This is a genomic window from Staphylococcus sp. GDY8P196P (genome assembly GCF_017891705.1).
In the GTDB taxonomy this organism is placed as follows: Bacteria; Bacillota; Bacilli; order Staphylococcales; family Staphylococcaceae; genus Staphylococcus; species Staphylococcus ureilyticus.
Genome location: NZ_JAESJS010000009.1, coordinates 115,343 through 230,685 on the forward strand (window position 1 = coordinate 115,343; position 115,343 = coordinate 230,685).

Annotated in this window: 115 protein-coding genes, 1 other RNA gene and 1 riboswitch (1 of these 117 cut by a window edge); of the genes, 98 read left to right on the plus strand and 18 right to left on the minus strand. The window is 31.4% G+C overall.

Translation table 11 applies throughout. The features are described from left to right. The 15 genes from accC to KA814_RS05120 form a co-directional block, all read left to right on the plus strand. Positions 1–18 carry the 3' portion of an acetyl-CoA carboxylase biotin carboxylase subunit gene (accC, locus tag KA814_RS05050; protein WP_046208186.1) on the plus strand. Its footprint begins 1,332 nt before the window's first position, so the window shows 18 of its 1,350 coding nt (coding positions 1,333–1,350); its start codon lies off the left edge, out of view; it ends in the stop codon at positions 16–18. 21 nt (positions 19–39) lie between these two features. Beyond that, the gene (locus KA814_RS05055; RefSeq protein ID WP_046208187.1) at positions 40–402 is read left to right on the plus strand and encodes an Asp23/Gls24 family envelope stress response protein; all 363 of its coding nucleotides are present in this window, start codon (positions 40–42) and stop codon (positions 400–402) included. Positions 403–514: 112 nt separating this feature from the next. Then, complete coding sequence (nusB, locus tag KA814_RS05060; RefSeq protein ID WP_046208188.1) at positions 515–901, plus strand: transcription antitermination factor NusB; 387 nt, start codon at positions 515–517, stop codon at positions 899–901. 14 nt (positions 902–915) lie between these two features. Next, positions 916–2,256 (plus strand): exodeoxyribonuclease VII large subunit, encoded by a 1,341-nt coding sequence (gene xseA / locus KA814_RS05065; RefSeq protein WP_064208918.1) that lies wholly within the window; start codon positions 916–918, stop codon positions 2,254–2,256. Next, complete coding sequence (locus KA814_RS05070) at positions 2,246–2,491, plus strand: exodeoxyribonuclease VII small subunit (protein ID WP_103161483.1); 246 nt, start codon at positions 2,246–2,248, stop codon at positions 2,489–2,491. Before xseA ends, KA814_RS05070 begins: the two co-directional genes overlap by 11 nt. Beyond that, entirely contained in the window at positions 2,478–3,365 is an 888-nt protein-coding gene (locus KA814_RS05075; protein WP_064208920.1) for a polyprenyl synthetase family protein, read from the plus strand. Before KA814_RS05070 ends, KA814_RS05075 begins: the two co-directional genes overlap by 14 nt. A gap of 319 nt (positions 3,366–3,684) precedes the next feature. Continuing rightward, on the plus strand, positions 3,685–4,137 hold the full coding sequence (ahrC, locus tag KA814_RS05080; RefSeq protein ID WP_019468379.1) for a transcriptional regulator AhrC/ArgR: 453 nt from the start codon (positions 3,685–3,687) through the stop codon (positions 4,135–4,137). A 20-nt stretch (positions 4,138–4,157) separates the two neighbouring features. Beyond that, positions 4,158–5,837 (plus strand): DNA repair protein RecN, encoded by a 1,680-nt coding sequence (gene recN, locus KA814_RS05085; protein WP_064208921.1) that lies wholly within the window; start codon positions 4,158–4,160, stop codon positions 5,835–5,837. Positions 5,838–5,910: 73 nt separating this feature from the next. Beyond that, complete coding sequence (locus KA814_RS05090; RefSeq protein ID WP_210122685.1) at positions 5,911–6,819, plus strand: phosphate acyltransferase; 909 nt, start codon at positions 5,911–5,913, stop codon at positions 6,817–6,819. A 493-nt stretch (positions 6,820–7,312) separates the two neighbouring features. Then, on the plus strand, positions 7,313–8,734 hold the full coding sequence (gene lpdA / locus KA814_RS05095; RefSeq protein ID WP_064208923.1) for a dihydrolipoyl dehydrogenase: 1,422 nt from the start codon (positions 7,313–7,315) through the stop codon (positions 8,732–8,734). A gap of 16 nt (positions 8,735–8,750) precedes the next feature. Continuing rightward, positions 8,751–9,749, plus strand: a complete 999-nt coding sequence (locus tag KA814_RS05100; RefSeq protein WP_046208195.1) for a thiamine pyrophosphate-dependent dehydrogenase E1 component subunit alpha — start codon at positions 8,751–8,753, stop codon at positions 9,747–9,749. Further along, the gene (locus KA814_RS05105; protein WP_046208196.1) at positions 9,742–10,725 is read left to right on the plus strand and encodes an alpha-ketoacid dehydrogenase subunit beta; all 984 of its coding nucleotides are present in this window, start codon (positions 9,742–9,744) and stop codon (positions 10,723–10,725) included. Before KA814_RS05100 ends, KA814_RS05105 begins: the two co-directional genes overlap by 8 nt. Positions 10,726–10,737: 12 nt before the next feature. Then, positions 10,738–12,018 carry a dihydrolipoamide acetyltransferase family protein gene (locus KA814_RS05110; protein ID WP_064208924.1) on the plus strand — a complete coding sequence of 427 codons (1,281 nt, stop codon included), beginning with the start codon at positions 10,738–10,740 and terminating at the stop codon, positions 12,016–12,018. Between the two features lie 215 nt (positions 12,019–12,233). Further along, positions 12,234–12,671 (plus strand): bacilliredoxin BrxB, encoded by a 438-nt coding sequence (brxB, locus tag KA814_RS05115; RefSeq protein WP_064208925.1) that lies wholly within the window; start codon positions 12,234–12,236, stop codon positions 12,669–12,671. 12 nt (positions 12,672–12,683) lie between these two features. After that, a complete protein-coding gene (locus tag KA814_RS05120) occupies positions 12,684–13,679 on the plus strand; it encodes an aromatic acid exporter family protein (RefSeq protein ID WP_046208199.1) in 996 nt (331 codons plus the stop codon). 170 nt (positions 13,680–13,849) lie between these two features. On the opposite strand, the gene prli42 is transcribed toward KA814_RS05120, so the two are convergent. Continuing rightward, positions 13,850–13,948 carry a stressosome-associated protein Prli42 gene (gene prli42, locus KA814_RS05125; RefSeq protein WP_150822912.1) on the minus strand — a complete coding sequence of 33 codons (99 nt, stop codon included), beginning with the start codon at positions 13,946–13,948 and terminating at the stop codon, positions 13,850–13,852. Between the two features lie 201 nt (positions 13,949–14,149). Between prli42 and KA814_RS05130 the strand changes: the two genes are divergently transcribed. The 3 genes from KA814_RS05130 (at position 14,150) to KA814_RS05140 (ending at position 18,966) form a co-directional block, all read left to right on the plus strand. Beyond that, positions 14,150–15,289, plus strand: a complete 1,140-nt coding sequence (locus tag KA814_RS05130) for a M20/M25/M40 family metallo-hydrolase (protein WP_064208926.1) — start codon at positions 14,150–14,152, stop codon at positions 15,287–15,289. 68 nt (positions 15,290–15,357) lie between these two features. Beyond that, positions 15,358–16,767: an NADP-dependent phosphogluconate dehydrogenase gene (gene gndA, locus KA814_RS05135; RefSeq protein ID WP_046208201.1), complete on the plus strand. Its 1,410-nt coding sequence runs from the start codon at positions 15,358–15,360 to the stop codon at positions 16,765–16,767. Between the two features lie 549 nt (positions 16,768–17,316). Further along, a complete protein-coding gene (locus KA814_RS05140; RefSeq protein WP_046208202.1) occupies positions 17,317–18,966 on the plus strand; it encodes a glycoside hydrolase family 13 protein in 1,650 nt (549 codons plus the stop codon). A gap of 117 nt (positions 18,967–19,083) precedes the next feature. Here KA814_RS05140 and KA814_RS05145 read toward each other — a convergent pair whose 3' ends face one another. Both KA814_RS05145 and zwf read right to left on the minus strand, forming a co-directional pair. Continuing rightward, positions 19,084–19,953, minus strand: coding sequence for an AraC family transcriptional regulator (locus KA814_RS05145; protein WP_046208203.1), 870 nt, complete (start codon positions 19,951–19,953; stop codon positions 19,084–19,086). A 288-nt stretch (positions 19,954–20,241) separates the two neighbouring features. Continuing rightward, on the minus strand, positions 20,242–21,726 hold the full coding sequence (gene zwf, locus KA814_RS05150; protein ID WP_046208204.1) for a glucose-6-phosphate dehydrogenase: 1,485 nt from the start codon (positions 21,724–21,726) through the stop codon (positions 20,242–20,244). 148 nt (positions 21,727–21,874) lie between these two features. Here zwf and rnz point away from each other — a divergent pair, with 148 nt between their 5' ends. Further along, positions 21,875–22,795, plus strand: coding sequence for a ribonuclease Z (gene rnz / locus KA814_RS05155; protein ID WP_064208927.1), 921 nt, complete (start codon positions 21,875–21,877; stop codon positions 22,793–22,795). A gap of 132 nt (positions 22,796–22,927) precedes the next feature. Here rnz and proC read toward each other — a convergent pair whose 3' ends face one another. Then, complete coding sequence (gene proC / locus KA814_RS05160; RefSeq protein WP_064208928.1) at positions 22,928–23,743, minus strand: pyrroline-5-carboxylate reductase; 816 nt, start codon at positions 23,741–23,743, stop codon at positions 22,928–22,930. A gap of 145 nt (positions 23,744–23,888) precedes the next feature. Here proC and KA814_RS05165 point away from each other — a divergent pair, with 145 nt between their 5' ends. Then, the gene (locus KA814_RS05165; protein ID WP_046208207.1) at positions 23,889–24,647 is read left to right on the plus strand and encodes an SDR family NAD(P)-dependent oxidoreductase; all 759 of its coding nucleotides are present in this window, start codon (positions 23,889–23,891) and stop codon (positions 24,645–24,647) included. 260 nt (positions 24,648–24,907) lie between these two features. Here KA814_RS05165 and KA814_RS05170 read toward each other — a convergent pair whose 3' ends face one another. Then, on the minus strand, positions 24,908–25,822 hold the full coding sequence (locus tag KA814_RS05170; protein ID WP_046208208.1) for an aldo/keto reductase: 915 nt from the start codon (positions 25,820–25,822) through the stop codon (positions 24,908–24,910). A gap of 193 nt (positions 25,823–26,015) precedes the next feature. Between KA814_RS05170 and KA814_RS05175 the strand changes: the two genes are divergently transcribed. From KA814_RS05175 to xerD, 3 genes are all read left to right on the plus strand, one after another. Further along, positions 26,016–26,558 carry an NUDIX hydrolase gene (locus KA814_RS05175; protein ID WP_046208209.1) on the plus strand — a complete coding sequence of 181 codons (543 nt, stop codon included), beginning with the start codon at positions 26,016–26,018 and terminating at the stop codon, positions 26,556–26,558. A 104-nt stretch (positions 26,559–26,662) separates the two neighbouring features. After that, positions 26,663–27,109, plus strand: coding sequence for a ferric iron uptake transcriptional regulator (gene fur / locus KA814_RS05180; RefSeq protein WP_019468360.1), 447 nt, complete (start codon positions 26,663–26,665; stop codon positions 27,107–27,109). A gap of 36 nt (positions 27,110–27,145) precedes the next feature. After that, positions 27,146–28,033, plus strand: a complete 888-nt coding sequence (gene xerD / locus KA814_RS05185) for a site-specific tyrosine recombinase XerD (protein ID WP_064208929.1) — start codon at positions 27,146–27,148, stop codon at positions 28,031–28,033. Between the two features lie 91 nt (positions 28,034–28,124). Here the strand turns inward: xerD and KA814_RS05190 are convergent, their stop codons facing one another. After that, the gene (locus tag KA814_RS05190) at positions 28,125–28,631 is read right to left on the minus strand and encodes a DUF309 domain-containing protein (protein ID WP_046208211.1); all 507 of its coding nucleotides are present in this window, start codon (positions 28,629–28,631) and stop codon (positions 28,125–28,127) included. Positions 28,632–28,722: 91 nt separating this feature from the next. On the opposite strand from KA814_RS05190, the gene KA814_RS05195 reads away from it, so the two are divergent. The 6 genes from KA814_RS05195 to KA814_RS05220 all read left to right on the plus strand — a co-directional run bounded on the left by KA814_RS05195 (position 28,723) and on the right by KA814_RS05220 (position 34,299). After that, complete coding sequence (locus KA814_RS05195; protein WP_046208212.1) at positions 28,723–29,457, plus strand: segregation and condensation protein A; 735 nt, start codon at positions 28,723–28,725, stop codon at positions 29,455–29,457. Further along, positions 29,441–29,989 carry an SMC-Scp complex subunit ScpB gene (gene scpB, locus KA814_RS05200; RefSeq protein ID WP_081254262.1) on the plus strand — a complete coding sequence of 183 codons (549 nt, stop codon included), beginning with the start codon at positions 29,441–29,443 and terminating at the stop codon, positions 29,987–29,989. The genes KA814_RS05195 and scpB overlap by 17 nt, the downstream gene beginning before the upstream one ends. Then, positions 29,982–30,719, plus strand: coding sequence for a pseudouridine synthase (locus KA814_RS05205; protein WP_046208213.1), 738 nt, complete (start codon positions 29,982–29,984; stop codon positions 30,717–30,719). The genes scpB and KA814_RS05205 overlap by 8 nt, the downstream gene beginning before the upstream one ends. 135 nt (positions 30,720–30,854) lie before the next feature. Next, a complete protein-coding gene (locus tag KA814_RS05210; RefSeq protein WP_192945970.1) occupies positions 30,855–31,580 on the plus strand; it encodes a response regulator transcription factor in 726 nt (241 codons plus the stop codon). Beyond that, complete coding sequence (locus tag KA814_RS05215; protein ID WP_064208930.1) at positions 31,564–33,336, plus strand: ATP-binding protein; 1,773 nt, start codon at positions 31,564–31,566, stop codon at positions 33,334–33,336. Before KA814_RS05210 ends, KA814_RS05215 begins: the two co-directional genes overlap by 17 nt. 216 nt (positions 33,337–33,552) lie before the next feature. After that, a riboswitch (FMN riboswitch) is annotated at positions 33,553–33,689 on the plus strand. Positions 33,690–33,753: 64 nt separating this feature from the next. Then, positions 33,754–34,299 carry an ECF transporter S component gene (locus KA814_RS05220; protein WP_046208216.1) on the plus strand — a complete coding sequence of 182 codons (546 nt, stop codon included), beginning with the start codon at positions 33,754–33,756 and terminating at the stop codon, positions 34,297–34,299. A gap of 484 nt (positions 34,300–34,783) precedes the next feature. On the opposite strand, the gene KA814_RS05225 is transcribed toward KA814_RS05220, so the two are convergent. After that, positions 34,784–35,032, minus strand: coding sequence for a ferredoxin (locus KA814_RS05225; RefSeq protein WP_019468351.1), 249 nt, complete (start codon positions 35,030–35,032; stop codon positions 34,784–34,786). Positions 35,033–35,141: 109 nt separating this feature from the next. On the opposite strand from KA814_RS05225, the gene KA814_RS05230 reads away from it, so the two are divergent. The 4 genes from KA814_RS05230 (at position 35,142) to ypdA (ending at position 40,302) form a co-directional block, all read left to right on the plus strand. Next, the gene (locus tag KA814_RS05230; protein WP_046208217.1) at positions 35,142–36,107 is read left to right on the plus strand and encodes a helix-turn-helix domain-containing protein; all 966 of its coding nucleotides are present in this window, start codon (positions 35,142–35,144) and stop codon (positions 36,105–36,107) included. Next, entirely contained in the window at positions 36,094–37,473 is a 1,380-nt protein-coding gene (locus tag KA814_RS05235) for a RecQ family ATP-dependent DNA helicase (protein ID WP_046208218.1), read from the plus strand. Before KA814_RS05230 ends, KA814_RS05235 begins: the two co-directional genes overlap by 14 nt. A 147-nt stretch (positions 37,474–37,620) precedes the next feature. Next, entirely contained in the window at positions 37,621–39,084 is a 1,464-nt protein-coding gene (locus tag KA814_RS05240; protein ID WP_240162533.1) for a LysM peptidoglycan-binding domain-containing protein, read from the plus strand. 231 nt (positions 39,085–39,315) lie between these two features. Further along, positions 39,316–40,302, plus strand: coding sequence for a bacillithiol disulfide reductase YpdA (gene ypdA / locus KA814_RS05245; RefSeq protein ID WP_210122686.1), 987 nt, complete (start codon positions 39,316–39,318; stop codon positions 40,300–40,302). A gap of 86 nt (positions 40,303–40,388) precedes the next feature. Here ypdA and KA814_RS05250 read toward each other — a convergent pair whose 3' ends face one another. Next, positions 40,389–41,363, minus strand: a complete 975-nt coding sequence (locus KA814_RS05250) for an asparaginase (RefSeq protein ID WP_064208933.1) — start codon at positions 41,361–41,363, stop codon at positions 40,389–40,391. 78 nt (positions 41,364–41,441) lie between these two features. On the opposite strand from KA814_RS05250, the gene cmk reads away from it, so the two are divergent. The 25 genes from cmk (at position 41,442) to KA814_RS05375 (ending at position 66,690) form a co-directional block, all read left to right on the plus strand. Further along, positions 41,442–42,098, plus strand: coding sequence for a (d)CMP kinase (gene cmk, locus KA814_RS05255; RefSeq protein ID WP_210122687.1), 657 nt, complete (start codon positions 41,442–41,444; stop codon positions 42,096–42,098). Positions 42,099–42,395: 297 nt separating this feature from the next. Next, a complete protein-coding gene (gene rpsA, locus KA814_RS05260; RefSeq protein ID WP_210122688.1) occupies positions 42,396–43,574 on the plus strand; it encodes a 30S ribosomal protein S1 in 1,179 nt (392 codons plus the stop codon). A 196-nt stretch (positions 43,575–43,770) separates the two neighbouring features. Beyond that, the gene (der, locus tag KA814_RS05265; protein ID WP_064208935.1) at positions 43,771–45,081 is read left to right on the plus strand and encodes a ribosome biogenesis GTPase Der; all 1,311 of its coding nucleotides are present in this window, start codon (positions 43,771–43,773) and stop codon (positions 45,079–45,081) included. Positions 45,082–45,097: 16 nt separating this feature from the next. After that, on the plus strand, positions 45,098–46,096 hold the full coding sequence (locus KA814_RS05270) for an NAD(P)H-dependent glycerol-3-phosphate dehydrogenase (RefSeq protein WP_210122689.1): 999 nt from the start codon (positions 45,098–45,100) through the stop codon (positions 46,094–46,096). A 169-nt stretch (positions 46,097–46,265) separates the two neighbouring features. Continuing rightward, on the plus strand, positions 46,266–46,538 hold the full coding sequence (locus KA814_RS05275; RefSeq protein WP_019468914.1) for an HU family DNA-binding protein: 273 nt from the start codon (positions 46,266–46,268) through the stop codon (positions 46,536–46,538). A 327-nt stretch (positions 46,539–46,865) separates the two neighbouring features. Next, positions 46,866–47,423 (plus strand): heptaprenyl pyrophosphate synthase subunit A, encoded by a 558-nt coding sequence (locus tag KA814_RS05280; RefSeq protein ID WP_046208226.1) that lies wholly within the window; start codon positions 46,866–46,868, stop codon positions 47,421–47,423. A 17-nt stretch (positions 47,424–47,440) separates the two neighbouring features. Then, on the plus strand, positions 47,441–48,142 hold the full coding sequence (locus KA814_RS05285) for a demethylmenaquinone methyltransferase (protein WP_046208358.1): 702 nt from the start codon (positions 47,441–47,443) through the stop codon (positions 48,140–48,142). Between the two features lie 26 nt (positions 48,143–48,168). Beyond that, entirely contained in the window at positions 48,169–49,122 is a 954-nt protein-coding gene (locus KA814_RS05290; protein ID WP_176745335.1) for a polyprenyl synthetase family protein, read from the plus strand. A gap of 124 nt (positions 49,123–49,246) precedes the next feature. After that, entirely contained in the window at positions 49,247–49,696 is a 450-nt protein-coding gene (gene ndk, locus KA814_RS05295) for a nucleoside-diphosphate kinase (RefSeq protein WP_064208938.1), read from the plus strand. A 387-nt stretch (positions 49,697–50,083) separates the two neighbouring features. Further along, the gene (gene aroC, locus KA814_RS05300; protein WP_046208229.1) at positions 50,084–51,250 is read left to right on the plus strand and encodes a chorismate synthase; all 1,167 of its coding nucleotides are present in this window, start codon (positions 50,084–50,086) and stop codon (positions 51,248–51,250) included. Positions 51,251–51,276: 26 nt separating this feature from the next. Beyond that, positions 51,277–52,344 (plus strand): 3-dehydroquinate synthase, encoded by a 1,068-nt coding sequence (gene aroB, locus KA814_RS05305; RefSeq protein WP_064208939.1) that lies wholly within the window; start codon positions 51,277–51,279, stop codon positions 52,342–52,344. Between the two features lie 9 nt (positions 52,345–52,353). Further along, complete coding sequence (aroA, locus tag KA814_RS05310; RefSeq protein WP_064208940.1) at positions 52,354–53,652, plus strand: 3-phosphoshikimate 1-carboxyvinyltransferase; 1,299 nt, start codon at positions 52,354–52,356, stop codon at positions 53,650–53,652. A gap of 3 nt (positions 53,653–53,655) precedes the next feature. After that, positions 53,656–54,903, plus strand: coding sequence for a tetratricopeptide repeat protein (locus KA814_RS05315; RefSeq protein WP_046208232.1), 1,248 nt, complete (start codon positions 53,656–53,658; stop codon positions 54,901–54,903). Positions 54,904–54,924: 21 nt separating this feature from the next. Further along, positions 54,925–55,485, plus strand: coding sequence for a YpiB family protein (locus KA814_RS05320; RefSeq protein WP_046208233.1), 561 nt, complete (start codon positions 54,925–54,927; stop codon positions 55,483–55,485). Positions 55,486–55,489: 4 nt separating this feature from the next. After that, the gene (locus tag KA814_RS05325; protein WP_064208941.1) at positions 55,490–56,092 is read left to right on the plus strand and encodes a DUF1405 domain-containing protein; all 603 of its coding nucleotides are present in this window, start codon (positions 55,490–55,492) and stop codon (positions 56,090–56,092) included. A gap of 37 nt (positions 56,093–56,129) precedes the next feature. Continuing rightward, the gene (locus KA814_RS05330; protein ID WP_046208235.1) at positions 56,130–56,825 is read left to right on the plus strand and encodes a zinc metallopeptidase; all 696 of its coding nucleotides are present in this window, start codon (positions 56,130–56,132) and stop codon (positions 56,823–56,825) included. Between the two features lie 330 nt (positions 56,826–57,155). Continuing rightward, a complete protein-coding gene (locus tag KA814_RS05335; RefSeq protein WP_019468926.1) occupies positions 57,156–57,473 on the plus strand; it encodes a nucleotide pyrophosphohydrolase in 318 nt (105 codons plus the stop codon). Between the two features lie 32 nt (positions 57,474–57,505). Beyond that, positions 57,506–58,654, plus strand: coding sequence for an N-acetyl-alpha-D-glucosaminyl L-malate synthase BshA (gene bshA / locus KA814_RS05340; protein WP_064208942.1), 1,149 nt, complete (start codon positions 57,506–57,508; stop codon positions 58,652–58,654). Beyond that, positions 58,647–59,855 carry a CCA tRNA nucleotidyltransferase gene (locus KA814_RS05345; RefSeq protein WP_064208943.1) on the plus strand — a complete coding sequence of 403 codons (1,209 nt, stop codon included), beginning with the start codon at positions 58,647–58,649 and terminating at the stop codon, positions 59,853–59,855. Before bshA ends, KA814_RS05345 begins: the two co-directional genes overlap by 8 nt. After that, complete coding sequence (locus tag KA814_RS05350; RefSeq protein WP_064208944.1) at positions 59,839–60,810, plus strand: biotin--[acetyl-CoA-carboxylase] ligase; 972 nt, start codon at positions 59,839–59,841, stop codon at positions 60,808–60,810. The genes KA814_RS05345 and KA814_RS05350 overlap by 17 nt, the downstream gene beginning before the upstream one ends. A 25-nt stretch (positions 60,811–60,835) precedes the next feature. Continuing rightward, positions 60,836–63,553, plus strand: a complete 2,718-nt coding sequence (locus tag KA814_RS05355; RefSeq protein ID WP_064208945.1) for a helicase C-terminal domain-containing protein — start codon at positions 60,836–60,838, stop codon at positions 63,551–63,553. Between the two features lie 74 nt (positions 63,554–63,627). Next, the gene (gene asnS, locus KA814_RS05360) at positions 63,628–64,920 is read left to right on the plus strand and encodes an asparagine--tRNA ligase (protein ID WP_046208240.1); all 1,293 of its coding nucleotides are present in this window, start codon (positions 63,628–63,630) and stop codon (positions 64,918–64,920) included. Positions 64,921–65,025: 105 nt separating this feature from the next. Further along, the gene (locus KA814_RS05365) at positions 65,026–65,700 is read left to right on the plus strand and encodes a DnaD domain-containing protein (RefSeq protein WP_431011155.1); all 675 of its coding nucleotides are present in this window, start codon (positions 65,026–65,028) and stop codon (positions 65,698–65,700) included. Continuing rightward, positions 65,690–66,349: an endonuclease III gene (gene nth / locus KA814_RS05370; RefSeq protein WP_046208242.1), complete on the plus strand. Its 660-nt coding sequence runs from the start codon at positions 65,690–65,692 to the stop codon at positions 66,347–66,349. Before KA814_RS05365 ends, nth begins: the two co-directional genes overlap by 11 nt. 5 nt (positions 66,350–66,354) lie before the next feature. Then, entirely contained in the window at positions 66,355–66,690 is a 336-nt protein-coding gene (locus KA814_RS05375; protein ID WP_064208947.1) for a YpoC family protein, read from the plus strand. A gap of 245 nt (positions 66,691–66,935) precedes the next feature. Here KA814_RS05375 and KA814_RS05380 read toward each other — a convergent pair whose 3' ends face one another. Then, positions 66,936–69,143, minus strand: coding sequence for a transglycosylase domain-containing protein (locus KA814_RS05380; protein ID WP_064208948.1), 2,208 nt, complete (start codon positions 69,141–69,143; stop codon positions 66,936–66,938). Beyond that, positions 69,140–69,766, minus strand: a complete 627-nt coding sequence (recU, locus tag KA814_RS05385) for a Holliday junction resolvase RecU (protein WP_046208244.1) — start codon at positions 69,764–69,766, stop codon at positions 69,140–69,142. The genes KA814_RS05380 and recU overlap by 4 nt, the downstream gene beginning before the upstream one ends. Positions 69,767–70,016: 250 nt before the next feature. Between recU and KA814_RS05390 the strand changes: the two genes are divergently transcribed. The 9 genes from KA814_RS05390 (at position 70,017) to KA814_RS05430 (ending at position 79,482) form a co-directional block, all read left to right on the plus strand. Then, entirely contained in the window at positions 70,017–70,355 is a 339-nt protein-coding gene (locus KA814_RS05390; RefSeq protein WP_064208949.1) for a DUF1798 family protein, read from the plus strand. Beyond that, positions 70,352–70,918, plus strand: a complete 567-nt coding sequence (locus tag KA814_RS05395; RefSeq protein WP_046208246.1) for an SLOG family protein — start codon at positions 70,352–70,354, stop codon at positions 70,916–70,918. The genes KA814_RS05390 and KA814_RS05395 overlap by 4 nt, the downstream gene beginning before the upstream one ends. Before the next feature lie 12 nt (positions 70,919–70,930). Beyond that, complete coding sequence (gene gpsB / locus KA814_RS05400) at positions 70,931–71,281, plus strand: cell division regulator GpsB (protein ID WP_046208247.1); 351 nt, start codon at positions 70,931–70,933, stop codon at positions 71,279–71,281. A gap of 136 nt (positions 71,282–71,417) precedes the next feature. After that, positions 71,418–71,791: RNase P RNA component class B (gene rnpB, locus KA814_RS05405), an RNA gene on the plus strand. Between the two features lie 162 nt (positions 71,792–71,953). Then, positions 71,954–73,087, plus strand: a complete 1,134-nt coding sequence (locus KA814_RS05410; RefSeq protein WP_064208950.1) for a THUMP domain-containing class I SAM-dependent RNA methyltransferase — start codon at positions 71,954–71,956, stop codon at positions 73,085–73,087. Between the two features lie 32 nt (positions 73,088–73,119). Continuing rightward, positions 73,120–74,025, plus strand: coding sequence for an EamA family transporter RarD (gene rarD, locus KA814_RS05415; protein ID WP_046208249.1), 906 nt, complete (start codon positions 73,120–73,122; stop codon positions 74,023–74,025). A 246-nt stretch (positions 74,026–74,271) separates the two neighbouring features. Beyond that, positions 74,272–74,907: an SDR family oxidoreductase gene (locus KA814_RS05420; RefSeq protein ID WP_046208250.1), complete on the plus strand. Its 636-nt coding sequence runs from the start codon at positions 74,272–74,274 to the stop codon at positions 74,905–74,907. A gap of 231 nt (positions 74,908–75,138) precedes the next feature. Then, the gene (locus KA814_RS05425) at positions 75,139–78,585 is read left to right on the plus strand and encodes a dynamin family protein (protein ID WP_064208951.1); all 3,447 of its coding nucleotides are present in this window, start codon (positions 75,139–75,141) and stop codon (positions 78,583–78,585) included. A gap of 15 nt (positions 78,586–78,600) precedes the next feature. Next, positions 78,601–79,482, plus strand: coding sequence for a 5'-3' exonuclease (locus KA814_RS05430; protein WP_064208952.1), 882 nt, complete (start codon positions 78,601–78,603; stop codon positions 79,480–79,482). Positions 79,483–79,763: 281 nt separating this feature from the next. On the opposite strand, the gene KA814_RS05435 is transcribed toward KA814_RS05430, so the two are convergent. Then, the gene (locus KA814_RS05435) at positions 79,764–80,174 is read right to left on the minus strand and encodes a ribonuclease HI family protein (RefSeq protein ID WP_046208253.1); all 411 of its coding nucleotides are present in this window, start codon (positions 80,172–80,174) and stop codon (positions 79,764–79,766) included. Between the two features lie 170 nt (positions 80,175–80,344). On the opposite strand from KA814_RS05435, the gene KA814_RS05440 reads away from it, so the two are divergent. Further along, positions 80,345–80,890, plus strand: a complete 546-nt coding sequence (locus KA814_RS05440) for an RBBP9/YdeN family alpha/beta hydrolase (protein WP_226857772.1) — start codon at positions 80,345–80,347, stop codon at positions 80,888–80,890. Positions 80,891–80,982: 92 nt separating this feature from the next. Here the strand turns inward: KA814_RS05440 and KA814_RS05445 are convergent, their stop codons facing one another. Next, the gene (locus tag KA814_RS05445; protein ID WP_046208255.1) at positions 80,983–81,687 is read right to left on the minus strand and encodes a queuosine precursor transporter; all 705 of its coding nucleotides are present in this window, start codon (positions 81,685–81,687) and stop codon (positions 80,983–80,985) included. A gap of 253 nt (positions 81,688–81,940) precedes the next feature. Here KA814_RS05445 and KA814_RS05450 point away from each other — a divergent pair, with 253 nt between their 5' ends. The 19 genes from KA814_RS05450 to sucB all read left to right on the plus strand — a co-directional run bounded on the left by KA814_RS05450 (position 81,941) and on the right by sucB (position 99,196). Then, entirely contained in the window at positions 81,941–82,135 is a 195-nt protein-coding gene (locus tag KA814_RS05450; protein WP_046208256.1) for a zinc-finger domain-containing protein, read from the plus strand. Between the two features lie 16 nt (positions 82,136–82,151). Beyond that, complete coding sequence (locus KA814_RS05455) at positions 82,152–82,409, plus strand: NifU N-terminal domain-containing protein (protein ID WP_046208257.1); 258 nt, start codon at positions 82,152–82,154, stop codon at positions 82,407–82,409. A 19-nt stretch (positions 82,410–82,428) separates the two neighbouring features. Further along, the gene (locus tag KA814_RS05460) at positions 82,429–83,547 is read left to right on the plus strand and encodes a conserved virulence factor C family protein (protein WP_064208955.1); all 1,119 of its coding nucleotides are present in this window, start codon (positions 82,429–82,431) and stop codon (positions 83,545–83,547) included. Between the two features lie 35 nt (positions 83,548–83,582). Beyond that, on the plus strand, positions 83,583–84,020 hold the full coding sequence (gene brxA / locus KA814_RS05465; RefSeq protein WP_046208259.1) for a bacilliredoxin BrxA: 438 nt from the start codon (positions 83,583–83,585) through the stop codon (positions 84,018–84,020). 364 nt (positions 84,021–84,384) lie between these two features. Further along, entirely contained in the window at positions 84,385–85,341 is a 957-nt protein-coding gene (locus KA814_RS05470) for a thymidylate synthase (RefSeq protein WP_046208260.1), read from the plus strand. A gap of 78 nt (positions 85,342–85,419) precedes the next feature. After that, positions 85,420–85,905: a dihydrofolate reductase gene (locus KA814_RS05475; protein ID WP_046208261.1), complete on the plus strand. Its 486-nt coding sequence runs from the start codon at positions 85,420–85,422 to the stop codon at positions 85,903–85,905. Positions 85,906–85,914: 9 nt separating this feature from the next. Next, positions 85,915–86,754, plus strand: coding sequence for a DegV family protein (locus KA814_RS05480; protein WP_046208262.1), 840 nt, complete (start codon positions 85,915–85,917; stop codon positions 86,752–86,754). Between the two features lie 129 nt (positions 86,755–86,883). Then, positions 86,884–87,411, plus strand: coding sequence for a peptide-methionine (S)-S-oxide reductase MsrA (gene msrA, locus KA814_RS05485; RefSeq protein WP_046208263.1), 528 nt, complete (start codon positions 86,884–86,886; stop codon positions 87,409–87,411). Continuing rightward, positions 87,404–87,832, plus strand: a complete 429-nt coding sequence (gene msrB / locus KA814_RS05490) for a peptide-methionine (R)-S-oxide reductase MsrB (protein WP_046208264.1) — start codon at positions 87,404–87,406, stop codon at positions 87,830–87,832. The genes msrA and msrB overlap by 8 nt, the downstream gene beginning before the upstream one ends. Before the next feature lie 14 nt (positions 87,833–87,846). Beyond that, complete coding sequence (locus KA814_RS05495) at positions 87,847–88,350, plus strand: PTS sugar transporter subunit IIA (RefSeq protein WP_046208265.1); 504 nt, start codon at positions 87,847–87,849, stop codon at positions 88,348–88,350. Next, positions 88,350–88,571: a YozE family protein gene (locus KA814_RS05500; RefSeq protein ID WP_046208266.1), complete on the plus strand. Its 222-nt coding sequence runs from the start codon at positions 88,350–88,352 to the stop codon at positions 88,569–88,571. The genes KA814_RS05495 and KA814_RS05500 overlap by 1 nt, the downstream gene beginning before the upstream one ends. 158 nt (positions 88,572–88,729) lie before the next feature. Then, positions 88,730–90,211, plus strand: a complete 1,482-nt coding sequence (locus KA814_RS05505; RefSeq protein WP_064208957.1) for a S41 family peptidase — start codon at positions 88,730–88,732, stop codon at positions 90,209–90,211. A 15-nt stretch (positions 90,212–90,226) separates the two neighbouring features. Then, positions 90,227–90,736 (plus strand): GNAT family N-acetyltransferase, encoded by a 510-nt coding sequence (locus KA814_RS05510; protein ID WP_064208958.1) that lies wholly within the window; start codon positions 90,227–90,229, stop codon positions 90,734–90,736. Positions 90,737–90,746: 10 nt separating this feature from the next. After that, on the plus strand, positions 90,747–91,820 hold the full coding sequence (locus KA814_RS05515; protein WP_046208269.1) for an undecaprenyldiphospho-muramoylpentapeptide beta-N-acetylglucosaminyltransferase: 1,074 nt from the start codon (positions 90,747–90,749) through the stop codon (positions 91,818–91,820). 18 nt (positions 91,821–91,838) lie between these two features. Next, positions 91,839–92,453: a phosphatase PAP2 family protein gene (locus tag KA814_RS05520; RefSeq protein WP_046208270.1), complete on the plus strand. Its 615-nt coding sequence runs from the start codon at positions 91,839–91,841 to the stop codon at positions 92,451–92,453. A 448-nt stretch (positions 92,454–92,901) separates the two neighbouring features. Beyond that, entirely contained in the window at positions 92,902–93,564 is a 663-nt protein-coding gene (locus tag KA814_RS05525) for a response regulator transcription factor (protein WP_064208959.1), read from the plus strand. Beyond that, on the plus strand, positions 93,561–94,916 hold the full coding sequence (locus KA814_RS05530; protein WP_046208272.1) for a HAMP domain-containing sensor histidine kinase: 1,356 nt from the start codon (positions 93,561–93,563) through the stop codon (positions 94,914–94,916). Before KA814_RS05525 ends, KA814_RS05530 begins: the two co-directional genes overlap by 4 nt. A gap of 184 nt (positions 94,917–95,100) precedes the next feature. Then, on the plus strand, positions 95,101–97,905 hold the full coding sequence (locus tag KA814_RS05535; protein ID WP_210122690.1) for a 2-oxoglutarate dehydrogenase E1 component: 2,805 nt from the start codon (positions 95,101–95,103) through the stop codon (positions 97,903–97,905). 13 nt (positions 97,906–97,918) lie between these two features. Next, the gene (sucB, locus tag KA814_RS05540) at positions 97,919–99,196 is read left to right on the plus strand and encodes a dihydrolipoyllysine-residue succinyltransferase (RefSeq protein WP_046208274.1); all 1,278 of its coding nucleotides are present in this window, start codon (positions 97,919–97,921) and stop codon (positions 99,194–99,196) included. 533 nt (positions 99,197–99,729) lie between these two features. Here the strand turns inward: sucB and KA814_RS05545 are convergent. Then, positions 99,730–100,278, minus strand: a complete 549-nt coding sequence (locus KA814_RS05545; protein ID WP_064208960.1) for a helix-turn-helix domain-containing protein — start codon at positions 100,276–100,278, stop codon at positions 99,730–99,732. Between the two features lie 112 nt (positions 100,279–100,390). On the opposite strand from KA814_RS05545, the gene KA814_RS05550 reads away from it, so the two are divergent. Continuing rightward, positions 100,391–100,978, plus strand: coding sequence for a LysE family translocator (locus tag KA814_RS05550; protein ID WP_064208961.1), 588 nt, complete (start codon positions 100,391–100,393; stop codon positions 100,976–100,978). Positions 100,979–100,996: 18 nt separating this feature from the next. Here KA814_RS05550 and KA814_RS05555 read toward each other — a convergent pair whose 3' ends face one another. Next, positions 100,997–101,875, minus strand: coding sequence for an AraC family transcriptional regulator (locus KA814_RS05555; RefSeq protein WP_046208278.1), 879 nt, complete (start codon positions 101,873–101,875; stop codon positions 100,997–100,999). 124 nt (positions 101,876–101,999) lie between these two features. On the opposite strand from KA814_RS05555, the gene KA814_RS05560 reads away from it, so the two are divergent. The 5 genes from KA814_RS05560 to KA814_RS05580 all read left to right on the plus strand — a co-directional run bounded on the left by KA814_RS05560 (position 102,000) and on the right by KA814_RS05580 (position 106,779). Continuing rightward, positions 102,000–102,866: a sugar phosphate isomerase/epimerase family protein gene (locus tag KA814_RS05560; protein WP_064208962.1), complete on the plus strand. Its 867-nt coding sequence runs from the start codon at positions 102,000–102,002 to the stop codon at positions 102,864–102,866. An 81-nt stretch (positions 102,867–102,947) separates the two neighbouring features. After that, positions 102,948–103,841 (plus strand): sugar phosphate isomerase/epimerase family protein, encoded by an 894-nt coding sequence (locus tag KA814_RS05565; protein WP_046208280.1) that lies wholly within the window; start codon positions 102,948–102,950, stop codon positions 103,839–103,841. Continuing rightward, a complete protein-coding gene (locus KA814_RS05570; RefSeq protein WP_046208281.1) occupies positions 103,838–104,983 on the plus strand; it encodes a Gfo/Idh/MocA family protein in 1,146 nt (381 codons plus the stop codon). Before KA814_RS05565 ends, KA814_RS05570 begins: the two co-directional genes overlap by 4 nt. 26 nt (positions 104,984–105,009) lie before the next feature. After that, positions 105,010–106,017, plus strand: a complete 1,008-nt coding sequence (locus tag KA814_RS05575; protein ID WP_064208963.1) for a Gfo/Idh/MocA family protein — start codon at positions 105,010–105,012, stop codon at positions 106,015–106,017. Between the two features lie 198 nt (positions 106,018–106,215). Next, complete coding sequence (locus KA814_RS05580; protein ID WP_064208964.1) at positions 106,216–106,779, plus strand: dihydrofolate reductase family protein; 564 nt, start codon at positions 106,216–106,218, stop codon at positions 106,777–106,779. A 177-nt stretch (positions 106,780–106,956) separates the two neighbouring features. Here KA814_RS05580 and KA814_RS05585 read toward each other — a convergent pair whose 3' ends face one another. Beyond that, positions 106,957–107,157: a hypothetical protein gene (locus KA814_RS05585; protein WP_046208283.1), complete on the minus strand. Its 201-nt coding sequence runs from the start codon at positions 107,155–107,157 to the stop codon at positions 106,957–106,959. Positions 107,158–107,372: 215 nt separating this feature from the next. Between KA814_RS05585 and KA814_RS05590 the strand changes: the two genes are divergently transcribed. The 5 genes from KA814_RS05590 (at position 107,373) to brnQ3 (ending at position 112,728) form a co-directional block, all read left to right on the plus strand. Next, entirely contained in the window at positions 107,373–108,182 is an 810-nt protein-coding gene (locus KA814_RS05590) for a VOC family protein (protein ID WP_046208284.1), read from the plus strand. Between the two features lie 23 nt (positions 108,183–108,205). Beyond that, positions 108,206–108,409, plus strand: a complete 204-nt coding sequence (locus tag KA814_RS05595) for a DUF6501 family protein (RefSeq protein ID WP_019468793.1) — start codon at positions 108,206–108,208, stop codon at positions 108,407–108,409. 160 nt (positions 108,410–108,569) lie between these two features. Continuing rightward, on the plus strand, positions 108,570–109,361 hold the full coding sequence (locus KA814_RS05600) for an ATP-binding protein (protein WP_046208285.1): 792 nt from the start codon (positions 108,570–108,572) through the stop codon (positions 109,359–109,361). Positions 109,362–109,373: 12 nt separating this feature from the next. Beyond that, positions 109,374–111,263 (plus strand): vWA domain-containing protein, encoded by a 1,890-nt coding sequence (locus tag KA814_RS05605; protein WP_064208965.1) that lies wholly within the window; start codon positions 109,374–109,376, stop codon positions 111,261–111,263. Positions 111,264–111,384: 121 nt separating this feature from the next. Beyond that, a complete protein-coding gene (gene brnQ3, locus KA814_RS05610) occupies positions 111,385–112,728 on the plus strand; it encodes a branched-chain amino acid-like transporter carrier protein BrnQ3 (protein WP_046208287.1) in 1,344 nt (447 codons plus the stop codon). A 251-nt stretch (positions 112,729–112,979) separates the two neighbouring features. On the opposite strand, the gene KA814_RS05615 is transcribed toward brnQ3, so the two are convergent. From KA814_RS05615 to KA814_RS05625, 3 genes are read right to left on the minus strand one after another with little or no spacing between them, the layout of a single operon-like run. After that, entirely contained in the window at positions 112,980–114,113 is a 1,134-nt protein-coding gene (locus KA814_RS05615; protein WP_046208288.1) for a toxic anion resistance protein, read from the minus strand. Between the two features lie 28 nt (positions 114,114–114,141). Further along, entirely contained in the window at positions 114,142–114,762 is a 621-nt protein-coding gene (locus KA814_RS05620) for a 5-bromo-4-chloroindolyl phosphate hydrolysis family protein (RefSeq protein WP_046208289.1), read from the minus strand. Positions 114,763–114,775: 13 nt separating this feature from the next. After that, on the minus strand, positions 114,776–115,045 hold the full coding sequence (locus KA814_RS05625) for an acylphosphatase (RefSeq protein WP_046208290.1): 270 nt from the start codon (positions 115,043–115,045) through the stop codon (positions 114,776–114,778). Positions 115,046–115,343: the final 298 nt, after the last annotated feature.

Below are 115,343 nucleotides of genomic sequence, written 5' to 3' on the forward strand. Positions count from 1 at the left end.
AACATAATGGATGAATAAACTAAATAGGAGGTTTGTGAAATGGTCAAAGTAACAGAATCATCACATTCCAATTTAGGAAAAATAGAAATTGCACCTGAGGTTTTGACTGTTATTGCAAGTATAGCAACCTCAGAAGTAAAAGGCTTAGAAGGTCACTTTAAAGAAATAAAGGACTTAAGTGTTGAGAAAATTACAAAAAAACAATTGGCACGTGGTATTAAAGTAGATACTAAAGATGATGGTATTCATATTGATGTATATTGCTCATTTTCATATGATATTAATATCTCAGAAACAGCAAGAAAAATACAAAATGCCATATACAATTCAATATCTACGATGACAACGATCATACCAAGTCAAATTAATGTTCACATTACACATATCGTATCTACAAATTAAATATAGCACTTTGACTTTAATGCGGTCATAAAACTGAGTTCTATAATCAAGAGATTAACAAAATTCTATTTTATATTAGTCATAAAGCGTACAATGCTAAAAGGAGTTTATAATGAGTCGAAAAGAATCAAGAACACAAGCCTTTCAAACACTATTTCAATTAGAAATGAAAAATAGTGATTTAACGATTGATGAAGCAATTAGTTTTATTAAAGATGATAATCCTGATTTAGAGTTTGATTTTATTAATTGGCTAGTTACAGGCGTAAAAGATCATGAATCTGTATTAGATAATAAAATTGCACCACATTTAAAAGATTGGACAATAGATAGATTATTGAAATCTGACCGAATTATTTTAAGAATGTCAACTTATGAATTACTAAATAGTGAAACGCCACAAAAAGTAATTATCAATGAAGCGGTTGAATTAGCAAAACAATTCAGTGATGATGAACATTATAAGTTTATCAATGGTGTGTTGAGTAATATTGAGTAAAAGAGTGATATAATATGTCAGATTATTTAAGCGTTTCAGCTTTAACTAAATATATTAAATATAAATTTGATCAAGATCCGCACTTACAGACTGTCTTGCTTAAAGGTGAACTTTCTAACTTTAAAAAACATAGTAGTGGTCATCTCTATTTTAATGTTAAAGATAATAATAGTGTCATCAGTGCAATGATGTTTAAAGGAAATGCTTCAAAAATTGACTTCGAACCTAAAGAGGGTGATGAAGTTTTGTTAGAAGCGCGTGTTTCTGTATATGAAAGACGTGGTAATTATCAAATTTATGTTAATAAAATGCATATAGATGGTATTGGTAATTTATATCAAAAATTAGAACAGTTAAAAAAGAAATTAACTAAAGATGGTTATTTTGATCAAAACCATAAAAAGATTATTCCTAAGTTTCCTAAAAAAATCGCTGTGCTGACTGCAGGCACGGGTGCAGCGATTAGAGATATCCATACTACTATTAATAGTCGATATCCTTTAGTTGAACAAATACAAATCAACACTTTAGTACAAGGTGAGCAGGCTAAGTATGATATCATTGAAAAAATAAAACAAGCTGATGATTTAAATGTAGATACTATAATCATTGGTCGTGGTGGTGGTTCTATAGAAGATTTATGGAACTTCAACGAAGAAGATGTTGTCAAAGCGATTTATGCGTGTGAAACGCCAATCATATCAGCAGTAGGCCACGAAACAGACTTTACGCTTAGTGATTTTGTAGCAGATGCACGTGCTGCTACACCTACACAAGCAGCAGTGATGGCAACACCTGATCAATATGAATTGAGGCAATATATTCAACAACAAAAACTTTCTTTAACCAGGTTTATGAAACAACAGATTCAACATCAAAAGCAGTATTTAGAACACGTTGCTTCATATTACAAATTTAAAACACCAACCTTGTTATATGATCAACAGATTCAAAAACGGGATGACTTAGAGAAACAGCTTAATTTAGCTGTTACTTTTAAAGTTAATCAACATAAGCAAAAGCTAGAGTTAATAAAACAAAGTTTCAACTTAAAACATTTCAAACAAAATATTCAAAGAGAACAAACAACTATCAATCAAAAACAAACGAATCTTGTAAAATTAATGAATCATCTTATTGTAAAACAAAGAAATAATTTAACTAATAAAATAGAGAATTTGAATAATCTTAGTCCAACCAATACAATGTTACGTGGTTATACAATTGTGAACAAGCAAGATAAAATAGTTACTAGTACTAGCGATTTAGCTGAAAATGATAATATTGTATTAACGATGAAAGACGGTTCTGTTGATGCACAAGTTATGAAAGTAAGGTGTAATGATGACGAATAAATCACAAAGTTTTGAAGAAATGATGAAAGAATTAGAAAGTATAGTTCAAAAACTAGATAATGAAAATGTTTCTTTAGAAGAATCTTTAAACTTATACCAAAGAGGTATGACATTATCAGCAAATTGTGATGAAACATTGAAAAATGCTGAAAAAAAAGTGAACGAATTGATGTCTGAAGAAAATGTTGAAGGCGATGAAGAAACTGAAAAGGAAGAAAATCATGATGAATCATAAAATAGACAATTTAACTGACGAAATTAATGAATTATTACAAAATTCAATTCCGAATTCATCACTGAATACAGATTTAGAACATAGCATGAGATATTCGTTAGAAGCAGGCGGCAAACGAATTAGACCTGTTTTACTTTTATTAACATTGGAAATGCTAGCATCAGATTATAAACTTGGTTACGCTTCAGCACTTGGATTAGAAATGGTACATACGTATTCTCTTATTCATGATGATTTGCCTGCAATGGATGATGATGATTATCGAAGAGGTAAATTGACAAATCATAAAGTCTACGGTGAATGGAAAGCAATACTAGCAGGTGATGCATTACTCACTAAAGCATTTGATATCATTGTTAACGACGACAAACTGAAAGATAATGTCAAAATAAAACTGATTAAACGCTTATCATCTGCAAGTGGACATTTAGGTATGGTAGGTGGTCAAACACTCGATATGCAAAGTGAAGGTGAAGGATCTTCGGTAGACCTAAATACTTTAGAACATATCCATCAAGCTAAGACAGGTGCGCTATTAAAATTTGCAGTAATGGCAGCTGTTGATATTGCCGAGGCTGAACCAAGTGTAGCTAATTTATTAGAAAAATTTAGTGAACATTTAGGATTAATGTTCCAAATAAAAGATGATTTATTAGATATTTATGGAGACGAAGCGAAACTAGGTAAATCTACAGGTAGTGATCTTGAAAGTGATAAAAGTACTTACGTCTCATTATTAGGTCAAAACGGGGCAGAAGATAAGCTGAAATCACATACTGAATCTGCATATGCGTGTTTAGCTCGTTTACCTGAACAATATGACACAAGTAATCTAAAATATATCGTAGAATTATTCAATTATAGAGAATCATAATCAGACGTAGATTCTGTTTTTACAGATTTTATAAAATTTCTACCATTAAATTATGCTAAATCATGCTACTTTTCGTAGCGTGATTTTTTATTTATAAAAATTTATAATTTTATAAATAAATATTCATTTGTTACTAAAATAGTATCGGTATAAGTGATTCAAAATTTAATTATGGCTTATTTTTAATTCACTTCGAAAATAGACAGGCAGTATACACAACAGTCAATAAAAGTATTTCTGTTAAATTAACTTTAGTAGTAGTATCATTGTCCATGTGTTAAAATCATTGTATAAATATTCGTTTACAGAGGTGCTATACATGGCAAAAAAATCAGTAAGACATATTAAAATAAGAGAAATTATATCTAATGAAAAAATTGAAACCCAAGATGAACTGGTAAAGCGTTTAAATGAATATGAGTTAAATGTTACCCAAGCAACTGTTTCTCGCGACATTAAAGAATTACAGTTAATAAAGGTCCCTACACCTTCTGGTCAATATGTTTATAGTTTACCTAATGACAGAAAATATCATCCTTTAGAAAAACTTGGTCGTTATTTAATGGATTCATTTGTAAATATTGATGGTACTGGAAACCTTTTAGTACTTAAGACCTTACCTGGTAACGCTCAATCAATTGGGGCAATTTTAGATCAAATAGACTGGGATGAAGTGTTGGGCACAATTTGTGGTGATGATACATGTTTAATTATATGCAGAGATGAATCAGCCAGCGAAAAAATCAAAACACGTATCTTTAATCTATTATAAGTATAAGGAAGTGATTATAAATGCTACAAACCTTATCAATTAAACAATTCGCAATTATAGATGAATTAGAAGTAAACTTTGGTGATGGCTTAACTGTTTTGAGTGGCGAAACTGGTGCTGGTAAATCAATTATTATAGACGCGATTGGTCAATTAATTGGTATGCGTGCTTCATCAAACTATGTTAGACATGGTGAAAAAAAAGCTGTTATTGAAGGAATTTTTGATATAGATAATAGTAAAGAAGCCATTTCGATACTTCATGATTTATCTATCGATATCGATGAAGACTTTTTATTAGTAAAAAGAGAAATATTTAGCTCAGGTAAGAGTATTTGTAGAGTTAATAATCAAACAGTTACTTTACAAGATTTGAGAAAAATAATGCAAGAATTATTAGATATACATGGGCAACATGAAACACAAACATTATTAAAGCAAAAATATCATTTACATTTATTAGATAATTATGCCGAAAATACATATAAATCACTGCTTGAATCGTATGTTGATACTTTTGATAAATATAGCGCTAAGAAAAAAGAATTAGCAGATTTAGAGTCAGCCGATCAAGCGTTATTACAACGGTTAGACTTGTTAAAATTTCAATATGAAGAATTACAAGAAGCGAATCTTATTGAAAACGAAGTCCCTCAACTTGAGAGCGATATCAAACGTATTCAAAATTCAGAAAGTCTCAGTTTAGCCTTAAACAATGCACACGTCACGTTGACAGATGAGCATGCCATTACAGATCGTTTATACGAATTGAGTAATCAGTTACAATCAATTAGTGAAATTTTACCTGATAAATATGATGAACTAAAAGAAGATGTCGACCAATTTTATTACACACTTGAGGATGCTAAACATCAATTGTACGATGATTTAACGAATACAGAATTTGATGAACAATATTTAAATGAATTAGAATCTAGAATGAATTTATTAAATAGTTTGAAACGTAAATATGGTAAAGATGTTAATGAACTAATTATGTATCAAGATAAAATGGCTGACGAAATTAATAAGATTGAAAATTATGAAGAAAGTACTGCTCAATTACGTCAAGAAATCGATGATTTATATAAAAATGTTATGGAATTAGGAGAAAAGTTATCGCAAGAAAGAAGAAATGTTGCACAAACATTGCGTAATCATATTGTAGATGAAATTCAAAACCTTCAGATGAATGATGCTAATTTAGAAATTTCATTTAAACCTTTAGATAAACCGAACCGAGAAGGAATAGAATTTGTGGAATTTTTAATCAGTCCAAATAAAGGCGAACCCTTAAAGAGCTTAAATAAAATTGCTTCTGGAGGAGAATTATCAAGAATTATGTTAGCGCTAAAAACTATCTTTGTAAAAACAAGAGGGCAGACAGCGATTTTATTTGATGAAGTAGATTCTGGTGTATCTGGTAAGGCTGCCCAAAAGATGGCAGAGAAAATGAAAGGATTGGCTGAACACATACAAGTGATATGTATATCACATCTACCACAAGTTGCGTCCATGAGTGATCACCATTTATTTATTAGTAAAAATTCTAATGATGAACGAACAACAACACAAGTTAAAGAATTGACTGGAGAAGAACGTATTGATGAAGTAGCAAGAATGATTTCTGGTGCTACTGTGACAGAATTAACCAGACAAAATGCGAAAGAAATGATAGAGCAGAACCATAATTTAAAATAAAAATCTATATTCACTATTGTTAATACAAGTGCTAGCTGAGTTAGATAAATAATCAGTGAAGGATGTTGATTTTATGCGATTCCAACATTTAGTTGAACCATGTGAAACAATGAATGGAAATGTAGCCGTTTTATATGCAAATGATGAAAAAATGATATCAGTACTAGTTAAGGCTTTAAAATTAACTAACATAGATATTTTTATTTATGATACCCAAGACACTACGGAAATCATTCGTTCTTTTGATTTAGAACCTCAAATCTTAAACAGGATTCATGTGCTAACATTTTCAAGTGATTATCAATTACTTAAGCAATGTGCAGACGATTTATCGCAGGGTAAAGTAACTGTTTTAATGAAAGGAAAAATGAAAGCCACATCAATGATTTCTTTTATTTTAAGCAATAAAAATTTTATAGACCAATATGGATTTTTAAACCATGTCGCGTGTTTTAGTATACCTAATTACCATAAAACTTTAATGATTAGTGATGTAGCATATAATGTGGCACCATCAATAGAAGAAAAAAAGCAAATCATTAAAAATTTAACTACCCTTAGTAATACATTAGGTTACGATAAATTTAATATTGGATTATTATCTTCAGTCGAATATGCGTCTAAAAAGATACCATCATCTATTGATGCTGAAAAATTGAAAAATATTTTCAATCGAACTTCGGATGTATATGTAAAAGTAGATGGACCAATTCTATTTGATTATGCAATCAGTAAAAAAAGAGCGATTGAAAAAAATTACACATCAAATATTGCTGGTGATGTAGATGCACTTATCGTTTCAAATATAGATGTTGGGAGCGCTTTATTAAAATCTTTAACTCATTTTGGAAATGCTTCTGTTTCCAGTTTGTTACTCGGCGCAAAATTCCCAATTGTCTTCACGTCAAGGGCAGAAAGTAAGCAAAATAAGTTAATCTCCTTATTACTTGCTTTGAAAACACAAAATAAATTTAACCACTAAATAAATTTGAATTTTTACACTATTATTTAGGTTATTAATTTTATAATACTGAATTTTGATGTAAGATAGTAAAGGATATCAATTAATAGAAAATTTAATTGCTGTTGCACTTGTTTATGTAAAGTAAGTAACGATTTTCTATATAAGACTTATTGTAATAATAGTATCTATTCATATTTCATTATTTAAACATTTTACTGAAAGTATTCGTTTTTAAAAATTGGTGAAATGGAGTTATTTTAGTAAATTTCAAAAATTTGTATTGAAATCACTTTTAAAATTCAAAGGTGATTTTATTCGTATGTTTAAATTAATTAACATTAAACAATTCAGTTTGTTAAATACTTTAAACTTGCTATACAATTCTTTTATCAATGTTCTTTCAAATAAATATTAAACTGTAAACTATAGATTGAATTTTAAATACTATACGAATTTAATGTTTAAATATGATTTTTGACATAATACTAAGATTGCAGTTAGGAGCAAAAATATGGCAGATGAAAAATATGATTTAGTAATTTTAGGTGGAGGAACAGCTGGGTATGTATCAGCAATAAGAGCATCTCAATTAGGTAAAAAAGTTGCGCTTGTAGAAAAGTCACTTTTAGGAGGTACTTGCCTACATAAAGGATGTATACCAACAAAAGCGCTCTTAAAATCCGCTGAAGTATTAAGAACAGTTACAAATTCAAGTGAATTTGGTGTAGATATTGATGCATTTAAGTTAAATTTTTCAAGAATGCAAACGCGTAAAAATGAAGTAGTCCAACAAATGTTTAACGGTGTTGAACAACTTATGAAACATAATAAAATAGATGTGTTTAATGGTGTCGGACGAATATTAGGTCCATCTATTTTCTCACCTCAAAGTGGCACTATTTCAGTAGAATATGATGATGGTGAATCAGAATTAATTCCAAATAATAATGTATTAATTTGTACAGGATCATCTCCAATGCCCTTGCCTTTTTTATCTTTTGATGGCAACACTGTGTTATCTAGTGATGATATTTTGAAGTTAGATAAATTACCGCAAACACTTGCTATCATAGGAGGCGGAGTAATTGGTTTAGAATTTGCATCTTTAATGGTGGACTTAGGTGTAGAAGTTTCTGTTATCGAAGCAGGACCACGTATTTTGCCTACTGAAAGTAAATCAATAGCAAAAGCGTTGCAAAATGATTTAGAACAACGTGGCGTTAATTTTTATGTAGATGTCCAACTATCTGAAGAACATGTTTCTACTAAAGATAACAGTATTGAAATTCAAATCGAGGAAGAATTATTCGTTTTTGATAAATTATTAGTAGCCATAGGTCGTAAACCAAATACAACAGATATTGGATTAAACAACACAAAAATAAAACTGACGGATAAAGACCATATAGTCGTAAATGAATATCAACAAACAGAAGACAAACATATCTATGCTGCTGGAGATTGTATAGGTAAATTACAACTCGCACATGTTGGATCTAAAGAAGGCATAACAGCCATTGAGCATATGTTTGATGCTACACCAATCTCAGTAGACTATAATAAAATGCCAAAATGTGTCTATACACAACCAGAAGTTGCAAGTATTGGTCAAAATAAAGAATTAGCGAATGAGGAAGGATTCAAAACAAAAACATTTAAAGTTCCATTTAAGGCAATTGGAAAAGCAGTCATTGAAAATACAAAAAATTTGAATGGTTTTTGTGAAATTGTAATTGATCAAGAAAACGATAACGTCCTAGGTATAAATATGATTGGCCCCCACGTAACTGAGCTCATTAATGAATTATCATTATTTCAATTTATGAATGGTTCAACATTGGAATTAGGGTTAACTACACATGCACATCCGTCACTTTCAGAAGTGCTGATGGAATTAGGATTAAAAGTCGAAAATAGATCGATTCACGTTTAATTAAGGAGGATACAAAATGTTTGATTATAAATCAGTAGGTCTTGATACTTCTGAATTAAAATCTATGTATAAATGGATGGATTTAGGCCGAAAAATTGATGAGCGCATGTGGCTACTTAATCGTGCAGGTAAAATACCTTTTGTAATAAGCTGTCAGGGACAAGAAGCTACACAAATAGGTATGGCATTCGCAATGCAAGAAGGGGATATTTCATCACCTTATTATAGAGATCTTGCACTTGTTACATATTTAGGTATGACGCCACTTGATTCAATGTTAGCTGCTTTTGGTAAACGTGATGATATCAGTTCTGGCGGCAAACAAATGCCATCTCATTTTAGTAAAAAAGAAAAAGGAATTCTATCTCAAGGTTCACCAGTTGCTACACAAATATTACATGCAGTTGGTGCTGCACTAGCTTTAAAAATGGACAGTAAACAAAATATTGCAATAACTACTGTAGGTGAAGGAAGTTCTAACCAAGGAGATTTCCATGAAGGTTTAAACTTCGCTGGTGTACACAAATTACCTTTTATTTGCGTTATAGAAAATAATAAATATGCTATCTCTGTACCTGACTCATTGCAATATGGTGCTGAAAAATTATCTGATCGTGCTATTGGATATGGTATACATGGTGAACAAGTAGATGGCAATGATCCTATTGCAGTATATAAAGTTATGAAAGAGGCTCGTGAGCGTGCATTGAGTGGCGAAGGTTCAACTTTAATTGAAGCGATGTGTACACGTTTGACTGCGCATTCTTCTGATGATGATGATAAATATCGTTCACAAGAAGAACGTGAAGGATTAAAATCATTGGATTGTAATCAAAAATTCAAATCTTTCTTATTAGAAGAAGGAATTATTGATGAACAGTGGTTGGATGAAATAGAAAAAGAACATAAAGAAATTGTTAATCAAGCTACAAAAGAAGCTGAAAAAGCACCTTATCCATCACCAGAAGAAACTTACACACATGTCTACGAAGAAGGGAGCTTAAATAATGGCTAAATTATCTTATTTAGAAGCGATTCATCAAGGTCTAGACCAAGCAATGGAAAAAGACAATGATGTTTTTGTATTGGGTGAAGATGTAGGTAAAAAAGGTGGCGTCTTTGGTGTTACTCTAGGATTACAACAAAAATATGGGGAAGCACGTGTGTTAGACACGCCATTAGCTGAATCTAACATTGTGGGAACTGGTATAGGAGCAGCAATGATGGGTAAAAGACCAGTGGCAGAAATACAATTTGCAGAATACATTTTACCTGCTACCAACCAAATTATGAGTGAAGCTGCTAAGATGAGATATCGCTCAAATAATGATTGGCACTGTCCATTAACCATTCGTTCTCCATTTGGCGGTGGAATTCATGGCGCTTTATACCATTCTCAAAGTGTAGAATCTATTTTTGCATCAACACCTGGTCTAACAATAGTCATACCTTCTTCACCTTATGATGCAAAGGGGCTATTACTTGCTTCAATCGAATCTAATGACCCAGTCCTATACTTTGAACATAAAAAAGCATATCGTTTATTAAAAGAAGAAGTACCTGAGTCATATTATACGGTGCCAATTGGTAAAGCTGATGTAAAACGTGAAGGAGATGACATTACAGTATTTACCTATGGCTTATGTGTCAATTATTGTATACAAGCTGCTGATATGTTAATGGAAGAAGGCATCAATGTTGAAGTTGTAGATTTACGTACCGTGTATCCATTAGATAAAGATACAATTATTGAACGCGCGAAACAAACAGGTAAAATATTATTAGTTACTGAGGATAATTTAGAAGGAAGTATTATTTCTGAAGTAGCCGCTATTATTTCAGAAAACTGTTTATTTGACCTTGATGCACCGATTATGAGACTTGCCGGGCCAGATGTTCCATCAATGCCATTTGCACCGACGCTTGAAGATGAGTTTATGATAAATCCAGAAAAAATAAAAAACAAAATGCGTGAACTCGCAGAATTTTAAGGAGGCACAACCATGGAAATTAAAATGCCTAAACTCGGTGAAAGTGTACATGAAGGAACAATTGAACAATGGCTTGTTTCAGTAGGCGATAAAATAGAAGAATATGACCCACTTTGTGAAGTCATAACTGATAAAGTTACAGCAGAAGTGCCATCATCATTTGCAGGTACAATCCGTGAAATTATTGTGGAGGAAGGTACAACAGTTGAAGTAGGTGAAGTAATTTGTTACTTAGATACTGAAGAAGATGTATCAGATGAAAATACCGATAACGGTGCTACAAATGACCAACCTGAAGATGTAAAAGAAACATCACAAACTCAAGAGAGTAACTCAAATGTAAACAATAGCGAAAACGCTGCAGCTGATCAGCGCCCTCAAAATAATGGACGCTTTTCACCTGTAGTATTTAAACTAGCGTCTGAACATCAAATTGACCTTTCACAAGTTAAAGGAACTGGCTTTGAAGGAAGAGTAACTAAAAAGGACATAGAGAAAGCAATCAAAGAAGGTACCCATAAATTAGGTTCAGAAATCATCGCGCCTAAAGACTCACCTAAAGTCAATAAGCAAGTGCAATATAATGAACCCTCTCCGGGTTCAGCAATACCAGTAAATGGCGTTCGTAAGCAAATTGCTGAAAATATGGTCAACAGTGTTAATGAAATCCCACATGCTTGGATGATGGTAGAGGCAGATGCTACAAATCTAGTTAAAACAAGAAATTATCATAAAAATAGTTTTAAAGAAAATGAAGGTTATAACCTTACTTATTTTGCATTCTTTGTAAAAGCAGTAGCAGAAGGCTTAAAAGCATATCCTTTACTAAATAGCAGCTGGCAAAATTCTGAAATAGTAATGCATAAAGATGTTAATATTTCAATTGCAGTAGCTGATGAAGAAAAATTATATGTTCCAGTAATCAAAAATGCTGATGAAAAATCTTTAAAAGGCATTGCTAGAGAAATTAATGATTTAGCTCAAAAAGCACGTAATAAAAAATTAAGATCTGAAGATATGCAAGGTGGTACTTTTACAGTCAATAATACTGGTACATTTGGTTCAGTATCATCTATGGGAATTATCAATCACCCTGAAGCAGCAATACTTCAAATTGAATCTATTATCAAAAAGCCTGTCGTTATTGATGATATGATTGCAATTAGACATATGGTTAATTTATGTATTTCTATCGACCATCGTATATTAGATGGCTTGCAAGCAGGTAGATTTATGAATTTCGTCAAAACGAGAATCGAGCAATATTCTATAGAAAACACAAGTATTTATTAGTTTTGTAATATCGGTAAATACTATTAAATGTGATAAATAGTAAGTTAGAAATCAAATTTCATTATTTTGATTTCTAACTTTTTTATTTTAAAAACTTTATTATTGAAGGTTCCATGATGAACGAACTTGTTGTCAGATTAAACACACATGTTGAACTATTGTCTATATATTAGTAAAATGAAATTAATAAATTGATAACGAAAGGTGATTTGAATATGGATTTAAATTTTGATTTATATATGAATGATGTAGTAAGCCAAGCAAGAAATGAAATCGAAGAAGCAGGTTATGAACAATTAACGACAGCTGATGAAGTTGATAAAGTCTTAAATCAAGAAGGCACATCACTAGTAATGGTTAACTCAGTTTGTGGTTGTGCCGGTGGTATTGCTAGACCAGCAGCTACGCATGCATTACATTATGATAAATTACCAGACAGACTTGTAACAGTGTTTGCTGGACAAGATAAAGAAGCAACTCAACAAGCAAGAGATTATTTTAAAGGATATGCACCATCAAGCCCATCATTTGCATTAATAAAAAATGGTGAAATCACAAAAATGATAGAACGTCATCAAATCGAAGGCCACGATGTGATGGATGTTATTAATCAATTACAAAATTTATTTGATACTTATTGTGATGAAAGATAGAGGTTAACATCGATGATGCGATTAAATCCATATCGAATCGGATTTAGAACAATAAAAACTGCTGTAGGTATGGCACTAGGAATTATCATTGCTAAATTAATGGGGTTAGATAATTTTGCTTCTAGTGCCATTTTAGTGGTGCTTTGTATTAAACATACAAAAGTGCATTCACTACAAGCGATAATATCTAGATTTGTCTCTTGTATATTAATCCTTGTGATTGGCTCAATAGCTTTCAGTTATTTTGGTCAAAGCGCGATTATTTTAGGTGTGATCGTACTTTTATTTATACCGCTCACTGTTGTTTTTAAAGTACAAGAGGGAGTAGTTACAAGTTGTGTTATTTTGCTGCATGTATTTAATGCTAAAGTCATTGACATACACTTGTTTATCAATGAAATTTTATTGTTAATCGTTGGTCTTGGTATTGCATTTTTAATGAATTTAATCATGCCTAGTTTAGACTTTAAACTAAAACAATATAAAGAGGAAATAGAAAATCAATTCACAAAAATCTTTGAAACATTCAGTACTACTTGCAAAGCACCTAACCCTTCTTTAGATATGTCCTTCAATCAATTACAACTTACGATACAAAAAGCAAAATCAATTGCATTTAGAGATGTTAAAAATCATTTTGTACGTAATGAAAATTCTTACTATCATTATTTTGATATGAGAGAAGCACAGTTAGAATTATTAGAAAGAATGTCTAAAATGATACAAAACATTGAAACAAAAGACACATTATTAGATAAAATCAGCAGTTTGTTTTTAGAGGTAGCTCAAAACGTAAATAGTAATGATTATACTGCCTTACGCTTACATTCTCTTTATGAAATCAAATTAGAGTTAGATCAATTAGAGTTACCAAACTCACATGCTTCTTTCAGAACTAGAGCAAGCATTAAACAATTACTCAATGAATTAGAAGAATATTTAGAAGTTAAATCACAATTCGGATCCTTAAAATTACATAAAGATACAAAATCAACAATTTTTTCATAATATGCATAAATAATAATCACCTTGACCTAGGTAAAAGAAATGGCGCAATCACTTTCTTTTACCTAGGTCATTTTAATGTAAAAAAGCACAAAAAATGTACCATAAAGCAATATAATTTACATCGCTAAATGATACATGACACAATTTTAATTAATATTTATTTTCATTTTTTAATTTGTTAAAGGAACTATACTCGTCAAGATTAATGCAAGTACGACTGCTATCAACATAACTACAATTATAAATCTAAGCACTTTATTGTTATTCAAACTTAATTCCTCCAAAATATATCAAATGCGTTTTAAAAAGCAATATTGTACTGTGACTCATCCACAATATTTCAAGTCACTACTATTTTATCAATGTATATTATAACATAACTAGACGAATACGTATAAACATATTTGTTTTGCTAAGCTTTAAACTTATGTAAACTAAAATAAATTGTGATTATAGAAAAGGGGATTTATATGATAAATAAACAACGTCTATTAGAGACATTTTTAGAACTCGTTCAAATTGATTCTGAAAGTGGCAATGAACAGGATATCCAATACCATCTTAAAAAAATAATGGAACAGCAAAATATAGATATCTATGAAGATAAAGCCAGTATTCAAAATGATACTTTAGGTGCGAATAATTTAATTTGCACCTTAAAGGCAACGCCCAATTATGAACATCTTGAAAAAATATATTTCACAAGTCATATGGATACAGTTGTACCAGGTCAAAAAATCACACCAACTGTAAAGGATGATGGATACATATACTCAGATGGAACTACGATTTTAGGTGCAGATGATAAGGCTGGCTTAGCAGCTATTATAGAATTTATCCATGTTATTAATGAACAACATTTGCCTCATGGTCAAATTCAATTTGTTTTGACTGTTGGTGAAGAAATTGGCTTAGAGGGGGCGAAAGCAATAGATAAAACTTTACTAGATGCGAGTTATGGGTTTGCAATTGATGCAAGTGTTCCAGTTGGCACAACTGTAGTTGGTGCGCCAACTCAAATGAAACTGAATGCGACTATATTTGGAAAAACAGCGCACGCCAGTACACCTAACCATGGTATAAGCGCAATCAATGTAGCTGCAAAGGCAATTAGTGAAATGAACTTAGGTCGAATAGATGACTATACCACTGCAAATATTGGTCGTTTTGAAGGTGGTTCTGCTACCAATATTGTGGCAGAAAAAGTAACATTAAATGCAGAAGCACGTTCACATTCAGAAGAAAGTATCGTCAGACAAGTAAATCATATGAAATCTGTTTTTGAAACAACAGCAAAAAGGTATCATTGTCATGCCGAAGTAGAAATCATCAAAAGTTATCCAGGTTTTAAAATTTCTGATGATGCAGCGGTAACTTCTATAGCAAAATCTAGCGCTTTAGCTTTAGGTTTAGAAGCAAATACTGTCATTGCTGGTGGTGGATCAGATGGTAATATAATAAATCAACTTGGAATACCTACAGTCATTTTAGGTGTAGGTTATGAAAACATTCACACTACAGAAGAAAGAATTTCAATTGAATCTTTAAATCAGTTAGCTAGTCAACTTTTAAGTATTAACGACGTGCTTATTAAACAATCTATAAACTGATTAAGTGAATATAAAGATACCTTTGTGATACAATATACTAGAAAACTTTAATAAGAGAGGTTAGTTAAATGACACAACAAATAGGTGTAGTAGGTTTAGCCGTAATGGGTAAAAACCTTGCTTGGAATATTGAATCACGTGGATACAGCGTATCAGTTTTTAACCGTTCTTCAGAAAAAACAGATGAAATGGTAAAAGAATCTGAAGGAAAAAACATACATCCAACATATTCAATGGAAGAATTTGTAAATTCCTTAGAAAAACCCCGTAAAATACTACTAATGGTAAAAGCAGGAACAGCTACAGATGCAACAATTGATACGCTTTTACCATTATTAGACGATGATGACATTTTAATTGATGGTGGAAATACTAATTATCAAGATACAATTAGACGAAACAAAGCACTCGCTGAAAGTGGTGTTAATTTCATTGGTATGGGTGTATCTGGTGGTGAAGTTGGTGCATTAACAGGACCTTCACTTATGCCTGGTGGACAAGAAGCAGCTTTTAATAAAGTGAGTCATATATTAGAAGCTATATCAGCAAAAGCAAAAGACGGTGCTCCATGTGTAGCCTATATTGGACCAAATGGTGCCGGACATTACGTTAAAATGGTCCATAATGGTATAGAATATGCTGACATGCAATTAATTGCAGAAAGTTATGCAATGATGAAAGACTTACTAGGTATGTCACATGAAGATATCGCTCAAACATTTAAGGACTGGAATGCTGGGGAATTATCTAGTTATTTAATAGAAATAACTGGTGATATTTTCAATAAATTAGATGATGAAACAAATGGCCCATTAGTTGAACAAATACTAGATACAGCTGGCCAAAAAGGTACTGGTAAATGGACATCTATCAATGCTTTAGAACTAGGAATACCTTTAACAATAATCACTGAATCTGTATTTGCTCGTTTTATTTCTTCAATTAAAGAAGAACGTGTAAATGCTTCTAAACAATTAAATGGACCTAGTGCTAAATTTGAGGGTGATAAAGAAGCATTCCTTGAAAAAATCCGCAAAGCACTTTATATGAGTAAAATCTGTTCTTACGCGCAAGGTTTTGCTCAAATGAGAAAAGCTAGTGAAGACCATGCATGGAATCTTCAATTAGGTGAACTTGCTATGATATGGCGTGAAGGTTGTATAATCCGTGCGCAATTCTTACAAAAAATTAAAGAAGCGTATGATAATGATAGTGAATTACAAAACTTACTATTAGATCCTTATTTCAAAGACATCGTTACAAATTATCAAGATGCTTTACGTGACGTTGTAGCAACAGGCGTACAAAATGGCGTACCAACACCTGGTTTTTCTGCAAGTATTAACTATTATGACAGTTATCGTTCAGAAAATTTACCAGCTAACTTAATCCAAGCACAACGCGATTATTTTGGTGCACACACATATGAGCGAAAAGACCGTTCTGGCATTTTCCATACACAGTGGATTGATGAATAATTTAGATGTTTTATAACATTCATGTTCTGATATAATTATCTCAGATGAAACTAAAAAATTACCAAAAACATAAGTAATTCTAACTAAAGCGTGTTAAATGTCATTAAAATTAACGATGGATTGACCTCAATTAGTGAAGATCATAATAAAAACACTTTCGTTAAATTCATAATATAAAATGAATTTATACGGAAGTGTTTTTTCTATAAATAAAATTACTTATTCAATCGAATTTAAAAATAAAGTTATTGTTTAGCTGATTTATTTAAAATGAAATATTTATGTATAAACTAAATGTCTTTTTTAAATCATACCTATTTCATTTGGAAGCGATTACGCTAAACTTTTGACTTTTATACATACATTAATTAACCTAATAATATATGTAATTAATTCTTTTATATTTAATATTGTATTAACCTATAACAATGAAATATTCGCTACTGCTTGTCATGCAAATATTTTATGACAATACAACTCATAGGTAACACTTCAAATATTAATAATGAACGGATTTAACGAATTCAATACTTTTGAAGGGGGATTTATATGAACAGGGAATGGTGGAAAGAAGCAATCGCTTACCAAGTTTATCCAAGAAGCTTTAATGATACAAATAACGATGGTATCGGAGATTTAAAAGGTGTGATAGAAAAATTAGATTACTTAGATGATTTAGGCATCGATGTTATTTGGCTTAGCCCAATGTATAAATCTCCAAATGATGATAATGGTTATGACATTAGTGACTATAAAGATATTATGGATGAGTTTGGTACTATGGAAGATTTTGATCAATTACTATATGAAGTACATCAAAGAGATATGAAATTAATATTAGATTTGGTCGTAAACCATACATCAGATGAACATCAGTGGTTTATAGAATCAAAATCAAGTAAAGATAATCCTAAACGTGACTGGTATATCTGGAGAGATCCGAAACCAGATGGTTCAGAGCCAAATAATTGGGAAAGTATATTTAATGGATCTACATGGGAATTTGATGAACATACAGGTCAATATTATTTTCATTTATTCAGTAAAAAACAACCAGATTTAAACTGGGAAAATAAAGAAGTGAGAAATGCTATTTTTGAAATGATGAATTGGTGGTTTAATAAAGGTATAGATGGTTTTAGAGTAGATGCAATAACACATATTAAAAAAACATTTGAAGCTGGTGACTTAAAACTACCAGAAGGAAAAGATTATGCGCCAGCATTTGAAGTGGATATGAATCAACCTGGCATACAAACTTGGTTACAAGAAATGAAAGATAAATCTTTAAATCATTATGATATTATGACTGTAGGGGAAGCAAACGGCGTCAGTCCAGATAATGCTGAACCATGGGTAGGTGAGTCAACTGGTAAGTTCAATATGATTTTTCAATTCGAACATTTAAGTTTATGGAATTCAGGTGATGTTAAATTTGATGTCAATGCCTATAAAAATGTGTTAAATGAATGGCAAAAAAAGCTTGAAAATGTTGGTTGGAATGCATTATTTATTGAAAATCATGATCAGCCAAGACGTGTATCAACTTGGGGAGATGATTCGCATTATTGGTTTGAATCTGCTACAAGTCATGCAGTCGTTTATTTTTTACAACAAGGTACACCCTTTATCTATCAAGGGCAAGAAATTGGTATGACCAATTATCCATTTGATGATATTAAAACTTTTAATGATGTTGCAGTAGTCAATGAATACCAAATTGTCAAACAGCAGGGTGGCGACGTATCCAAACTTTTAGATAAACATAAAAAAGAAAATAGAGATAATTCACGAACGCCTATGCAATGGAATAGTTCTAACTTTGCAGGATTTTCAGACGTAACGCCTTGGTTCCCTGTAAATCCAAACTATAAAACGATTAATGTTGCACAACAACAACAAGACCCAAATTCAATATTAAATTTCTATAAAGCTTTAATAAAATTAAAAAAATCTCAAGATATTTTTACATATGGAACGTTTAATCTAGTTGATTCAGAAAATAGTCAAGTATTTGCATATACACGAGAATTAGATGGTCAAAGTGTACTAATTGTTGGTAATTTAACAAATCAAGAAGCTAAATTATACTTTGATATGAACGTGATAGAAGAAAATATCTTACTACACAACTATAAAAACAATACTATTGATTTTGAAAATATCCAACCATACGAAGCATTTGTAATTAAATTATAAAACATTTTCGATTTACCACATTAAATAGTATTACAAACGCAAAAATAGCGAGTAAGCAACTCAATTAATAATAAGTTTGCTTACTCGCTATTTGTTATTTAAGCATTTTGTGTATTGTTATTCAAGTATGTCATATTGCTCTTGATCAACAGGCATCCATAATTGAACTTTAGTGAATGGATCATCGAATGAAATATCAAATGGATAAACTTCAACGTACAAACTATTATGTTCATAGGGTAAAGTCATCTGCAGGCTAGTCTCAATATAATACCAAGCTTCATTGACGACATAATCCATCTCACCTTGCAAATTAAATTTAGCATATTGTCTTTCAGGTAAGTAACGACTTTCTAGATGAGCTGGGTATCTTTCACTTGGCACGCCAACAAAAATTTCCATACCATGATCAAGTGGACAATTAACCACAAATAGCTCATGTGGACTCGTATCATTATATCGTTGTAATTCCTTAACTTTATCGTCAATTAATAAATCTTCTAAAAAATCAGGCACTTTAAATGGGTTGTCAATCTCGTCTGAATTCAAAAATTTAGCATAACCCACTAAAGATAAGCCTTGTGTATCTTCTAAACGATACGTATAAGGCGCACGTTCTGTAGTAGTAAGTTTAATATAAAGTCTTGGTTGCATTTTTAAATCGTCTCGTTTTGTATTGACTTGAATAGGAGAAACACCATGAAAATCACTAAAATCATTAGCAAAATCATTAGCATCTTTATAGCTATACTTTTTTGCAACATCTACCAAGCGAGCTGAACCACTTAAAATGTCTTGAGCAGCTAAAGTCAATCTTCTTGACCTTGCATATTCTGTTGGCGATTGACCTACAATCATTTTAAATGATTGATCAATATGAAATGGTGAAAGACCAACGTAATCACTAAGTGCTTGCAAATGTAAAGGTTCTAGCAAATGATCTTCAATATATACAATTGCCTGTTGGATTTGCTTGATAACGTCCAAAACTTTCACTCCTAAATTATAACTAAATACAATTAAATATGTACCTCGTTACTTTTCTATACACTATGTTATGAATCATTGTTGATTAGTTCTATTTTACATCATTTTTATATGACTTACATCTCAAAAATATTAAATAGGGTAAAATGTAAACAATCTAAAATTGTATATTCATAGTTTAATCAATAGTCTAAATCATAACACAAATAGGGTATAATAAAAAAGCAACAACACAAGCATAAATAGAAACTTGTATCATTGCCTTATTTTTAATTAGTTACATGTTAACTAATGAATATCGTCCCACCAGTGGAAACCATCTCTACTTAATAGTAAATCACTTGCTAATGGACCATTTGTTCCAGCTGTATAATTAGGGAATTCAGGTTCATTTTGGTTCCATTCTTCTTGAATTGCATCAACGAATTTCCAAGTTGATTTTAATTCTTCCCAATGTGTAAAGTTAGTTGCATCTCCATTTAAACAGTCAAATAATAAATTTTCATAAGCATCAACCGTATTCATTTTATCTTGCGCGCTCATTGCGTACGATAGTTGTACTGGCTCAGTTTCAATGCCTTGTACATTCTTTTTAGCATTTAAGTGTAAGGAGACACCCTCATTTGGTTGTATGTTAATAACTAGGAGGTTGGAATCTAATTTTTTATCTGTTTTATAGTATAGGTTCATTGGAACTTCTTTGAATTCGACAACTACTTGAATCGTTTTACTTTTCATTCGTTTACCAGTTCTTATATAGAACGGTACACCAGCCCATCTAAAATTATCAATCGTTAGTTTACCTGAAACAAAAGTTGGTGTGGTAGAATTTTCTGCTACACGATCTTCATCTCTATAACGTTTTACTTGCTGACCTTCAATGACACCTTCATCATATTGACCACGAACAAAATTTTGCCGAACTTCTTCTGGTTCTAATTTACGTAAAGATTTTAAAGCTTTAACTTTTTCTGCTCTGATATCTTCACTATTTAAACTAATAGGTGCTTCCATTGCGAGTAAGGCAACCATTTGTAACATATGGTTTTGAACCATATCTTTTAATGCGCCGCTAGATTCGTAGTAGCCACCTCTGTCTTCAACACCAAGCACTTCCGATGAAGTAACTTGAATGTTAGAAATGTATTTATTATTCCACAATGGTTCGAACATTGCGTTGGCAAAACGTAATACCTCAATATTTTGAACCATATCTTTGCCTAGATAATGATCAATACGGTATATTTCTTCTTCTTTAAATGAACGACGTAATTGTTCATTTAATTTTTCAGCAGATTCTAAATCTGAGCCAAATGGTTTTTCAATTACTAGGCGTTTAAAACCTGTTGTATCTGTTAATCCAGAAGATTTTAAATAGTCAGATATAACACCAAAGAAATTTGGAGCCATAGCTAAATAAAAGAGTCTATTACCTTGCAATTGGAAATCATGATCTAATTTATTACTGAATTCTAATAGTGATTGATAACTCGCTTCATCACTTACATCGTGTTTATGATAAAATACGTGTTCCATAAATTTATCTAAGTGTTTAGTATCTTTAACATGTTCTTGAATTGACGACTTCACTTGACTACGGAAATCATCGTTTGTTAAATCTCTTCTACCAATTCCAACGATTGCAATGTGCTCATTCAAATTTTCTTGTTGGTATAAATGGAATAATGATGGAAATAATTTTCTGTGACTAAGATCACCAGTTGCTCCAAAAATAGTAATTAAGCATGGGATATCTTTATTTCTAGTATTCAAGATCAAAACCTCAATTCTTTATTAAATCTGTATTTATTATAGACCAATATACCAGTATCTTCCCACAATTTTGCTTGTAATATCATATTTTATTATATTTTTAATACTTTTATATGATAAAATATGAACAAGAAGAGGAGGCATATGCATGGAAATTACGTTTTTTGGGACAAGTGCTGGTCTGCCAACTAAAGAAAGAAATACGCAAGCGATTGCATTAAATTTGGAACCATACTCTAACAGCATATGGCTTTTTGATGTTGGTGAGGGCACACAGCATCAAATATTACATCATTCAATTAAATTAGGTAAAGTTGATCACATTTTTATCACGCATATGCACGGAGATCATATATTTGGCTTACCTGGCTTGCTAACAAGCCGATCTTTCCAAGGAGGTGAAGGTAAACCGCTTACGATTATTGGCCCCAAAGGTATTAAATCATATATAGAAACAACTTTAACTTTATCAGAATCAAAATTAAATTATCCTATTACCTATATTGAGATTGAGGAACAATTGTCCTATCAACACAATGGATTTAATGTTGAAGCACATATGTTAAATCATGGTATTCCTTCATTTGGATATAGAGTGGAAGCACCATATAAATCTGGTAAAATAAATGTTGAAGCACTTAGAAGCATCGGATTAGAACCCGGCCCTAAATATCAAGATGTAAAAAACAATGAAACATTTGAATATAAAGGTGAAATCTACAACTCCAAGGACTTTAAAGACGACGCAGTTAAAGGTCCAGTAGTAGCAATATTTGGAGACACTATGCCTTGTAAAAACGAATTATTAATTGCACGTGATGCAAATATCATGGTACATGAAAGTACATATATAGAAGGAGATAAATCATTGGCTAATAGTTATCACCATAGTCATATTGATGATGTTTTTGAATTGATAAGAGAAGCCAATGTCGACTACAGTTTAATCACACATATTAGTAATCGTTATACTAAAGAAGAAGTATGTGAAATTAGTAAATCACTTAAACTTTTAAGTGATACACCACCATTTAATTTTGTTAATGACTTTGATGCTTGGCAATTTTAAAAATGAAAAGTGGGGCAGTTATCTAAAAATTGATGTATTCCAAAACGAGTCTTAATAATAAACTTTGGAAGTATTTTACAATTTAGATTACTGTCCCACTTATCTATAATAATTTAATTTTTTTAAAAGATATTAATCATTGTCTTGGTTGGATAATTCAATACTTCTATTAACTGCAGAACGTAAACAATCTTCGAATATAGCCTCTATATCATGATCTGCAAGTGCATTAAGTCCTGCTTGTGTTGTACCACCTTTAGAAGTGATATTTTTTCTTAACTGCTCCATACTCAATTCTGAACGTTCTATCATTTTACTCGTTCCTATAATTAAATTCCGAATCGATTCTTCTACTTGTGATTTTTCTAAACCTAAACGTGTACCTGCTGTAACATATTGCTCAAAGACATGGTATAAAAATGCTGGACCGCTTCCAGTAATCGCTGTTACTTGATGTAAATTATCTTCTGAAACTTCTATCGCAGAACCAAATGCATTTATTAAACTATCAACTTCTTCTTTTGATTTAGCGCCAAAATTATTGGAAAAGCTAATGCCAGTAACTGAATGTCCGACATGTGCATTTGTGTTTGGCATGATACGCGCAATTGGATTATTAGAAGCCAATTTTTCACGAATATAGCTAATCGGTAAACCAGCCATAATAGAAATGAATTTATTCTTTTCTGCAATATATGGTTTGATACGGTCTGCTAACTCATCAAAATCATATGGTTTCGTTCCTAAGAATACATAATCTGCATCTTCTAACAATGCCGCATCATCATAGCTATAGTTCACACCTAACTCGTCAGCATATTCTTTTAATGCAACTTCATTCGAACGATTCGTTAAATAAATATTTTTAGAATCAATCACTTTTGAACTAACGATACCTGTAAAAATTGCATGCGCCATATTTCCGGCACCATAAAATACTAGTTTCATGTGAAGACTTCACTTCCTCTTTGCTTTTTATGTTTCCATACTAACATAGTTTTAAATTATGGCTAAGAATTTTTAAAGATCTATAGTAAAATATCATTTACACTCATATACTTAAACTATGAATTTAAAGCTAGGAGAATTTACTATGATAGGTAAACATTTTATATTAACAGGTGGTACAAGTGGATTAGGAAAAGCCATATTAAAAACATTATTAACTAAAAAAGTACATGTTACGGTACTTGCACGAAATCCAGAGAAATTAAAACAATTTAAAACACAATATAACACAGAACATCTTAATATCATTAAATGTGATTTACAATCACAACAGGAAATCATGGATTTAAAAAATTACTTTCAACACCAAACGATTGATGGACTCATCTATTGTTCTGGTCTTGGGTATTTTAAATCCATTGAAGACCATACATCTGTTGAAATGTTTGAAACATATAAGTTGAATGTATTGCATTTTAATCTATTAATGAAAGTTGTACAACCGGCTTTCTCTAAAAATCCAATTATCGTTGGTATAGGTAGTCAAGCTGCCTTTATAAGCCAAGGTTATGCTGCACATTATGGTGCAAGTAAAGCGGCTTTCAATCAATTATTAAATGCACTGCGCATTGAAAAACCAAATTATCATATTATGACAGTTAATACAGGGCCAATAGCGACGCCATTCCATGAAAAAGCAGATCCATCAATGAAATTTGCTAAAAAATACAGAGATATAATGCTTGATCCCGAAAAACTAGCAAACCAAATTATCGAAGGTATAATTAGGCAAAAATTAGAAATTAATCAACCTAGATGGATGCATAATTTACTAAAAATTTATCAATTAATGCCACGCTTTATAGAAAAAAACCTCACTTCATTATTTAAAAACAAAAGGTAACGCTACTTCAAAAATGAGAAATTGTCATTTTGACAATAGCATTAAAATAGAAGATAGCAATAATGGTGTTACGGATAATTAAGCTTTTAATATAAAAACGTCAATTTCTATAAAATCACAATAGAAATTGACGTTTTGGCTTTGATTGAAGTTATTTATTTTTTAGCTTTCGGTCTTAGAAACAACCTCGTTTATACAATTAAAACTTTAATATTTTCAATTTTTCGCATACATACATATTGGAAACAAGTAAAAGAGATTTATTTTAAATGTTGGGTATACTCTAAATTTTTCACACGCTCTTGTGCTGCTTTTAAAGCTTCTAAACTTATGTCTTTTGAACGTTGATAATTTTTTACATTTTCATCAAGTTGATCTGTACTACTTGCACCAACAATGATAGAACCTAAAGCATCATGAGACGTTAAATAATTAAACGTAAGTGCAGTTAAATTACTTTCTATTTCTTTTATGGATGCAATTGTTTCGCCGAGTTCTTGATAAGTATAGTCAAAAATACCTTCACTAAATTTTGAATCTAACACATTATTACTTTTAGCAGTTAATAATCCTTTAAACACTGGACCGCGAGCTAATACTTTAACTTTTTTAGCATGTACATCATCTAAAAGTTGTTCCGGTCTGTTATCAATTAAATTAAATTGAGACATTAGCGTTTCGATATCGCTATGTTTTAAATAGTAATCGATTACGTTAGGTCTTATTGAGGAGATACCGTAAGCACGGATAATACCTTCTTTCTTTAATTCATCGAAAGCGCTAATCGTTTCATCTATAGGATCATCAATTGTACCACCATGTAGCTGATATAAATCTAAATGATCTAAACCAAGTCTTTTCAATGAGCCTTTCACTGCTTCTTTAATATAAGATTTAGAAGGATCCCATGTTGTAGACCCATCTTCCGTTAAACGATTTCCTACTTTTGTGCCAATGATTATATCATCTCTATTTTGGTATTTCTTTAAAGTCTCACCAACGATTGTCTCATTTACACCTTTGTCATACATATCAGCTGTATCAAAATAAGTGATACCATGTTCAATTGCACGTTCTATGATAGGCTCTGCTTGCTTTTTATTTGTCCCAAGACTCATACAGCCTAAACCTAACTCTGAAATTTCTATACCGCTTTTCAAAACATTTTTTTGCATGTTTTATCTCCTTTCGATACACTTGGATAATAGGGCGTAGACGTAATAAAGTAAGTTGGATTTTTCAATATTAACTATTCTATACAAAACAAAAATCAAACTCAATATGTGTTCATTCGCTATTCCCATAATAACTAACTAATGAGTACATCTTAACAATATCTTAAACCAATTAAAAGGACAGTGATTATTTATGAACCTATTTGAAAAGACATTGCATAGCGCTTCTATTTATAAAGGAGCAATCATAGATTTAGAAGTCCACGATGTTGAACTACCCGATGGACAAACTTCTAAACGTGAATTAATATACCACAACGGTGCTGTCGCTGTTTGTCCAATTACACCTGATAATAAAGTGATATTAGTGAAACAATTTCGTAAAGCTTGCGAAAAACCACTATTAGAAATACCAGCAGGTAAATTAGAAAAAGACGAAGAACGTATATCCGCAGCTAAGCGTGAACTTGAGGAAGAAACTGGTTATATTGCAGATGAATTAGAACATATTACTGAAATGTATGGTTCACCTGGTTTCTCAAACGAAAAAATATCAATTTATATGGCAAAAAATTTAACAAAAGGTGAAATGCATTTAGATGAAGATGAATTTTTAGAAATAGCATATTTTGATATAAATGAAATTAAAACATTATTAGATAATAAAGAATTGGAAGATGCAAAAACCATTATTGCTTTACAACATTTACTACTTAATTATAATCATTATAAATAAGAGGCGAGAATACTTGCGAATTTTATCAATTATTGGTATTTTAAATATATATATCATAACTAAATTAAAATGATTATAATTATTAGTAGGGGAGTGAGGCTTCCGTGGAAGAACGATTAAATCGCGTGAAGCAACAATTACAGCAATCATCTTATAAATTGACGCCACAACGTGAGGCAACATTGAGAGTTTTAATTGAAAATGAAAAAGATCATTTAAGTGCTGAAGATGTTTATTTAAAAGTTAAAGACAAAGCACCTGAAATAGGACTTGCAACTGTCTATCGTACTTTAGAATTGCTAGCAGAATTAAAGGTAGTGGATAAAATAAACTTTGGTGATGGTGTTGCACGATTCGATTTAAGAAAAGAAGGAGCAAAACATTTTCACCACCATCTTGTGTGTATGGAATGTGGTAAAGTAGAAGAAATCGAAGAAGACTTATTACCTCGCGTAGAGGAAAGAGTAGAAAATGAATTTGAATTTAAAATATTAGACCATCGTTTAACATTCCATGGTATTTGTGCATCGTGCCAAGCAAAAGGAAAATAATTTAAAAAATACTATTTCAGAAACAGAGGTAGTACAGTGAAAAATATTATAGATGAATATTTGAAATTTATACAATTAGAAAAAGGATTAAGTGTAAATACAATTGGTGCATATCGAAGAGATTTAAAAAAATATGATGAATTTTTAACATTACACAAAATTAGTCATATTGATTTTGTAGATAGACAACTTATTCAAGAATGTTTGGGTCACTTACATGATGAAGGCGCATCTTCAAAATCGTTAGCACGCTTCATTTCCACTATCCGCAGTTTTCATCAGTTTGCATTAAGAGAAAAATATGCAGCTAAAGATCCAACAGTATTAATAGAAACGCCGAAATATGATCGTAAATTACCAGATGTTTTAGAAATAGATGAAGTACTTAGACTATTAGAAACACCTGATTTATCCAAAAATAACGGATATAGAGATCGCACGATGTTAGAATTACTTTATGCCACTGGCATGCGTGTGTCAGAACTGATTCAAATAGAGTTAGAAGATGTTAATTTAATTATGGGCTTTATACGTGTTTTTGGTAAGGGAAATAAAGAAAGAATTGTGCCATTAGGAGATACAGTGATTGAATACTTAAATACTTATTTGGAAACAGTAAGACCACAATTATTAAAAAACACGGTAACTGACACACTCTTTTTAAATATGCACGGTAAACCTTTATCAAGACAAGCCATATGGAAGATGATTAAACAAAATGGTATCAAAGCAAATATACTAAAAACTTTAACACCACATACATTAAGACATTCATTTGCCACACATTTACTCGAAAATGGAGCAGATTTACGTGCAGTACAAGAAATGCTCGGCCATTCTGACATATCTACAACACAATTGTATACACATGTTTCAAAATCACAAATTCGTAAAATGTATAATGAATTTCATCCAAGAGCATAAACACAGCCTGGTTTATTCTATTGAATAACTAGACTGTGTTTTTTATTGTAGTTACATTATTTAAATAAATATATTCATATAAGATTAATGCTTATATCCATTTGTTTCGAGCTTGTAGAGCGCGTTTTCTTGCTGCTTCGACTTCAGTTCTGTCTCTTTTTAAATGGTGATCAATGATATAATCATCTTCAATTTTATAATATGTCATCGCATAATGCGGGTATTGTTGTAATATAACTTGCTCCATTGTCGCAGTTAATGGGAGATGAATAGGCTCGAAAGATTTCTCCTTCTTTGTAGCATTAATTAATTCGACTAATAGCGCTTTATACGCTTCTATATCGAGTCCAATATTAATTGCTGAGTCGTACTTTTCTATTACTTTTAATGACTTACCAAACGATTTATAGGCACCTACATAATTATGTCTACGGTAATGATAAGCGCCAGTTGCAGTCAATATAAGACTTACAACAGCATCTCCTTTATTGTAATTTGGGTTTGTTTTCCAAGCGTCTTCTAAAATATCGTGACAAAGAAAGTAATGTTGCTTTGTATGGAATTGGAAATAAAAATCTTGAAGTGCAATTTTTAACATGTTTATCGCTCCGATTTTAAATGTTTGTATTAAACATGCTATAATATTTTAGTGAATTACGCACTTAACTTGCTAATATGAGGTAGATAAAATGTATGAAGTAAAACTCGATGCCTTTAATGGTCCTTTAGATTTATTATTGCATCTTATTCAAAAATTTGAAATTGATATTTATGATATACCAATGAAATCTTTAACAGAACAGTATATGCAATATATTCATGCGATGAGTCAATTAGAAATTAATGTGGCAAGTGAATATTTAGTTATGGCATCAGAATTACTAATGATAAAAAGCAAAATGCTTTTGCCTCATTCAGATGAAGTTGACGATTTAGAAGATGACCCACGTGAAAATTTGGTTGAGCGATTAATTGAATATCAAAACTATAAAGAATATACAGTGCTATTAAACGAAAAAAGAGCAGAAAGAGAGAAGTATTATTCTAAACACCCAACGGATTTAACACATTTAGAGTCAAATGAAACTTGGGACCCTAATAATACGATTGATTTAACAGAACTCATCATTGCTTATCAAAAAGTGAAAAATCGTGTGGAATACCAAACACCCAAAACCGTTGATATTCGAAAAGAAACGTTCACAATACAAGAAGCTACTACACAAGTAACTCAACGTTTGCAAAAACATGAATCATTCAACTTTTTTAGTTTATTTAATTTTACTGAACCACTGGAAATGGTAGTCACTCATTTCCTCGCCATACTAGAAATGTCGAAATCTGGAATAGTAAATATTGAACAACAAAAAAGTTTTGACGATATTAATATTTTAAGAGGAGTTAATTATGGCATTGAACGATAAAGGAATCCTAGAAGCATTACTTTATACTGCAGGTGATGAAGGACTTGAAGAAAAGCAAATACTAGAAATTTTAGACATTGACCAACATCGTTTTCATACATTAATCAATGAATATGACGCTTGTGGCTTAGAGATCCAACATTATGGTAAAAATTATGTCTTAACCACCAAAAAAGATGCGTCAGAATTTATTGAGAAGTTAATTGAACAAAAATCAAAAATGAAATTATCACAAGCAGCTATGGAAGCTTTATCGATAATCGCATACAATCAGCCATTATCTCGTAGTGATATTGAATTGATTAGAGGTATAAATTCGGACGGAGCCGTCAAAACCTTGATAGCACGAGGTTTAATTGAAGCCAAAGATGAGGCAGATTCTAGAAGCCAACAATTATATACAACAGAACTATTCTTAAATGTATTTGGTATTGAACAATTAGATGATTTACCAACTACGGATGAAGAAGATGAGGAAATAGAAGCCTTCTTCAGTAATTTAGTAAATCAAAAAGGAGAAAAAAATGAATAAAGAAACAGAAAGATTACAAAAACGTATCGCAAATAGTGGCTATACTTCAAGACGTAAAGCGGAAACATTAATTACAGAAGGTAAAGTGAAAGTAAACGGTGAAATCAAAACAGAATTAGGTACTAAAGTAAAACCAACGGATACAGTAGAAGTTGAAGGCATTAAATTAGAACAAGAAGACAAACTATATATTCTTTTCTATAAACCTTCACAAGTTATCACTAGCGTTTCTGATGACAAAGGTAGAAAGGTCGTTACTGATTATTTCAAACAAATTAAGACAAGAATATACCCTGTAGGACGCTTAGATTATGATACATCAGGGCTACTTTTACTTACCAATGATGGTGAATTCACTAACTTAATGACACATCCACGTTATAAAATCAAAAAGAAATATGTTGTTAAATTAAAAGGGTATCTCATGCGTGAAGAAGTTAAAGCATTAGAACAAGGCATTAATTTAGAAGATGGGCAAACGCAACCTGCGACAGTTAAAGTTAAAAACCAAGATAAAGATAAAAATACGACACTTGTAGAAATTACAATAACTGAAGGTCGCAATAGACAAGTTAGACGCATGTTTGAATATTTTGGGCATCAAGTATCAAAACTACAACGCATAGAATTTGGACCGTTAAATTTGAAAGGACTCAATGCTGGCGAAGGCCGAGTACTTACACCGCATGAAGTAAAAATATTACGTCAAATTGCAGAACACGGACAATAATTATGACATTCCTTTAACAAAATCCTGATATTGATAATTTTTTCACAAACTTTTCATTCATAAACACTTTTATAGCTCAACCTATGATATAATATGGTTGAAATTGAAGTTAGCAGTGTGGGAGGGTACGAACCTATGTCAAACGAAATACTTATCGTTGATGATGAAGATAGAATCAGACGATTATTAAAATTGTACTTAGAAAGAGAATCTTTTGAAACTCATGAAGCTAGAGATGGACAAGAAGCATACAAAATGGCAATGGAACATGATTATGCATGTATCTTGTTAGATTTAATGTTGCCAGAAATGGATGGCATTACTGTAGCAGCTAGACTCAGAGAACAGAAAGAAACACCAATTATTATGTTAACTGCTAAAGGAGAAGAAACAAACCGCGTAGAAGGTTTCGAATCCGGTGCAGATGATTATATTGTAAAACCATTTTCACCACGTGAAGTGGTCTTACGTGTCAAAGCGCTATTAAGACGAACTCAAGTTGCACATACAGAACAAAGTGAACCACATGTACGAGATTTAATAGAATTTGAACATCTTGTGATTGATAATGATGCTCATCGCGTGCTAGCTGATGGCAACCAAGTAAACTTAACGCCAAAAGAATATGAACTTTTAATCTTTTTAGCAAAAACGCCAAATAAAGTCTTTGATCGTGAGCAACTATTAAAAGAAGTATGGCATTATGAATTTTATGGAGATTTGCGTACTGTTGATACACATGTAAAACGTTTAAGAGAGAAATTAAATCGCGTTTCTGATGAAGCTGCCCAAATGATTCAAACAGTTTGGGGCGTTGGCTATAAATTCGAGGTTAAATCTGAAAATGAACCGCCTCAATAATGTAGTAGTAAAACTGTGGTTAACTATAATTTTTATAGTAACGACAGTTTTAATTTTATTAAGTGCAGCACTTATAACGTTTATACAATCTTACTTTACGCAAGAAACAGAAGATTCATTACTTGAAGATGCTAAAAGAATCAGTCATTTAGTTGAGCATTCAGAAGATAAAACGACTGCCATAAAGCATAGTAAGTCTCTTATCGAGGGTCCAGTGGGGCTTATTATCATGAATCATAAACACATGGATAGCGTCAATAATGATGAGACAAAAGAAAAGATGTTCAAAGAAATAAAAAGTAATAAAAACTACGAAAAAGTGTTTGATAAAGGAAAGCAGATATCTGAGCACGTGACAATAGATATAAATAAACAGCAAAAAACTTATGTTTTAATAGGTTATCCATCAAAAAATTTAGAATCGAGTGCACATAATAGTAAATATAGTGGTGTTTTTATCTATCAAGATTTGAAAACGATAGAAGATACCAATAATGTGATTACAGTCATTATTTTAATTATTGCTATAATCTTTTTATCTATTACTACTGTGTTCGCCTTTTTCTTATCATCTCGAATTACAAAACCACTAAGAAATTTAAGGACTCAAGCATTAAAAGTTTCTAAAGGAGACTATACACAAGTAGTTCCTGTTAATTCTCGAGATGAAATTGGTGAGTTATCACGTGCTTTTAACACGATGAGTTCGGAAATACAACAACACATCGACGCATTATCCTCATCAAAAAATATCAGAGACAGTTTAATAAACTCTATGGTTGAAGGCGTTCTAGGTTTTAATGATAAACAAGAAATAATTATATCAAACAAGATGGCACAAAATATTTTGAAAATATTGGATGCACACGATTTAGACAAGCTTGATCGTCAAAATGAATTAACATTTAAATCCAAAAAAACACAATTCGAAGAATATGAAATTAGCACACGCTATTTTGTCATTATTACAAGTTATATTGAACAAATTCAGCCTGATGGCAGAAGTGGTATTGTAGCTATTATTCGTGATATGACCAATGAACATAATATTGATCAAATGAAAAAAGATTTTATTGCTAATGTATCACATGAATTGCGTACACCTATTTCATTGCTACAAGGATATACAGAGTCGATAGTGGATGGTATTGTAACAGAACCAGACGAAATACATGAATCATTGTCCATTGTCCTTGATGAAACAAAACGTTTAAATCGATTAGTAAATGAGTTGCTCAATGTTGCACGGATGGATGCTGAAGGGCTAACTGTAGAGAAAGTGAAACAGCCAATTGATCCACTGCTTAATAGAATGCAACAAAAATACCAGAAACAAGCAAATGACTTAAAGTTAACGATGAATTTAAATCCAAATACACACAATCAATTATGGTATTTCGACACCGATAGAATTGAACAGGTTTTAACTAATCTTATAGATAATGCTACTAGATATACAGAACCTGGTGATTTAATATCGATTAGTTATGGAGAGTCAGAAAATGAAAATATTTTATACATTTCAGACACAGGATCTGGTATTGCTCCAGAACATTTACAACAAGTATTTGATCGTTTCTATAAAGTCGACACTGCTCGTAAACGAGGTAAACAAGGTACTGGGTTAGGTCTGTTTATCTGTCGTATGATTATTGATGAACATGGAGGTACGATAGACGTTAAGAGTGAGCTTGGCAAAGGCACAACATTTATAATTAAATTACCAAAACCAACAGAAGAATATGAAGATACATGACTATTAAACTAATCATAGAAAGTGAAATGTAATTTAATTTATAATCTTAATGTAAATCAAGCATGTGTGTTCTATAAATATCGAGATTGAGAGTCAATACATTACTATTGATTTTCAATCTCGTCTTTTTCATAAGTTATGTAATTTACTAAGCATAAGCAGGTCTATTGTTTTTATCTGAGTAATAGGCTATGATATATTTATAAAATTTAAGAAATTCATCTTCGGGGTAGGGTGTAATTCCCAACCGGCAGTAATTGAAGCCTGCGACCCATTTATCTATTAAAAAGATAAATGGCTGATCTAGTGTAATTCTAGAGCCGACAGTATAGTCTGGATGGGAGAAGATGGAGGGTTTTTGTTGTGCAATTAAATCCTCCTTTTCTAAGTAAGATGAATGGAAGGAGATAATTGAATATGCAACAACAAACCAAGCGACTTATTACGATAAGTATGTTAAGTGCGGTGTCATTTATTTTGATGTTTATCAAATTTCCAATCCCATTTTTACCACCGTATTTAACATTAGACTTTAGTGATATTCCAGCTCTATTAGCAACTTTTAGTTTAGGACCAGTAGCTGGTATTATTATATTATTTATAAAAAATTTACTTAATTTCTTATTTAATATAGGGGATCCAGTTGGACCAATTGCTAATTTCTTAGCTGGCGCTAGTTTTATTTTAAGTGCCTTTTATATAATTAAAAATAATCATACAGTCAAAACACAAATCATTGGATTTACGATAGCGACGATTGTTATGACGATTGTTCTAAGTATTTTAAATTATTTTGTTTTATTACCACTTTATGGGATGATTATGAATTTATCAAATGTAGTTGAAAATATAAAAATTGTGATAGTTTCAGGTGTTATACCTTTTAATATAGTAAAAGGTATAATAATTTCTTTAATATTTATGTTATTATTCAAACGTTTAAAAAAGATTTTACTTAGATAATTTTTAATTAATTAGCTTATACCACGAATATGAAAAAATGGACACGCAATAATAAAAGAAGCTGAGANNTCTCAGCTTCTTTTATTATTGAAAACTTTTGCTAAAGTTGAAAGTGAAGTTGCTTATCATTATTTTTGTACTTAAACGCATCTTTTAAAATAGTTTTTTAACTTGTTAACACTTAATGGAATGATATAAGCGCAAGATTATAGAATCGAGTCATTTCTCCAGACGAGTGAACAACCTGGTCGAATTTGTCGAATTTTAAAATTTAAAATGACCAAGCTATTTCATATGGATTACTCATTTATTTTGATTGTGAGATTTACATGCTATATTTCAACTTGCTTTATTTTCATACTACAATTAATAAATGATTATTTTTCATAAAATAAGAGCTCAGATTTTTCATTAAAACAATGAATATACTGAGCTTTTATAAATTCATTTCATGCAAAAATGAATATCTATTTGATTAATTTTATTATTCAAATTTTAGAGGGTCTCCGTCAAAAGATTCCTCTTCAATTTTAATAGAATCTGTAGGACAACCTTCTAAAGCATCTTCCATGTCTTCATATAATTCTTCTGGTACTTCCGCAGTACCTTGGTTATCATCTAGTATAACGTATGCGATACCTTCATCGTCGTAATCATATATATCAGGAGCAGCAGCACCGCAAGCACCACATGCAATGCATGTATCCATATCAACAATTGTATATTTAGCCAAACTCTTCGCCTCCTTTAACAAACATGCTACACTAATAACACAATTAGTATTGTAGTTACTGTTTAAAATTTTATCAAATGTTTTTGTTTTATAAAATGAGGGAGCACACATGTATAATTTAATTCGCTTTACACGAATGCAAGCACATAATTACAAAACAGAAAAAAGCATATATAATATTATCACAGGCAAAAAATCCCATCAAACCTTTTTTGACGCCTGTAGTCAACAACTATTATCATTGTATCATAGCTTACCAAACTTAAAATATCCATCATTTGTTGGATATATTCAAAATGGACAACAGGATGTTGATGGTACGCGATTAATTCGTACACATCCAAGGTATACATATGATAGTTTATTAAACACCTTTAAGGCACTTCAATTATTAACCCAAACAATTTCGAATATTTCACATGATTCATTACATTTTGTGCCTATTACACACAACAATACAATTCAACATAGAGTTAAAAAAGTATATAACAGTGCTAAAAATAAGAATATATCTTGCAAATTAAATGAAGAATTAAATCTTCTTTTCTCTTCAATTTCTGAAAAAAATAGTAAAACGTATTTGCACTATTATTTACAAGGTTATAAAGAAAGTATGTATACAAGACAACAAGTCAGCTTAATAGAAAATATTTCGCAACAACAATTGTTCGAACTAGAAATAAATGAATTAGTAATCATGATGTTTGAATTGGAAAATGCGATTAAATATCCTATTTTAAATCAATTAATTATTTTACCAACGTTGCTTTTTAAAACAGAGGAAACTTACATAGGTATTAAAAAAGGTCTCAGCTTTAACGAATTAGCTAAGACACAAAATGTAAAATCAAACACAATTGAAGATCATATTCTAGAATTATTTATAAAAGGGTATCTTTCACAATACGATGTATTTATAAATGATAATTCATATTCACAGTTTCTAAGTTACTATGTAGAAAATCGCAGCGAAAGATTAAGAAATTACAAAGAGAAATTTCCAAAATTAAATTACTTTGAAATTAAACTATTAATCATCGGTGTTGAAAGAGGTGATTTAAATGTTACATCATGAATTAAAAAAATGGTTTGGTTTTGATTCATTTAAGCCTGGACAACAGGAAATTATAGAGCATGTATTAAATGATGAAAATACTTTGGGTATATTGCCGACTGGTAGTGGAAAAAGTTTATGTTATCAATTACCAACCTATATCAAACAAAAGCCCACCCTTATCATCTCACCGTTAATATCCTTAATGGATGATCAAGTTATGCAATTAAAACTACAAGGCGAGCATTACGTTTCATGCATCCATTCCGGATTAGATGAAAATGAAAAAAAACAAAATTTACAATACTTAAAGCATAGTCGTTTTATATTTTTAAGTCCCGAATTTTTGTTGCAACCACATAATTTTAAACTTATACAACATCTAGATTTAGGTTTAATCGTTTTAGATGAAGCCCACTGCTTATCTGAATGGGGTTATGATTTCAGACCACACTATGCACTTGTAGGGAAAATCATCAATTATTTTCCTAAAGCCAATATACTTGCTTTGACTGCCACAGCACCACCTTATTTAACATATGATTTAAATCACATGCTAAATAAAACATTTACTGTTGTGAAAACAACTACGAATAGAGAAAATATTACATTATCACACATAAATTTCGAAAATGATCATGAAAAGTTAAAATGGTTACTTCCAACGTTAGAACAATCAGGTCCAACTATTATCTATGTTTCATCAAAAAAAATGTGCCTAACTTTAGCAAAGGCAATTTATCAATATGGTTTTTTAACTGGGATATACCATGGTGACTTAACCTATCAGGAAAGACATACTGTACAGCATCAATTTATAAATAATGAAATACCAATTATTGTTGCAACAAGTGCTTTTGGAATGGGGATAAATAAAAAAGATATACGAACCATCATACATTTTCATCTAGCCACAAGTCCATCAAGTTATATGCAAGAAATTGGTCGTGCAGGACGTGATGGCTACTCTAGCCAAGCAATCAGTCTTTACCAACCAGATGATAGTTATCTATTAGAAACGTTATTGTTTGCAGATATAATTACTGAAGAAGATGTGAATACATTTGAATTAGGTATGTTTTTACCACCTGAAAAAAATGAAATATTAGAGGTTCTAAGTAGTAATTTTAAAATTGAACAATTGCGTACTATTTTCAAAACAGCATTTGAAAGAAAACAACGCGGTTATTATCGAATGTTAGGTTATAAAAATTTAGACCAATGTCGTAGGTCATATATGGTAGAGTTTTTCGGTGAAAATCTATCAACAAAACCAACACAGTGCTGTGATAATGACACAGAATTAAAACCAATTAATATTATTAATAGAAAAAAAGTAAAAAGAAAAATGGATTTTAAAGAAAAATTACGAAATATATTCAAATAAAAGATAAATACTTTACTTCACTTTTTCAATCAAGCTATAATACTAGATATACGCTAAATTTTTATTTGTTTTTCATATAAAACTAATACATATATACTGGCTTTTAGGGTAAAACAGTATATACTAAAATTAAATGATGGAAGGATGATGAATTTGTCTAATAATAATTTCAAAGATGATTTTGAGAAAAATCGTCAATCTATTGATCCAAAAGAACATCGAGATGATGTAAAGGATTCTGTTAACGATTCCGTTGACAATGTAAAAGAGGAAGTTTCTGATAAACAAGACGAACAATTCCCTCCAAGAAATGCCCAAAGAAGACAACGTAGAAGAGATACGGCAACACATCAAAATGAAGGAAATGAATCACCTGTTGATGAGAAAAATGATACATCTAGTCAACAAGACAGTGAGCAACAACAGGAAACACATTCATCATCCAAGACGGTTGCGGATGAAACCAATAAAAATCAAGACCCTTCAGAAAATAACAATATTAATCAAAATAGAAGTGAAAAAGATCACGACATTTCTGAAGGTAACCAATCTGAAGATAAAAATGATAAGAAAAAAGGCGCTGCCGTAGCTGGCGGAGCAGCCGCAGCTGGTGCAGGTGCATATGCCGCAAAAAAACACCATGACAAGAAAGATGATTCTGATCATGCTAAAGATAACAATGCAGCCTCAGACGATAACGAAAAAAGTGATGCTGCTACAGGCGTAGGTGCTAATAATAAAAATCAACATACTGAAGAAGCTAATTCTGAAAAAAGTAATGATTCAAAAGACAACAAGAAAAAAGGCGCTGCCGTAGCTGGCGGAGCAGCCGCAGCTGGTGCAGGTGCCGCTGGAGCAAGTGCTGCGCATTCGAATGGAAATGGCTCCGGTGGAAATAATGGTAACGGTGATCACAACAACGATCCAAATGATGATAACAACAATAACAAGAAAAAAGGCGGCTTATTTGGAAAAATATTACCAATCGTAGCAGCAATTTTAATTTTAGCAGCAATCGGAATTTTTGGTGGTATGGCATTAACTGGCAACAATGATGATAGTAGTAATAACGACGATAAAAAGGTAGCGGACAACAAAGATAAAAAATCTGACTCAGATTCAGACAAGGACAGCAAGAAAGATTCAGACAAAAACAAAGACGATGATAGTGAAAAAGCAAATACAAATAATGACGATAACGCTGAATCAGATAGTAATGATAATTCAAACCAAAGCGATTCTAATTCTGACGATGCAGCTACTAGCGATCAAAATCAAGCTACTGAATCTGATCAAAATAACCAAAGTGATCAAAATGCACAGAACAGTCAAAATGATCAATCACAACAAAATAATCAAGCTACGAATCAAGGTAATGATTCAGCAAACCAAGGTCAAGCAACTAACAGCCAAAACAATCAACAAAACAACCAAGCTTCAAACAACAATTCAGGACAACAAACACATACTGTAAATGGTCAAAATCTTTACAGAATAGCCATCCAATACTATGGAAGCGGATCTCCTGAAAATGTAGAAAAAATCAGAAAAGCAAATGGATTACAAGGTAATGATATTCATAACGGACAACAATTAGTTATTCCTCAATAAAACATTCATCTTTAACAAATAAAATGAAGTTTGATTATCGAGCCTGTTCCTAAAAAAGTACTAATCCATAACATGATATGCTCCCTACAAAGTAGACATTTAAAAAAGTAAACTTTGTAGGGAGCTTTTATATGAATTAGTCATTTTTGTAAACAAATTTTCAAAATCTATCACTTGGTTTTTTTAAATCTACTGGTATAATAAATGGGTGGTTAAAGGAGGACAAATACTATGCAAACAGTAGAAAGTATAATCATCGGCGGTGGACCATGTGGGTTAAGTGCCGCTATTGAACAAAAGAAAAAAGGGATTGATACTTTAGTAATTGAAAAAGGAAATGTTGTGGACGCTATTTATAACTATCCAACACATCAAACATTCTTTTCTTCAAGTGATAAATTAAGTATTGGCGACATTCCATTTATTGTCGAAGAAAGCAAACCACGTCGTAATCAAGCATTAGTGTATTATAGAGAAGTTATTAAACATCATCAACTGCGTATCAATGCTTTCGAAGAAGTCCTTACTGTTAAAAAAATTAATAATCGTTTTACACTCACTACTACGAAAGATGTTTATCAGTGTCGATTTCTAACCGTAGCTACTGGTTATTATGGTCAACATAATACTTTAGAAGTAGAAGGTGCAGAATTGCCAAAAGTAAAACATTATTTTAAAGAAGCACACCCTTATTTCAATCAAAATGTTGTCATCATTGGTGGAAAAAACTCAGCAGTTGATGCAGCACTGGAATTAGAAAAGGCAGGTGCACATGTCACAGTTATCTATCGTGGTTCTGACTATCCAAAAGCAGTTAAACCATGGATTTTACCTAATTTTGAGTCATTAGTGAAACACGAAAAAATAAACATGGCCTTTAACGCTGAAGTCACAAAAATTACTGAAGATAGTGTTATTTATGAGCAAGATGGAGAAGTAATTGAGATTCCTAACGATTACATTTTTGCAATGATTGGTTATCATCCGGACTATAATTTCTTAGAATCAATTGGAATTGAAATCAATGAAAATGAATTTGGGACAGCACCAGTTCATAACAAAGAAACTTACGAAACAAATGTAGAAAATTGTTATATTGCTGGTGTGATTGCTGCAGGTAATGATGCAAATACGATTTTTATTGAAAATGGTAAGTATCATGGTGGCATTATCACTCAAAATATTTTATCTAAAAAGCAAACGCCTTTAGAATCATAATATAAAAAAGAGCTGGATAAGTGATTATTATTTGAGAATACTTTCAATATTCTTAAGATAAAACATTACTTATCACAACTCTTTTTTTATAACTGAGCTTCAAAATACTTTTTTAATTGTGCTTTAGTTAAATGATTACTTAAGCCGATTAATAATTTCAGTCTCGCTTTTTGTCCATTTAATCCATTAGAGAAAATAACTCCTTTTTGTTCTAATGTTGCACCGCCACCTTCATAAGCATAAATAGGGCCGACAATACCATTAAAAGATCTAGATACAAGTATAACTGGAATATTGTTATTTAAACATTGATTCAACCCTTCTAAACATGTAGGCGGCAAATTGCCTTGACCTAGCGCTTCTATTATAATCCCATCAACTTGTTTTTCACTGTAAAAAGCTAAAACATCGCTATTCATTCCCATATACGCTTTCACGAGTGGGATATTTAAAGATTGATTGATATCAGTCAATACTAAATGCCCAAATGGTTTATGATGAAACTGTACACTTTGTTTTGTTATCACACCTAAGGGACCATGATTTGGACTTTGAAATGTATTCGTATTAGAAGTGTGCGTTTTCGTTACATTTCTAGCTGTATGAATCTCGTCGTTAAAGACGACCATAACACCCATATTTAATGATTCATCACTAATTGCAACTCTAATTGCTGATAAAAAATTATATAAACCATCTGCACCAATTTCATTGGAAGAACGCATCGCACCAGTGATTACAATTGGTTTTGAGGTTTCTATTGTTAAATCTAATAAATAAGCTGTTTCCTCTAGTGTATCAGTACCATGTGTAATCACATAACCATCATAATCATCTTGATCCTCAGATTGATTTATAATTTGTTTTAAAGTTTCCACATACGCAATATTCATGTGTGGAGATGGTACATTAAAAGGTGTTATTTCAGTTACATCAGCATATTGATTAATAATATTTTGATGATTAGAAATTGGATTGTCTTTATTTGTAACAACTTTGTTCGATTCATCTTGTGACATGCTAATCGTGCCGCCAGTATGTATGACAAGAAGTTTTTTCATGTGTGCATTCCTCCTATTTATAAAATACATATTTATGATAAAATATTATTTATAAAACAACAAGGAAGGGTTACTAAAATGAAAACAATAAATATCGCACTTGATGGACCTGCAGCTGCAGGTAAGAGTACAATAGCAAAACTTGTGGCAGCCAAGTTATCTATGGTGTATGTAGATACTGGTGCAATGTATCGTGCTATAACCTATAAATATTTACAATTAAATAAAACAGAAAATTTTTCTGAACTTGTCGAATCAACTGAACTTTCATTAACTTATGACGAAGAAAAAGGACAAAGAGTCATTTTAGACAATCAAGATGTGACAGATTATTTAAGAGAAAATGATGTGACAAATCATGTTTCTTATGTATCTTCAAAAGAATCAGTGCGCTCATTTGCCGTTGAAAAGCAACAAGAGTTGGCGCAGCAAAAAGGCATTGTAATGGATGGTAGAGACATTGGTACGGTTGTGTTGCCAGATGCTGATTTAAAAATATATATGATTGCCTCTGTTGAAGAACGTGCTTTACGTCGTCAAAAAGATAACGAACTAAGAGATATACAATCAACAGTAGAACAATTAAAAAAAGAAATAGCCGAACGCGATCACTATGATATGAATAGAGAAATATCTCCTTTGAAAAAAGCAGAAGATGCAATAACTATTGATACTACCGGTATGAGTATCGAAGAAGTTACTGATAAAATTTTGACATTAGTAGAAGATATCTAAATTCATAAAATCATATTATCTATTGATTTTTTTTGTAGTCCTTTTGTTAAAATTGTGTAAAAAAGTTATAAAATATCAAAATCAGGGTATATTATCGTAGTAGGTTTTTAAAACTTGTACTACATATAAGTCAATGTAAATTGCTATTGATATTAAAACTATTATCTACATGTTAAGTATCAATTAATATTTTTAAATGTATAGAATGAGAGTATTCACTATAAAGTGGAATTCCTTGACAATTCTGTCAAATTATAAGATGTTATAAATATGTAGTGTAATAAGGAGGCAGACAAGATGACTGAAGAATTCAATGAATCAATGATTAACGAAATTAAAGAAGGGGATAGAGTTACTGGTGAAATTCAAGAAATTGAAGATAAACAAGTAATTGTACATGTTAATGGAGGTAAATTTAACGGTATTATCCCTATAAGTCAACTTTCAACACATCATATTGATAATCCTAGTGATGCTGTTAAAGTTGGTGACGAAATCGGTGCATATGTCACAAAAGTGGAATATGACGAAGAAAATGAGACAGGTGCTTATATCTTATCAAAACGTCAATTAGAAACTGAAAAATCATATGAATTTTTACAAGAAAAATTAGATAATGATGAAATCATCGAGGCTAAAGTCACTGAAGTTGTAAAAGGTGGTTTAGTAGTAGATGTTGGTCAAAGAGGATTTGTACCAGCTTCATTAATTTCAACTGATTTCATCGAAGATTTCTCTCATTTTGAAGGACAAGTTCTAAAATTAAAAGTTGAAGAACTAGATCCAGCAAATAATCGCGTCATTCTTAGTCGTAAAGCTGTAGAAGCATTAGAAAATGCTGAGAAAAAAGATGACTTACTCAATAATCTTAATGAAGGCGATGTCATAGAAGGTAAAGTTGCACGCTTAACAAACTTTGGTGCGTTTATCGATATTGGTGGTGTAGATGGACTTGTACATGTTTCCGAACTATCACATGAGCATGTTAAATCACCAGAAGATGTTGTTTCAATTGGCAATCAAGTCAAAGTGAAAGTAAAATCTGTTGATAAAGATTCTGAACGTATTTCATTATCAATTAAAGATACGTTACCAAGCCCGTTTGAATCGTTAAGAGGAGAAGTCAATGAAGGTGAAGAAATCGAAGGTAAAGTTGTCAGACTTACAAGCTTTGGTGCCTTTGTTGAAATCAAACCTGGTGTGCAAGGTTTAGTTCATATTTCAGAAATCAGTCATTCTCACATCGGTACACCTGGTGAAGTATTAGAACCAGGACAAGTTGTCAGTGTTAAAATACTCAGTGTCGATATTGACAATGAACGTATTTCACTTTCTATTAAAGCAACATTACCTGACGAAAATGTTGTTGAAAGTGATAGTGAAACAACACAATCATATTTAGATAATAATGAAGACGAAGACAATCCAACACTAGGTGATGTTTTCGGAGATAAACTTAAAGATATTAAGTTTTAATAATTATCATAAGACTAAAAATAAATCTTGTCCTATTTTTACGTTAGGGCAAGATTTATTTTTTTAGTATACATATCAATCAATAAATTAATTGTATTTCATGAAAGTCATTTAAATTGATTCATTAATAATTTCTTTTGAAATACTTACCCCGTATGATAGAATTATAGAGATTAAAAAAGAGAGGAAGTTAGTTATGACTAAACCTATAGTTGCTATTGTAGGAAGACCCAATGTTGGAAAGTCTACAATTTTTAACAGAGTCGTAGGTGAACGTGTCTCAATTGTTGAAGATACACCAGGTGTGACTCGTGACAGAATTTATTCATCAGGCGAATGGTTAACTCATGATTTCAATATCATTGATACTGGAGGTATTGAAATAGGTGATGCACCATTCCAAACACAGATTAGAGCGCAAGCAGAAATTGCCATAGATGAAGCTGATGTCATTATTTTTATGGTAAATGTTAGAGAAGGTTTAACACAAAGTGATGAAATGGTAGCTCAAATGCTATACAAATCTAAAAAGCCCGTTGTATTGGCAGTGAATAAAGTTGATAATCCTAAAATGCGAAATGAAATTTATGATTTTTATTCACTAGGTTTTGGAGATCCGTATCCAATTTCTGGTTCACATGGTTTAGGATTAGGTGATTTATTAGATGAAGTAGTTAAAAATTTCAAAGAAGAAGAGCCCGATCCATATGACGAGGATACAATTCGTTTATCAATTATTGGTCGCCCTAACGTAGGTAAGTCGAGCTTAGTTAACGCGATTTTAGGTGAAAATCGAGTCATAGTATCCAATGTTGCTGGAACAACTCGAGACGCTGTTGATACTGAATATAGCTATGACGATCAAGATTATGTGCTCATAGATACTGCTGGTATGCGTAAAAAAGGTAAAGTATATGAAAATACAGAAAAGTACTCAGTTTTACGTGCACTTAAAGCGATAGAGCGATCAAACGTTGTTTTAGTAGTTATCGATGCTGAACAAGGTATCATAGAACAAGACAAGCGTGTTGCTGGCTATGCGCACGAAGAAGGAAAAGCGATTGTTATCGTTGTCAATAAATGGGATGCTGTAGATAAAGAAACAAATACTATGAAGAAATTCAAGGACGAAGTACGCAAAGAATTTCAATTTTTAGATTACGCACAAATCGCTTTTGTTTCAGCAAAAGAACAAAAAAGATTATCTACGCTATTCCCGTATATTTTGGAAGCGAGTGAAAACCATAAAAAACGTGTTCAAAGTTCAACATTAAATGAAGTAATTACAGATGCAATTTCTATGAATCCTACACCAACAGATAAAGGTCGTCGATTAAACGTATTTTATGCTACACAAGTTGCAATAGAACCTCCAACATTTGTTGTGTTTGTAAATGACGTAGAATTAATGCATTTTTCTTATAAACGTTATCTTGAAAATCAAATCAGAGCTGCCTTTGGATTTGAAGGTACACCTGTACACATCATAACTAGAAGAAGAAATTAATAAATGGAGGGGTTACATGTCTAATATAGCTGTCTTTGGTACTGGGAGTTTCGGTACGGCATTAGCAAATGTCTTAGCTGAAAACGGGCATCAAGTATTAATGTGGGGAAAAAATGAAAAGACTGTTAATGAAATAAATGAATTTCATACAAACACTAAATATCTTAAAAATGCACAACTTGAATTATCAATTAACGCAACAACAGATATTCATAAAGCAATAGCGCATTCAGATGTATATCTCATGGCTTTACCTACAAAAGCGATGAGGGAAGTTGCAAGTGAAATTGATTCACACTTAACATCGAAAAAAACTTTTATCCATGTTGCTAAAGGAATAGAAAACGATACTTATAAACGCGTCTCTGAAATGTTAGAAGACTCAATTAACTCTGAACATAATGCAGGTATTGGTGTACTATCAGGTCCAAGCCATGCTGAAGAGGTTGTTATCAAACAACCAACTACAGTGGCTGCTTCTTCTAAATCACCAGAAGTGAGTAAACTAGCTCAAGATTTATTTATGAATGATTATTTAAGAGTTTATACGAATGACGATTTAGTAGGCGTAGAATTGGGTGGCGCATTAAAAAATATTATAGCTGTTGCAAGCGGTGTAATTTCAGGCATGGGCTTCGGAGACAATGCCAAAGCGGCATTAATGACTAGAGGTTTAGCTGAAATAAGTCGACTTGGTGAAAAATTAGGCGCAGATCCACTGACATTTTTAGGTTTAGGTGGTATTGGCGATTTAATTGTAACGTGCACGTCTACTCATTCTAGAAATTATACATTAGGGTATAAATTAGGTGAAGGTAAATCACTAGAAAAAGCATTAGAAGAAATGAATATGGTGGTTGAAGGTGTATATACTACAAAATCAGTTTATAATTTAGCTAAAGAACATCATATTGATATGCCAATTACAACTGCATTATATAGAGTTTTGTTTGAAAATCAACCTGTTGATGAAAGCGTCAAAGACTTAATGGGACGGGGCAAAAAGGCCGAATAAGATAGAACTATTACACTTTTTTGCAAATATATAACAATTTGATATTAAAATCCTATTAATTCAACGTTTTTTACACATAAATCATTGCAGTTGCAGTATTCGTTGTGTTAAAGTCATACCATAATGATATTAAGTTATCATTATAAACCCTAGGGGAGGTGAATTCATAATGAACAAAACAGATTTAATCAATGCTGTTGCAGAACAAGCTGATTTAACTAAAAAAGAAGCTGGTTTAGCTGTAGATGCAGTATTCGAATCAATTCAAACATCACTTTCTAAAGGTGAAAAAGTACAATTAATTGGATTCGGTAATTTCGAAGTACGTGAACGTGCTGCTCGTAAAGGACGTAATCCACAAACTGGTAAAGAAATTGATATCCCTGCAAGCAAAGTTCCAGCATTCAAAGCTGGTAAAGCTTTAAAAGATGCAGTTAAATAATTCTTTACTTAAAAGTGAAGCCCTTGTTACAGGGGCTTTTTTTCTTTTGGTAAAAACTTTTAAATACAAATAAAAATAGATTGTAAACTAAGTCTCTTAATATGGTATCATTCGATATGATGATATGATATTAAGAGATTTTTAAAGTGATCAAACATCAATTTAGTTTTTATAAAGATAATAAACAAACATAATTCATTTATTTTTATAATTTTTACTATTCACAAAATACATAAAACGTATATATTTATCACTTTGAAAACCGTTGATTTTAATTTTCCCTATATAATGTTAATATGTATATTGATAATAACGTGAGGTGTGAACATGGAAACGACATTAAGTATTTTTGAAAAACAAATTACCCAACGCTTGAAAGGTATACATCATTATGACGCTATTTATATAAATGAAGTATTAGCAAAAATCCTTGATTCTTATGATATACCTGAAGATGCTAAATTAGCTTGCCTCACTATAGATACTGCGATGCGTCATTTAGATGAGGTTTCCAAAAATTTATCCTCTAAGAAAGCCATTTTGATTGGTGATTTACTAAGCGCTCACTTTTATACATTATTAGCGAAGTTACATGATCCAATTTTTCAAAAGCAAATTAGTTCAGCGATTGTTGAAATTAATGAAATGAAATCCTCCATCCATAACGGAGTGATTCCCAAAGAAGAAATCGGTCATTTTATTTTAAAAATCGAAAATAAATTTCCACTTATTACTATCAATCGATACGTACCAAACATAGAAACAACAGATATCAATCAAAAATTATTAACAAACTTATTAGAAAATCATCCTTCGTATTTAAAAAAATATTCGAAAGATGAACTAAATACATTTTTAGAAGAAATTAAATTAGAAATTAATTAAAAAAGAGGTAATCAATGATGGCAGATAATAAAGCAAAAAAAGAACAAGTACATAACGTTTTTCAAAATATTTCTGGAAAATATGATCGCCTAAACAACATCATCAGCTTTGAACAACACAAGACATGGAGAAAACGCGTTATGAAAGAAATGAATGTTAAAGATGGTAGCAAAGCATTAGATGTTTGTTGCGGAACGGCAGACTGGACCATTTCTTTAAGCAAAGCAGTCGGTCCTTCTGGTGAAGTATTAGGTGTAGATTTTAGTGAAAACATGCTTGAAGTAGGTAAAAAGAAAACAGCGGACATGCAAAATATCCAACTCATTCATGGTGATGCAATGCATTTACCATTCGAGGATAATGAATTTGATTATGTCACAATTGGCTTTGGTTTACGTAATGTACCTGATTACCTTGCAACGCTTAAAGAACTAAATCGAGTTTTAAAACCTGGTGGGATGGTTGTTTGCTTAGAAACAAGTCAACCAACTGCTCCAATATTTAAACAATGTTATAAATTATACTTTAAATTTGTAATGCCTATATTTGGTAAAATATTTGCGAAATCGAAAGATGAATATGAATGGTTACAACAATCCACTTTTGATTTTCCAGACAAAGAAAAATTAAAACGTTTATTTTCACAAGCAGGATTTAGTAATATTAAGGTACGTAGCTTCACTGGTGGCGTTGCAGCGATGCACCTAGGCTATAAATAAAAATGAAACAACCAAAGGTGATGACTGTGTCAAAGTTAAATATGAACAATGAAATTAAAATAATTGAACAGCGATTGGAAGAAGCATTAATAAGTAAGGATCAAATCTTAGAAGATGCTTCTTATCATTTATTTTCATCAGGCGGAAAACGTGTAAGACCTGCCTTTGTAATATTAAGTAGTCAATTTGGCGAAGAAATTAATGAAGATGTCTATCGTGTTGCTGTAGCACTCGAATTAATCCATATGGCTACTTTAGTACATGATGATGTTATTGACAAAAGTGATAAACGTCGCGGTAGTTTAACGATTGCCAAAAAATGGGATCAAGACACTGCAATTCTCACAGGTAATTTTCTATTAGCTGTCGGTTTAGAACATATTTCAAATATTGAGGATAACCGAGTACATAAAGTGATATCTAGTGCAATTGTCGAAGTATGCATGGGTGAATTGTACCAGTTTCAAGATCAATTCAATGCACATCAAACAATTACTAATTATTTAAGAAGAATCAAACGTAAAACTGCATTGCTTATACAATTATCAACAGAAGTTGGAGCAATTGCTTCACATGCTGATGCCAAAACGGTTCGTAATTTGAAAATGATTGGTCATTATATTGGTATGAGTTTTCAAATCGTTGACGATATTCTAGATTTTACTAGTACTGAAAAGAAATTAGGAAAACCAGTGGGCAGTGATTTAATGAACGGCCATTTAACGTTACCAGTATTGTTAGAAATGCGTAAAAATCCTGAGTTTAAATCACAAATAGAACAACTTGGCCCAAACAGTGATCAATCCTTATTTGATAAATGTATACAAACCGTTAAACATTCTGATGTCATAAAACAATCACAAGCAATTAGCGATAGATATTTAGATAAAGCGCTTCATCTTATTGATCAATTAGAAAAAGATGATGCTAAACCAATATTTAAAAAAATTATTAAAAAAGTAGGGAAAAGAAACGTATAATTGTGTGAAAAGCATTGAAAGCGCTTAAATTAACTGTTAATATTATAATGTGCTTCAAGACATTATAATATTTTGTTTTGTATTTTTATAAAACTTACATCACTAACAGGGGGATAAACACACAATGGAAAGAACATTTTTAATGATTAAACCGGACGCGGTTCAACGTAATTTGATAGGTGATATCGTTTCACGTATTGAACGTAAAGGACTAAAACTTGTAGGTGCTAAACTAATGACAGTACCTAAATCGCTTGCAGAAGAACATTATGCTGAACATACGGATAAACCATTCTATGGCAATTTAATCGACTTTATTACTTCTGCACCTGTATTTGCAATGGTTGTAGAAGGTGAAGATGCAGTACATATTGCGCGTCACATTATTGGATCAACAAATCCATCAGAAGCTACACCTGGTACAATCAGAGGAGACTTTGGTTTAACTGTAGGCAGAAACATTATTCATGGTTCAGATTCAGTTGAATCTGCTAATAAAGAAATCAATCTTTGGTTTAATGCAGAAGAATTAAGTGATTTTACAGAATCACGTGAAGCATGGTTATACGAATAATCATCGTTGAATCTATACACCATTACTTGTAAGATGATATGCGTTATTAACTTAATTATTTAATACGCTCAACAATAAAGATAAAAAATAATAGTAAAAATGCGATTCATGGTCGTATCCGTAAAATCAAAACACTTTCGTTGTATTCATAATAAAATGAATTTATGCGAAGGTGTTTTTTTGTATAAAAGTTGCAATTGCATTCTAAAGTGAAGTCGTTTAATATCTTAAGTTATTACTGAATTTTAGACAGATGTTATAGTTGTATGTAAGGAAATCTTATAAAGTTTAGTTATTTGAAATTTTTCTGTTAATTTGAACAATTGAATGTGATAAGATAAGGAACATATAATCATTTAAAGTACTAAAGAACGGAGTGGGTAAATAATGAGATATTTAACTTCAGGAGAATCACATGGTCCGCAACTAACAGTAATTATTGAAGGTGTGCCAGCAAATTTAGAAATTCATGCTGCCGATATAAATGAAGAAATGTTTAAACGTCAAGGTGGATACGGTAGAGGTAGACGCATGCAAATTGAAAAAGATAGTGTTGAAATTGTATCTGGGGTACGTAACGGATATACGCTTGGTAGTCCAATCACGCTTATTGTCACAAATGATGATTTTAAACATTGGAGAAAAATCATGGGCGCTGATCCTATTAGCGATGAAGATCAAGAAAACATGAAGCGCGTAATTACAAAACCACGTCCAGGTCATGCCGATTTAATCGGCGGTATGAAATATAATCATCGAGACTTAAGAAATGTATTAGAGCGTTCTTCTGCTAGAGAAACTGCTGCGCGAGTGGCTGTAGGTGCTGTATCGAAAATATTACTAAAGCAACTCGATATTCATTTTTATAGTAGAGTTATGGAAATTGGTGGTATTAAAGATGATTTAGCTTATGACCTTGAAACAATCAAATCTAATATTGATAAAAATGATGTCCGTGTGATTAATGATGATATTGCTCAACAAATGAGAGATAAAATTGATGACGCCAAAAAGGCAGGAGATACTATTGGCGGTGTTGTACAAACTATTATTGAAGGAGTACCAATTGGTATCGGCAGTTATGTACATTATGACCGTAAATTAGATGGTAGAATTGCTCAAGGGGTTGTAAGTATTAATGCTTTTAAAGGCGTCAGTTTTGGAGAAGGATTTAAAGCAGCCGAAAAACCTGGCAGTGAAATACAAGATGAAATACTTTATGATACAAACAATGGTTATTACAGAGGATCAAATCATTTAGGTGGTTTTGAAGGTGGTATGTCTAACGGAATGCCTATTGTTGTCAATGGTGTTATGAAACCAATTCCAACATTATATAAACCGCTAAATTCAGTAGATATTAATACTAAAGAATCTTTTAAAGCTTCTGTTGAACGCTCTGATAGTTGTGCCGTTCCAGCTGCAAGTGTTGTAGTAGAAAATGTCGTTGCTTTTGAACTTGCAAAAGCATTATTAGAAGAATTCCAATGTAATCATATCGAGCAATTAAAATCACAAATTGAAGAACGCCGCTTGTTGAATATTGAATACTAAATTATAAGATTAGCCAGGTGATATCGATGAAATTACAAACTACGTATGAGACTAATAATTATCCTATTATCATAGAACATAACGCGCTAAAACATTTACGTCATTACATTGAAAATTACAAAGATATTGTACTAGTCGTAGATAATACAATTGCTCAAAAATGGGATGATACATTAGAATTTATTACATCTGAATACGATGCTCACATGTTGGCTGTACCGTCAGGTGAGTCTACAAAATCTCTAGATTATTATGCAGAGACTATAGAAACATTATTGAGCAAAAATTTGACTAGAAATACTTGCATCATTGCAATAGGTGGTGGCGCTACCGGTGATTTCGCTGGATTTTTAGCTGCTACCCTATTGAGAGGCGTTGATTTTATCCAAGTACCTACGACGATATTAGCACATGATTCTAGTGTTGGTGGTAAAGTGGGAATCAATTCAAAACACGGTAAAAATTTAATTGGTGCATTTTATAGACCAACTGCGGTTATCTATGATTTGAATTTTCTCTCAACGCTTCCTTATACAGAAATATTGAGTGGTTACGCTGAAGTATATAAACATGCATTGTTAACTGATGCCGATGCAGTACGTAATATTGAATCACATTTTTATGATAAGACAACGTTAGCGTCTTTAGATGAAATGGAATATTATATTTATAAAGGCATAGAGACAAAGTTAAATATTATTGTAAAAGATGAAAAAGAATCAAACGTTCGTAAATTTTTAAATTTAGGACATACTTTTGGTCATGCCGTTGAATACACATTTAAAATACCACACGGTCATGCCGTGATGATTGGCATTCTTTTTCAATTCATCGTATCGAACCATATTTTAAACCAAAAATTTGATATTTTACATTACGTCAATTATTTAAGTTCTCTAGATTATCCATTAAATATCATCAATACCTTCAAATTCGATTCACTTTATGAATTAATGTTAAGAGATAAGAAGAATGACCAACAAGGCGTACAGATGGTTTTATTAGAAGGTATAGGAAAACCTGTGGTTAAACATGTCGATAAATCCACTTTAGTAGAGAGTTTCACGACATTACAAACATATTTTAAAAAGTAGGTGGCATAATTGGTTAATAGTAAAACAATTGATATAAATGGTCCTCTGATTGGAGAAATAGAAGTTCCAGGAGATAAGTCAATGACACATAGAGCGATTATTTTAAGCTCATTAGCATCAGGTAGGTCAACGATATATAAACCCTTACTTGGTGAAGATTGTATTCGTACAGTAGAAATTTTCCGTCTACTTGGTGTCGAAATAGAAATTTTAGAAGATAAAATTGAAATAAACTCACCTGGATATAAATTTTTCCAAACACCACATCAAGTACTCTATACTGGCAATTCTGGAACGACGACACGTTTAGTTGCTGGATTATTATGCGGACTAGGCATTGAAGCAGTCCTTTCTGGTGATGCTTCTATTGGTAAAAGACCGATGGATCGAATTATGAAACCTCTAACGTTAATGAATGCAGATATTTCAGGTGTGAATCATAACTTTACGCCTTTAATCATCAAACCTGCTCAAATTAAAGGCATATCATACCAAATGGAAGTCGCAAGTGCTCAAGTTAAAAGTGCAATATTATTTGCAAGCTTGTTTGCAAACGAAAAAACAACGATTTCTGAAATAGGTATAACGCGCAATCATACAGAAACAATGTTTGAACATTATCAAATTCCGATTACTTACAATGATAAAATGATTCAATTACCTGAAAATAGTATTAAACATATTACTGCCACTGATTTTCACGTACCTGGGGATATTTCCTCAGCTGCATATTTCATTGTTGCAGGGTTGATAACTCCAGGAAGTGATATTACAATTCACAATGTTGGCATAAATCCAACACGTTCAGGTATCATAGATATCGTGACACAAATGGATGGCAATATAACTTTATTCAATCAAACTAATGGTTCAGAACCTACCGCTTCAATACGCGTACAATATACACCAAATATGAAACCTATCCATATTGAGGGTGAATTAGTACCAAGAGCGATTGATGAATTACCAGTTATCGCCTTACTTTGTACTCAAGCAAATGGAACAAGTATTATAAAAGAGGCGGAAGAATTAAAGGTCAAAGAAACCAATCGTATTGACACTACGGCAAACATGTTGAATTTATTAGGTTTCACCTTACAACCAACAAGTGACGGCATGATTATCCATCCATCAAGATTGGAACAAACTGCCACAGTGGATAGCTTTACTGATCACCGCATTGGTATGATGCTTGCTGTAACTTCTTTACTAACTAGTGATACATTAACGATTGATCAATTTGATGCAGTCAATGTTTCCTTCCCAGGTTTCTTAGCTAAATTTAATCAATTAGAAAAAGAGGGATAAAGTATGGAAGATATCTATAAACTTATAGATGATATCAACTTACAAAAACTAGATAACTTAGATACACGGGTAAATGACGCGCTAAGTTCTCCAAAAGATGATGCGCTCTTTATACTCGGTGAAACATTATATAACTATGGACTAATGCCACAAGGTCTTGAAGTATTTCGTACACTTTATCACAAATACCCAGATGAAAGTGAACTGTTAATTTATTTCATTGAAGGACTGATTGCGGAAGATCAAACGGATGAAGCATTAGAATATTTAAGCACTGTTGAACTATCTACAGAACGTTTGATGCTAGAAGCAGATTTATACCAACAATTAAATATGCTTGAAGTGGCTATAGATAAATTAGTAGAAGCTATTGATATTGAACCAAACGACCCAATCATACATTTCGCATTGGCAGAATTACTCTATTTTGATGGTCAATATTTACGTGCTTCTTCGGAATATGAAACGGTATTAGAAACGGGAGAATATCAAATCAATAATGTTAATTTATTCTCACGTTTAGCTGATTGTAGCTTACAAAGTGGAAATTATAGTGATGCCATCACAATGTTTAATGAAATCAGCGAAGATGAAATGGATTCAGAAATATACTTCAAAAAAGCCATTGCTTATGAAAAAAATGACTTAACACAGGAAGCTATCAAATTAGTGCAAACACTATTATCAAAAGATCCAGACTTCCTACAGGGCTACTTTTATCTACAACAATTATATGAAAACGAGCATAATCATGCAGATGCCATTGAAATTGGTAAAGAAGGGTTGCGCTTGAGTCAATTTTATAAAGAATTAATGGTATCAACAGGTAGTATTCAAATAGAACACGGAGATGCTAATGAAGGTGTACAATTGTTACTACAAGCCTTAGACGTAGATAATGCTTATCAAGAACCACTTTTAATCTTGAGTGATTTCTTTAGACAAGAAGAAGATTACGATTCAATTATTAGCTTACTACAATATGTAGATGAAGAAGATTTAGATCCCGTATTTATGTGGCATGTAGCGCATGCTTTAGGTCAAGAAGAGCGAGATAAAGAAGCACAACATTTCTTTGAATTAGCCTATCCAACCATGAGAACGCAATCAGCATTTTTAAGTGATTATTATTTCTATTTAGTTGAAATAGGTTATATAGAACAAGCACAACAAATCTTAAAGCAATTGCTAGAAATAGACCCATCGAACGAAACTTGGCATGATGAAGCTGAAAGATTGCAATCATTCTAAAAAGTAAAGAAGGTGAGTATATTGACTGATACCTTACAACAATTAAAAGCAAGTTTTATAGAATACGTATTATTTCAGTATCGTTTTAAATCTCGAATTAGTGTATGGGTATTAAATTTGATAAAATCCTCACCTGAACTTTTACAAAAAATATACTTTGTAGATGAGCAAATTCCCAGTCATAACACTTTAGAAATTGCAACTGTGAATACAGACAACATCGCCATAAAACTTATAGTAGAGGATCAACAATATATTAATAATGAAAAAATATTTGACTATATCGCAAATCAAAATATCTTTTTTGATATCAAATTATATTTAAATAAAGAAGATTCTAGAGATACGAAATTAGACGATTTATTGTTAACACAATTACTTCACTCTCCATATTATGCCGTATATATTCAAGATATATATGGTTTGCCATTATCAAAAAAAAGTGAATCATCTATTATCAAATATTTACAAGACAATATTGACTTAAGTCTGCAACTTCAGGATAGAGCTTTATTTTATCAATTATCTCAAATCCTAAATACATTTAAGTTGAGGAATCTTAATACATTATCGAAGGATTGACTATATGAACATTTACTCACTATGGCAACTTATCATTTTTAATAAAGGTATGCTGTATTTCTTATTAATATGTAATTTATTAGGCACAGTTTACGGGTATATTTGGTACGGTTCACAAATGAGTGCTACACCTTGGCAATTTATACCATTTGTACCTGATAGCCCAACTGCATCATTATTTTTATGTATTGCTATTCTAGGGTTGATTGTTAACAAGAACTTACCAATCATCGAAGCACTCGCTTTTGTCACATTAATCAAGTATGGAGTATGGGCTGTAATTATGAATATCATTCTTTTTATTCAATACGATATGATTACAATTACAGGTTGTATGTTGATACTTTCTCACGGCATTATGGCAATTGAAGGTTTTATTTTTTATCCAAGATTTAAAGTGACGATTTCTGCCTTTTTCGTAGCGATGATATGGGTGTTTCATAATGACATTATCGATTATGTATTTATGCAATATCCTTTTTATGATTTTATTGCAAGTCACATTGAAGCAATTGCATACTTAGCATTCTGGTTAAGCGTTATACCTTTAGTTTTATATTTAAGTTTAACTCTATTTAAAAAAGATAAAATATTTGACCATTATTAACGTCCACAGTAAAATGTTTATAAAGGAGTGAGGATTTTTGTCTTTTATTTATATGATTATATACTTTGTTATTTTAATGGTTCTGCCTCTATGGGCACAACACAAGGTTAAATCTAACTATGAAAAGTATTCTCAAGTGAGATCAACTAGTGGGAAAACAGGGCGTGAAGTAGCGCTTGAAATACTCCATTCAAATGGAATTTATGATGTAGATGTTGTCGAAGGTAAAGGATTTCTAACAGATCACTATGATCCTAGTAAAAAAGTTCTTGTCTTATCACCAGCAAACTTCAATAGACCTTCAGTTGCTGGTACAGCAATTGCAGCCCATGAAGTAGGACATGCTATACAGCATGCCCAAGGATATTTCTTCTTAAGATTTAGAACTTCATTAGTACCTTTAGCAAATATTGGTAGTTCTTTAGGTTACATGGCAGTGTTTGCTGGTATTGTTTTAACGAGTTTACAGAGTACATTGGGTTCAACTGCACTTTGGATAGGAATTGCATTAATGTCATTCGCAGTATTGTTCTCAATTGTTACCTTGCCAGTCGAATTTGATGCTAGTAGTAGAGCAATGAAACAAATTAAAAGCTTAGATATTGTTAATGAAAAAGAATATCGCCATGCAAAAAAAGTATTATCAGCTGCTGCAATGACTTACGTTGCATCCACTGCTGTAGCACTAGCAGAACTTGCACGTTTCATTTTAATCGCTAGATCAAGTGAATAATTTATCCATGCAAATGAGACAGAAATATAAATTATTTAAATTTATTTCACTGTTTCACAACGCTTAGGTTGATAAAATTAGGATAAGAGGTTGAGGCAATCATTTTGCCCAATCTCTTTTTTATGTATACAATTATTATTTTTTTAAATATAGATTTTAAATGGTGACTTTCTTTACATCTATTATTGTTATACCTCAGCATATCATATTATCATTTAATTTAACTACTTAATTCATATTGAATAGTGTATAAAGGTTGCAGGAATAATGCATGAATCATAGAATTAGTCTATACTATAAAAGAAACTGATAGAATGAGAGGCGTTTATCATGAAATCGATGAAAGACATGCAAATAGAAGTAGATGACTATATAAATCAATTTAAAACTGGCTACTTTTCACCTCTAGCAAATCTCGCAAGGTTATCAGAAGAAGTAGGAGAGTTATCAAGAGAAATCAATCATTTTTATGGAGAAAAAAAGAAAAAAGATAGTGAAGCTGCAAACACGGTAAAGGCAGAACTTGGAGATAATTTATTCGTGTTACTATGTATAGCTAATTCCTTAGATATAGATATGACTGAAAGTTTTAACGAAACAATGGATAAGTTTAATACACGAGATAAAAATCGTTTTGAAAGAAAATAGATTGATATTGTTTAAGAAAGGATGTGCCACCTATGAAAATAGGAATTACATGTTACCCTTCTATGGGTGGTTCTGGAATTATCGCCACTGAGTTGGGTATCAAATTAGCAGAAAGAGGACATGATATCCATTTTATAACATCGAATATACCTTTTAGAATTAGAAAACCTTTACCTAATATTACATTTCATCAAGTTGAAGTGAATCAATATGCTGTATTCCAATATGCACCTTACGATATTACCTTAAGTACCAAGATTGCTGAAGTAATCAATGAATATGACCTAGATTTATTACATATGCATTATGCCGTACCGCATGCTGTTTGTGGTATCTTAGCAAAACACATGTCTGGTAAAGACATTAAAATAATGACTACCCTACATGGCACTGATATTACAGTATTGGGATATGATCACTCATTAAAAAATGCGATTAAATTTGGTATAGAGGGTAGCGATGTAGTGACAAGTGTCAGTAAATCACTTGCAGAACAAACGACTGATATTATTGAAACAGATAAAACAATCATTCCAATTTATAATTTCGTTAGAGAAAATGAATTCCCTACAAAACATTCAATGCCAACTGAATCTGATATCAAATTAAAAGCTTGTTACGGGATAGAACCTGAAGAAAAAGTGATTATTCACGTTTCTAATTTTAGAGCAGTCAAACGAATTGATACAGTCATTGAAACTTTCGCAAAGATACACCAAAAATTGCCATCAAAACTTATTTTATTAGGTGATGGACCTCAATTAATGGATATGAAAGCAAAAGCACGTGAATTAGACATTGAAGATGCTGTGTTATTTTTAGGTAAACAAAATTGGGTGAGTGAATTTTATCAAATATCAGATTTAGTATTATTATTAAGTGAGAAGGAAAGCTTTGGTCTCACATTGTTAGAAGCAATGAAATCAGGTGTACTTCCAATTGGCTCTACTGCTGGAGGTATCAAAGAAGTAATTAAACATAACGAAACAGGTTTTATAGTAAATATTGGTGATAGTGATACAGCCAGTACGTATGCGTTACAATTGTTGACAGATGATGAACTTTATAAAAAAATGCAGCAGCAAATGTTGGATGATGTTGCTGAACGTTTTTCTTCAGATTTAATTGCAGACCAATATGAATATTATTATAAAAAAATGTTAGAGGGTAATCATGACTAAAACATTATTCGAACAAGCAAAACCAATATTAAAAACTTTACAATCTAACCATTACCAAGCATTTTTTGTTGGGGGTTCTGTGAGAGATTATCTAATGCATAAAACAATACACGATATTGATATTACTACGAGTGCGACGCCTGAAGAAGTAGAAGCTATTTTCGAAAAGACAATTCCTATAGGTAGAGAACATGGCACAGTCAATGTTATCTATAATGATGAACATTATGAAGTAACAACATTTCGTGCAGAAGGTGATTATGATGATCATCGAAGACCTAACGAAGTCTTTTTTGTGCGTGAATTATATGAGGATGTTAAAAGACGTGATTTCACAATGAATGCAATAGCTATGGACGCCGATTTTCATATTCACGACTACTTCAATGGTCAACAAGATATTGAAAATCACATAATTAGAACCGTAGGCAATGCGCATGAACGTTTTAACGAAGACGCGTTAAGGATTATTCGAGGTCTACGTTTTCAAGCACAATTAGGATTTGCATTAGAAAATGAAACTTTTTATGGTATGAAATCACATATCCATGATATTAAATATTTATCAATTGAACGAATTGTGGTTGAACTAAAAAAACTCACTTCTGGTAAATATGTAGCCCATAGTTTTGAAAACTTACAGTACTTGAATGCATTTAATTACATTCCTTTTTTCAAACATTATAAACTAAATGATTTTATTTTAGATGAAGCCATTCCGTTCACTTTATTTGTAGCTTTATTGAAAGCACAACAACCTTTAGTAAATGGTACTCTTAATGATTTAAAAATTAGTAATAATGAAAAAAAGTATATAGGTAAATTAGAACGGCTACTTAATCAATTACCCAATATTAAATCTAAATCAGACTTTAAAATACTTCTTTATGATTATGGTGAACAAGATATACTATTAATATTAAATTTCATAGATTTACATATTAAAAACCATTTACCTTCTTTTTCACCGCTTATTATAAATATACAATCTGTAAAAGAAGAATCTAAAAAGTTACCTATTCACTCAAGAAAGGATATTGATATTAATGGTAAAGATATCCTTGAGGCAGTTAATAAGCAAAGCGGTCCTTGGCTAAAAACACTATTGAGAGATATTGAGATTGCTATTATCAATAGAGATGTTCAAAATATTAAACCAGAAATCATTAGGTGGGTGAAGTCACATGTCGAAATACAGTAAAGATGTTATTCAAATCTTATATACAAACCAGTCAGAATATATTTCTGGACAGTTTATTGCAGAACATCTTTCAATTTCTCGAACAGCAGTCAAAAAAGTAATTGATCAACTTAAGCAAGAAGGGTGTGAAATTGAATCAATTAACCATAAAGGACATCGCTTAATTGAACTACCTGATAAATGGTATAGTGGGATTGTAGAACCTTTAATCGATGAACAAAAAATGTTTGATCATGTAGAGGTCAAAGCGCAAGTTGATTCCACACAGTTACTCGCCAAACAAAAATTAGTTGGAAACTCAAACACCTTTTTAATTTTAAGTGATGAGCAAACGAAAGGAAAAGGGCGCTTCAATAGACCATGGGATTCATCACGTGGCAAAGGATTATGGATGTCTCTTGTGTTACGTCCAAATGTCCCATTTGAAATGATAACAAAGTTTAACTTGTTTATGGCATTAGGTATCAGAGATACAATGCAACAATTTAGTAATGAGAAAGTAACGATTAAATGGCCAAACGATATCTATATTGATGGAAAAAAAGCTTGTGGATTTTTGACTGAAATGGTAGCTAATAGTGATGGTATAGAAGCGGTGATATGCGGTATTGGCATAAATATGAATCACTTGCCTGAAGATTTTCATGGTGAGTTGCAATCAAAGGCCACGAGCTTGAGAATACATGCTAACCAAAAAATACATCGTTATCATTTATTAGAGCAATTAATAAATCAGATTGAAAAACGTTACCATCAATTTTTAAGCCAGCCGTTTTCCACGATACGACATGAATACATTGAAGCTTCAAATATTTGGAATAGAACTTTAAAATTCACTGAAAATGGTCAACAATTTCAAGGTGAAGCTATAGATATTGATGAGCATGGCTATCTAATTGTCATTGATGAGCAACAGACACAACACAAACTCATGAGTGCAGATATAGAACTATAAATTTATAAGAAAAGGAGGAATGAAAATGACACAGCCTTGCTACGCTGTTGTTGATTTAGAAACAACAGGCAACCAATTAGACTACGATGAAATTATTCAAATTGGTATTACTTTCGTCCGCGATAATAAAATAATTGGCACCTATCACTCTATGGTAAAAACAGATTTAGAAATTCCTCCTTTTATTCAAGCATTAACCTCAATTGAAGATGAAATGCTAAAGCAATCACCATATTTCCATGAAATTGCTGACGATATATACAAACAACTTGAAGGCTGTATCTTTGTCGCACATAATGTAACTTTTGATTTAAATTTCATAAAAAAATCATTTAAAAAATGTAATATCAGATATAGACCCAAAAAAGTATTAGATACATTAGAATTGTTTAAAGTTGCTTTCCCAACAGATAAAAGTTATCAATTAAGTGAATTAGCAGAAGCACATGGTATTACGTTAAATAATGCCCACCGTGCGGATGAAGATGCTGCAACGACTGCACAACTTATGATACTTGCTTTCAATAAATTCGAAGCACTACATTTAGATACTTTAAAACAACTTTATTATTTAAGTAAAAATTTAAAATATGATTTACATGATATTCTTTTTGAAATGGCTCGAAACCATAACCATGAACGACTAAGTGAAGACTTCGAACAATTTGAACAGATTATTTATAAAAAGCAAAGAGATTTTAAAGCGCCCACAGTAAACTTTGACGGAACTTTAAAAGATCTTTATACAGACATTACTGAAAAATTAAATTTAACATATAGACCCCAACAATTATATTTAGCTGAAATTATATTAGAACAGTTGATGCATAGCGAGAAAGCTATGATTGAAGCGCCGTTAGGGAGTGGTAAATCATTTTCATATTTATTAGCTTCACTAATGTATAACATACAAACAGGAAAACATGTAATGATTTCTACAAATACAAAATTATTACAAAATCAGTTGTTGGAAAAAGATATACCTGCATTAAAATCAGCATTGAATTTTAAAATAAATGCATCTTTAATCAAAAGTAAACGAGATTATATTTCGTTAGGATTAATCAGTCAAATCTTAAAAGATGAATCTAATAATTACGAAGTTAGCATTTTGAAAATGCAATTATTGATCTGGATTACAGAAACACATACTGGAGATATACAAGAGTTAGATTTAAAAGGCGGACAAAAAATGTATTATGAACAAAAGTTAGAAACTTATGTTCCAGTGCGTAATGACATTAATTATTTTAATTTTATTAAGCGCAACGCAAAAAATATACAAATTGGTATAACAAATCACGCTCATTTAATACATGCTTCACATGACAATACAATTTATCAATTATTTGATGATTGTATCATTGACGAAGCCCATAGGTTACCTGATTACGCATTAAACCAAGTTACGAATGAATTAAGCTATTCTGATGTCAAATACCAATTAGGCCTAATTGGTAAAACTGAAAACGATAAACTACTTGCCGCTATCGACCATTTAGAACAACAACGTATACTTGAAAAATTAGATATACCACCAATCGATGTTTTTGGCCTTAAAACAAATATCAATGAAATACATGATTTAAACGAGCAATTGTTTAGTACGATGTTTAATAGCATCCAACAATCAGAAATACATGATGATGAAGTGCATAAAGTTCATTTTGTATATCATTTCGATGTAACACCTATTTTAAATGATTTGCATGCCATCATTCATAAATTAAATATGACCTTAGAATTCTTTAACGGCATGAGCCATAAAACAATTAAAACAGTAAGAAAACAATTACTTTATATTAATGATAAATTTAGAGCAATTGAAACTAGTTTAAAAAATAATCATACTTGTTATTTATCCATTAAAAACATTAACCAAAAATCTACAATCAAATTAAATGTAAAAGATTATGATGTGAAAGAAATATTAACAAAACAAGTGTTAGATAAATTTAATGCACTTACATTTATTTCAGGTACCTTAACTTTTAATCACTCATTTGAAAATTTCAAGCAATGGTTTAATAAGGACATCATATTTAATACTTATGAGCTTGATACTGCAACAGTATCTTCAAACCAGACAACTGTATTTATACCAAATGATGTCGCTTCATATAATTATAAAAATATTGATGACTATGTGAGCTCTATTGTCAACTATGTTATAGAATATACAACAGTTATTGAATCAAAATGTTTAATTCTATTCACTAGTTATAAGATGATGCATATGGTACAAGAACTCTTGAATGAATTACCTGAGTTTGAGGATTACGTAATACTCACACAACAACAAAATCAAAACTATAAAATTGTACAGCAATTTAATAGTTTTTCTAAAGCCATCCTATTAGGGACTAGCACATTCTTTGAAGGTTTTGATTTCCAATCAAATGGTATCAAGTGTGTAATGATTACAAAATTACCTTTTATGAATCATAACAATACGAAATATTGGTTAATGGAATCTGAATTCACTTCCACATTTAAAGATTTCGTTTTACCTGATGCTGTTACTCGTTTCAGGCAAGGACTAGGCAGACTTATTAGAAGTGAGCAAGATAAAGGTATCATCGTATCATTTGATGATCGTTTAATTAAAAGTAATTACAAACAATTCTTTGAACAATCATTAGAAAGTTATCGTCAAAAAAAAGGCGATATAAAACAATTTTCAAGCTTACTTAAAAAAATAAAAAAAGAGACAATACATCATAAAAGTAACACGCGCAACTAGAAGTTGTACCTTGATTTTGTTAAAATGTATAAGGATTAATAAAAGAAGACTACAAAAATATTAGGAGTTTGGTTATGAAAACAACGATAAAAGAAGCAAAACATTACATTAACCAAGAAGTAACGATAGGTGCTTGGTTAACGAATAAACGTTCAAGTGGTAAAATTGCATTCTTGCAGTTAAGAGATGGTACTGGCTTTATGCAAGGCGTCGTAGTAAAAGCTGATGTAGATGAAGATACTTTTCAGTTAGCTAAAGATATTACGCAAGAAACTTCATTATATATTACTGGCGTCATTTCAGAAGATAATCGCTCTGATTTAGGATATGAAATGCAAGTAAAATCTATTGAAATCATTGCAGAAGCTCATGATTACCCAATCACACCGAAAAACCATGGTACAGAATTCTTAATGGATCATCGTCACCTTTGGTTACGTTCAAAAAAACAACATGCAGTTATGAAAATAAGAAACGAAATTATTCGTGCAACATATGAATTCTTTAATAATACTGGGTTTACCAAAATAGATCCACCTATTTTAACAGCTAGTGCACCAGAAGGTACAAGTGAACTATTCCATACTAAATATTTTGATCAAGATGCTTTTTTATCTCAAAGTGGTCAACTCTATTTAGAAGCAGCTGCAATGGCTCATGGTAAAGTATTTTCATTTGGACCTACATTCCGTGCAGAAAAATCTAAAACACGCCGTCATTTAATTGAATTTTGGATGATAGAGGCTGAAAAAGCGTTTTGCGATCATAACGAAAGCCTAGAAATTCAAGAACAATATGTGACACATGTTGTTAAATCAGTACTAGAAAATTGCAAATTAGAATTAAATATTTTAGAACGTGACACTGAAAAGCTTGAAAAAGTTACAACGCCTTTCCCACGTATCACATATGATGATGCAGTTGAATTCTTGAAAGAACAAGGCTTTGATGATATCGAATGGGGAGAAGACTTTGGTGCGCCTCATGAAACTGCAATTGCAAATCATTACGATTTACCTGTATTTATTACAAATTATCCAACAAAAATCAAACCTTTCTATATGCAACCAAATCCAGATAATGAGGATACAGTGTTGTGTGCAGATTTAATAGCACCCGAAGGATATGGAGAAATAATCGGTGGTTCTGAACGTATCAATGACCTTGCATTATTAGAACAACGTATCGATGAATTTGAATTAGACCCTGAAAGTTATAGTTACTATTTAGATTTACGTCGTTATGGTAGTGTACCTCACAGTGGATTCGGTTTAGGTCTAGAAAGAACAGTCGCATGGCTATCAGGTGTAGAGCATGTTCGTGAAACTGCACCATTCCCTCGTTTATTAAATCGACTATATCCATAATATTATCAATACAAGAAACTACCTAAACTACGTCCAGTCTATTTTACGGCTGGACTTTTTTATAATATTTACACATGATAAGGAGGGGTGCTTTTGAATATCGATATGCTTAAAACTAGACCTGTTGTAATTCGTAAAGAATTACTAGATTATTATAATGAATTAGGTATCAATGAGCGTGAATTAGTTATCTTAATAAAATTAATTTACGCGTCGGAAACGACCAATAAACAACCATCCATTGAATCTTTACAAAAAGGCACATCACTAGATTCTAGAGAAATTACTGCTATTATACAAAATCTTATTCAACGTGATTTATTAGAGTTAAATGTTAACAAAGACGAAGAAGGTAAATTCACTGAATATATGAATCTCGATCAGTTCTATCATAAACTAAATGATATTATGCAACACGTTAATAATAATAGTAACCAAAAACAAGTTGAACTTGAATTCAATAAACTTTTCCAACAGATTGAGCAAGCTTTTGGTAGACCATTATCACCGTATGAAATCGAAACATTAAACCAATGGTTAGACATAGATAAACACGACTTAAGTGTGATTCAAGCAGCATTAGATGAAGCGCAAAGTCAGAACAAAATGAGTTTTAAATACATTGATCGAATTTTATTAAATTGGAAAAAAAATAATGTAAAAACCATTGAGGATTCCAAAAAAATAAGTCAACAGTTTAACCAACCTAAAATGAAACACACTGTTAAAAAAGTGCCTAAATTTGATTGGCTAAATGAGGAGAATCAAGATGATAAGTAATAAAAAAGCTTTAGAAATGATCGATGTTATTGCTAATATGTTCCCAAACGCTGAATGTGAACTCGTACATGATAACCCATTTGAACTAACAATTGCGGTACTATTATCAGCACAAACTACAGATGTTTCTGTAAATAAACTCACTAGAGAGCTTTTCAAAAAATACAAAACACCTGAAGACTATCTAAATGTAGATATATCAGAATTAGAAAATGATCTGCGTACCATTGGTTTATACAGAAATAAAGCTAAAAACATTCAAAAATTATGTGCGTCATTACTAAATAAATTCGACGGGGTGATTCCGCAAACACATGCCGAACTTGAAAGTCTAGCTGGAGTGGGGCGTAAAACAGCAAACGTAGTGATGAGTGTTGCTTTTAATGAGCCTTCACTTGCAGTAGATACTCATGTAGAACGTGTAGCTAAACGTTTAGGCATTTGTAGGTGGAAAGATAATGTTAGACAAGTAGAAGATAAATTGTGTAAAGTCGTACCTAGAGAACGTTGGAATAAAACACATCATCAACTTATTTTCTTCGGACGCTATCACTGTTTAGCACGTAGCCCTAAATGTGATATATGCCCCTTATTTAATGAATGTAGAGAAGGGCAAAAAAGATATAAAGCCAGTTTGAAAGAAGTGTGACACAATTGATTTCAAAAGAAGCGTTTAAACAATTAGAAGAACAAATAGATTTATTTTCTAAACAGAAGAAATTAAATTCTTCTGAAGCCAAGGTATTAATTGATAAATACTTTGATATGATTGAGTCTTTTTTTAAACAAATCAATCACATTCATACGATTGATTTTGAACAATTAAACGATTATCCAGTTGTACCAATGAATTTTAAAGAGCGTTATCAATATATGCTTGCCCGTAAATACCATTTTATGGGTTACAGTCAAATGAAGACAGTCAAATCAGAATTAATAAAAATGAATGCATCCTATCAAATACGTAGAAAAAACAAAGGTAATCCTTAAAACCACTTCCCAACTTGTTGGGTTAGTGGGACTTATGCATGAGCGAAAGCTCAATACTTGATAGTCAGTTGCTCACTCATATAAAGCCATCAATCTTCAATTAGTTACGAAAACTCTATAAAATAAAGAAAACGCCAATTTCTATAATATTTCAATAGAAATTGGCGTTTATTTGTTAGTAAAGAATAATGATAATCAAGTGTTTATTAAGCACTTAGTTACTTGTTCAAAAATTTATTCGGACACTATTGTGCTCTTGATAAGCTAGTAGAATTATTTGCATTATTACTGTTCGAGTTAGCTGATGATGCATTATTGTTATTGTTGTTGTTATTATTGCTACCACCGCTATTATTACTACTACTGCTGCTGCTTCCACCTTGTCCTCGAGGCTTATTACTTGTTGTGTTGTCATCAGGATGTCCTGCAACAGATAGGCTGTCTTTACTATCACCATTTACTGAGTCAGGTTTACTAAAGTCCTTGCCGTCTCTTGGTGAGATATTACTCATTACATCCTCGAATAAATATTGCGGATATTCTTGTTCGTCATGACCAACAAATGAATTTACGCCGCCTTGTTTAACTTCTTTGAAGCCCATCCACACAGACATGCTGTATTTTGGCGTGAAACCATTCATCCATACATCTTTTGCAGCATCGTCAGGTAAACCATATTGTTGATAAGTTTGATCACCATAAGTACCTGTACCAGTTTTGGCTGCAACATTTACACCAGATATACCGTGGCCATATGCAGAACCATATGCTTCAAATGTACCTTTAAGTACTTCTGCAAGCATATAAGAAGTGGAATCTTTCATTGCTTTCTTACTTGTGTGATCGTAATTAATTGTTTCCCCATCTTCTTTTTCTACTTTTTTAATAGAATGCGCATTATTATATTCGCCACCATTTGCAATTGATGCAAAAGCAGATGCTAATTGAGTAGGTGAGAATTCTGATGATGAACCACCTAATACTTCAGAAGGTCCAATATCTCCTTCATATTCCAAACCTACTTTATTTGCGAAATCTTTTGGTGCGTCATTTCCAGCGTTCTCTTTTGAAGATTGCCATGCTTTTAATGCTGGAATGTTGAAACTTTGACGTAAAGCGTCATACAATTTAACCTCGCCGTGACCTTTAGTATCATAGTTTCTAAAGGTAACACCATCTACTTGATATGCTTCTTCATCCTGAATTGCATGGTTCGTAGCCCAATTCATATTTTCTATAGCAGGGCCATAAGCTAAGAATGGTTTTAATGATGAACCAGTAGGGTGTGCATCTGTAGCTAAGTTTCTATCAACAATATCTTTATAGTTTCTACCGCCTGATATTGCCACTAATCCGCCAGATTCACTGTCTACGATAGAAGCACCAACTTGTTGGTCTTCGTTTTTATAGTAACCACCATTATCTACACGATCTTGAAGTGTTTGTTGTACGTCTTTGTCCATATTTGTGTAGATTTTAACACCACTGTTAAGAACTTCTCCTAAATCTTTACCTTTGAATGCTTTATTATTCATTAATTCAGATTTTACGAAGTTAACATAAGAATCGTATTCAGGATTTGAACTTTTATCACTAACTTGACGTTCTTCCGAATCACGTTTTACTAAATTATCTTCTAATGATGTATTTTGTGCTTCTTCTTTTTGCTTCTTAGTAATACGATTATGATATTCCATTAAGTATAAAACAGTATCTTTACGTGATTCTGCTTCTTTTGGATGATCATAGATATTATAAGTATTCGGAACTTGTGGTAAACCAGCAAGATAAGCCGATTCAGCTAAATTTAAATCTTTTAAATCTTTATCAAAATAATATTTAGCTGCAGCCTTCACACCATAAACACTGTCAGAATAGTAAATTTTATTTAAATACATCTCAAATATTTCATCTTTACTATATTCTTGTTCAAGTCTATATGATAGGTAAGCTTCTTGTGCTTTACGGGCAATTGATTTTTGATCCGTTAAGAATGAACGTTTAACTACCTGTTGAGTCAATGTCGATGCACCTTGTGAACCAAATCCTCCCGTAAAGTTTTTAGCCACTGCACCAAACAAACGTTTATAGTCAAGTGCACCATGGTCATAGAAACGATTATCTTCTGTAGCCAAGACAGCTGCTTTCATGTTTTTAGGTACTTCATCTAAATCAACATGTTCACGTCTTTGCCCATTATCAATCGTTTTAATCAAATCGCCATCTTTATCATATATTTTAGCAGGAATTGGATCTTGTAATTTTGATTCTGTAAATGCTGGTGCTTTCCAAGCATAATATGCAAATAACAAAATACCAATTAATGCTAGAACAATGAAGGCTATGATGAGAAATCCGATTATCTTAATAATCGTTCTTTTTATATTCCTATTCTTTTTTTCTCCGGACTTATCATTCTTTTTTGAATCAGAAGTCCTTTTTTTCTCCGTCATACGCGGTCCTCACTTTCATCTAATATCAACTTATCAACTGCTTTGAGGTAATTCAATCTTGGTTGATACTGATAAGGAATATAGTAACCATTTTTTCTAATTTCTTCAACCGTAATCGACTTTTTAATTTCTTTTTTGTACCGATGCCAATAATATTTAAATTTGCAATAAGGCAATAAATAAACTTCATCTAATAATTTAAAGCGAATTAATAAAAAAACAATACCTCCTTGATCATAACAAGCATCCATGTGTATCACTTGGTGCTCATGCATATTATTCAATGGAAATGAAGTTTTATTTTTAGTTTCTTTCGCTTCAAAATCTAAATAGTGCCCTTTATAAATACCATTGTAATCAGTAGTCGAAGGCGTTCGGAAATAAGCCTCATTAATTACCGCCTTACTTCTCATAGGATAATGAACATTAACTATTTGAACAGGGGTGGGCTTTTTATGTATAACAGCTTGCCCAAGTTTCAAATAGTGCGTATTAGATAATTCAATATCGCTCTCAAGTGACATACCTCTGCCACCATAATTTATTTTACTCTTATCATCCTTATAAGTTCGTCCGACTTGAGACTTATTTCCGTAAAATGGTTTCCCATTTGGATAATTCATTGTTTTTCACCACTTTAATTTGGTTTCAAAAACTTTTTCCATTATACATGAAAACAGTCATTTTTTCCAAACTATGAAATATAAAGCAATGTATCTGTACATACATCAATATTTATTTTAACGTGCTTTTCTCAATTAAACAATATTTCCCTATAAATAAGCCTATAATATAACATAAATGTAAGTTCATTGTTTCTCAAATGACTATCAAATTCATTTATGGTAAATTTAATATGTAGGAGGAAACTTCATGCAACAATTAATTACCCAACTCTTAAATGATGTACAAAAGATGCAAAATAGATACGAAACAGTCAAATCGAAAGATATAGATTATGACTTTTACAAAGATGTTGTTCCATTTACGAGTTACATAGATAATCTGTTAGAAACGTTTAGCACCTTCGAACCTAAAATACTAAGATTATCCTATATGAATAAGAAAAAATTTGATTTACTTATTTCAAATATTGAATCACTGTCCGTTGAATGTCATTTTAAAAGGACTAGCCGGAAATTATTTACTGAAAAAGTCAAGGCAGTACAATACGATTTAAGTTATATACAAAGAAGTGATGCTAAATTATGATAAAGACAATTTATGTGACTGGCTACAAGTCATTTGAACTTAATATCTTTAAAGATGACGCACCTGAAGTTTCATATTTAAAAAAATTTATAGCACATAAATTAAAATCATTGATTGAAGAAGGACTTGAATGGGTATTAATACAAGGACAGATGGGTATAGAATTATGGACTGCTGAAGTAGTAATTGATTTAAAAGAAACGTATCCTGATCTTAAACTTGGTGTCGTTACACCATTTTATGGCCACACAGATAGATGGAATGAACAGAATCAAGCAAAATATAATCACATTGTACAGCATGCTGATTTTGTAGATAGTGTATTTCATACATCATATGTGGGACCACACCAATTTAAACAAACAGATCAATTTATGCTCGACCATACAGATCAAACATTACTAATATATGATGAAGAACAAGAAGCTAGTCCAAAATACTTTAAGCAAATGTTAGTTGATTTTATGGAAAAAACAAATTATACTTGTGACATTGTTTCGTTTGATGAATTAACAGAATTTATCAACGATTTACAGTGGTCTCAAGAACAAAGTTTCGAATGAGGTGGAAAAAATATGTCAGATGTTTCATTAAAACTATCAGCTAAAGATATTTATGAAAAAGATTTTGAAAAAACTATGACACGTGGTTATAGAAGGGAAGAAGTGGATGCTTTCTTAGACGACATCATAGCAGATTATCAAAAGATGGCAGATTTAGATAATGAAGTTGTTAAACTTTCCGAAGAAAACAATAAACTAAAAAAAGAACTAGAAGAATTGAGATTGCGTGTGGCTACTTCAAGACCACAAGAAAACAAAAACTTTTCAGCAAATGGGAATGCTGCAAGCAATGCTACTAATAATAACAACGTCGATATACTAAAAAGAATTTCAAACTTAGAAAAAGCAGTTTTTGGTAAATAATAAAACAAGCAATCATAACAAATGCGATGTCCAAGTAGTTATAATTGCGTACATAAAGATAAGTTTTGTTTTTCTCAAAACTTATCTTATTTTTATTTGTTCTGATCTTTGAAAAATGATATACTCTTAAAGATGGTGTTTTGGGTAATCGCTATAGCGATATAGAGGAAAGTCCATGCTCACACAATCTGAGATGATTGTAGTGTTCGTGCTTGATGAAACAATAAGTCAAGGCATTAAGTTGACGGCAACGAAATAACCTAAGTCTTTAGATACGGTTAAAATAGTTTGAAAGTGCCACAGTGACGTAGCTTTTATAGAAATATAAAAGGTGGAACGCGGTAAACCCCTCGAGTGAGCAATCCAAATTAGGTAGGAGCACTTATTTAACGGAATTCAACGTATAAATAAGGCATACTTTAAAAGTATGTAGACAGATGGTTACCACCAGCGTACGAGTGTAACTAGTACACGTTGGCAGTACAAAGGTACAAAACATGGCTTATAGAAACATCATTACTAGACCCCAAGCTCTCCCAATTAGGAGAGCTTTTTTAATGTTTAAATTTAACATAAAGCCTTAATATAATCTAGAACAGAAGTAAGGTCATATCTATTTAAAATAACTTTTGATAAAATAAAATTAAATCTACTTAAAAAAGGAGCAAAACAATGTATCAATTATTAGCTGTGTGCCCAATGGGGTTAGAAGCAGTTGTTTCTAAGGAAATTCAAGAACTTGGTTATACAACAACAGTAGAAAACGGCAAAATCTTTTTCGAAGGTGATGAAGCAGCAATAGTTAAATGTAATTTATGGTTAAGAACTGCTGATAGAATAAAGATTGTTGTTGGACAATTTAATGCAACAACATTTGATGAATTATTTGAAAAGACAAAAGAACTCCCTTGGGAAACAATCATCGAAAAAGAAGGAAACTTTCCAGTACAAGGTCGTAGTGTAAAATCTACTTTGTATAGTGTGCCAGATTGCCAAGCAATCGTTAAAAAAGCAATAGTAGAGCGTTTAAAATCTGCTTATAAAGAAAAAGGGTGGCTAGATGAATCGGGAGCTAAATATCCAGTGGAAGTATCTCTATTAAAGGATAAAGCACTACTGACAATAGATACTTCTGGATCAGGACTTAACAAACGTGGTTATAGACTAGCTCAAGGTGAAGCACCTATAAAGGAAACACTTGCTGCTAGTTTAATTAAATTAGCAAATTGGACAGGTGATACACCATTGATTGATCCATTTTGTGGTTCTGGAACGATTGCGATTGAGGCATGTTTAATTGCTCAAAATATTGCACCCGGTTTTAATCGAGATTTCGTTTCAGAAACATGGGATATTATGCCTGATAGATTATACGATGAATTGAGAGATGAAGCTGATCAACAAGCTAATTATGATAGACCTTTAAAGATATATGCATCAGATATTGACCCAGAAATGATAGAAATTGCACGTAGAAATGCTGAAGAGGTTGGCTTATCAGACATTATTAACTTTAAAGTTCAAGATGTTAACACTTTATCAATTGAGTCGGCAGAACCAGTTGCATTGATTGGCAATCCACCTTATGGTGAACGCATTGGCGATAGAGCAGAAGTGGAAGAAATGTATCGTTATATCGGCCAATTAATGCAGGAGCATCCTTACTTATCAACTTATATTTTAACAAGTAATAATGAATTTGAATTTTTAGTTAATCAAAAAGCAACCAAAAGACGAAAGTTATTTAATGGTTATATAGAGTGTACTTACTATCAGTACTGGGGGAGTAAAAAACCTAAAAAATAGACTGCATGAGCAATCAGAAAGAGGTGTGACAAATGAATAACGAGTTTAAAAAAGGCATATTTTTTGCTTTTGGTGCATATATTTTATGGGGGATTTTACCTATATATTGGGATTTAATAGAAGATATTGGTGCTTTTGAAATATTAGCTTTTAGAATTATACTTTCAATGATATTTATGTTAATAGTGGTAGTCGTCACTAACAATACAGCACCATTTAAACGTGATTTACAACAGCTCATAGCAAATCCTATACAACTCATTGCTATCATAGCTGCTGGTTATGTAATAACAATTAATTGGGGCACTTTTATATGGGCTGTTACGAATGGCCACGTATTGCAATCCAGTTTAGGCTACTACATTAATCCACTCGTAAGTATTCTATTAGCGTTAATTTTTCTTAAAGAGCGATTTAATAAATTAGAATGGATTGCCATTGGATTTGCAGTTATCGGTGTTTTGTATATGACTATAAGAGTCGGTGTATTCCCTAGTATTTCGTTACTACTAGCATGTTCATTTGGTATTTACGGATTGATTAAAAAAATCGTACCGATTGATGCAATCAGTAGTATTACAATAGAATGCATTGTTACTGCACCAGCAGGCATTATATACCTATGGTACATATGGCAACAAGGTAGTTTAACGTTTGGCTATAATACCTCATCTTTCTGGTTAATCTTCTCAGGAGCTGTAACGGCAATTCCACTTATACTATTCTCAGCTGGCGCCCGTAGAATTCCGCTATCACTGACTGGTTTTATACAATATATCGGACCGACAATTATGTTTGTATTAGGTATTTTCTTATTCAAAGAACCTTTTAGCATCGATCAATTTATTACATTTATTTTTATTTGGGTTGGCATTGTAATTTATAGTATTTCACAATATGTAAAAATTAAAAAGAATAATAACCCTGTTATTCACTAAACGATATTTTCAATTCCGTAAAGGTAACTTTATATAAGTTATCTTTACGATTTTTATTATGTTTTGAAATTGTTCAAAACATGTTTACATATCAAATCGGTCATTTTATTATATTCAATGTCGCAAATATATCATTAGTATAAATTATGCATTTGTAGTATTGTAAAATTAGATAAAAAGTGAACCAATCGAAAATTTATTATATACACTATTATTTTTAATCATATATTATAATGGAGTGATTATATGACGAGAGTATTAATATTAGGGGCAAATGGAGCTATTTCTAAAGCAGCTATTAATTCTTTTTTAGAAAACACCTCATATACGCTGAGATTATTTTTAAGAGACGCTAACAGATTACCTGATTATGCATCAGATCGCATCCGTGTACGTGAAGGAGATGCTACAAACTTCGAGGATGTTAACAGTGCAATGGAAGATGTAGATATTGTATTTGCTAGCCTTTCTGGTGAATTAGATAAAGAAGCAAGTACTATTGTTAAAGCTATGGAACAAAATCACGTTGATCGTTTAATATTTGTAGCGGCTCTTGGTATTTACAATGAGGTACCAGGTAAATTTGGTGAATGGGTAAATAAACAAATCCATAATCACTTACCTATTTATAAACAAGCAGCTGATATCATTGAAAGTTCAAACCTCGATTATACTATTTTAAGACCTGCATGGTTATCAGATATTAACGAAATTGATTATGAGATTACTCATAAAAATGAATTATTTAAGGGAACAGAAGTTTCCAGAAAAAGTGTTGCTGCTGTTGCAGTCCAAATTGCCAAAAACCCTGAACTGTATTTAAAAGAAAACATTGGTATTAACAAACCTAATACTGATTTTAATAAACCAAGATGGAAATAAAAATAAAATTGTAAAATCGACTAATTTATTAATGATTGCGAATACCACCAGTTAAGGTGGTATTTTTAATTTTAAATTAAGTCACATTCAATAAGTGGAAAATACTTTTTACATTTCTACTTATAAAACATTGCTAAATACAATTTAATTTTGCTAACTTACTTTAGACGCACATTAATTTGTTATACAATAGAAATTAATTACATATAAGTAATAAAGGGGATACATAACATGTCTAAAACGAAGCAACTCGATATACTATATAAATTAAAAAAAGAGGTTGAAAAATCAAACAATCATAGATTGATTCATATTATAAATCAAGTCATTAAAAAAATATTTTTAGAACAGTATACTGCTACTTTTGTCGGCCATTTTTCAGCAGGCAAATCCACACTTATCAATATGCTACTAGAAGAAAGCATACTACCAAGTTCACCAGTGCCCACAACCAGTAACACAGCAATTGTCTCTGTATCAGATGAACCAGGTATTATAGCTAATTTGAACAACCAAAAATATACTTTATTAACAAACTACGATGAAGTTAAACAAATGAATCGTGAAAATATTGACGTTGAATCTGTAGAAATTAAATTTCCTTCTGATAAATTTAATAAAGGGTTCACACTTCAAGATACACCAGGCGTTGATTCAAATGTATCAACACACCAATCTAGTACTGAAGAATTTATGTATACAAGTAATGTTTTATTTTACACAGTAGACTATAACCATGTTCAATCTGCAATGAATTTTCAATTTATGAAACAGCTGAACTATGCTGGTGTACCGGTCGTTTTTGTTATCAACCAAATAGATAAACATCATGAATCGGAAATTCCATTCGACACATTTAAACAACGCGTTGAAAAATCAATTGCTGAATGGGAAATCAAATTAGATCAAATATTTTATGTTTCTAAATTTGAACATGAACACAACCAAATTCAAGCACTTTCAGATTATCTCATCGATAAAGATCAACATAGAGAATCAATGGCGGATTATGTGGAGCGTACTGTGAATTTTATTACAGACGAACAACTATCTTTTATACAACATGAAATTCAAACGATTCTAAATGAGCTAGATATATTTGAAGAAGACTTTGACCAAGCATATTTAAACTTTCAACAACATCAACAAGTAAGTGAAGAAGCGAAGTTACTTAATAACCCTGATCAATTGTATGATTTCTTAAAACAAAAGCGTAAAGCGATTCTCGACAATGCATATGTTATGACGCACGATACTAGAGAAAAAATAAGAACTTATTTAGAGAGCAAAACTAAAGACTTTAAAGTAGGCGGCATATTCAATAAAAAGAAAAAAACATTAGAAACGCAACAAATTAGACTTCAAGAATTACTTGAGCAATTACAAGAAAAAGTAAATCAAGAAATACGCCAACCTTTGAGAGAAGATATGTCATTTTTAACGCGATTTATTAACTCATCCGAAGTAAATGATGCGATTTTAAACCAACACTATCAAATGCCTCCAAATCTCATAGATGATTTGTATCAAATGCAAATATCTATTAGTAATCAATATGTTTTAACATTTTCAGATGACTTAATGAAATCTATTAAACAATTTATTATTAAAGAAACTGAACCATTATTTGAGAAAGCAATCAGCCATTCTCAAGCAAACGACATTGGCACAGAAGAAGTAGAAGATTACAATGATTATGTTAAATTTATGGAGTTGCGTAATCTAAGAGAATCACTTGAAACACAAAATTATAGACACTACTACATTCATATTGATGATTCACTAGATAAATTAATAGATAGAGAAGAAATCACATATCAAGCTAAACCAGAGCATTCAGAAGTTCAAAAACAGAATCGTTCTAATACCACTAAAACAAAAACAACGGATACTTCAATTCAAGATATAAAAAATTCATTAAACTTGATAAAAGATATTCCATTATTCGAACAAACAAAACAAGATATCAACGATACACTGAAACGCCTAGATCATAAAATCATTAAAATAGGTGTTTTCGGGACGTTCAGTGCTGGAAAAAGTAGTTTAATCAACGCACTACTAGGCGATGCATATCTTGTTAGTTCACCAAATCCTACAACAGCAGCAATGACAGAACTGACATACGGTGAAGAAAGTCAAATTACACTTAAATCACCTGAGCAAATCTTAGAAGAGTTAAACCAATTATTTGAATTGGAAAACAAAACTTTTGATTCAATAGAGGCATTTTTAAATCAAAACACAGAAAAACTAACAGCATCTTTAGAAAAAAACAAATTAGCATTTATCAATGCGATTGAGAAACATTATGCGATGTATCAAGAAATGTTAGAACAAGGTTTAACACATACCATTGCACGGGATGAAATAAAAAAATGGAGTGCAGAAGACGAATATGCAACCTTTGTAAATACAGTTCATTTGAAATTACCTATCGATTGGTTGAAAGATAAAGTTATCGTAGATTCACTTGGGTTACATTCCAATAATCAACGTCATACAAATGAAACAGAAAAGATTTTAACTTCTTCAGATTTAATACTTTATGTAAGTTATTTTAATCATTCATTCACAGATAATGACAAACGCTTTATAGAACATATGAAAGAAATGAACCAATTAAGTGAAAATCAAGCATTTAAAATGGTCATAAATGCAACTGATTTAGCTGAAACTGAAGAAGACTTAAATGCAGTCATAAACTATGTAAGTGATGCACTTAACCAAGTAAATATGAATTCGGACATTTTTGCAGTTTCGAGTCGAGAAGCTTTAAAAACAGGAGACTTAGGAATTGATAAACTAAAAAATAGTATAAACTATTTTACTCAAGTTGAGTCTAAAGATATATTGCAACAACAAATGACGAAACAATTAACCAATATTTCAGAAGCATTTGACCAAATGATAGAAGACGCACAGCATAATCAATCTAAAATTAAGCAACGTAAAAACAAACTCGAGCAGTATCATAATCAAATATTACTGAATAATAATATATTACAAATTGCCGTGCAGCGTGCTTCAAATGAAGTTGAAGATCAAATTTATCACCTCAATGAACGTTTGAAAATTCAGTTGTTAGATGAAGTTAAATCAATTTATAATGGGCAAATGACACAGAGCAACAACTTTAACGAAGCAAAACGTCATTCCACAAAGCAATACTTAGATCAAATTCATCAAAGATTGTATTTAGAACAATCCTTACTAGTGGAACGTGTTAAAAAGTATTTCATTCAACAAATACATGAAGAAATTGCTCCTTTAAAACAAAAATTAGAGCAATTACACATTTTCATTGAACCTGAATTTAATAAGAGTAATATAGAACTAGACGATCCTTATTTAAAAATTGATTTAAGTCAAATGCTTTCCGCTTTGCCTAAATCATTAACGAAAAAGAACATCTTGCAGCCAAAAATGCAAAATGAAGTTCAAACCACAATAACTCAAAACACGCTCGTACAACTTAAACCTTGTATAGCTGAATTAAGAAAAGCATTAATTGAAATCGTGAATAATTTGAATAATGATGCAGAAATAAAATTCAATCAGTATGAAAAAGATATACACACACAAATTAAACAACTCTTAGCATTTGAAATGGATCATTCTTTAATAAAACAACTCCAAGAAACAAATAGCGAATTAAAAGCTCAGTTGTTAATTTAGAAAGAGGTACTTACGATGTCCAAAAAGATATTATTAATAGACGGTATGGCTCTGCTGTTTCGTCATTTTTACGCAACTAGCCTACACAAACAATTCATGAGAAATTCATCAGGTATTCCTACAAACGGTGTTCAAGGGTTTGTTCGTCATGTATTTACTGCGATAAACGAAATACAACCTTCACATGTGGCTGTGTGTTGGGATATGGGTAAATCTACATTTCGAAATGAAATGTTTGACGGATATAAACAAAATCGACCCGCACCACCAGAAGAATTGATACCACAATTTGATTATGTTAAAGAAATATCAAACCAATTTGGATTTGTAAATATTGGTGTCCAAAATTATGAAGCAGATGATGTAATAGGCACTTTGGCACATCAGTATTCACAACAAAATCAAATTTTTGTAATCACTGGTGACAAAGATATTCTACAATGTATTAATCCTAATGTTGAAATTTGGTTAACTAAAAAAGGATTTAACTTATACAACCGCTATACATTAGACAGATTTCAAAATGAATATGGATTAAATCCGCTACAATTAATAGATGTTAAAGCATTTATGGGAGATAGTGCTGATGGTTATCCTGGTGTTAAAGGGATTGGTGAAAAAACTGCTATAAAACTTATTCAAAATCATGGTTCTGTTGAAGCAGTGATTGACGCTTTAAACGAATTGACACCTGGTCAAAGACATAAAATAGAAGATAATTTATACAATTTGAAACTTTCTAAATCACTAGCTAAAATTCATACAGAAGTACCTATTAATACTTCTGATTTATTAAACGACATGAAGTTTGGGACGGAATTAGCTGAAATACTAAATATTTGTAAAGAACATGAACTCTATGTATCAGGAAAATACTTAGCTACACATTTTAGTTAAATAAAAAATAAAGGGCTCATACGTATTCAAATAAATACGTACGAGTCCTTTATAATTATTGTCTAATCCTTTTCATCGTACATGTTTAACGAGATAAAAATGATATCCTTCTATCCTGTAGTCACACTCATATATTTAAAAATAAAGGTTTAAATTCAAAAAATGTGTTTAGAATCATCTATTAAAAGTTTCTCACTATAGAAAGGGACTATTTCTGATTTTCGTCATAATAAGTTTTCAAATATCCTACTGACTTTGAATTGTTAAGATACTGTTTTGATTTAACGCTTTTTTGCTCTTGTTTTAGTAATTTTATATAAGGCATTTTTGGCATGATGATTTGCTTCTTTATTTTGATTCCTTGGAACCCATTTAACAAACAATAAATCAAAATATGACTCTAATGATTTTATTTTGAGCAAGTAATTTATAAACTGCTTATTTTTTACTTGTCCTTTGTTCATACTATCTTCTATTAATTTCGAATCAGTGTATACGAGTGCTGTAGTAATCCCGTGGTGTTTTGCACATTCCAATGCAAATACGAAAGCTGCCCATTCTGCACTATGATTGTCTAAGATTCCTAAATCACAGTCATAATGCAATCGTTCTTGCTCAGTAATGATAACGATAGAACATGCGCTTTGACCAGGATTGCCTGCTGTAGCAGCATCAAAATATATTTTCGCCATAAATTCACCTTCAAATTTAATAAGTTAATTTTATATTATCAAAAGAACATAAATAAGTATAATCATGTAGATGCATTTTTCTTGGAAAAATACATCAATATAACGTAAGCTATTACCGTCGTTAAAAAAGCACAACATTAATTTAATAAAGGATGATCTAATTGAAAAATATGTTTATTATACATGGCTATCAAGCTAGTACAAAAAGCCATTGGTTTCAATGGTTAGACTCACAAATAGAGGCATATGGTTATAATGTTGAAATTATACACTTACCAAATTCTGATCATCCTGAACTTGATTCATGGTGTCAAGCAATAGATGATATTATTCAAAGTAAATTGAATTCAGAAACTATTATCGTTGCACATAGTTTGGGAGTCATATCAATATTACATTATTTAACTTCTGTTAAGCCTCATTCAAAAATAAAAGGCCTTTTTCTAGTTTCAGGTTTTAACGAAAAGTTATCGAACATACCCGAATTAAATCAATATATAGATAACACACGTATAAAACTCGATAAATTATGCGCGCAACACATTATTACAATTGGTGCTTTAAATGATCCAGTAGTGAATATAGACGCGACAGATAGATTATCAAAACAATTAAATGTCAATACACATTATATAAATCATAACGGCCACTTTTTAGAAACTGAAGGGTATCACACATTCAAGTTCTTAAAAGAAAAGATAATTGAAATATTATAATTATATTAAATCACCAGAAATAAATAAGCCCGTAAATGAACTTATCTGTTAATCATTTACGGGCTTTTCCTCAGTTATATTAAAACATGTCATTAATAACCTTCATCTAATTTTTGTATTTTGCCTTTTCGGTACATTGATTTTGCCCAATAACCAAAAGGAACATTAAAGATAGTAGAAACAATTTTTAATAAATATGTTGTAATAAAGATTTCAAATACCGCTTCATTTGGCATTGCACCTAAAAAAGCAATGATGACAAATAACGCAGTATCCACGATATTACTTAAAATAGTACTACCATAAGCTCTTATAATAAATGTTCTATCTGAACTAAACACTTTTTTGATTAATGAGAAAAGTAATACATCTAAATGTTGTCCAATAATGTATGCTATAACCGAACCTAAAGCAATCCTTGGAACAATATTAAAAATAGATTCTAATGCTTTTTGTGTATTGTCTACCGGGGAAGGCGTGAAATGAAGCGAAAATTGCATCACGATAATCATCACCAATGTCGAACAAAAACCTAACCAAACTGCACGTTTAGCTATTTTGCGTCCGTAAATATCATTTAAAATATCAGTTGCTAAATAGATAGATGCAAACATAACATTTCCCAGGGTTGCTGAAATAGTAAAAATATCGATTGTTTTAATAACTTGGATATTAGCTATAATGGTGCCAATAGCAATCCATGCAATCAAACCATGTTTACCAAACAAACGATACATAGTAACTAATAATATGAATGTTACTAAAAAAGTAATAACGCCAAATATTTCATTAAACAATTTTATTCCTCCTAAATTTTGATAATGCGGGTGTTTAGAAACCGCAAAATAAACAACTACATTATTTTACTAGAAAATATTAAAAAAGCAAGTTCAAACTTCAACTGATTTTTTAAATATTTATACTAATGTTATATTTCATATTAATGATTAAACAATCGTTGTTACAAATGATATAATATCAATAAGTCTCAAATCTTATAATAAATTAACTAGTTGGGTACTTATAATTCATTTTTAGAAGTACAGGAGCGTGAAACGTATTCTAACCTATTCTGAAAAAGAGGCAATTGATGCCATAGACCAATTAATGAACACATATTGTAAAGCGTGTTTATTGAAACGTCATATAAAAAAGACAAACGGCAAAACACAAGCACATCATTTTTGTATTAATGAATGTTCTGTCGGAAAACAAATTAAGCAAATTGGCAATGAATTACAATAAAAAGGAGCATACGATTATGGAAATAATAAATATAGCTACGACACCAAATCCAAATACGATGAAAATTGATTTAAACATAGATAGTGGGGATAACAAACCTAACACATATACAAAAGTTAAAGAGGGACAACCTGACTTCATCAATGCAGTACTAGATGTAGAAGGTGTTAAATCTATATTTCAAGCAATGAATTTTATTTCTGTAGATAAAAATTCAGAAGTAGATTGGGATACACTTTTACCAAACATCACAAAAGCTCTAGAAGAAATATAAACATAAGGAGGGTGCCTTAATGGAAATAGTACGTGTTGAACCTACACCAAGTCCAAATACAATGAAAATTGTACTAAGTGAAAAAAGAGAAGATAGCCAGTCTAATACTTATTCATCAGTCGCAGAAGGGCAACCTGATTTTATCAATGATGTTTTAGCAATTGATGGTGTTAAATCTATATTTCATGTAATGGATTTTTTGGCTGTAGATAAAAAACCAAAATTTGATTGGGAAGATGTTTTACCAAAAGTAACAGCAACACTCAATGATGAACAAGAAATAACTTCCGAAGCACAACCAGATGAACATTTTGGTGAAGTAAAAGCAGAGGTTTTGACATTCAAAGGTATTCCTTATCAAATTAAACTAACGACAAGTTCAGAAGAACAACGTAAACAATTACCTGAAATATATGTTGATAGCATGTTAGCTGCACAGAAAGATGATGATAATGTTGTGTTCCAACGTAAATGGGAAGATTTTGGAATACGCTATGGCGAACTCTCAGAGGTAATGGAAGACGTCGTTGAAGAAATAACGGCAATCTATCCTAAAGATCAATTGCAAAAACGAGTTGAAGAAGCTTTAGCATCCAACGTTACAATTCCTGAAACTAAATACCGACATGTAACATTGGAAGCATACCAAGCAACTGAAAGTTGGAAAGAACGATTAAGAATGCTAAAATCATTCCCAACACCTACAATTGAAGATTTACCGTTGCTCGGTGAGGTCGTGAGTGATGAACAGAAAACACCATTAAGACGTGAAGCAATTATACTCCTTGGAATGATTGAAGATGAAATCGTACTCCCATACCTCTATAAAGGCTTAAACGATAAAAGCCCTGCAGTAAGAAGAACTGCTGGTGATTGTTTAAGCGATTTAGGTTTCAAACAAGCATTACCAGAAATGGAAAAAGCATTAGACGATCCACATAAAATAGTCAGATGGAGAGCAGCAATGTTTATTTTTGATGAAGGTGGGCCAGAGCAGTTAAATTCACTTCGTGAACATGCTGACGATTCAGCCTATGAAGTGAAGCTGCAAATCGAAATGGCTATAACAAGAATTGAAAATGGCGATGAGGCATTAGGTTCCGTTTGGAAGCAAATTGCAAATCGAAATAATAGCTAAAGAAACTATCATTAAATGAAATAGGAGTGTTATAAATGAATGCTTATGAAGCATATATGAATGAACTCGCAACACAAATGCGCAGCGAACTCACAAATCACGACTTTAACAGTTTAGAAACTGCTGTTGATGTTGATAACTTTATGAATAATGTATCTGAAGATGAAACAACTTTTGTTGTGATTAATTCAACTTGTGGTTGTGCTGCTGGATTGGCAAGACCTGCTGCAGTTACTGTTGCAGAACAAAATGAAAAAAAACCAACAAATAAAGTGACTGTTTTTGCCGGTCAAGATAAAGAAGCAACCGAAGAAATGCGCGCTTTTATTCAACAAGTACCGTCCAGTCCATCGTATGCATTGTTTAAAGGAAAAGAATTAAAACATTTTATGCCAAGAGAACATATAGAAGGTAGAGATATACAAGATATTTGTATGGATATTAAAGACATATTTGATGATTATTGTGATTAATCAATAAGACCAAGGCTGAGATATAAATAAATGTCTCAGCCTTAAATTGCTTTAATAACAAGTACAACATCCTTAATACTTATCATGCATTAATTTAATGAGCATATTTTTACTGTTTTTTGAGTAGTTTCTAGGTCATCCTTTTATTGATTATAACTATTTAAAAAGTTTATAATACTTCTAATTATTTATCATAATCATTAGAACAACCAGCCAATATTATTAAGGCATAAACTGAATACATATTTTATTCTCAAATTCCACTCATATTTTCACTTTACTAGTGGTTATTTCTTTAAATTATTGGTATTTTAAAATATGATTAACTATAAATAACTTTACTGTTGAAAGGAGTGTGTTCGTCATGCTAAATACATTTGATCAATCCTATCATGATCTTTGTAACGAAATATTAGAAATAGGAAAGCAAAAAGAAGACCGTACAAATACAGGTACTATTTCAAAATTCGGACATCAATTAAGGTTTGATTTGTCAAAAGGATTTCCATTGCTAACTACCAAAAAAGTATCATTTAAATTGATTGCAACTGAATTACTATGGTTTATCAAAGGCGATACAAATATTAAATATTTACTCCAATATAATAATAATATATGGAATGAATGGGCGTTTGAAAATTATATTAACTCAGTTGATTATAAAGGTCCAGACATGACAAACTTTGGTCATAGAGCCCAAACCGATGAGGCATTTAATAAAAAATATAAAGCGGAAATGCGTAAATTTAAAGAGCTAATTTTAAATGATGCGTCTTTTGCTAAAAAATATGGTGATTTAGGAAATGTTTATGGCAAACAATGGCGTGATTGGGAAGATAAAAATGGCAATCATTTTGATCAGTTAAAAACTGTTATCGAACAAATTAAACATCATCCGAATTCAAGACGCCATATTGTCTCAGCTTGGAATCCAACTGAAATCGATACTATGGCATTACCACCTTGTCACACAATGTTTCAGTTTTATGTCCAAGATGGGAAATTAAGTTGCCAATTATACCAAAGAAGTGCAGATATCTTTTTAGGTGTACCATTTAACATTGCTAGTTACAGTTTGCTGACACATTTAATTGCTAAAGAATGTGGTTTAGAGGTGGGTGAATTTATACACACATTCGGCGATGCTCATATTTATACAAATCATATGGAAGCTATTGAAACACAGTTGTCTCGTACAAGCTATGCGCCACCACAACTTAAAATAAATTCAGATAACTCTATTTTCGACATTAACTATGAAGATTTAGAAATAGTAAATTATGAATCACATCCAGCAATTAAAGCACCAATAGCTGTATAAAATTTTAAAAAATGATTAGTATTAATAATGATTTAATATATTTACTGATAATATTATATTACTATTAGGAGGGAAATTATGACACTTTCTATACTTGTTGCTCACGATCAGCAACGTGTTATTGGGGTAAATAATCAACTACCATGGCATTTACCAAATGATTTAAAGCATGTAAAAAAACTATCCACTGGCAATACACTTGTTATGGGCCGTGCAACATTTGATTCTATAGGAAAGCCGCTTCCTAATAGAAAAAACGTAGTATTAACAAGAAATAAATCATTCGCACATGACGGTGTAGATGTTATCCATTCAATTGACGAAATATATAATTTGCCAGGCCATGTGTTCATTTTTGGTGGACAAACATTATTTGAAGAAATGATTGATAAAGTCGATGATATGTATATTACAGTAATTGAAGATAAATATAATGGAGATACATTCTTTCCACCTTATACATTTGAAGAATGGGAAGTAGAATCTTCTATTCCGGGAACATTAGATGAAAAAAATACGATTCCACATACATTTCTACATTTAGTTCGTAAAGATACAACATAGGAGGAAAGAATAATGAAAATGAAAATTGTAACTGATTCAACATCAGATTTATCTCATGCTTATTTAAAAGATAATGATATACATGTCATCCCACTTAATTTAACTATTGATGGTAAGTCGTATGTAGATCAAGTCGACATTTCCTCTGAAGCATATATAAAAAAATTAGAAGAAAATGCTGATGTAAAAACGAGTCAACCAGCTATCGGTAATTTTATTGAGTTATATGATGAATTAGGCAAAGATGGTTCTGAAATCATTAGCATTCACATGACATCAGGGCTTAGCGGTACTTATCAAACCGCACTTCAAGCAAGTCAAATGACAGATAGTACGGTAACTGTCATAGATTCAAAATCTATTTCATTTGGATTAGGATATCAAGTCCAACATGTTGTAGATTGGAATAACCAAGGTTTTTCATCAGAAGAAATTGTTTCAAAAATAACTGACTTACAAAGTAATATAAAATTATATGTTGTTATTGGCCAATTAAATCAATTAATCAAAGGCGGTAGAATCAGTAAAACGAAAGGATTAATTGGTAATATGATGAAAATCAAGCCAATTGGGACGCTTGACGATGGTAAAATTGAACTCATTCATAATTCTCGTACTCAAAATGGTAGTATTCAATTTCTAAAAAAAGAAATCAGTACGTTTTTAGGAGATAAAAAAATTAAATCTATCGGTATCGCACACGCTAATATTTTAGAATTTGTGGATAAAATTAAAAAGCATTTTACCGAAGAATTTAATATCACTGAATATGATACAAATGTTACAACACCTATAATATCAACACACACTGGAGAAGGCGCAATAGGTCTAGTTGTTTTAAAATCATAAACTAATTTATAATAAATTAAGGTTCGTTTTAATTATTCTTTCATTTGTTAAATTTTCAAAACAATTTAATAGCTTATCACTGAAAATAATGATAACTTAATGACAAGATAATAAAAAAGGAGGTATACCATGGCATATGCGACATTAGCTGGGGGTTGTTTCTGGTGTTTGGTAAAACCGTTCACCTCTTATCCGGGCATTGAAAATGTTGTTTCTGGCTATAGTGGTGGACATGTTGAAAACCCTTCTTATGAAGATGTTAGTCATGGACAAACCGGCCATGTAGAAGCAGTACAAATCACATATAACTCTGAAATTACTTCCTTCGAGAACATTTTAGATGTTTATTTTAAAACATTTGATCCAACTGATAATGGCGGTCAATTTTTTGATAGAGGCGAACATTATCAACCAGCTATTTTTTATCATAATGAAGCACAAAAAAAAGCTGCAGAAGCAAAAATTCAAGAGTTAAATGAGCAGGCAATATTTAATAAACCCGTAATTACACCCATAAAACCATACAAAAACTTTTATCCTGCTGAATCCTATCATCAAGATTACTATAAAAAGAATCCATTGCATTATGAGCAATATCAACGTGGTTCTGGCAGAAAAAGTTTTATAGAAAAACATTGGGGGAAACAATATGATTAAGAAAAATAAAAATGATTTAACAGAAATGGAATACTTGGTAACTCAAGAAGATGGAACAGAGCCTCCTTTCCAAAATGAATATTGGAATCATTTTGAAAAAGGGGTTTATGTTGATAAAATTTCTGGTAAACCTTTATTTACCTCAGAAGAAAAATTTGAATCAGACTGTGGTTGGCCTAGTTTCTCAAAAGCTTTAGATGATGATGAAATCATAGAGCTCGTTGACAAAACATTTGGTATGGTGCGCACAGAAGTACGCTCTGAAGATGCGAACAGCCATTTAGGACATGTTTTCAATGATGGTCCAACTGAAAGTGGCGGTTTAAGATATTGTATTAACTCAGCTGCCGTGCAATTTATACCATTTGAAAAACTGGAAGAATTAGGTTACGGAGATTTAATACCACATTTTGAAAAATAAGGAGCGAACAAGACATGTTTAAAAAATTATTTGGTAAAGGTAAAGAAGTCGACAAAGAAACGAGTGTATATGCACCTATTACTGGAGAATATGTGAAAATAGAAGATATCCCAGATCCAGTGTTTGCGCAAAAAATGATGGGAGAAGGATTTGGAGTAAATCCAACTGATGGTGAAGTTGTTTCTCCAATCAATGGTAAAGTAGATAATATCTTCCCAACAAAACATGCAATTGGTTTACAAGCTGATAATGAACTTGAACTACTTGTTCATATTGGTTTAGATACAGTACAACTTGACGGAGAAGGTTTCGAAGTATTAGTCGAAAGTGGCGATACTGTTAGTGTGGGAGACCCATTATTACGTTTTGATTTAGATTATATAAAAGAAAATGCTAAATCAGTTATTTCTCCAATAATTGTTACAAACTCAGATAACACGTCATCTGTGGCAATTGCCGACGATATAACATCAGTAACTAAAGGTGAAACTAAAATTATTGATGTGACAATGAACTAATGAAAGATCATTCATTTTATCAATTTGCATTAACAGCACGTGGTCGAAAAGACGAAAAAGGCGAATTAGCTGAAGAAATTTTTGATGATTTGTCTTTTCCACGACAGGAAAAAGATTTTCATGCTCTATCAGATTACATTGAAATGCAAGGAAGTTATACCGTTTCAATGTCTGTTTTTGATAGTTTATATGATGAATATACTGAATGGTTAAAATTTTAGTCTTAGTTTATATTTGAGAGAATATAGTAAAGTATATTAAAATAATAAAGTATCATAGAGAGCTGGGATTAATCTTTAATGATTCAATCCCAGCTACTTTTATTTTCAAATCAATAAAATTTCGATTTGAATTATACATATATTTAGGAAGTGATAAAATGTCGGAAAGATCAGACATGCAAAATGAAAACCACGAAGAAACTAAAAATAACGATGCTAATAACAAATATTCCACTAAAAATATGAGCTTTAAACGGAAAAATTTCATTTTAACAATCATAAGTATTGTGCTTATAACAGCAGTTTTAACAGTTTTGGCAACCATAGCAGTCATGAACTGGACAAGTGGGTTAGATGGAAAACAAAGAACAGAAATGAAAAAGGTTGAAGATGTCTATAGTATTTTAAATAAGGAATATTATAAAAATACAGATTCAGAAAAAATATCGGAATCTGCAATTAAGGGAATGGTAAAAGATTTAGATGATCCATATTCGGAATATATGACTAAAAAAGAATCTAAATCGTTTAACGAGGATGTCTCAGGTGATTTTGTGGGTATTGGTGCAGAAATGCAAAAAAAGGGAGATAAAATTCAAATTACAAGCCCTATGAAAAACTCTCCTGCAGAAAAAGCTGGCATTCAACCTAAAGATGTAGTGACTAAGGTGAATGGTAAGTCTATTAAAGGCCAACCACTTGAAGCTATAGTCAAAAAAGTGCGTGGAAAACAAGGTTCAAAAGTTACATTAACAATTGAAAGAGCGAACCAAGAACACGACATCACTATTAAAAGGGATAAAATACATGTTAAGAGTGTTGAATATGAAAAACATGGTAATACTGGTGTGTTTACAATAAATAAATTTCAAAGTAGTACTTCTGGTGAATTAAAATCTTTAATTATTAAAGCTCATAAAGATGGAATTCGAAAAATTGTTCTAGATTTACGTAATAATCCTGGTGGATTGCTTGATGAAGCTGTGAAAATGGTAAATATTTTCGTGGATAAAGGAAAAACCGCAGTTCAACTTGAAAAAGGCGATCAAAAAGAACAAATAAAAACATCAAACGATGCAAGCAAAGAAGCTAAGAATATGGATGTTTCAATTTTAGTGAATAAAGGTTCGGCCAGCGCGTCAGAAGTATTCACTGGTGCTATGATGGATTATAATAAAGCTAAAGTTTACGGTTCAAAAACTTTTGGTAAAGGTATAGTACAAACCACACATGAATTTGATGATGGTTCTCTATTAAAATTTACGAATATGAAATGGTTGACTCCAAAATCTCGTTATATTCATGGGAAAGGCATTAATCCTGATACAAAAATTAATGAACCTGAATATCAATCTTTAAGCGTCATACCTAATACACAGACATACCAGTTGGGTGATGAAGACAAACATGTTAAAACAATTAAAGTGGGTCTATCTGCATTAAACTATCAGTCTAATAATAAATCTAAACGCTTTGATAAGGAATTAGAAGATGCTATTAAATCATTCCAAAAAGATAATAATTTAACAGTTAATGGAAAATTCAACAAACAAACCAATGATAAATTCACACAAGCTTTAGTTAATAAAGCAAATAAAGAAGATACTGTATTACAAACCCTATTAAACAAATTAAAATAAAGAGGTGAACCTCGCATGATAAGATTAGGTACCGTAGAAGATTTACCAACTATTTTAACGATTGTAGAAGAAGCAAAGTCAATAATGCAACAAGAAAACAACAACCAATGGGATGAACAATATCCATTAAAATCACATTTCAAAGAAGATATTAGTAAAGATTCATTGTTTGTTTTAGAAGAAAAAGATACAATTTTTGCCTTTATAGTTGTCGACCAGCAACAATCTGAGTGGTATGATGAACTGGCATGGCCAATTGATAGAAAAAATGCATACGTTATTCATAGATTGGCAGCCTCATCAGAATATAAAGGTGCTGCTACAAAATTATTTGATTTTGCTGTTAACCTTGCTTTACGAGATAATGTACATGTAATGTTAACTGACACTTTTGCATTGAATAAACGTGCTCAAGGATTATTCCAAAAATTTGGCTTTATCAAATTAGGTGAAGTAAATATTGATTATCCTCCTTTCGATAAAGGAGAACCATTCTATGCCTATTATAAAAAATTAGAAGAATAGAGGTAATAATATGACAAAAATCGCATTTACTGGTGGCGGTACTGTTGGACATGTTTCTGTTAATCTAAGTTTGATTCCAACAGCTTTAGAAGAAGGACATGAAGCATTTTATATCGGCTCCAAAAATGGTATGGAACGAGAAATGATTGAATCCCAATTACCAGAAATCCCATATCATAAAATTTCAAGCGGTAAATTAAGACGATACATCTCTTTTGAAAATATTAAAGATATTTTTAAAGTATTAAAAGGTATCTTCGATTCAAGACGCATATTAAAAAAAGAAAAACCTGACCTATTATTCTCAAAAGGTGGTTTTGTATCTGTGCCTGTAGTTATCGCTGCTAAATCCCTAAAAATTCCAACTATTATACATGAATCTGATTTAACACCCGGACTAGCAAATAAAATTGCTTTAAAGTTTGCTAAAAAGATTTATACAACCTTTGAGGATACATTACAATACCTGCCGAGTGAAAAAGCGGATTTTGTAGGTGCTACAGTGCGGGAAGATTTAAAAAGTGGTGATAAAAATAGAGGCTATCAGTTAACAGAATTTAAAGATAATAAAAAGGTTTTATTAATCATGGGTGGTAGCCTTGGAAGTAAAAAGTTAAATGATATTATTAGAGATAATTTAGACGCATTATTAAATAATTATCAAGTGATTCATTTAACTGGTAAAGGATTGCTGGATCAATCCTTGACAAATAAAGAAGGATACGTTCAGTTTGAATTTGTTAAAGACGATTTAACTGATTTATTAGCGATAACAGACACAGTTATTAGTCGTGCTGGCTCAAACGCTATATATGAATTCTTGGCATTAAGAATTCCAATGCTCTTAATTCCATTAGGCCTTGACCAATCTAGAGGAGATCAAATTGACAATGCGAAAAATTTTGAATCTAAAGGTTTTGGAAGAACAATTCCTGAAGACACTTTAACCGAGGATAAACTCATCGATCAGTTAAAAGATATCGAAACTCACCGTGAATCTATTATAACTCAGATGCAAACATACAAAGAAAGTTTTACACGCCAAGATTTATTTCATAAAATTATTAAAGATGCAAATAACTAATAATAGGGAGGATACGCAATGAGTCGTTGGAAAAGAATAAGTCTACTCATTATTTTTACATTAATTTTTGGCATTATTGCATCCTTCCATGAATCAAGATTAGGGAAATGGATAGACAATGAAGTTTATGAATTCATATATTCTTCTGAAAGTTTTATAACTACTACATTTTTCTTAGGAGTAACTAAAATCGGGGAAGTATGGGCAATGGTTTGTTTATCATTATTACTTATCGCCTATTTAATGCTTAAAAAATTAAATATAGAGGCACTTTTCTTTGCAATAGCAATGAGTTTATCAAGTACTTTAAACCCATTATTAAAAAACGTATTTGACAGAGAACGACCTACACTATTACGTCTCATAGATATCTCTGGTTTTAGTTTTCCAAGTGGACACGCAATGGGGTCAGCCGCTTTCTTTGGCAGTACCATTTACATTGCTAATCGTGTCTTGAAAGGTAAAACAAAAGGAATTATGATAGGTCTTTCAGCACTATTTATTATTTTAATTTCATCATCAAGAGTATATCTTGGTGTTCATTATCCAACTGATATCATTGCTGGTATCATTGGTGGTGCTTTTTGTGTCGTATTATCAACATTAATATTAAGACACAAATTAAAAATTTAAAAAATAACGAAATAGAACAAATGGCAATTTCTATATAAAATAGAAATTGCCATTTTTTAAATTCATCTGAGATACTTATATCTCAAACTTAATTTAATTGTGTCAAAAATTATTATAAAAACCGATTTCATAATGCAAACCGGTTTCTATATATACGTTGATTTACAACGTTAGTCTTTTACGGGCATATAAAAGGGGATATTTACGAAAATGATCAATTCTACTAAAACAAATATGTGTGGGGGGAATGTCTATGTAGTATTGATAATCATTTTCAATTACATTATACAACACTGAGAATAATTGTCAATTAGATTTCGAATATTTTCTTATTTTTTATTTCAACATCGTTATACTTATTTATATTCAATATCTTATTTTATTTTTAATACCCTGTTACTTTCTATAAACTGTTATTTCATATATTATATATTTTGAGGTGTAAGCAATGACAAAAATTTTAATTGTTGAAGATGAACAAAATCTTGCACGTTTCATCGAGTTAGAATTAGAGCACGAAAACTATGCAGTAGATATTGAATATGATGGCAAACCTGGGTTAGAAAAAGCTTTAACAGATGATTACGATTTGATTTTGTTAGATTTGATGCTACCTAATATTAATGGTTTAGAAATTTGTAGACAAGTCAGACAAAATAAATCCACTCCTATAATTATTATCACAGCAAAAAGTGACACTTACGATAAAGTAGCTGGATTAGATTATGGGGCAGATGATTATATAGTAAAACCCTTTGATATTGAAGAATTATTAGCAAGAATAAGAGCAATGTTACGTAGACAGCCACAAAAGAACATCATCGACATGCAAGGCATTATTATAGATAGAGATGGCTTTAAAGTAACTGTAGATGGTAATTCTTTAGATTTGACGAAAACAGAATATGATTTATTGACCTTATTAGCTGAAAATCGTAATCATGTATTACAGCGAGAACAAATTATCGCAGATGTGTGGGGTTATGATTCAGAAGTTGAAACTAACGTTGTTGATGTATACATCCGCTATTTAAGAAATAAGCTTAAACCATATAATAAAGATAAAATCATAGAAACTGTACGTGGCGTGGGATATGTGGTTAGAAAATGAAACAGCGTAAATTAAAAACCAAGTGGATGATTATCACAACAACGATTACATTTTCAACCATATTTATATTTAGTTTAATTATCATATTCTTTCTAAGTAACGCATTACGTCACAACGAACTAAGCGAAGCTGAAAGAAGTTCATCGGATATCATTCAACTTTTCGAATCTAAACAATTAAACGATATTACACCATTAGACTTAAATGCTTCGTTAGGTAATTTTCAAAAAGTGATTCTTTATAATAAAAATGGTGAAAAACAAATAGAGACTTCAAATGACAACGATATCGTTTATTCACCTAATTTCAAACCTAAAGAAATTGATACGGCTTTAATAAAAAAATACCATAACAACGATTATTTAATTATTACAAACCGGATTAATACGCACCATTTTAAAGGATATAGCGTAATCATTCATTCTTTAGAGAATTATAATGCACTCGTCAATTCATTGTATTTTATTGCACTCATATTTGGAGTGATTGCTACTTTTATAACTGCAATGGTAAGTTATTTCTTCTCTGCACAAATTACAAAACCATTAATCTTAATGTCTAATAAAATGCAGCAAATTCGTCGTGATGGTTTCCAAGAAAAAGTGGACTTAGTTACTAATTATGAAGAAACAGATAATTTAATTGTCACTTTTAATGAAATGATGTTCCAATTAGAAGAATCGTTTAACCAACAGCGTCAATTTGTTGAAGATGCTTCACATGAGCTACGAACTCCATTACAAATTATTCAGGGTCACTTAAATTTGATACAGCGGTGGGGCAAAAAAGATGCAGCAATTCTTGAAGAGTCACTCGACATATCCTTAGAAGAAATGACTAGAATTACAAAATTAGTTGAAGAATTATTATTGTTAACAAAAGATAACAACAATAGTAAAGAAAATGAAACCGAAAGTGTAGAAATTAATCAAGAGATTACATCCAGAATTAAATCACTAAAACAACTTCATCAAGATTATGTTTTTGAATTTGTACCTTATCAAAAACCGCTTAATATAAAAATAGACCGTTATCAATTTGAACAAGTACTAATTATCTTCATTGATAACGCCATGAAATATGATCAAGTTAATAAATATATTCAAATTCAAACAAATCTAAGGAACAAACAAATATCAATTGAAATCACTGACCATGGTGTAGGTATTCCAAAAGAGGATATAGATTTTATTTTTGACAGATTCTATAGAGTTGATAAATCTCGTTCCAGAAAGTTAGGCGGCAATGGTTTAGGTTTGTCGATAGCTAAAAAAATCATTGAATTAAATCATGGGACAATTCATGTAGAAAGTGAAGTAGGAAAATACACGACATTTAAAATCACATTTTGATTATTAACAGGTTACTCATTCAAGTAAAAATATGTTACGCTATAAAATGAAAATACAATTAGCAGAGCCAAATAAAATCAGGTTCTGCTTTTTTCATATAACTAGTTATTGATACTTTAATTTGCGTTTATTTAATGCTATTATTGATTTGTAAGCGTTTTAACTATTTTGTGGAGGGTGTAATATGAGCAACGAAAGTCAGATTACCCAGGCACCTGTAAATTTCGGGGCAAATCTTGGATACATTTTAGATCTATATGATTTATATTTGAATGATCCAGCTTCAGTCCCTGAAGATTTACAAGTCCTATTTAGTACAATCAAAAACGGTGAAGCAAACATCACAACAAATACAGCTGATGGTCAACAAAATACGACTAAAGCTGATAGCACGATTAAACGTGTTATGCGTCTCATAGATAACATACGTCAATATGGGCATTTATTGGCAGATATTTATCCAGTTAACAAACCTGAAAGAGAAAATGTTCCAAAATTAAATATTGAAGATTTTAATTTGGATAAAGAAACACTAGAGTCAATTTCAGCAGGTATTGTATCTGAACACTTTAAAGATATTTACGATAATGCTTATGAAGCTATTGTTCGTATGGAAAAACGTTATAAAGGACCTATTGCATTTGAATATACACATATCAATAACAATAGGGAACGTGTATGGTTAAAACGTAGAATAGAAACACCATACAAAGCAACATTAAACGATAATCAAAAGATTGAATTATTTAAAAACTTAGCACATGTAGAAGGCTTCGAAAAATATTTACACAAAAACTTTGTGGGCGCAAAACGTTTCTCAATAGAAGGTGTAGACACACTAGTGCCAATGTTACAACAAACATTAAGACTTGCTAGTGACGAAGGCATTCAAAATATACAAATAGGTATGGCCCACCGTGGTAGATTAAATGTACTTACACATGTGTTAGAAAAACCATATCAAATGATGATTTCTGAATTCATGCACACTGATCCAATGAAATTCCTACCAAAAGATGGTAGTTTAGAATTAACTTCAGGTTGGTCAGGAGATGTAAAATACCATCTCGGTGGTGTAAAAACTACAAATTCTTATGGCAGTGAGCAGCGCATTTCCCTTGCGAATAATCCAAGTCATCTTGAAATCGTTGCGCCGGTTGTATTAGGTAAAACACGTGCAAATCAAGATGATACCGACAAACCTGGAAAAGTTCATACTGATTTCCATAAATCTATGCCGATATTGATTCATGGTGATGCTGCTTACCCAGGACAAGGTATTAACTTCGAAGCTATGAATTTAGAAAATTTAGACGGCTATTCAACAGGTGGTACACTCCATATTATCACTAATAATAGAATTGGCTTTACAACTGAGCCAGAAGATGGTCGTTCTACAACGTATTCATCTGATGTTGCAAAAGGCTACGATGTACCTATCATGCATGTTAATGCAGATAATGTTGAAGCAACTATTGAAGCAATTGAAATTGCTATGGCGTTTAGAAAAGAATTCCATAAAGATGTTGTCATTGATTTGGTTGGTTATCGTAGATATGGGCACAATGAGATGGATGAACCATCCATTACCAATCCGTTACCATACCATAATATTCGAAAACATGACCCTGTTGATGTACTTTATGGTCATCAATTAGTTCAAGATAATATTATTTCTGAAGATCAAATGAATCAAATCTTTGATGAAGTTCAAAAAGAACTCCGTGCCGCTCATGATGAAATAGATAAAAACGACAAGATGGATAATCCAGATATGCAAAAACCAGATAGTCTTGCCGAACCACTCCAAAGTGTCGATGTGGATGTAAGTTATGAACAACTTAAAGAAATTAATGATGCAATGCTATCATATCCATCTAACTTTAATGTTCTTAAAAAATTAAATAAAGTCTTAGAGAAAAGAAGAGAGCCTTTTGAGAGCGAAGATGGATTAGTTGATTGGGCTCAAGCAGAACAATTAGCATTCGCAACAATCACTCAAAAAGGTACGCCTATTCGCTTAACTGGACAAGATAGTGAACGTGGTACATTCAGTCACCGTCACGCCGTACTCCATGACCCTGATTCAGGTGAAGAATATATCCCACTTCACAATGTTCCAGGACAAAAAGCAACTTTTGAAGTGCGTAACTCGCCACTATCAGAAGCAGCGGTTGTTGGTTTTGAATATGGTTATAATGTGCAAAATAAAGATTGTATGACAATTTGGGAAGCCCAATATGGAGACTTTTCTAATATGGCTCAAATGATATTCGATAACTTCTTATTTAGTGCTAGAGCTAAATGGGGTGAACGTTCAGGTTTAACACTATTCTTACCTCATTCATTTGAAGGTCAAGGGCCTGAACATTCATCTGCACGTTTAGAAAGATTCTTACAATTAGCTGGGGAAAATAACAGTACAGTAGTAAACTTATCAAGCTCAAGTAACTACTTCCATTTACTGAGAGCTCAAGCTGCTAGCTTAGGTACACAATCAATGAGACCACTAGTAGTAATGTCTCCTAAGAGTCTCTTACGTAATAAAACAGTTGCTGACCCAATTGATAAATTTACATCTGGAAAATTCGAACCAATTTTACCAGAAGAACATGATAAAGAAGCTGTTAAAAAAGTAATTCTAGCGTCAGGTAAAATGTTTATTGATTTAAAAGAATATTTAGCAAAAAATCCAAATAATTCAATTTTACTAGTTGCCGTGGAAAGATTATATCCATTCCCAGCTGAAGAAATTGAAACATTACTAAATGAATTACCTCATTTAGAAAATGTAGCTTGGGTACAAGAAGAACCTAAGAACCAAGGCGCTTGGTCATTTGTTTATCCATATCTGAAAGAATTAACTACAGATAAATACGATTTAAGCTATCATGGCCGTATTCAACGTTCAGCTCCTGCTGAAGGTGATGGAGAAATACACAAACTTGTTCAAAATATGATAATCGAACAAAGCACAAAATTTAACTAGGGGGAAGTTAAGCATGCCAGAGGTAAAAGTTCCAGAATTAGCAGAATCCATTACAGAAGGTACCATTGCAGAATGGTTAAAACAAGTCGGTGATAGTGTAGATAAAGGTGAAGCTATCCTTGAATTAGAAACAGATAAAGTAAACGTCGAAGTAGTTTCTGAAGAAGCTGGTGTATTGCAAGAATTACTTGCAAATGAAGGTGATACGGTAGAAGTTGGCCAATCTATCGCTGTTGTAGGCGAAGGAAGTGGCAATAATAATTCAGAAGCACCTAAACAAGATAATTCTGAATCACAAGCAGCTGATAGTAACGAAAAATCAGAGCAACCAAAATCAGAAGCTCAAAATGATAATGAAAGTACTGCTGACGATTCACAAAATAAAGGACAACGTGTTAATGCGACACCATCTGCACGTAAATATGCACGTGAAAAAGGCATTGACTTATCCGAAGTAGCAACGCAATCAAATGATGTTGTTAGAAAAGAACATGTTGATCAATCACAAAATAATAAGAATGAACAAGCTGCACAATCATCATCAAAAGAAGAACCTAAAAAACAAGCAGCTCCACAAAACCCAACAAAACCAGTTATCAGAGAAAAAATGTCTCGTCGTAAGAAAACAGCTTCCAAAAAGTTATTAGAAGTATCTAATAATACAGCAATGCTAACAACATTTAATGAAGTTGATATGACAAATGTGATGAACTTACGTAAACGTAAAAAAGAACAATTCATTAAAGATCATGATGGTACAAAACTAGGTTTCATGTCATTCTTTACAAAAGCATCAGTAGCAGCATTGAAAAAGTACCCTGAAGTAAACGCTGAAATTGATGGTGAAGACATGATTACGAAACAATACTATGACATCGGGGTTGCCGTATCTACAGATGACGGATTACTCGTACCATTTGTAAGAGATTGTGATAAGAAAAACTTTGCCGAAATTGAAGATGAAATAGCTAATTTAGCTATCAAAGCGCGTGATAAAAAATTAGGTTTAGATGATATGGTAAATGGCTCATTTACTATTACCAATGGTGGTATCTTTGGTTCAATGATGTCTACACCAATTATTAATGGTAGCCAAGCTGCGATTCTAGGTATGCATTCTATTATTACACGTCCGATTGCTATCGACGCAGACACAATTGAAAACCGTCCGATGATGTACATTGCATTAAGTTATGATCATAGAATCATCGATGGTAAAGAAGCAGTAGGTTTCTTAAAAACTATTAAAGAATTAATTGAAAATCCAGAAGATTTACTATTAGAATCTTAATCCACAACACAAAATAGTTTACTAACCTTAATACAACGGCGTTCAGCGTCGTTGTATTTTTATGTGCTTATTTCATTTTTAATAACATTCAAATGCCCGCTCTAGCATTATTTTACTATTGAAAGTCATTGTGATTATTTGAATATAAAATAAAAAGCACCTAAATTATTTAAGTGCTTTTGTATTATATGAAAGATATTATTACTAATAATAAAGCACAAGCTAAGCAGATGTAGCCTGTAACTTTAAAATTTTGCTTAAAAAATACATAACTTAAAATGAAAATAGATAGAGTTAGACTTAAGATGGATAGTAGAACAGATACATGAATGATATTAAAACTTATGAAAATATGAAAAACAAATAACATTGTAGCTATTATTAATAATATTATTTCAAGTGGTTTTAAATCTTTCATTTGAGGATTGACCAAAATATTGTCCTCCCTGAATTTATCTAATTAAGCATATCCTTATCATCAAACATGAAAAGCTGTAAAAATATTCATTTCAATCTATTGATATTATTACATATTAATAATGAATAGTCATATGTAAGTACACAGGTTCATCATGTTGGTTTAAATATTGGTGAAATATATTTCCATTGAATTTAATAGCTTCATTTTTATGAATAACAAAGGTTTCTCCATCTAATATAAGTGTTAAGGTACCTTCATAGACTGTGATATATTCCATTGTATTTGATCCATGGGGCGACCCGTCCATTTGCCCTTCAACTCCAATAACAACCATATAGCTTTCAAACTTCTTTTCAATATCAAACTTAAATAGAGGATATGCTTTATATTTATTATCTTCTGAAATTAAGGGTTGTATTTCATTCAAACTAACTTTCTGTATAATATTGCTATTTTCTTGTGTTAATTCTGTGAATGATACTTTTAAACCATTTGCTATCTTCCATAATGTTGTGATAGATGGAATGGATATCTTACGTTCTATTTGTCCCAACATTGTTTTACTTACACCTGTGACATCAGATAATTGTTCCAATGAATAACCACTTTGTTTTCTATATAATTTTAAATTTTCAGCTATAATGTCGTTAATTTCTCTCATCAATTTAAGCACCTCTATTTACAATATAACGTATAAACCATATACTTTAAAGACCAAACATTATAACGTAAATTTGGACGTTATAATGTTTTGATACGTGGGGGAGATTAAAATGTTAATAATATCTATGCTTATATATGCTGTTGTTGCAAGCTTTACACCCGGTCCTAATAATATAATGGCTTTGTTTTTTTCACAAAATTTAAATTTTAAAAGCAGCTTGCGATTTTCAATTGGTGTTGGATTTGGTTTTCTTTTGTTGTTACTAATATCCAGTATATTTAATACAACTTTGCATGCCGCTTTTCCTAAAATTGAATTTTTGATGAAAATATTTGCATTTATATATTTACTTTATTTAGCTTTAAAGATTTCTATGAGTTCTATTTATGGGACAAAGCAAACTTTTAGTCACAAGCTCAGTGGTTTAAAATCTGGTGTAATGCTACAATTCATTAATCCTAAAGGAATTATTTATGCTTTAACAGTAATTTCTACTTTTATCACACCTTTTTCTACGGATTGGCAAAAACAATTACCCTTTATTATCTTACTGGCTATTATCGGTTTTTTAGGTACTTTGAGTTGGGGTGTTTTAGGTTCTTTATTTAAATCATTTATATCAACACATGAACGTATATTTAATTTTGTCATGGCTGGTCTATTAGTTTATGTTGCTATAAATATTTTAATACACTAGTTATGAAATGATTGTTATTTAATGATTATCATATTGTTGTGAAAATTCGCGCGGACTACAACCATATGAGGTTTTAAATCTTCTGTAAAAATTCGAATAATCACTAAAACCACAATGAGTTGCTACTTGTTGTGGATTTTCTCCATTTTTTAATAACCTTTGAGCATTTTGCAAACGCAGATTTAATAAATAACGATATGGTGGATAGCCAACTAGTTTTGTAAATTGTTGCGTGATTTTATGTCGACTTACAAAAAATTTATTTTCAAGTTGCTCTAATGATATTTCCTGACTGTAATGTAATTCCATATAGTCTAATACCTGTCTAACTAAGTGACTAGATGGGTCATCACTATAATCAACGATACCTTCATTTTCTATTGCTACTCTATTAAGTATGATTAAAAACTGTGTCAGTAAAGATTTAGCAGCTAAATCTTTACCAAAAGCTTGATTATCTTGTTCATTAATTAAACCTTGTAACAAATAATATAATTCTCTTTTTTGATATTCCGATAACTGCAATAGATATTTAAATTTAGATGAATATTTATCAAAACACACGCTTAGATCACAATTTTCTACAGAAAGTTCATTTATTATTTCAGCATCAAATCGTAAGCCGATACGCTCTGCGTGACCATCCTTTTGTTCATCCAAACGATGGAATTCGTATGGTGGAATAATGAGCATTGAGCCAACCTCTAAATTAAAAGATTGTCCTTCTATGGTATAAAGCAAATTTCCAGATAATGAAAAAAATATTTCATAATGATCATGATAATGTAATTCATTTCCAAAATGACCGTCACTTATTTTATGCCATGCGGCGTATTGACCATCAAAGGGTAATGAAATTGTATCAAATTGTTGGGTAAATGTTTCTCTATCTTTCATGAAAATATCCCTCCTGCTCAAAAAACATACTTTTTTCCATGATTTACAATGTTGTTATTTTTCCCTCAAATTATAATTATATTATAACACTAAAATATAAATATTTTTGAAAGGAAGAATGAATATGACATCAACTCAAATTGGCGTTCAAATGATGATGCTCAAACAAAAAGTACAAGAAGAAGGATTATATAACGTACTGAAGAAAGTCAGTGATTTAGGTTATAATGCGGTCGAAATTTCTCAAATCGACATGAACCCACAGAATATTGAAGCAATGCAACAAGCGATTAATGATTTTGGAATGAATATTGCAGCAATGTCCTGTGGTGTAGAGCATATATCTGCCAAACAAAAATATCCTGGAGATACATTAGAAGATGATTTCGATAAAATTGTAGCTGATTGTAAAGCTGTGAACTGTTCTATCTTGAGAATAGGGATGTTACCAATTAACTATATGGGGTCCAAAGAAAGCACCTTACAATTTGCTGAAATTTGTGAAACTTATGCCAAAAGACTTAAAGAAGAAGGCATTGATTTATACTATCATGCCCATAATTTAGAATTTGTTCAATACAATGGACAATTTATGCTTGATTTAATGAGAGATCATACAAATCATTTAGGTTTCGAACTAGATATCCATTGGATTTGGAGAGCAGGACTTAATCCAATAGATGTCATTCCAAAATATGCAAATCGTATTCGTGCTATACATTTAAAAGACTATCGAGTAGGTGAAATAGATATGTCACAATACCCTGGCGAAGGACATGAAAAATTATATTATATGTTACATATGATTACTCAATTTGCTGAATTAGGAAAAGGCACTTTACCGCTTAAGGATATTATTGAAATTGGACGTGAAAGTGGCAGTGAATATTTCTTCGTTGAACAAGACGAGCTATACGGCGAAGATCCATATAATTGTTTAACAATTAGCCGGGACCACTTATATGATCTGGGTTATAAATCTTGGTTTTAATGTTTACTCTAAAATAAATATTCTGTGCTTATTTACATTTAATTAAGTAAGCGCTATCAAAATGATAAGGATGTAGATACGATGTTTAAAAATATTGAGATCTCTGGATTTTCTGATGAAATCGCTTCAGATTTTCAAACACAGTTAAAAACGGTAAATGAGCTAGGCATGAGCTATATTTCCTTACGTGGAATCGATGATAAAAATATTGGTGATTACTCAGTAGAAATGATTAAGAAAGATGTAATTCCTCGCTTAAAGCAATGGAATATCGGAGTATCATCTATAGGTTCACCAATTGGCAAAATTTATATAGATGATGAAGCAGCGTTTGAAAGACAATTAGTAATGCTCAAATCATTATGTGAAATAAGTCAATTGCTCAATTGTCAGTATATTAGAATATTTAGTTTTTATATTCCTAAAAAAGACAATTTTGATGATTATAAAAATGTAGTGATTTCAAAATTAAAGGAATTTGCAAAAATAGCTGAGCAATACAATATTGTACTGTTACATGAAAATGAAAAAGATATTTTTGGTGATATTGCTCGTCGATGTAAACTTATTCTTGATGAAGTAAACTCTCCAAATTTCAAGGCGATATTTGATTTTGCGAACTTTGTCCAATGTGGAGAAGATACACAGGACTGTTACGACTTACTTTCAGATGACATAGCGTATATCCATATTAAAGATGCAGTATACAAAGATAATGTTAATGTGCTATGTGGTACAGGTGATGGTCAGATTGAAAGTATCTTAGTACAATTTTTTGAATCAGGTTATCAAGGATTCTTAACACTTGAACCTCATCTTGTCGTTTTTGATGCTATTAAAGACTTAGAATTAGAACATTCAACTGAAACAATTCAAAATTCTGCTGCAAAAGATGGTGCAGAAGGATATAAAATGCAATATGAAGCACTTTTGAAAATATTATCGAATATAAACAATAAGGAGAATACACAATGAAAAAAATTCGTTTAGGCATTATTGGTTTGGGCGCTCAAGGTAGTACGTATGCTGAATTTATTAAAGCTGGTAAAATTCCACAAATTGAAATTGGAGCGATTTGCGACATCAATACTGAAAAGAAAAATGAAGTAAAAAATCATTATCCTAATGTACCATTTTATAATGACTATATCGCTATGCTAGAAAGTGGGGATGTTGATGCAATTGTTACAACCGTTCCTCATTATCTGCATACTGATATAGGTAAAGAAGCCTTAAAACGGGATATTCACGCTTTACTTGAAAAGCCGGCTGATATTTATGCTGAAAAAGTGAAAGAAATAAGTGAATTAGCAGCATCCAAACCACATTTAACATTTGCGATATTCTTTAATCAACGCACAAATCCACTTTATCAAAAAGTAAAATCTCTTATTGATGACGGTGTAATTGGAAATATTCGTCGTACGAATTGGATCATCACGACTTGGTGGCGTCCTCAAGCATACTATGATCAAAGTTCATGGAGAGCTACATGGTCAGAAGAAGGCGGCGGTGTTTTAGTAAACCAAGCGCCACACCAAATAGATCTATTACAGTGGCTATGTGGGATGCCAAAATCTGTGTTTTCAAATATTAAATATGGCTATCAGCGTGATTTAGCGGTTGATGATGATGTAACAACCATTCTAGATTATGGCAATGGTGCGACAGGTGTATTCATTACATGTACCCACGATATTATCGGTACTGATCGTTTAGAAATCACAGGTGATAATGGCAAAATATTAGTTGAAGATAGTAAGACAATCACATTGACACGTCTAAAAGAATCAGAAACACAAATGAATCGAAATATGTCTTGGGAAGAAGCAGCTAAAATCTTTAAAGGCAACGGATTAGAAAATATTTATGATCAGCAAACATTTGAATTTGAAAGTGTATGGGGTGAGCAACATATAAATGTATTAGAAAATTTTGCCGCTAATATCATTGACGGGACACCTTTAATTGCGCCTGGAAATGACGGCATAAATGGCGTGAATTTAGTAAATGCAATCTATTTATCTAGTTGGACAGGTAAAGAAGTAACAGTTCCAGTAAATCCCTCAGAATTTAAAGATGCATTAAAGCAACAAATTCAAAACGAAGCACATTAAAAATGTTTAAAATCGGAGCTGGTAATATGTTGAAAATTGGAATTATAGGACTAGGTGATATTTCAGCAATACATCTCAATACGATAGAGGCAAATTCCAATGTAGCATTAGTAGCTGCATGTGATATTGATAACGCCATGCAAACTAAAGTACCCAATGCTCAATTTTTTACAAATTTTGAAAATATGTTAAAAGAAGTGGATCTAGATTGTGTACATATTTGTTTGCCTCATCATTTACATGTATCTGCGACAACTGCCTGTGTAGAAAGAGGTATACATGTTTTGCAAGAAAAACCTTTATCAATTAATACTAAAGAAGGATTAAAATTAATACAATTAGAGCAAAAATATCCAGATACTAAAATATGTGTTTGCTTTCAAAATAGATTTAATGAAACATTTCAAACTTTAAAACAGATAGTACAAAGCAAAAAGTTTGGTGAAATCATTGGTATAAAAGGTATCGTTACTTGGTTCAGACCTGAATCATATTATACTGATAAACCATGGCGTGGAAAATTAGATACTGCTGGAGGTGGTGTATTAATCAACCAAGCCATACACACCTTGGATTTAATGCAATTACTTTGTGGCCCTGTTGATACAATTAAAGGCAATGTATCACAATTGTTAGATTATCATATTGAAGTCGAAGATACCGCTTCTGCACATATTAAATTTAAAAATGGGGCGAATGGAATGTTTTTTGCCACTAACGCTAATTTTGGCAATTCAAGTATCGAACTTCAAGTCATTTTTGAAAATGAAAAATTCACAATTAAAGATAATATACTTACACGTGTTAATAAAGAAGGATACAAAATTCATATTATTGAAGATAAAAAATTGCCAGGTACAAAATCATATTATGGACCAAGTCATGGGACACTCATAAATCAATTCTACGATTCCATTTATAATCACACTAAAAACTATATACATGTTAAAGATGCATTACCATCAATAGCAATCATAGATGCAATACAAAAATCTTCACAAACAAATGAGACAATTCATTTTACGAGTATTTAGCAAACAAATGAAATTTTGGTATTTTAATTTATTGTGGAACATAATCATAGCGATTAAAAGTAAACTCATTCAAGTTAATTAATGAACTGGTCAGAAATCCTTTTTATATCGATTTCTGTCCATTTTTATTATTCTTAGCTTTATTGTAAATAGTAATTTTATAAACTATAATGATAATAACCAAAATAAGGAGTAATCATGATGACCACAAATAAAATTATTTTAGATTTAGCGATTACATTGGATGGATATATAGAAGGGCCGAATGGAGAAGTTGATTGGTGCATCATGGACGAAGAAATGAACTTTAATCATTTTCTAGAACAAATTGATACTATTATATATGGTAGGAAAAGTTATGATTTATGGGGAGAATTTATGCCAAATTTAAAGGATGATCAATTTGGAGATAAAATGATGTGGGACCAAATTCATAGCAAGCAGAAATTTGTGTTTACTAACCAAAATTATAATGATAAAGCGCATACAAAGTTTATTAACGGTGATGATATCAGTAGCAAGGTTTTGAAAATCAAAAAACATAGCAACAAAGACATTTGGCTCTATGGCGGCTCAAATATTATCACAACTTTTATAAATCTTAACCTTATTGACGAATATAGACTTTCAATCCACCCAGTCATTTTAGGATCTGGAAAACCTCTTTTTGAACACAATCAAAATCGCGTCAACATCTCATTATGTAATACAGATGTTTATAAAAGTGGTGTAGTGCAAATGATTTATCAAAAAATAGATTAAACATATAAGCAAAAATATCTTATTTTTGCATAAACAACTTTAAATGGGAAGTGGGCTTTATCTTATTTGCATTAAAATTAACAAAATGTCAATTTCTATAATTTTTCAATAGAAATTGACATTTATATTATTTCACCAATAATATTAAAATCTTTGGCTAATTTAAAGCGCGTTATTTTAAGCAATAAATACAAAAAGCTCAATAATCGCTAAAATTAAAAACACTAGAAAAACAATGCCATAAATATTATTTTTCTTAATACTTTCTTTGCTTGCTTTTTGCTGTTTTGCTTTATTATTTATATTGGAAAAGAAAGTAATACCTGAATAAACTGCAATCAGTACTGTGACACCAAATAAAATCCATGTACCAAACATATATATAACCTCCTTAAATAACTAAAATAAATATTTTCATACATATAAAATAATTATTCCTATTATATACCTATATTAATACATTTCTGCTAATCCTCCAATGTTTAAAATTTACAATTTTGTAAATACAATCACAATCAGATACTTCATCATACAAATAACATGTAAAATAAGTTATAATGTATTGAAAGAATATGAATAGAGGGGTTAATATAATGAATGGTCTTAGAAGTGTTACTACAGGGACAAATGATTTAAGTAAAACCAAAGAGTTATTCTCCAGCATACTTGGATTAAATGTGGCAGATAAAGGACAAGCTTTACGTTTTGGTGATGCTGAATTAAATTCAGGTACACGTATACATTTTGTAGAAGTACCAAACTATATTAACAATAACAACCATATTGAAAATATCGGTTTAAGAGTTCCAAGTGATGAAGGACTTGAAGAATATCAATCAATTTTAGAACAGCATCAAATTGCTTTCGGTGCGCCTACTGATTTAAACGGTCATAAATATTTCAATTTCCAAGATCAAAATGGGCAGACATTTAATATTTATTCCAATGAACATAATTCTGGTACACCACTCGGTATACCAACCTTCGAAAGTAATGTAAACCCGCTGCATCAAATTCAAGGCCTAGGTCCTGTTATCTTAAAAGTTAACGATATAGTACTTACACAATCTATTTTAACTAGGGTGTTTGGCCTAGAACATTTTGCAGAATATACTCCTAACGACCATGCTAATTTTAAAATACAAGTTTTTCGTATTGGTGATGGTGGTTTAGGCGGCGAGCTGCATGTTCACGCATCAGACGAAGAAATTTTAATGCCGGAACATGGTATATTAGAACAAATTGAATTTGGAATAGAATCTAAATCACAATTCCAAAAGACTATTGAAGAACTTGAATCCATTGGAATCCCTTATCAAACATTAGATCAAGAAGGCGAAAGATCACTAAGAATCACTGAAAAAAGTGGTATTACATTCATTTTAACCTTAGAAACTTCATAATAAAAAAGAGAGGATTTTTAGCTATGCTACATGAAACTTGGAAAGATCATACACCCATTAAAAAAGTAGAAGTTACACATACAGATGCACAAAAATTCACAGTGTCTGACATGTTAACTGTAGGACAACAATATGATGTAATAAATGAAACTGAAGAATATTATCAAATCATCGACAACTCTGGACTTGTCGGTGGCTACTTTAAAACCTATTTTAAAGAGGTATAATTTACAATATGAAACATGTGAAATAGAAAACGTGTAATATTAAATATAACTTAAATTAATAAGACTAGGGCTATATAATTTCAAACATTATCCAAGCCCCAGTCTATTTTTAATGATATGAATTTTATAAATTATTTTATTTTTAAAGGAGCAAGGAACAATGACGAATTCGCAATATATTAACAAAGATGAAACTGTGTTTGATGATGCAACATCAATGATGGCATTGAATAAAAATATTTTATTAAAAGGACCAACGGGCTCTGGAAAAACAAAGCTAGCTGAGACTTTGAGCGAAACAATAGATCGTCCAATGCACCAGGTCAATTGTTCAGTAGATTTAGACGCTGAAAGTTTATTAGGTTTTAAAACGATACAGACAAATGAAAATGGCACACAAGAGATTGTATTTATTGATGGACCAGTTATCAAAGCAATGAAAGAAGGCCATATACTTTATATCGACGAAATCAACATGGCAAAACCAGAAACTTTACCCATTTTAAATGGCGTATTAGATTACCGTAGAAAATTAACAAATCCGTTCACTGGTGAAATTATCAATGCTGCCCCTGGATTTAATGTAATCGCTGCAATAAACGAAGGATATATTGGTACATTGCCAATGAACGAAGCACTTAAAAACCGGTTTGTCGTTATTCAAGTAGATTATATTGATGGCGATATTTTAAGTGATGTAATTAAAAATCAAAGCCAATTGTCAGATGATAAAACAATACAAAAAATCATTAATTTTAATGAAGATTTACGAACAATGACCAAACAAGGCCAAATTTCTGAAGAAGCAGCGAGTATACGTGCTTTAATTGATTTAAGTGATTTGGCTACCGTGATGCCTATAGAGCGTGCCATTAAACGTACAATTATCGATAAACTAGAAGACGAACGTGAACAGCAAGCCATATTAAATGCAGTAGAATTAAACTTTTAGTGAGGGATATTTATGAGCGATCGTTTTATATTATTTAATGACGAACAGCTAGATGCAAAGCAAGTAATGATGTTGCAAGATTTGGCTCGATTATTACTAAAAAATGAACAAACACAAGTTAAAATTCAAAAATTCCCATATTACGATCCAATCAATAATATGTTAATAACGAGTGCTTTTTGGTCACATAGAAGAAATGACATTGAAACAACGGGGCTCAAGACTGATGTCATGCTTGCTGCTTACGGCTACAAATTGATGGATGAAACAGTTGTCAACGAAGTTATTCATAATAATACGTTTAAGCATCCAAAATTTTTCCAACAACTTTTTAAATTATTAGAAGATAAAAGAGTATTAAACGAAATAGTTAAACAACGGCCGTCTACTAAAGATGCCATTCACATGCGCAATGAAATTAGATTAAGTTATACTAGTACTCAAATCAATGTATATAAAACCAAAAAGACGTTTACAGATTTACTCTTTTTATATTTGGAATCATCGTTTTTAAGTGAGAACTTTTACGACATACCCCAAATTGGTCCACAAATTGATGATATTCTGACAAATATGTATCAATATTTGCCTAATTTTTTCTATAATGATTCGTCCGAGGATAATATGTACTTAGCTGAACGGATTATGTTCCAAATTGATGATATCTTAAATGAAGATATGTTAAATGAATATTATCATTTACCTAAAAAAGTATATGAAGCCATTCACGAACTCAAATTTGAAGATATAAAACGAACGGATGCAAGTAATACTGATAAATCTTCAAACAATGATCATGACGAAGAAAGTGTTAGTGAAGATATAGAATCTAATCATCAAGATAGTGCTTCACAAGGTGGAGCATATTTAGAAATGGAACTACATGAAGGTGAAAATAGTGAGGTTGTTGGTGATAATGACACTGCTAGAGAAGGCGACAGCGGCGATGATATGACAGATATGCAAACTAAAAAAGGTAAAGGATCTACGAATCAAGTAGAAAGTGAAGAAGGTGGGGCAGTAGGCAATCATTCTGCTTTTGCATTAAAAGGGATAAACGCAAACGTAGACGTTAAATGGAACATACCTGAAATACTACCTAAATATCATAATGAATATCATGATGTTGAAAAAGAAGTCCAATTTGAAACAAAAGACTTGATACAAATTATCAAAAAAACAATAGATAGAGAATACCAAGATGAGCGTCGAAATCTAACAAAAGGACGATTACAAAAAAATCTATTAAATTGGTTTATTGATGATCAATATAAATTATTTTATAAAAAACAAGATTTAAGTCAATCATTTGATGCAACCTTTACTTTATTAGTTGATGCTTCAGCAAGTATGCAAGATAAAATGTCTGAAACAATTAAAGGTGTCGTTTTATTTCATGAAACGTTAAAATCTTTAAACGTAAAACATGAGATACTAGCATTTAATGAAGATGCCTTTGATGCTGATGATACAAAACAACCTAATATTATTGATGAAATTATTGCTTATGATCAATCAACTATAAAACGAGAAGGACCTAGAATCATGGCATTACAACCACAAGATGATAATAGAGACGGTGTTGCGATAAGAATTGGCAGCGAACGCTTAATGCGTAGAGCGCATAATCAACGTTTTCTAATTGTGTTTTCTGACGGTGAGCCATCAGCTTATAATTATAGTCAAGATGGTATTCTTGATACTTATGAAGCTGTGGAAACAGCTCGTAAATTGGGTATTGAAGTTTTTAATGTATTTTTAAGTCAAGATCCAATTACAGAAGATATTGAAGAAACAATTCATAACATTTATGGCAACTATGCAATTTTCGTAGAAGGTGTAGAAAATCTACCAAGCCATCTTGCACCATTACTTAAAAAATTATTATTAAAATCTTTTTAGTACGTAATTTATTTATAAAATCACACATAAATTGAAATATTCAGAAATTTATATAGACGCATTCTTATAAATCGTGATAGAATAGTAAATATTATTTTATAGGCAAGAAGGAGAACGATTTATGAATAAAAATACATGGATTATAGGATTCACGCTGTTTGCTATGTTTTTCGGAGCCGGCAATCTTATATTTCCACCAAATTTAGGTTTAGATAGCGGTCAATTCTTTTGGCCTTCCATATTAGCATTTGCTTTAACTGGTATAGGATTGCCCTTATTAGGGGTAATCGTTGGTGCTTTAGATAAACAAGGTTATATTGGTTCTTTAAATAAAATTTCACCAAAATTTTCTGTGATATTCTTAATTGTCATATATTTAACAATTGGACCTCTTTTTGCAATACCACGTACTGCATCTACGTCATTTGAAATGACAATTACGCCAATTGCCCATACAAATAGTAGCTTAGCATTGTTTATATTTACAATCATTTACTTTTTAGTAGTTTTATATTTATGTATTAATCCAAATAAAATGGTAGATCGCATTGGGTCATTGTTAACACCATTATTATTAATTACTATTTTAGCGATGATTATCAAAGGGTTTGTTGATTATGGTGGTAATACACATAGTCAGGCAGCCGAAGCTTTTACTTCTAATTTTGCAGGTTTTTCACAAGGATTTACGAATGGTTATTTGACAATGGATGCGATTGCTGCCATTGCTTTTTCAATGATTGTGGTTAACGCGGTAAAAGCAACTGGCATCACGCACGCCAACAAAATTTTCAGACAAACACTATTAGCTGGAATTATTGCTGCAGTAGCACTTATGTTTATTTATATTTCCTTAGGATTTATTGGTAACCATATGGCTGTCCCGCAAGAGAAAGTTGCCAGTTTAATTGCTAACGATCAAAATATTGGTACATATTTACTAACGACAATGGCAAGCGCTGGATTTGGTGCTTTTGGAAAGTACTTGTTAGGTATCATCGTAGCTCTTGCTTGTTTAACAACTGCTTGTGGATTGATCGTATCTGTTTCAGAGTATTTTAATAGAATATTCCCAAGAATTTCATATAAAACTTACGTTATCATCTTCACGTTAGTGAGTTTTATTTTAGCAAATCAAGGATTAAACTCAGTGATTACAATGTCAGTTCCTGTTTTAAGTATTGTATATCCAGTAGCGATTACTTCGGTACTTTTAATATTACTAGCACGTTTTATTCCAACAAAACCAATTGCACAGCAAATTCCTGTAGCAGTAGTTTCTATTATTTCAATCCTTAGTGTGATTCACACACAAGGTTGGTTCAAGTTAAGTCTTATTGATAACTTACCACTGAAAGATTATTCATTAGAATGGTTCCCAATAGCAGTGATCACTACAATTATTGGTTATATTGTAGCACCGTTATTTAAGAAACAGAAAACTATCGTTTATGAAAAAGAATAATAAAATCAAATAACTCGTAGGGTATAAACATCCCTCATTTACGAAAAAACGTCAATTTCAATAGAAATTGACGTTTTTGTATATTAAGATTACTTGTTCTAGGTGAAAGGAGTACGTAACTGATGGACAGTAACAAGCTCATGATATAACAACCAAGACAAAATATACAATGAAAAAAGAGACCCGTAAATGAATCATTAAAAACATTCATTTGCGGGCTTAATATCTTATAATTTATTTCTGTATCCATTTTATTTTTGCTGTTTCATACCTAATAATTGATTTTTCATCTCTGTTTCTAATTGGTTTAATTCAGTTTCTGCTTGTTTACGTTTATTTCGACCCTGTTCCTGGATTTGGAGGGTCTGTTCAATCGTGTCTATGATATCTTGCTGTGTTGTTTTTAAGGTTTCAATATCGACAACACCACGTTCATTTTCAGTAGCTGTAGCAACAGCATTTTGCTTTAAAAGTTCTGAATTCTTGAGTAACAAATTATTTGTAGTATCTGTTACTGCTTTCTGTGCAGAAACTGCATTACGTTGTCTCATTAATGTCAGTGCAATAGACATTTGGTTTTTCCATAAAGGAATGCTCGTTAAAATTGAACTTTGAATTTTTTCTGCTAATGCATGATTCACATTTTGAATCATTCTAATTTGTGGCGCAGTTTGTATAGCAATTTGTCTGGATAGTTGTAAATCATAAATGCGTTTATCTAATCTATCTATAAATTGTTCCATATCTGATACAGCTTGCACATCCATTTGATTACCTGTGGATTCAGCTTGAGCATTTAATTTCGGCATATCTTCTTGTTGTATCACTTGTTGCTTTCTTTTAGCTGCTTCTATATACAGTGTTAATTCATCAAAATACGTTTTATTTAAATGATACAATTCATCTAGCATTCCAATATCTTTATTTAAATTATTTTTATGTTTATCTAGTTCAATTGAAATGCGATCAATTTGAGATCCTACAGATTGCATTTTTGAAAAAATTTCATTAACTGAAGCTTTTGTTCTTCTAAAAATACGTTTTAATTTTGATTGATTTTCTGGGTTTAACTCATCTGGGTTTACAGATTTAAGTTTGCTCATCAATCCATTTAAAGATTCCCCAACAGGACCAACATCTGTGGTTTTCACCTCATTAAGAATACGATGTGAAAATTGAGACATATCAGATTGTGCAGAAGTACCATAATTTAATAAGCTATCATTATCCATTGGTTTTATTTGTTTAGTTAATTCATCAATCTTCTGTTCATCTTCTTTAGTATATTGTTTTGTGCTGTTAATAATTTCTGATTCATTTGCTGATTGTTCATCAATATATTTATCCAATGGGTGCGAATTTAAAAAGTCTTGTTCTCTTACCATTTAATTTCACTCCACTTCTTTATATAAGTTACTTTTGTCTTTTTTGTTCAATTTTATTTAATTCCATTTCTATATCTAATTGGCTATAATCTTCTTCATTAATTCTCTTTAAATCTGCTACTAAAGTTCGTTTAACTTCATCTAAAGTGATGCGAGTTTGTGCTAACTTTTGCTTTTCTTCTTCTGATTTTTTTGGTGATTTTGCTAATCTCGTATAAGATTCAATGAGATTTAATGCATTATCAATATGAGAGTAGAAAAAACTTTCTACTTTAAAAAACATTCTGGGTTGTTGCTTTACTGCATAGTATATTGCTCGAGATATTCTATATATTTCGTTTACTTGTCTAAAATCTTTGATTGATCTTACGTTAACAAAAGTTTTTAAAATTCTTCTTATCTTGTCTTGTGCATTATTTAATTGACTATTTACAAAATGATAATCTCTTCGTGTTAAACCAATCTCATTTAAATATTTTCTAGAAGTTAAACGCTGAGTAGGGAAGTAGAATGCTATAAACGCTACTGCAGAAATAAGAAAATCAAAAATAAAATTTAACTCTAATGCAAATACACTAGAAATCCACGCGATAACAGCTATTGGAAAAGCAATAATGGTCCCATAAATTCGCGAAATATTATATCTCAAACTTCATCTTCCTTTATATTGTACTAAAATTTTCCCATGATTCATTCGTTTCTATCTCTTCAATTTCATAATCTTCAACTTGAGAAGCAGGTGAAGCACCCTCAGTGATAGCATTAATAAATGATGTTAGTGATGATTCATCTCCTTGAGCATAAATCTCTACATAATCAGATATATTTTGAACAGTACCTACAACATTATATTTTTTTGCTATCTTCTCAGTATAATAGCGAAAACCAACGCCTTGTACTATGCCAAATACTTTAATATGTTTGCATTGCATATAATCACCTCTTATTATCATTATACGAAATTTTATCATACAAAACTAATATTTTTGTCTGAATAACAATTGTCTATCCGTCAAAAGTATGAAACAGATAACTTGATTTTATATATGATACAGTTAAAATATTACACATAGCTATTTAGCAATATCTTTTGCGTATGGATGAATAAATTTTTTAAAATACGTTACATAACATATAGATAATATATAAAATTATATACAAATAATTCAAAATAAACGTAATAAATCATGATTAATATAATGATGATCATTACAATGATTTATTTGAAAA

Bases quoted from the DNA above. Each gene is read 5' to 3' on its own strand.
- KA814_RS05055 (WP_046208187.1), top strand. From the start codon at position 40: ATGGTCAAAGTAACAGAATCATCACATTCCAATTTAGGAAAAATAGAA.
- nusB (WP_046208188.1), top strand. From the start codon at position 515: ATGAGTCGAAAAGAATCAAGAACACAAGCCTTTCAAACACTATTTCAA.
- xseA (WP_064208918.1), top strand. From the start codon at position 916: ATGTCAGATTATTTAAGCGTTTCAGCTTTAACTAAATATATTAAATAT.
- KA814_RS05070 (WP_103161483.1), top strand. From the start codon at position 2,246: ATGACGAATAAATCACAAAGTTTTGAAGAAATGATGAAAGAATTAGAA.
- KA814_RS05075 (WP_064208920.1), top strand. From the start codon at position 2,478: ATGATGAATCATAAAATAGACAATTTAACTGACGAAATTAATGAATTA.
- ahrC (WP_019468379.1), top strand. From the start codon at position 3,685: ATGGCAAAAAAATCAGTAAGACATATTAAAATAAGAGAAATTATATCT.
- recN (WP_064208921.1), top strand. From the start codon at position 4,158: ATGCTACAAACCTTATCAATTAAACAATTCGCAATTATAGATGAATTA.
- KA814_RS05090 (WP_210122685.1), top strand. From the start codon at position 5,911: ATGCGATTCCAACATTTAGTTGAACCATGTGAAACAATGAATGGAAAT.
- lpdA (WP_064208923.1), top strand. From the start codon at position 7,313: ATGGCAGATGAAAAATATGATTTAGTAATTTTAGGTGGAGGAACAGCT.
- KA814_RS05100 (WP_046208195.1), top strand. From the start codon at position 8,751: ATGTTTGATTATAAATCAGTAGGTCTTGATACTTCTGAATTAAAATCT.
- KA814_RS05105 (WP_046208196.1), top strand. From the start codon at position 9,742: ATGGCTAAATTATCTTATTTAGAAGCGATTCATCAAGGTCTAGACCAA.
- KA814_RS05110 (WP_064208924.1), top strand. From the start codon at position 10,738: ATGGAAATTAAAATGCCTAAACTCGGTGAAAGTGTACATGAAGGAACA.
- brxB (WP_064208925.1), top strand. From the start codon at position 12,234: ATGGATTTAAATTTTGATTTATATATGAATGATGTAGTAAGCCAAGCA.
- KA814_RS05120 (WP_046208199.1), top strand. From the start codon at position 12,684: ATGATGCGATTAAATCCATATCGAATCGGATTTAGAACAATAAAAACT.
- KA814_RS05130 (WP_064208926.1), top strand. From the start codon at position 14,150: ATGATAAATAAACAACGTCTATTAGAGACATTTTTAGAACTCGTTCAA.
- gndA (WP_046208201.1), top strand. From the start codon at position 15,358: ATGACACAACAAATAGGTGTAGTAGGTTTAGCCGTAATGGGTAAAAAC.
- KA814_RS05140 (WP_046208202.1), top strand. From the start codon at position 17,317: ATGAACAGGGAATGGTGGAAAGAAGCAATCGCTTACCAAGTTTATCCA.
- rnz (WP_064208927.1), top strand. From the start codon at position 21,875: ATGGAAATTACGTTTTTTGGGACAAGTGCTGGTCTGCCAACTAAAGAA.
- proC (WP_064208928.1), bottom strand. From the start codon at position 23,743: ATGAAACTAGTATTTTATGGTGCCGGAAATATGGCGCATGCAATTTTT.
- KA814_RS05165 (WP_046208207.1), top strand. From the start codon at position 23,889: ATGATAGGTAAACATTTTATATTAACAGGTGGTACAAGTGGATTAGGA.
- KA814_RS05170 (WP_046208208.1), bottom strand. From the start codon at position 25,822: ATGCAAAAAAATGTTTTGAAAAGCGGTATAGAAATTTCAGAGTTAGGT.
- KA814_RS05175 (WP_046208209.1), top strand. From the start codon at position 26,016: ATGAACCTATTTGAAAAGACATTGCATAGCGCTTCTATTTATAAAGGA.
- KA814_RS05190 (WP_046208211.1), bottom strand. From the start codon at position 28,631: ATGTTAAAAATTGCACTTCAAGATTTTTATTTCCAATTCCATACAAAG.
- KA814_RS05195 (WP_046208212.1), top strand. From the start codon at position 28,723: ATGTATGAAGTAAAACTCGATGCCTTTAATGGTCCTTTAGATTTATTA.
- scpB (WP_081254262.1), top strand. From the start codon at position 29,441: ATGGCATTGAACGATAAAGGAATCCTAGAAGCATTACTTTATACTGCA.
- KA814_RS05205 (WP_046208213.1), top strand. From the start codon at position 29,982: ATGAATAAAGAAACAGAAAGATTACAAAAACGTATCGCAAATAGTGGC.
- KA814_RS05210 (WP_192945970.1), top strand. From the start codon at position 30,855: ATGTCAAACGAAATACTTATCGTTGATGATGAAGATAGAATCAGACGA.
- KA814_RS05215 (WP_064208930.1), top strand. From the start codon at position 31,564: ATGAACCGCCTCAATAATGTAGTAGTAAAACTGTGGTTAACTATAATT.
- KA814_RS05220 (WP_046208216.1), top strand. From the start codon at position 33,754: ATGCAACAACAAACCAAGCGACTTATTACGATAAGTATGTTAAGTGCG.
- KA814_RS05230 (WP_046208217.1), top strand. From the start codon at position 35,142: ATGTATAATTTAATTCGCTTTACACGAATGCAAGCACATAATTACAAA.
- KA814_RS05235 (WP_046208218.1), top strand. From the start codon at position 36,094: ATGTTACATCATGAATTAAAAAAATGGTTTGGTTTTGATTCATTTAAG.
- KA814_RS05240 (WP_240162533.1), top strand. From the start codon at position 37,621: ATGAATTTGTCTAATAATAATTTCAAAGATGATTTTGAGAAAAATCGT.
- ypdA (WP_210122686.1), top strand. From the start codon at position 39,316: ATGCAAACAGTAGAAAGTATAATCATCGGCGGTGGACCATGTGGGTTA.
- KA814_RS05250 (WP_064208933.1), bottom strand. From the start codon at position 41,363: ATGAAAAAACTTCTTGTCATACATACTGGCGGCACGATTAGCATGTCA.
- cmk (WP_210122687.1), top strand. From the start codon at position 41,442: ATGAAAACAATAAATATCGCACTTGATGGACCTGCAGCTGCAGGTAAG.
- rpsA (WP_210122688.1), top strand. From the start codon at position 42,396: ATGACTGAAGAATTCAATGAATCAATGATTAACGAAATTAAAGAAGGG.
- der (WP_064208935.1), top strand. From the start codon at position 43,771: ATGACTAAACCTATAGTTGCTATTGTAGGAAGACCCAATGTTGGAAAG.
- KA814_RS05270 (WP_210122689.1), top strand. From the start codon at position 45,098: ATGTCTAATATAGCTGTCTTTGGTACTGGGAGTTTCGGTACGGCATTA.
- KA814_RS05275 (WP_019468914.1), top strand. From the start codon at position 46,266: ATGAACAAAACAGATTTAATCAATGCTGTTGCAGAACAAGCTGATTTA.
- KA814_RS05280 (WP_046208226.1), top strand. From the start codon at position 46,866: ATGGAAACGACATTAAGTATTTTTGAAAAACAAATTACCCAACGCTTG.
- KA814_RS05285 (WP_046208358.1), top strand. From the start codon at position 47,441: ATGGCAGATAATAAAGCAAAAAAAGAACAAGTACATAACGTTTTTCAA.
- ndk (WP_064208938.1), top strand. From the start codon at position 49,247: ATGGAAAGAACATTTTTAATGATTAAACCGGACGCGGTTCAACGTAAT.
- aroC (WP_046208229.1), top strand. From the start codon at position 50,084: ATGAGATATTTAACTTCAGGAGAATCACATGGTCCGCAACTAACAGTA.
- aroB (WP_064208939.1), top strand. From the start codon at position 51,277: ATGAAATTACAAACTACGTATGAGACTAATAATTATCCTATTATCATA.
- KA814_RS05315 (WP_046208232.1), top strand. From the start codon at position 53,656: ATGGAAGATATCTATAAACTTATAGATGATATCAACTTACAAAAACTA.
- KA814_RS05325 (WP_064208941.1), top strand. From the start codon at position 55,490: ATGAACATTTACTCACTATGGCAACTTATCATTTTTAATAAAGGTATG.
- KA814_RS05335 (WP_019468926.1), top strand. From the start codon at position 57,156: ATGAAATCGATGAAAGACATGCAAATAGAAGTAGATGACTATATAAAT.
- bshA (WP_064208942.1), top strand. From the start codon at position 57,506: ATGAAAATAGGAATTACATGTTACCCTTCTATGGGTGGTTCTGGAATT.
- KA814_RS05345 (WP_064208943.1), top strand. From the start codon at position 58,647: ATGACTAAAACATTATTCGAACAAGCAAAACCAATATTAAAAACTTTA.
- KA814_RS05350 (WP_064208944.1), top strand. From the start codon at position 59,839: ATGTCGAAATACAGTAAAGATGTTATTCAAATCTTATATACAAACCAG.
- KA814_RS05355 (WP_064208945.1), top strand. From the start codon at position 60,836: ATGACACAGCCTTGCTACGCTGTTGTTGATTTAGAAACAACAGGCAAC.
- asnS (WP_046208240.1), top strand. From the start codon at position 63,628: ATGAAAACAACGATAAAAGAAGCAAAACATTACATTAACCAAGAAGTA.
- KA814_RS05365 (WP_431011155.1), top strand. From the start codon at position 65,026: ATGCTTAAAACTAGACCTGTTGTAATTCGTAAAGAATTACTAGATTAT.
- nth (WP_046208242.1), top strand. From the start codon at position 65,690: ATGATAAGTAATAAAAAAGCTTTAGAAATGATCGATGTTATTGCTAAT.
- KA814_RS05380 (WP_064208948.1), bottom strand. From the start codon at position 69,143: ATGACGGAGAAAAAAAGGACTTCTGATTCAAAAAAGAATGATAAGTCC.
- recU (WP_046208244.1), bottom strand. From the start codon at position 69,766: ATGAATTATCCAAATGGGAAACCATTTTACGGAAATAAGTCTCAAGTC.
- KA814_RS05390 (WP_064208949.1), top strand. From the start codon at position 70,017: ATGCAACAATTAATTACCCAACTCTTAAATGATGTACAAAAGATGCAA.
- KA814_RS05395 (WP_046208246.1), top strand. From the start codon at position 70,352: ATGATAAAGACAATTTATGTGACTGGCTACAAGTCATTTGAACTTAAT.
- gpsB (WP_046208247.1), top strand. From the start codon at position 70,931: ATGTCAGATGTTTCATTAAAACTATCAGCTAAAGATATTTATGAAAAA.
- KA814_RS05410 (WP_064208950.1), top strand. From the start codon at position 71,954: ATGTATCAATTATTAGCTGTGTGCCCAATGGGGTTAGAAGCAGTTGTT.
- rarD (WP_046208249.1), top strand. From the start codon at position 73,120: ATGAATAACGAGTTTAAAAAAGGCATATTTTTTGCTTTTGGTGCATAT.
- KA814_RS05420 (WP_046208250.1), top strand. From the start codon at position 74,272: ATGACGAGAGTATTAATATTAGGGGCAAATGGAGCTATTTCTAAAGCA.
- KA814_RS05425 (WP_064208951.1), top strand. From the start codon at position 75,139: ATGTCTAAAACGAAGCAACTCGATATACTATATAAATTAAAAAAAGAG.
- KA814_RS05430 (WP_064208952.1), top strand. From the start codon at position 78,601: ATGTCCAAAAAGATATTATTAATAGACGGTATGGCTCTGCTGTTTCGT.
- KA814_RS05435 (WP_046208253.1), bottom strand. From the start codon at position 80,174: ATGGCGAAAATATATTTTGATGCTGCTACAGCAGGCAATCCTGGTCAA.
- KA814_RS05440 (WP_226857772.1), top strand. From the start codon at position 80,345: ATGTTTATTATACATGGCTATCAAGCTAGTACAAAAAGCCATTGGTTT.
- KA814_RS05455 (WP_046208257.1), top strand. From the start codon at position 82,152: ATGGAAATAATAAATATAGCTACGACACCAAATCCAAATACGATGAAA.
- KA814_RS05460 (WP_064208955.1), top strand. From the start codon at position 82,429: ATGGAAATAGTACGTGTTGAACCTACACCAAGTCCAAATACAATGAAA.
- brxA (WP_046208259.1), top strand. From the start codon at position 83,583: ATGAATGCTTATGAAGCATATATGAATGAACTCGCAACACAAATGCGC.
- KA814_RS05470 (WP_046208260.1), top strand. From the start codon at position 84,385: ATGCTAAATACATTTGATCAATCCTATCATGATCTTTGTAACGAAATA.
- KA814_RS05475 (WP_046208261.1), top strand. From the start codon at position 85,420: ATGACACTTTCTATACTTGTTGCTCACGATCAGCAACGTGTTATTGGG.
- msrA (WP_046208263.1), top strand. From the start codon at position 86,884: ATGGCATATGCGACATTAGCTGGGGGTTGTTTCTGGTGTTTGGTAAAA.
- msrB (WP_046208264.1), top strand. From the start codon at position 87,404: ATGATTAAGAAAAATAAAAATGATTTAACAGAAATGGAATACTTGGTA.
- KA814_RS05495 (WP_046208265.1), top strand. From the start codon at position 87,847: ATGTTTAAAAAATTATTTGGTAAAGGTAAAGAAGTCGACAAAGAAACG.
- KA814_RS05500 (WP_046208266.1), top strand. From the start codon at position 88,350: ATGAAAGATCATTCATTTTATCAATTTGCATTAACAGCACGTGGTCGA.
- KA814_RS05505 (WP_064208957.1), top strand. From the start codon at position 88,730: ATGTCGGAAAGATCAGACATGCAAAATGAAAACCACGAAGAAACTAAA.
- KA814_RS05510 (WP_064208958.1), top strand. From the start codon at position 90,227: ATGATAAGATTAGGTACCGTAGAAGATTTACCAACTATTTTAACGATT.
- KA814_RS05515 (WP_046208269.1), top strand. From the start codon at position 90,747: ATGACAAAAATCGCATTTACTGGTGGCGGTACTGTTGGACATGTTTCT.
- KA814_RS05520 (WP_046208270.1), top strand. From the start codon at position 91,839: ATGAGTCGTTGGAAAAGAATAAGTCTACTCATTATTTTTACATTAATT.
- KA814_RS05525 (WP_064208959.1), top strand. From the start codon at position 92,902: ATGACAAAAATTTTAATTGTTGAAGATGAACAAAATCTTGCACGTTTC.
- KA814_RS05530 (WP_046208272.1), top strand. From the start codon at position 93,561: ATGAAACAGCGTAAATTAAAAACCAAGTGGATGATTATCACAACAACG.
- KA814_RS05535 (WP_210122690.1), top strand. From the start codon at position 95,101: ATGAGCAACGAAAGTCAGATTACCCAGGCACCTGTAAATTTCGGGGCA.
- sucB (WP_046208274.1), top strand. From the start codon at position 97,919: ATGCCAGAGGTAAAAGTTCCAGAATTAGCAGAATCCATTACAGAAGGT.
- KA814_RS05545 (WP_064208960.1), bottom strand. From the start codon at position 100,278: ATGAGAGAAATTAACGACATTATAGCTGAAAATTTAAAATTATATAGA.
- KA814_RS05550 (WP_064208961.1), top strand. From the start codon at position 100,391: ATGTTAATAATATCTATGCTTATATATGCTGTTGTTGCAAGCTTTACA.
- KA814_RS05555 (WP_046208278.1), bottom strand. From the start codon at position 101,875: ATGAAAGATAGAGAAACATTTACCCAACAATTTGATACAATTTCATTA.
- KA814_RS05560 (WP_064208962.1), top strand. From the start codon at position 102,000: ATGACATCAACTCAAATTGGCGTTCAAATGATGATGCTCAAACAAAAA.
- KA814_RS05565 (WP_046208280.1), top strand. From the start codon at position 102,948: ATGTTTAAAAATATTGAGATCTCTGGATTTTCTGATGAAATCGCTTCA.
- KA814_RS05570 (WP_046208281.1), top strand. From the start codon at position 103,838: ATGAAAAAAATTCGTTTAGGCATTATTGGTTTGGGCGCTCAAGGTAGT.
- KA814_RS05575 (WP_064208963.1), top strand. From the start codon at position 105,010: ATGTTGAAAATTGGAATTATAGGACTAGGTGATATTTCAGCAATACAT.
- KA814_RS05580 (WP_064208964.1), top strand. From the start codon at position 106,216: ATGATGACCACAAATAAAATTATTTTAGATTTAGCGATTACATTGGAT.
- KA814_RS05585 (WP_046208283.1), bottom strand. From the start codon at position 107,157: ATGTTTGGTACATGGATTTTATTTGGTGTCACAGTACTGATTGCAGTT.
- KA814_RS05590 (WP_046208284.1), top strand. From the start codon at position 107,373: ATGAATGGTCTTAGAAGTGTTACTACAGGGACAAATGATTTAAGTAAA.
- KA814_RS05595 (WP_019468793.1), top strand. From the start codon at position 108,206: ATGCTACATGAAACTTGGAAAGATCATACACCCATTAAAAAAGTAGAA.
- KA814_RS05600 (WP_046208285.1), top strand. From the start codon at position 108,570: ATGACGAATTCGCAATATATTAACAAAGATGAAACTGTGTTTGATGAT.
- KA814_RS05605 (WP_064208965.1), top strand. From the start codon at position 109,374: ATGAGCGATCGTTTTATATTATTTAATGACGAACAGCTAGATGCAAAG.
- brnQ3 (WP_046208287.1), top strand. From the start codon at position 111,385: ATGAATAAAAATACATGGATTATAGGATTCACGCTGTTTGCTATGTTT.
- KA814_RS05615 (WP_046208288.1), bottom strand. From the start codon at position 114,113: ATGGTAAGAGAACAAGACTTTTTAAATTCGCACCCATTGGATAAATAT.
- KA814_RS05625 (WP_046208290.1), bottom strand. From the start codon at position 115,045: ATGCAATGCAAACATATTAAAGTATTTGGCATAGTACAAGGCGTTGGT.